131 protein-coding genes, 1 riboswitch and 1 other annotated feature (2 of these 133 cut by a window edge) are annotated in these 115,343 nt (G+C 37.3%); of the genes, 34 read left to right on the top strand and 97 right to left on the bottom strand.

Going from position 1 to position 115,343, the window contains the following annotated elements; genetic code table 11:
* Nucleotides 1–202: the end of a YaiI/YqxD family protein gene (locus BKP57_RS14010; RefSeq protein ID WP_050353441.1), read on the top strand. Its footprint begins 257 nt before the window's first position; only the last 202 of its 459 coding nucleotides appear in the window; the start codon falls outside the window, past its left edge; its stop codon occupies nucleotides 200–202.
* A gap of 20 nt (nucleotides 203–222) precedes the next feature.
* Here BKP57_RS14010 and BKP57_RS14005 read toward each other — a convergent pair whose 3' ends face one another.
* Nucleotides 223–699 carry an acyl-CoA thioesterase gene (locus BKP57_RS14005; RefSeq protein WP_050351482.1) on the bottom strand — a complete coding sequence of 159 codons (477 nt, stop codon included), beginning with the start codon at nucleotides 697–699 and terminating at the stop codon, nucleotides 223–225.
* Nucleotides 700–1,433: 734 nt separating this feature from the next.
* Between BKP57_RS14005 and BKP57_RS14000 the strand changes: the two genes are divergently transcribed.
* The 8 genes from BKP57_RS14000 (at nucleotide 1,434) to BKP57_RS13965 (ending at nucleotide 13,082) form a co-directional block, all read left to right on the top strand.
* Nucleotides 1,434–1,628: a HEAT repeat domain-containing protein gene (locus BKP57_RS14000; RefSeq protein ID WP_050351483.1), complete on the top strand. Its 195-nt coding sequence runs from the start codon at nucleotides 1,434–1,436 to the stop codon at nucleotides 1,626–1,628.
* A 1,127-nt stretch (nucleotides 1,629–2,755) separates the two neighbouring features.
* Entirely contained in the window at nucleotides 2,756–3,322 is a 567-nt protein-coding gene (locus BKP57_RS13995; RefSeq protein ID WP_232231170.1) for a hypothetical protein, read from the top strand.
* A 419-nt stretch (nucleotides 3,323–3,741) separates the two neighbouring features.
* Nucleotides 3,742–5,649 (top strand): PTS system trehalose-specific EIIBC component, encoded by a 1,908-nt coding sequence (gene treP / locus BKP57_RS13990; protein WP_072741766.1) that lies wholly within the window; start codon nucleotides 3,742–3,744, stop codon nucleotides 5,647–5,649.
* Nucleotides 5,650–6,093: 444 nt separating this feature from the next.
* On the top strand, nucleotides 6,094–7,758 hold the full coding sequence (gene treC, locus BKP57_RS13985) for an alpha,alpha-phosphotrehalase (protein WP_072741765.1): 1,665 nt from the start codon (nucleotides 6,094–6,096) through the stop codon (nucleotides 7,756–7,758).
* A gap of 85 nt (nucleotides 7,759–7,843) precedes the next feature.
* The gene (treR, locus tag BKP57_RS13980) at nucleotides 7,844–8,551 is read left to right on the top strand and encodes a trehalose operon repressor (RefSeq protein WP_072741764.1); all 708 of its coding nucleotides are present in this window, start codon (nucleotides 7,844–7,846) and stop codon (nucleotides 8,549–8,551) included.
* 1,187 nt (nucleotides 8,552–9,738) lie between these two features.
* Nucleotides 9,739–11,319, top strand: coding sequence for a Vga family ABC-F type ribosomal protection protein (locus tag BKP57_RS13975; protein WP_072741763.1), 1,581 nt, complete (start codon nucleotides 9,739–9,741; stop codon nucleotides 11,317–11,319).
* 721 nt (nucleotides 11,320–12,040) lie between these two features.
* Entirely contained in the window at nucleotides 12,041–12,463 is a 423-nt protein-coding gene (locus tag BKP57_RS13970) for a MarR family winged helix-turn-helix transcriptional regulator (RefSeq protein WP_072741762.1), read from the top strand.
* Nucleotides 12,464–12,479: 16 nt separating this feature from the next.
* Complete coding sequence (locus BKP57_RS13965) at nucleotides 12,480–13,082, top strand: alpha/beta hydrolase (protein WP_050351489.1); 603 nt, start codon at nucleotides 12,480–12,482, stop codon at nucleotides 13,080–13,082.
* Nucleotides 13,083–13,452: 370 nt separating this feature from the next.
* Here BKP57_RS13965 and BKP57_RS13960 read toward each other — a convergent pair whose 3' ends face one another.
* Nucleotides 13,453–14,406 carry a calcium/sodium antiporter gene (locus BKP57_RS13960; RefSeq protein ID WP_050351490.1) on the bottom strand — a complete coding sequence of 318 codons (954 nt, stop codon included), beginning with the start codon at nucleotides 14,404–14,406 and terminating at the stop codon, nucleotides 13,453–13,455.
* Nucleotides 14,407–15,071: 665 nt separating this feature from the next.
* Here BKP57_RS13960 and BKP57_RS13955 point away from each other — a divergent pair.
* Nucleotides 15,072–15,824, top strand: coding sequence for a DUF3891 family protein (locus tag BKP57_RS13955; protein WP_050351491.1), 753 nt, complete (start codon nucleotides 15,072–15,074; stop codon nucleotides 15,822–15,824).
* 83 nt (nucleotides 15,825–15,907) lie between these two features.
* Here BKP57_RS13955 and BKP57_RS13950 read toward each other — a convergent pair whose 3' ends face one another.
* From BKP57_RS13950 to yfkAB, 3 genes are all read right to left on the bottom strand, one after another.
* Nucleotides 15,908–17,023 carry a mechanosensitive ion channel family protein gene (locus BKP57_RS13950; protein ID WP_050351492.1) on the bottom strand — a complete coding sequence of 372 codons (1,116 nt, stop codon included), beginning with the start codon at nucleotides 17,021–17,023 and terminating at the stop codon, nucleotides 15,908–15,910.
* 701 nt (nucleotides 17,024–17,724) lie between these two features.
* Nucleotides 17,725–17,883 carry an NUDIX hydrolase gene (locus tag BKP57_RS22195; protein ID WP_156875342.1) on the bottom strand — a complete coding sequence of 53 codons (159 nt, stop codon included), beginning with the start codon at nucleotides 17,881–17,883 and terminating at the stop codon, nucleotides 17,725–17,727.
* Nucleotides 17,884–18,226: 343 nt separating this feature from the next.
* Nucleotides 18,227–19,360, bottom strand: coding sequence for a radical SAM/CxCxxxxC motif protein YfkAB (gene yfkAB / locus BKP57_RS13940; protein ID WP_050351493.1), 1,134 nt, complete (start codon nucleotides 19,358–19,360; stop codon nucleotides 18,227–18,229).
* Nucleotides 19,361–19,784: 424 nt separating this feature from the next.
* Here yfkAB and BKP57_RS13935 point away from each other — a divergent pair, with 424 nt between their 5' ends.
* On the top strand, nucleotides 19,785–20,276 hold the full coding sequence (locus BKP57_RS13935) for a nucleoside 2-deoxyribosyltransferase (RefSeq protein WP_050351494.1): 492 nt from the start codon (nucleotides 19,785–19,787) through the stop codon (nucleotides 20,274–20,276).
* Nucleotides 20,277–21,146: 870 nt separating this feature from the next.
* Here BKP57_RS13935 and BKP57_RS13930 read toward each other — a convergent pair.
* On the bottom strand, nucleotides 21,147–21,368 hold the full coding sequence (locus BKP57_RS13930; protein WP_050351495.1) for a hypothetical protein: 222 nt from the start codon (nucleotides 21,366–21,368) through the stop codon (nucleotides 21,147–21,149).
* Between the two features lie 68 nt (nucleotides 21,369–21,436).
* Nucleotides 21,437–22,189, bottom strand: coding sequence for an EcsC family protein (locus BKP57_RS13925; RefSeq protein ID WP_050351496.1), 753 nt, complete (start codon nucleotides 22,187–22,189; stop codon nucleotides 21,437–21,439).
* Between the two features lie 115 nt (nucleotides 22,190–22,304).
* On the opposite strand from BKP57_RS13925, the gene BKP57_RS13920 reads away from it, so the two are divergent.
* Entirely contained in the window at nucleotides 22,305–22,961 is a 657-nt protein-coding gene (locus tag BKP57_RS13920) for a GntR family transcriptional regulator (protein WP_050351497.1), read from the top strand.
* 289 nt (nucleotides 22,962–23,250) lie between these two features.
* Here the strand turns inward: BKP57_RS13920 and brnQ are convergent, their stop codons facing one another.
* Nucleotides 23,251–24,612, bottom strand: a complete 1,362-nt coding sequence (brnQ, locus tag BKP57_RS13915) for a branched-chain amino acid transport system II carrier protein (protein WP_072741761.1) — start codon at nucleotides 24,610–24,612, stop codon at nucleotides 23,251–23,253.
* A gap of 336 nt (nucleotides 24,613–24,948) precedes the next feature.
* Between brnQ and BKP57_RS22185 the strand changes: the two genes are divergently transcribed.
* Entirely contained in the window at nucleotides 24,949–25,116 is a 168-nt protein-coding gene (locus BKP57_RS22185; protein WP_156875340.1) for a hypothetical protein, read from the top strand.
* A 191-nt stretch (nucleotides 25,117–25,307) separates the two neighbouring features.
* Here the strand turns inward: BKP57_RS22185 and BKP57_RS13910 are convergent, their stop codons facing one another.
* From BKP57_RS13910 to BKP57_RS13900, 3 genes are all read right to left on the bottom strand, one after another.
* Nucleotides 25,308–27,062: an ABC transporter ATP-binding protein gene (locus BKP57_RS13910; RefSeq protein WP_050351499.1), complete on the bottom strand. Its 1,755-nt coding sequence runs from the start codon at nucleotides 27,060–27,062 to the stop codon at nucleotides 25,308–25,310.
* 583 nt (nucleotides 27,063–27,645) lie between these two features.
* A complete protein-coding gene (locus tag BKP57_RS13905; RefSeq protein ID WP_050351500.1) occupies nucleotides 27,646–29,250 on the bottom strand; it encodes an ABC transporter permease in 1,605 nt (534 codons plus the stop codon).
* A gap of 13 nt (nucleotides 29,251–29,263) precedes the next feature.
* Entirely contained in the window at nucleotides 29,264–30,145 is an 882-nt protein-coding gene (locus BKP57_RS13900; RefSeq protein WP_050351501.1) for an ABC transporter ATP-binding protein, read from the bottom strand.
* Nucleotides 30,146–30,344: 199 nt separating this feature from the next.
* On the opposite strand from BKP57_RS13900, the gene BKP57_RS13895 reads away from it, so the two are divergent.
* From BKP57_RS13895 to BKP57_RS13880, 4 genes are all read left to right on the top strand, one after another.
* Nucleotides 30,345–30,917 (top strand): TetR/AcrR family transcriptional regulator, encoded by a 573-nt coding sequence (locus BKP57_RS13895; RefSeq protein ID WP_232231168.1) that lies wholly within the window; start codon nucleotides 30,345–30,347, stop codon nucleotides 30,915–30,917.
* A 510-nt stretch (nucleotides 30,918–31,427) separates the two neighbouring features.
* Entirely contained in the window at nucleotides 31,428–32,183 is a 756-nt protein-coding gene (locus BKP57_RS13890; RefSeq protein WP_050351503.1) for a GTP cyclohydrolase II, read from the top strand.
* Nucleotides 32,180–33,289: a bifunctional diaminohydroxyphosphoribosylaminopyrimidine deaminase/5-amino-6-(5-phosphoribosylamino)uracil reductase RibD gene (gene ribD / locus BKP57_RS13885; RefSeq protein ID WP_072741760.1), complete on the top strand. Its 1,110-nt coding sequence runs from the start codon at nucleotides 32,180–32,182 to the stop codon at nucleotides 33,287–33,289. Before BKP57_RS13890 ends, ribD begins: the two co-directional genes overlap by 4 nt.
* A gap of 506 nt (nucleotides 33,290–33,795) precedes the next feature.
* A complete protein-coding gene (locus BKP57_RS13880; RefSeq protein ID WP_050351505.1) occupies nucleotides 33,796–36,939 on the top strand; it encodes an ATP-binding response regulator in 3,144 nt (1,047 codons plus the stop codon).
* 413 nt (nucleotides 36,940–37,352) lie between these two features.
* Here BKP57_RS13880 and cydC read toward each other — a convergent pair whose 3' ends face one another.
* The 6 genes from cydC to sppA form a co-directional block, all read right to left on the bottom strand.
* Nucleotides 37,353–39,059, bottom strand: coding sequence for a thiol reductant ABC exporter subunit CydC (gene cydC / locus BKP57_RS13875; RefSeq protein ID WP_050351506.1), 1,707 nt, complete (start codon nucleotides 39,057–39,059; stop codon nucleotides 37,353–37,355).
* Nucleotides 39,059–40,792 (bottom strand): thiol reductant ABC exporter subunit CydD, encoded by a 1,734-nt coding sequence (gene cydD / locus BKP57_RS13870; RefSeq protein WP_050351507.1) that lies wholly within the window; start codon nucleotides 40,790–40,792, stop codon nucleotides 39,059–39,061. The genes cydC and cydD overlap by 1 nt, the downstream gene beginning before the upstream one ends.
* A gap of 206 nt (nucleotides 40,793–40,998) precedes the next feature.
* Nucleotides 40,999–42,012, bottom strand: a complete 1,014-nt coding sequence (locus tag BKP57_RS13865; protein WP_175609419.1) for a cytochrome d ubiquinol oxidase subunit II — start codon at nucleotides 42,010–42,012, stop codon at nucleotides 40,999–41,001.
* Nucleotides 42,009–43,361 (bottom strand): cytochrome ubiquinol oxidase subunit I, encoded by a 1,353-nt coding sequence (locus tag BKP57_RS13860; protein WP_050351509.1) that lies wholly within the window; start codon nucleotides 43,359–43,361, stop codon nucleotides 42,009–42,011. The genes BKP57_RS13865 and BKP57_RS13860 overlap by 4 nt, the downstream gene beginning before the upstream one ends.
* 693 nt (nucleotides 43,362–44,054) lie before the next feature.
* Entirely contained in the window at nucleotides 44,055–44,522 is a 468-nt protein-coding gene (locus tag BKP57_RS13855) for an RDD family protein (protein ID WP_050351510.1), read from the bottom strand.
* An 11-nt stretch (nucleotides 44,523–44,533) separates the two neighbouring features.
* Nucleotides 44,534–45,526 carry a signal peptide peptidase SppA gene (gene sppA, locus BKP57_RS13850; RefSeq protein WP_050351511.1) on the bottom strand — a complete coding sequence of 331 codons (993 nt, stop codon included), beginning with the start codon at nucleotides 45,524–45,526 and terminating at the stop codon, nucleotides 44,534–44,536.
* A 618-nt stretch (nucleotides 45,527–46,144) separates the two neighbouring features.
* Here sppA and pdxK point away from each other — a divergent pair.
* Nucleotides 46,145–46,951 (top strand): pyridoxine/pyridoxal/pyridoxamine kinase, encoded by an 807-nt coding sequence (gene pdxK / locus BKP57_RS13845; protein ID WP_072741759.1) that lies wholly within the window; start codon nucleotides 46,145–46,147, stop codon nucleotides 46,949–46,951.
* 360 nt (nucleotides 46,952–47,311) lie between these two features.
* Here pdxK and ileS read toward each other — a convergent pair whose 3' ends face one another.
* Nucleotides 47,312–50,383 (bottom strand): isoleucine--tRNA ligase, encoded by a 3,072-nt coding sequence (gene ileS / locus BKP57_RS13840; RefSeq protein ID WP_249664649.1) that lies wholly within the window; start codon nucleotides 50,381–50,383, stop codon nucleotides 47,312–47,314.
* A 142-nt stretch (nucleotides 50,384–50,525) separates the two neighbouring features.
* Nucleotides 50,526–50,779: a binding site (T-box leader), on the bottom strand.
* 648 nt (nucleotides 50,780–51,427) lie between these two features.
* Here ileS and BKP57_RS13835 point away from each other — a divergent pair.
* Nucleotides 51,428–52,024, top strand: a complete 597-nt coding sequence (locus BKP57_RS13835; RefSeq protein WP_128743383.1) for a hypothetical protein — start codon at nucleotides 51,428–51,430, stop codon at nucleotides 52,022–52,024.
* 137 nt (nucleotides 52,025–52,161) lie between these two features.
* On the opposite strand, the gene helD is transcribed toward BKP57_RS13835, so the two are convergent.
* Together helD and BKP57_RS13825 are read right to left on the bottom strand one after the other, a co-directional pair.
* A complete protein-coding gene (gene helD, locus BKP57_RS13830; protein WP_050351514.1) occupies nucleotides 52,162–54,462 on the bottom strand; it encodes an RNA polymerase recycling motor HelD in 2,301 nt (766 codons plus the stop codon).
* 1,197 nt (nucleotides 54,463–55,659) lie between these two features.
* Nucleotides 55,660–57,744, bottom strand: coding sequence for a copper-translocating P-type ATPase (locus BKP57_RS13825; protein ID WP_050351515.1), 2,085 nt, complete (start codon nucleotides 57,742–57,744; stop codon nucleotides 55,660–55,662).
* A 247-nt stretch (nucleotides 57,745–57,991) separates the two neighbouring features.
* Between BKP57_RS13825 and BKP57_RS13820 the strand changes: the two genes are divergently transcribed.
* A complete protein-coding gene (locus tag BKP57_RS13820; protein ID WP_072741757.1) occupies nucleotides 57,992–58,315 on the top strand; it encodes a four-helix bundle copper-binding protein in 324 nt (107 codons plus the stop codon).
* Nucleotides 58,316–58,462: 147 nt separating this feature from the next.
* On the opposite strand, the gene BKP57_RS13815 is transcribed toward BKP57_RS13820, so the two are convergent.
* Nucleotides 58,463–59,131, bottom strand: a complete 669-nt coding sequence (locus BKP57_RS13815; RefSeq protein WP_072741756.1) for a response regulator transcription factor — start codon at nucleotides 59,129–59,131, stop codon at nucleotides 58,463–58,465.
* Complete coding sequence (locus BKP57_RS13810; RefSeq protein ID WP_050351516.1) at nucleotides 59,128–60,513, bottom strand: sensor histidine kinase; 1,386 nt, start codon at nucleotides 60,511–60,513, stop codon at nucleotides 59,128–59,130. The genes BKP57_RS13815 and BKP57_RS13810 overlap by 4 nt, the downstream gene beginning before the upstream one ends.
* A gap of 441 nt (nucleotides 60,514–60,954) precedes the next feature.
* Between BKP57_RS13810 and BKP57_RS13805 the strand changes: the two genes are divergently transcribed.
* A complete protein-coding gene (locus BKP57_RS13805) occupies nucleotides 60,955–61,578 on the top strand; it encodes a YdhK family protein (RefSeq protein WP_050351517.1) in 624 nt (207 codons plus the stop codon).
* Nucleotides 61,579–61,720: 142 nt separating this feature from the next.
* On the opposite strand, the gene BKP57_RS13800 is transcribed toward BKP57_RS13805, so the two are convergent.
* The 4 genes from BKP57_RS13800 to BKP57_RS13785 form a co-directional block, all read right to left on the bottom strand.
* Nucleotides 61,721–62,521: a DUF4097 family beta strand repeat-containing protein gene (locus BKP57_RS13800; RefSeq protein WP_050351518.1), complete on the bottom strand. Its 801-nt coding sequence runs from the start codon at nucleotides 62,519–62,521 to the stop codon at nucleotides 61,721–61,723.
* Complete coding sequence (locus BKP57_RS13795) at nucleotides 62,514–63,074, bottom strand: HAAS signaling domain-containing protein (protein WP_050351519.1); 561 nt, start codon at nucleotides 63,072–63,074, stop codon at nucleotides 62,514–62,516. Before BKP57_RS13795 ends, BKP57_RS13800 begins: the two co-directional genes overlap by 8 nt.
* Complete coding sequence (locus BKP57_RS13790; RefSeq protein ID WP_050351520.1) at nucleotides 63,067–63,390, bottom strand: PadR family transcriptional regulator; 324 nt, start codon at nucleotides 63,388–63,390, stop codon at nucleotides 63,067–63,069. The genes BKP57_RS13795 and BKP57_RS13790 overlap by 8 nt, the downstream gene beginning before the upstream one ends.
* Before the next feature lie 623 nt (nucleotides 63,391–64,013).
* Nucleotides 64,014–64,286, bottom strand: a complete 273-nt coding sequence (locus tag BKP57_RS13785) for a YolD-like family protein (protein WP_072741755.1) — start codon at nucleotides 64,284–64,286, stop codon at nucleotides 64,014–64,016.
* A gap of 325 nt (nucleotides 64,287–64,611) precedes the next feature.
* Between BKP57_RS13785 and BKP57_RS22180 the strand changes: the two genes are divergently transcribed.
* From BKP57_RS22180 to BKP57_RS13775, 3 genes are read left to right on the top strand one after another with little or no spacing between them, the layout of a single operon-like run.
* Complete coding sequence (locus BKP57_RS22180; RefSeq protein ID WP_156875339.1) at nucleotides 64,612–64,785, top strand: hypothetical protein; 174 nt, start codon at nucleotides 64,612–64,614, stop codon at nucleotides 64,783–64,785.
* Nucleotides 64,786–64,789: 4 nt separating this feature from the next.
* A complete protein-coding gene (locus tag BKP57_RS13780) occupies nucleotides 64,790–64,999 on the top strand; it encodes a hypothetical protein (protein ID WP_072741754.1) in 210 nt (69 codons plus the stop codon).
* A complete protein-coding gene (locus tag BKP57_RS13775; RefSeq protein WP_072741753.1) occupies nucleotides 64,996–65,199 on the top strand; it encodes a hypothetical protein in 204 nt (67 codons plus the stop codon). Before BKP57_RS13780 ends, BKP57_RS13775 begins: the two co-directional genes overlap by 4 nt.
* Nucleotides 65,200–65,651: 452 nt before the next feature.
* Here BKP57_RS13775 and BKP57_RS13765 read toward each other — a convergent pair whose 3' ends face one another.
* The 3 genes from BKP57_RS13765 to BKP57_RS13755 form a co-directional block, all read right to left on the bottom strand.
* Nucleotides 65,652–66,320, bottom strand: coding sequence for a Panacea domain-containing protein (locus BKP57_RS13765; RefSeq protein WP_072741752.1), 669 nt, complete (start codon nucleotides 66,318–66,320; stop codon nucleotides 65,652–65,654).
* 153 nt (nucleotides 66,321–66,473) lie between these two features.
* The gene (locus tag BKP57_RS13760) at nucleotides 66,474–66,788 is read right to left on the bottom strand and encodes a YolD-like family protein (protein ID WP_072741751.1); all 315 of its coding nucleotides are present in this window, start codon (nucleotides 66,786–66,788) and stop codon (nucleotides 66,474–66,476) included.
* Nucleotides 66,788–67,003: a hypothetical protein gene (locus tag BKP57_RS13755; protein ID WP_072741750.1), complete on the bottom strand. Its 216-nt coding sequence runs from the start codon at nucleotides 67,001–67,003 to the stop codon at nucleotides 66,788–66,790. Before BKP57_RS13755 ends, BKP57_RS13760 begins: the two co-directional genes overlap by 1 nt.
* Nucleotides 67,004–67,070: 67 nt before the next feature.
* Between BKP57_RS13755 and BKP57_RS21730 the strand changes: the two genes are divergently transcribed.
* The 3 genes from BKP57_RS21730 (at nucleotide 67,071) to BKP57_RS13740 (ending at nucleotide 68,565) form a co-directional block, all read left to right on the top strand.
* Complete coding sequence (locus BKP57_RS21730) at nucleotides 67,071–67,808, top strand: AP2 domain-containing protein (RefSeq protein WP_082240909.1); 738 nt, start codon at nucleotides 67,071–67,073, stop codon at nucleotides 67,806–67,808.
* A gap of 79 nt (nucleotides 67,809–67,887) precedes the next feature.
* A complete protein-coding gene (locus BKP57_RS13745; protein WP_072741749.1) occupies nucleotides 67,888–68,103 on the top strand; it encodes a hypothetical protein in 216 nt (71 codons plus the stop codon).
* A 12-nt stretch (nucleotides 68,104–68,115) separates the two neighbouring features.
* Entirely contained in the window at nucleotides 68,116–68,565 is a 450-nt protein-coding gene (locus BKP57_RS13740; RefSeq protein WP_072741748.1) for a helix-turn-helix domain-containing protein, read from the top strand.
* A 311-nt stretch (nucleotides 68,566–68,876) separates the two neighbouring features.
* On the opposite strand, the gene BKP57_RS13735 is transcribed toward BKP57_RS13740, so the two are convergent.
* Both BKP57_RS13735 and BKP57_RS13730 read right to left on the bottom strand, forming a co-directional pair.
* On the bottom strand, nucleotides 68,877–70,031 hold the full coding sequence (locus BKP57_RS13735; protein ID WP_198034994.1) for an N-acetylmuramoyl-L-alanine amidase: 1,155 nt from the start codon (nucleotides 70,029–70,031) through the stop codon (nucleotides 68,877–68,879).
* 10 nt (nucleotides 70,032–70,041) lie between these two features.
* Nucleotides 70,042–70,269: a phage holin gene (locus tag BKP57_RS13730; protein WP_072741746.1), complete on the bottom strand. Its 228-nt coding sequence runs from the start codon at nucleotides 70,267–70,269 to the stop codon at nucleotides 70,042–70,044.
* Between the two features lie 81 nt (nucleotides 70,270–70,350).
* Between BKP57_RS13730 and BKP57_RS13725 the strand changes: the two genes are divergently transcribed.
* Complete coding sequence (locus tag BKP57_RS13725) at nucleotides 70,351–70,578, top strand: hypothetical protein (RefSeq protein ID WP_072741745.1); 228 nt, start codon at nucleotides 70,351–70,353, stop codon at nucleotides 70,576–70,578.
* Nucleotides 70,579–70,739: 161 nt separating this feature from the next.
* Here the strand turns inward: BKP57_RS13725 and BKP57_RS13720 are convergent, their stop codons facing one another.
* The 55 genes from BKP57_RS13720 to BKP57_RS13455 form a co-directional block, all read right to left on the bottom strand.
* Nucleotides 70,740–71,024: a hemolysin XhlA family protein gene (locus BKP57_RS13720; protein ID WP_083547273.1), complete on the bottom strand. Its 285-nt coding sequence runs from the start codon at nucleotides 71,022–71,024 to the stop codon at nucleotides 70,740–70,742.
* 33 nt (nucleotides 71,025–71,057) lie between these two features.
* On the bottom strand, nucleotides 71,058–71,243 hold the full coding sequence (locus BKP57_RS13715) for a hypothetical protein (protein WP_072741744.1): 186 nt from the start codon (nucleotides 71,241–71,243) through the stop codon (nucleotides 71,058–71,060).
* Nucleotides 71,236–71,565 (bottom strand): hypothetical protein, encoded by a 330-nt coding sequence (locus BKP57_RS13710; RefSeq protein WP_072741743.1) that lies wholly within the window; start codon nucleotides 71,563–71,565, stop codon nucleotides 71,236–71,238. The genes BKP57_RS13715 and BKP57_RS13710 overlap by 8 nt, the downstream gene beginning before the upstream one ends.
* 13 nt (nucleotides 71,566–71,578) lie before the next feature.
* A complete protein-coding gene (locus BKP57_RS13705) occupies nucleotides 71,579–73,957 on the bottom strand; it encodes a phage tail spike protein (protein WP_072741742.1) in 2,379 nt (792 codons plus the stop codon).
* Nucleotides 73,958–73,965: 8 nt separating this feature from the next.
* The gene (locus tag BKP57_RS13700) at nucleotides 73,966–75,882 is read right to left on the bottom strand and encodes a distal tail protein Dit (RefSeq protein ID WP_072741741.1); all 1,917 of its coding nucleotides are present in this window, start codon (nucleotides 75,880–75,882) and stop codon (nucleotides 73,966–73,968) included.
* Nucleotides 75,875–79,816 carry a phage tail tape measure protein gene (locus tag BKP57_RS13695; protein WP_072741740.1) on the bottom strand — a complete coding sequence of 1,314 codons (3,942 nt, stop codon included), beginning with the start codon at nucleotides 79,814–79,816 and terminating at the stop codon, nucleotides 75,875–75,877. Before BKP57_RS13695 ends, BKP57_RS13700 begins: the two co-directional genes overlap by 8 nt.
* Before the next feature lie 21 nt (nucleotides 79,817–79,837).
* Complete coding sequence (locus BKP57_RS13690) at nucleotides 79,838–80,035, bottom strand: hypothetical protein (protein WP_050351538.1); 198 nt, start codon at nucleotides 80,033–80,035, stop codon at nucleotides 79,838–79,840.
* 14 nt (nucleotides 80,036–80,049) lie between these two features.
* On the bottom strand, nucleotides 80,050–80,379 hold the full coding sequence (gene gpG, locus BKP57_RS13685; protein WP_050351539.1) for a phage tail assembly chaperone G: 330 nt from the start codon (nucleotides 80,377–80,379) through the stop codon (nucleotides 80,050–80,052).
* Between the two features lie 53 nt (nucleotides 80,380–80,432).
* The gene (locus BKP57_RS13680) at nucleotides 80,433–81,008 is read right to left on the bottom strand and encodes a head fiber protein (protein ID WP_072741739.1); all 576 of its coding nucleotides are present in this window, start codon (nucleotides 81,006–81,008) and stop codon (nucleotides 80,433–80,435) included.
* A complete protein-coding gene (locus BKP57_RS13675) occupies nucleotides 81,008–81,616 on the bottom strand; it encodes a major tail protein (protein WP_072741738.1) in 609 nt (202 codons plus the stop codon). The genes BKP57_RS13680 and BKP57_RS13675 overlap by 1 nt, the downstream gene beginning before the upstream one ends.
* Nucleotides 81,617–81,655: 39 nt before the next feature.
* Nucleotides 81,656–82,060, bottom strand: coding sequence for a gp17 family tail completion protein (locus tag BKP57_RS13670; protein ID WP_072741737.1), 405 nt, complete (start codon nucleotides 82,058–82,060; stop codon nucleotides 81,656–81,658).
* Nucleotides 82,057–82,452, bottom strand: coding sequence for an HK97-gp10 family putative phage morphogenesis protein (locus BKP57_RS13665; protein ID WP_072741736.1), 396 nt, complete (start codon nucleotides 82,450–82,452; stop codon nucleotides 82,057–82,059). The genes BKP57_RS13670 and BKP57_RS13665 overlap by 4 nt, the downstream gene beginning before the upstream one ends.
* The gene (locus tag BKP57_RS13660; RefSeq protein ID WP_072741735.1) at nucleotides 82,449–82,796 is read right to left on the bottom strand and encodes a head-tail adaptor protein; all 348 of its coding nucleotides are present in this window, start codon (nucleotides 82,794–82,796) and stop codon (nucleotides 82,449–82,451) included. The genes BKP57_RS13665 and BKP57_RS13660 overlap by 4 nt, the downstream gene beginning before the upstream one ends.
* Nucleotides 82,787–83,098: a head-tail connector protein gene (locus BKP57_RS13655; RefSeq protein WP_072741734.1), complete on the bottom strand. Its 312-nt coding sequence runs from the start codon at nucleotides 83,096–83,098 to the stop codon at nucleotides 82,787–82,789. Before BKP57_RS13655 ends, BKP57_RS13660 begins: the two co-directional genes overlap by 10 nt.
* Nucleotides 83,099–83,136: 38 nt before the next feature.
* Nucleotides 83,137–84,288: a phage major capsid protein gene (locus tag BKP57_RS13650; protein WP_072741733.1), complete on the bottom strand. Its 1,152-nt coding sequence runs from the start codon at nucleotides 84,286–84,288 to the stop codon at nucleotides 83,137–83,139.
* A 12-nt stretch (nucleotides 84,289–84,300) separates the two neighbouring features.
* Nucleotides 84,301–84,891, bottom strand: coding sequence for an HK97 family phage prohead protease (locus BKP57_RS13645; RefSeq protein WP_072741732.1), 591 nt, complete (start codon nucleotides 84,889–84,891; stop codon nucleotides 84,301–84,303).
* Nucleotides 84,854–86,098, bottom strand: a complete 1,245-nt coding sequence (locus BKP57_RS13640; protein ID WP_072741731.1) for a phage portal protein — start codon at nucleotides 86,096–86,098, stop codon at nucleotides 84,854–84,856. Before BKP57_RS13640 ends, BKP57_RS13645 begins: the two co-directional genes overlap by 38 nt.
* Nucleotides 86,099–86,104: 6 nt before the next feature.
* Complete coding sequence (locus BKP57_RS13635) at nucleotides 86,105–86,302, bottom strand: hypothetical protein (RefSeq protein ID WP_072741730.1); 198 nt, start codon at nucleotides 86,300–86,302, stop codon at nucleotides 86,105–86,107.
* 8 nt (nucleotides 86,303–86,310) lie between these two features.
* A complete protein-coding gene (locus BKP57_RS13630) occupies nucleotides 86,311–86,664 on the bottom strand; it encodes a hypothetical protein (RefSeq protein ID WP_072741729.1) in 354 nt (117 codons plus the stop codon).
* Nucleotides 86,665–86,674: 10 nt separating this feature from the next.
* Entirely contained in the window at nucleotides 86,675–88,402 is a 1,728-nt protein-coding gene (locus tag BKP57_RS13625; RefSeq protein WP_072741728.1) for a terminase large subunit, read from the bottom strand.
* 6 nt (nucleotides 88,403–88,408) lie between these two features.
* On the bottom strand, nucleotides 88,409–88,906 hold the full coding sequence (locus BKP57_RS13620) for a phage terminase small subunit P27 family (RefSeq protein WP_072741727.1): 498 nt from the start codon (nucleotides 88,904–88,906) through the stop codon (nucleotides 88,409–88,411).
* A 124-nt stretch (nucleotides 88,907–89,030) separates the two neighbouring features.
* Complete coding sequence (locus BKP57_RS13615; protein WP_072741726.1) at nucleotides 89,031–89,396, bottom strand: HNH endonuclease; 366 nt, start codon at nucleotides 89,394–89,396, stop codon at nucleotides 89,031–89,033.
* 81 nt (nucleotides 89,397–89,477) lie between these two features.
* Complete coding sequence (locus BKP57_RS13610; protein ID WP_072741725.1) at nucleotides 89,478–89,918, bottom strand: hypothetical protein; 441 nt, start codon at nucleotides 89,916–89,918, stop codon at nucleotides 89,478–89,480.
* A 73-nt stretch (nucleotides 89,919–89,991) separates the two neighbouring features.
* On the bottom strand, nucleotides 89,992–90,366 hold the full coding sequence (locus BKP57_RS13605) for a hypothetical protein (RefSeq protein ID WP_072741724.1): 375 nt from the start codon (nucleotides 90,364–90,366) through the stop codon (nucleotides 89,992–89,994).
* A 165-nt stretch (nucleotides 90,367–90,531) separates the two neighbouring features.
* Entirely contained in the window at nucleotides 90,532–90,723 is a 192-nt protein-coding gene (locus BKP57_RS13600) for a hypothetical protein (RefSeq protein WP_072741723.1), read from the bottom strand.
* A complete protein-coding gene (locus tag BKP57_RS13595) occupies nucleotides 90,714–91,154 on the bottom strand; it encodes a transcriptional regulator (RefSeq protein ID WP_156875337.1) in 441 nt (146 codons plus the stop codon). Before BKP57_RS13595 ends, BKP57_RS13600 begins: the two co-directional genes overlap by 10 nt.
* A gap of 12 nt (nucleotides 91,155–91,166) precedes the next feature.
* A complete protein-coding gene (locus BKP57_RS13590) occupies nucleotides 91,167–91,352 on the bottom strand; it encodes a hypothetical protein (protein ID WP_072741722.1) in 186 nt (61 codons plus the stop codon).
* 193 nt (nucleotides 91,353–91,545) lie between these two features.
* Complete coding sequence (locus BKP57_RS13580; protein ID WP_072741720.1) at nucleotides 91,546–91,830, bottom strand: hypothetical protein; 285 nt, start codon at nucleotides 91,828–91,830, stop codon at nucleotides 91,546–91,548.
* Nucleotides 91,827–92,183, bottom strand: a complete 357-nt coding sequence (locus BKP57_RS13575; RefSeq protein ID WP_072741719.1) for a RusA family crossover junction endodeoxyribonuclease — start codon at nucleotides 92,181–92,183, stop codon at nucleotides 91,827–91,829. Before BKP57_RS13575 ends, BKP57_RS13580 begins: the two co-directional genes overlap by 4 nt.
* Nucleotides 92,176–92,448: a nucleotide modification associated domain-containing protein gene (locus tag BKP57_RS13570; protein WP_072741718.1), complete on the bottom strand. Its 273-nt coding sequence runs from the start codon at nucleotides 92,446–92,448 to the stop codon at nucleotides 92,176–92,178. The genes BKP57_RS13575 and BKP57_RS13570 overlap by 8 nt, the downstream gene beginning before the upstream one ends.
* Nucleotides 92,449–92,503: 55 nt before the next feature.
* Nucleotides 92,504–93,151: a dUTP diphosphatase gene (locus BKP57_RS13565; protein WP_072741717.1), complete on the bottom strand. Its 648-nt coding sequence runs from the start codon at nucleotides 93,149–93,151 to the stop codon at nucleotides 92,504–92,506.
* Entirely contained in the window at nucleotides 93,148–93,333 is a 186-nt protein-coding gene (locus BKP57_RS13560; RefSeq protein WP_072741716.1) for a hypothetical protein, read from the bottom strand. Before BKP57_RS13560 ends, BKP57_RS13565 begins: the two co-directional genes overlap by 4 nt.
* Before the next feature lie 121 nt (nucleotides 93,334–93,454).
* A complete protein-coding gene (locus BKP57_RS13555; protein ID WP_072741715.1) occupies nucleotides 93,455–93,733 on the bottom strand; it encodes a hypothetical protein in 279 nt (92 codons plus the stop codon).
* A 177-nt stretch (nucleotides 93,734–93,910) separates the two neighbouring features.
* Entirely contained in the window at nucleotides 93,911–94,060 is a 150-nt protein-coding gene (locus BKP57_RS22175; RefSeq protein ID WP_156875336.1) for a hypothetical protein, read from the bottom strand.
* Nucleotides 94,057–94,308 carry a hypothetical protein gene (locus BKP57_RS13550; RefSeq protein WP_072741714.1) on the bottom strand — a complete coding sequence of 84 codons (252 nt, stop codon included), beginning with the start codon at nucleotides 94,306–94,308 and terminating at the stop codon, nucleotides 94,057–94,059. The genes BKP57_RS22175 and BKP57_RS13550 overlap by 4 nt, the downstream gene beginning before the upstream one ends.
* Nucleotides 94,305–94,649, bottom strand: a complete 345-nt coding sequence (locus tag BKP57_RS13545) for a hypothetical protein (protein WP_072741713.1) — start codon at nucleotides 94,647–94,649, stop codon at nucleotides 94,305–94,307. The genes BKP57_RS13550 and BKP57_RS13545 overlap by 4 nt, the downstream gene beginning before the upstream one ends.
* Nucleotides 94,646–94,960: a hypothetical protein gene (locus BKP57_RS13540; protein WP_072741712.1), complete on the bottom strand. Its 315-nt coding sequence runs from the start codon at nucleotides 94,958–94,960 to the stop codon at nucleotides 94,646–94,648. The genes BKP57_RS13545 and BKP57_RS13540 overlap by 4 nt, the downstream gene beginning before the upstream one ends.
* A 13-nt stretch (nucleotides 94,961–94,973) precedes the next feature.
* The gene (locus BKP57_RS13535) at nucleotides 94,974–95,357 is read right to left on the bottom strand and encodes a hypothetical protein (protein ID WP_072741711.1); all 384 of its coding nucleotides are present in this window, start codon (nucleotides 95,355–95,357) and stop codon (nucleotides 94,974–94,976) included.
* Between the two features lie 3 nt (nucleotides 95,358–95,360).
* Nucleotides 95,361–95,645, bottom strand: coding sequence for a helix-turn-helix domain-containing protein (locus BKP57_RS13530; RefSeq protein ID WP_083547263.1), 285 nt, complete (start codon nucleotides 95,643–95,645; stop codon nucleotides 95,361–95,363).
* Entirely contained in the window at nucleotides 95,638–95,985 is a 348-nt protein-coding gene (locus tag BKP57_RS13525; protein ID WP_072741710.1) for a hypothetical protein, read from the bottom strand. The genes BKP57_RS13530 and BKP57_RS13525 overlap by 8 nt, the downstream gene beginning before the upstream one ends.
* Entirely contained in the window at nucleotides 95,982–96,248 is a 267-nt protein-coding gene (locus BKP57_RS13520) for a hypothetical protein (RefSeq protein WP_072741709.1), read from the bottom strand. The genes BKP57_RS13525 and BKP57_RS13520 overlap by 4 nt, the downstream gene beginning before the upstream one ends.
* Nucleotides 96,223–96,405, bottom strand: coding sequence for a hypothetical protein (locus BKP57_RS13515; protein WP_072741708.1), 183 nt, complete (start codon nucleotides 96,403–96,405; stop codon nucleotides 96,223–96,225). The genes BKP57_RS13520 and BKP57_RS13515 overlap by 26 nt, the downstream gene beginning before the upstream one ends.
* On the bottom strand, nucleotides 96,405–96,785 hold the full coding sequence (locus BKP57_RS13510; RefSeq protein WP_072741707.1) for a YopX family protein: 381 nt from the start codon (nucleotides 96,783–96,785) through the stop codon (nucleotides 96,405–96,407). The genes BKP57_RS13515 and BKP57_RS13510 overlap by 1 nt, the downstream gene beginning before the upstream one ends.
* Nucleotides 96,782–97,558 carry an ATP-binding protein gene (locus tag BKP57_RS13505; RefSeq protein ID WP_072741706.1) on the bottom strand — a complete coding sequence of 259 codons (777 nt, stop codon included), beginning with the start codon at nucleotides 97,556–97,558 and terminating at the stop codon, nucleotides 96,782–96,784. Before BKP57_RS13505 ends, BKP57_RS13510 begins: the two co-directional genes overlap by 4 nt.
* 10 nt (nucleotides 97,559–97,568) lie before the next feature.
* Entirely contained in the window at nucleotides 97,569–98,408 is an 840-nt protein-coding gene (locus tag BKP57_RS13500; protein WP_072741705.1) for a phage replisome organizer N-terminal domain-containing protein, read from the bottom strand.
* A 169-nt stretch (nucleotides 98,409–98,577) separates the two neighbouring features.
* Nucleotides 98,578–99,198 carry a hypothetical protein gene (locus BKP57_RS13495; RefSeq protein ID WP_072741704.1) on the bottom strand — a complete coding sequence of 207 codons (621 nt, stop codon included), beginning with the start codon at nucleotides 99,196–99,198 and terminating at the stop codon, nucleotides 98,578–98,580.
* Nucleotides 99,199–99,204: 6 nt separating this feature from the next.
* Nucleotides 99,205–99,624: a hypothetical protein gene (locus tag BKP57_RS13490; protein ID WP_072741703.1), complete on the bottom strand. Its 420-nt coding sequence runs from the start codon at nucleotides 99,622–99,624 to the stop codon at nucleotides 99,205–99,207.
* Nucleotides 99,614–99,946, bottom strand: a complete 333-nt coding sequence (locus BKP57_RS13485; RefSeq protein ID WP_072741702.1) for a hypothetical protein — start codon at nucleotides 99,944–99,946, stop codon at nucleotides 99,614–99,616. Before BKP57_RS13485 ends, BKP57_RS13490 begins: the two co-directional genes overlap by 11 nt.
* Nucleotides 99,943–100,527 (bottom strand): YqaJ viral recombinase family protein, encoded by a 585-nt coding sequence (locus BKP57_RS13480; RefSeq protein WP_072741701.1) that lies wholly within the window; start codon nucleotides 100,525–100,527, stop codon nucleotides 99,943–99,945. The genes BKP57_RS13485 and BKP57_RS13480 overlap by 4 nt, the downstream gene beginning before the upstream one ends.
* Nucleotides 100,508–101,158 carry a Sak single strand annealing protein gene (locus BKP57_RS13475; protein WP_072741700.1) on the bottom strand — a complete coding sequence of 217 codons (651 nt, stop codon included), beginning with the start codon at nucleotides 101,156–101,158 and terminating at the stop codon, nucleotides 100,508–100,510. Before BKP57_RS13475 ends, BKP57_RS13480 begins: the two co-directional genes overlap by 20 nt.
* 92 nt (nucleotides 101,159–101,250) lie before the next feature.
* Nucleotides 101,251–101,523, bottom strand: coding sequence for a hypothetical protein (locus tag BKP57_RS13470; RefSeq protein ID WP_072741699.1), 273 nt, complete (start codon nucleotides 101,521–101,523; stop codon nucleotides 101,251–101,253).
* 10 nt (nucleotides 101,524–101,533) lie between these two features.
* The gene (locus BKP57_RS13465) at nucleotides 101,534–101,779 is read right to left on the bottom strand and encodes a hypothetical protein (RefSeq protein WP_072741698.1); all 246 of its coding nucleotides are present in this window, start codon (nucleotides 101,777–101,779) and stop codon (nucleotides 101,534–101,536) included.
* 36 nt (nucleotides 101,780–101,815) lie between these two features.
* Nucleotides 101,816–102,058, bottom strand: a complete 243-nt coding sequence (locus BKP57_RS22170; protein WP_156875335.1) for a hypothetical protein — start codon at nucleotides 102,056–102,058, stop codon at nucleotides 101,816–101,818.
* A gap of 3 nt (nucleotides 102,059–102,061) precedes the next feature.
* Nucleotides 102,062–102,274 (bottom strand): hypothetical protein, encoded by a 213-nt coding sequence (locus tag BKP57_RS13460; RefSeq protein ID WP_072741697.1) that lies wholly within the window; start codon nucleotides 102,272–102,274, stop codon nucleotides 102,062–102,064.
* An 81-nt stretch (nucleotides 102,275–102,355) separates the two neighbouring features.
* Complete coding sequence (locus tag BKP57_RS13455; RefSeq protein WP_072741696.1) at nucleotides 102,356–102,640, bottom strand: hypothetical protein; 285 nt, start codon at nucleotides 102,638–102,640, stop codon at nucleotides 102,356–102,358.
* A gap of 175 nt (nucleotides 102,641–102,815) precedes the next feature.
* Here BKP57_RS13455 and BKP57_RS13450 point away from each other — a divergent pair, with 175 nt between their 5' ends.
* Nucleotides 102,816–103,298 (top strand): DUF2321 domain-containing protein, encoded by a 483-nt coding sequence (locus tag BKP57_RS13450; RefSeq protein ID WP_072741695.1) that lies wholly within the window; start codon nucleotides 102,816–102,818, stop codon nucleotides 103,296–103,298.
* Between the two features lie 193 nt (nucleotides 103,299–103,491).
* Here the strand turns inward: BKP57_RS13450 and BKP57_RS13440 are convergent, their stop codons facing one another.
* Nucleotides 103,492–103,815, bottom strand: a complete 324-nt coding sequence (locus tag BKP57_RS13440) for a hypothetical protein (protein ID WP_072741694.1) — start codon at nucleotides 103,813–103,815, stop codon at nucleotides 103,492–103,494.
* Nucleotides 103,816–104,571 (bottom strand): BRO-N domain-containing protein, encoded by a 756-nt coding sequence (locus BKP57_RS13435; RefSeq protein ID WP_072741693.1) that lies wholly within the window; start codon nucleotides 104,569–104,571, stop codon nucleotides 103,816–103,818.
* A 57-nt stretch (nucleotides 104,572–104,628) separates the two neighbouring features.
* Between BKP57_RS13435 and BKP57_RS13430 the strand changes: the two genes are divergently transcribed.
* Nucleotides 104,629–104,847, top strand: a complete 219-nt coding sequence (locus BKP57_RS13430; RefSeq protein ID WP_072741692.1) for a hypothetical protein — start codon at nucleotides 104,629–104,631, stop codon at nucleotides 104,845–104,847.
* On the opposite strand, the gene BKP57_RS13425 is transcribed toward BKP57_RS13430, so the two are convergent.
* From BKP57_RS13425 to BKP57_RS13415, 3 genes are read right to left on the bottom strand one after another with little or no spacing between them, the layout of a single operon-like run.
* Nucleotides 104,844–105,038 carry a hypothetical protein gene (locus BKP57_RS13425; RefSeq protein WP_072741691.1) on the bottom strand — a complete coding sequence of 65 codons (195 nt, stop codon included), beginning with the start codon at nucleotides 105,036–105,038 and terminating at the stop codon, nucleotides 104,844–104,846. The genes BKP57_RS13430 and BKP57_RS13425 overlap by 4 nt on opposite strands.
* A gap of 52 nt (nucleotides 105,039–105,090) precedes the next feature.
* Complete coding sequence (locus tag BKP57_RS13420; RefSeq protein WP_072741690.1) at nucleotides 105,091–105,363, bottom strand: hypothetical protein; 273 nt, start codon at nucleotides 105,361–105,363, stop codon at nucleotides 105,091–105,093.
* Complete coding sequence (locus tag BKP57_RS13415) at nucleotides 105,364–105,549, bottom strand: helix-turn-helix transcriptional regulator (protein ID WP_072741689.1); 186 nt, start codon at nucleotides 105,547–105,549, stop codon at nucleotides 105,364–105,366.
* A 305-nt stretch (nucleotides 105,550–105,854) separates the two neighbouring features.
* Between BKP57_RS13415 and BKP57_RS13410 the strand changes: the two genes are divergently transcribed.
* From BKP57_RS13410 to BKP57_RS13400, 3 genes are all read left to right on the top strand, one after another.
* Nucleotides 105,855–106,280, top strand: a complete 426-nt coding sequence (locus BKP57_RS13410) for a helix-turn-helix domain-containing protein (protein ID WP_072741688.1) — start codon at nucleotides 105,855–105,857, stop codon at nucleotides 106,278–106,280.
* Nucleotides 106,281–106,294: 14 nt separating this feature from the next.
* Nucleotides 106,295–106,714: an ImmA/IrrE family metallo-endopeptidase gene (locus BKP57_RS13405; RefSeq protein ID WP_072741687.1), complete on the top strand. Its 420-nt coding sequence runs from the start codon at nucleotides 106,295–106,297 to the stop codon at nucleotides 106,712–106,714.
* A gap of 118 nt (nucleotides 106,715–106,832) precedes the next feature.
* Nucleotides 106,833–107,990, top strand: coding sequence for a site-specific integrase (locus BKP57_RS13400; RefSeq protein ID WP_072742435.1), 1,158 nt, complete (start codon nucleotides 106,833–106,835; stop codon nucleotides 107,988–107,990).
* Between the two features lie 399 nt (nucleotides 107,991–108,389).
* Here the strand turns inward: BKP57_RS13400 and BKP57_RS13395 are convergent, their stop codons facing one another.
* The 3 genes from BKP57_RS13395 to BKP57_RS13385 form a co-directional block, all read right to left on the bottom strand.
* Nucleotides 108,390–109,742: a TrkH family potassium uptake protein gene (locus BKP57_RS13395; RefSeq protein WP_072741686.1), complete on the bottom strand. Its 1,353-nt coding sequence runs from the start codon at nucleotides 109,740–109,742 to the stop codon at nucleotides 108,390–108,392.
* A gap of 202 nt (nucleotides 109,743–109,944) precedes the next feature.
* Nucleotides 109,945–110,101, bottom strand: a riboswitch (cyclic di-AMP (ydaO/yuaA leader).
* 139 nt (nucleotides 110,102–110,240) lie between these two features.
* Nucleotides 110,241–112,367 (bottom strand): heavy metal translocating P-type ATPase, encoded by a 2,127-nt coding sequence (locus BKP57_RS13390; RefSeq protein ID WP_072741685.1) that lies wholly within the window; start codon nucleotides 112,365–112,367, stop codon nucleotides 110,241–110,243.
* A complete protein-coding gene (locus tag BKP57_RS13385; RefSeq protein ID WP_050349913.1) occupies nucleotides 112,333–112,725 on the bottom strand; it encodes an ArsR/SmtB family transcription factor in 393 nt (130 codons plus the stop codon). Before BKP57_RS13385 ends, BKP57_RS13390 begins: the two co-directional genes overlap by 35 nt.
* A gap of 260 nt (nucleotides 112,726–112,985) precedes the next feature.
* On the opposite strand from BKP57_RS13385, the gene BKP57_RS13380 reads away from it, so the two are divergent.
* The gene (locus BKP57_RS13380) at nucleotides 112,986–113,222 is read left to right on the top strand and encodes a hypothetical protein (RefSeq protein ID WP_072741684.1); all 237 of its coding nucleotides are present in this window, start codon (nucleotides 112,986–112,988) and stop codon (nucleotides 113,220–113,222) included.
* A gap of 619 nt (nucleotides 113,223–113,841) precedes the next feature.
* On the opposite strand, the gene qoxD is transcribed toward BKP57_RS13380, so the two are convergent.
* The 3 genes in view from qoxD to qoxB are tightly spaced (each overlapping or abutting the next) and all read right to left on the bottom strand, a layout consistent with a single transcriptional unit that may run on beyond the window.
* The gene (qoxD, locus tag BKP57_RS13375; RefSeq protein ID WP_050349911.1) at nucleotides 113,842–114,126 is read right to left on the bottom strand and encodes a cytochrome aa3 quinol oxidase subunit IV; all 285 of its coding nucleotides are present in this window, start codon (nucleotides 114,124–114,126) and stop codon (nucleotides 113,842–113,844) included.
* Nucleotides 114,127–114,723: a cytochrome aa3 quinol oxidase subunit III gene (qoxC, locus tag BKP57_RS13370; RefSeq protein ID WP_050349910.1), complete on the bottom strand. Its 597-nt coding sequence runs from the start codon at nucleotides 114,721–114,723 to the stop codon at nucleotides 114,127–114,129. It abuts the gene before it with no gap.
* A protein-coding gene (gene qoxB, locus BKP57_RS13365) for a cytochrome aa3 quinol oxidase subunit I (RefSeq protein ID WP_050349909.1) crosses the window boundary here: on the bottom strand, nucleotides 114,723–115,343 show its final stretch. It continues 1,326 nt past the right edge of the window; the window shows 621 of its 1,947 coding nt (coding positions 1,327–1,947); its start codon lies beyond the right edge, outside the window; its stop codon occupies nucleotides 114,723–114,725. The genes qoxC and qoxB overlap by 1 nt, the downstream gene beginning before the upstream one ends.

Genomic DNA, 115,343 nt, shown 5'->3' with positions numbered 1-115,343 from the left:
GTGCAATGTGATGCACCATAAAGGGTTTCTATACACAAACGAAAATATAGATTCCCTTTTACAGACACGTTACTTAAATGCAATGGTAAGGAAAAGCGGAAAGCGAACGAAAGGGCCAAAAGCTTTTTCTGAAGAAGATCGCAAGCTATTTGAAGCTCGTTTTCGTTCACTACTACAAGAAAAAACTGTCGATCCACAATAGATCAACAGTTTTTTCTTTACTTACTTATTTCGATTGGTATAACGCAGTTTCCGGTTTTCTCTACGAAAAGGAGCCGACTCAAATAAAATTTTCTCTTCTTCCGTTTCCGGATATACTTGTGGTACTGGTATTGGTTTTCCTTCCTCATTGACAGCAACCATCGTGAGAAAGGACTCTGTCGTTAAACGCTCTTCCTGATTAATTAAATCGCGAGCAGTTACTTTCACATATATCTCCATGGAACTTCTTCCTGTATAAGTAACAAAAGCTTCTAGAGTTAACGAATCTCCTGCTCTTGCAGGTGATAAGAAATCAACGGAATCAATAGATGCTGTCACTACGGTACTTTTTGCATGCTGCATAGCACATAGTGCGCCAATTTCATCAATATACGCTAATATTCTCCCACCAAATATGGTATTTAAATGATTCGTATCCGGTGGCAAAACCAATCTTGTTTGAATAGTTTTTGATTCACTCATTGCTAGTTTTTCCATCTGTTTTCCCCCTTGCATGAAACTTGTTACCCTATTCGCTTATTTAAGCAATGATCTAGTTGTGATTCTATAAAAGGTCTAAAATTTCTATGGACGGGATAAAAAGAAACAAATAATGTAAATCCCTTTTGGCTAGCCATATTAATTAAAATTGCCCCAAATTAAGCCAATAAAGAATTTACTATATCATTTTTGCTAAAACTGTTAAACCTTCTTTTTCCAAACACATCAACAAAACACTTATCCACATCACATATTAGAAAAACTTGGCTTGTCGCCATGTCTTATGGCGGAAGCCTTTTGTTTTTCTTATACTATAAACCAAAAAAATCTTATACTCTCCTATAGTGCAATGAAAAACACCTTCCTTTACGAGAAGATGTAACAATAAATGGATGAGAAAAGTAAACGCATGCATTCTGGGATTGATTACATCCCTTTACTCGATTTACACCCATTTGAATTAGATTCTCCATTATAATGGTAGGCTCCTATAAAAAAACACAACTATAGTATTATAACATATATTAATAAATGTCGTTTTCACAGAAAGCCCTTACAAATAGATTCCAGATCATTTATTTGTTAAAATTTATTTATAAACTGAAACTTCAATCCATAGAGGAGAATTTTCTTTTATCCCCTACCGATTGTTGAATGACTAGTATCTGACATTTAACTTGCAGTTGGTCCCAAATGATGCAAACACTAACAGATAAAAGCAGGTTAATTCGATGGCGCGCTCGAGATTTTTATACGAAATAGGCGATAAGACAGCCGTGGAAGCATTGGAGAGAGCGGTTAATGACCCTGAATTTGAAGTACGAATGCAAGCGAAAATGGCATTAGCTAGAATCAAAGATGGCGAAGAAGCAAAAGGCTCTATTTGGAGTCAGATGACGAAAACAGTGAAAGAAAAGGAATTATAAGCGAGACAACGTAAAGCATTGGAAGCAATATACCAACTGAATTGAAGCAAAAGAAAGAAATTGCAATGGGGGGCTTCTTCCCAGACCCCTTTAATTGTTAGTACCCTAAACACCTAACCTTTGAACACAATAGGTTAGATTGACTTGTATTTTGTACCTTGCTTATCCTAGCTTGGGTTCCACTCACAGAATTGAAGGACAGATTGTTACACGAGTTACATGCGGGATAGACTCAAGAAAAATTGCCTCCTATTGATTCGAAGACTGCAGGAAAAATTTTGTAAAGTTTAAGCGCTTAAGCTAGACAAGCTTTTTTAGTAAATCATTATCCTAATAACTATTTTTAAAAGGTAGCCTTAACTGGCTTGAACATAGATTGCATTCCGATAGGGCTATTGGAGATGAAGCAACTTGAGGCTCTTAGTTTCAAAACCTAGTCATGACTTCGTTTCATAAAATATTCACAATAGTTGGTTTCATCCATGAAGTAGAAAGGTTGTCTAATTAAAGATAACCTTTTTACTTTATGACATTAATAAAATTCACAACACTACCTTGCATTAATTAATAGTTAGGTATAAACTATAGTTAGCTATTATACATTATATAGTAGCAATCCATAAAAAAAGAAATGAAAATACGTCTAAAGTCGTAGAAAGATATATCGCTTAAGTATCTTCATTTGGATTCATACCATATTTACAATTAAAACATGTGTATAGTGTTATTACATATATATGTTTTAAACCAAAGAATATGGATGTAACTACAGCTACGAACGTGTGCATATTATAATGAATCACCCAAAGCATATACAACCTTCATTCTGTATTTTATAAATTTCGTTTCATTCGAATGAGAAGTGAAATAATAGGCTACCAATCTGGTTAGCTATCTACAGCGATCTTATTAAGAATACAAATTATGATTTTTTAATGTGGCTAAATGAAAAGCTAACAGAACCAAAACTTTCGAACTGGCAGATTATAAGCAACAGCTTAAATAAGGTAGAAACCAGCATAACGGAATTCTAAACATTTAAAGAAAAATTTTAGAATCCAATCCAAGGGCTGTATCGTATATACCATTACAAAGAAAGAGGAACGGATTAATTCATGATAGGAGAGATGATGGTGCAACAAAAAGAAATCTATTTACTTCTTACAGATACAAGATCTTGGTTCACGAGATTAATTAAATTGTACACAAAAAAACCGTACAATCACGCTTCCATAGCATTCGATCAAGAGCTTGAACAAGTTTACAGTTTTGGCAGAAAAGCACCTAAAAACCCTTTTATAGGCGGATTTGTAAAAGAAAATATGAATGAGGGTTTATTTAAACATGCTAATGGTGTCATTTATTCTGTATCGGTCACAGAAGAGCAGTGGCAAAAAATACAACAATATATTCGAAAAATAAATGCAGAAAAAGATGCGTATCGATATAATTTCATCGGTTTATTTGGCTTTGTTCTTAAACGACCTATTAATAGAAAAAATGCCTTTTTCTGCTCGCAATTTGTTGCTACCGTTCTTCAAGAAAGCAACGTAACTCAGTTCAGTAAACCAATTCCGTTAGTTACACCTTACGACTTGCAAAAGGCAGATGTGTTTCAGCTCGTTTATAAGGGAGAAATAAAGGAGTATTGCAAGCAACCTCAAGTTAGAAGCACACAAACTACAAGCTGCTAAAGCTAAAAATACTCCCTCCCCCCTCCCCTCTCTTGCTTTTGTCATCTTTATTTGACTAGCTCCATTTCTCATTTTTGATACTCCATTTTATTACTAGCTTACGTTGGATATATAACCCTTTTCGCAGCAGGGTGATCAACTTCAGCGGTGAGGCGTGCGCCTGCAACAGCGGTACTCGATTTTTCCACTGCGGTGCACGGACTTGCCAGCTCCGAGGAGCAACTTTACGGCGGCGAGGCGCGACTTTACAGCATATGCGCTTGATCTTCTCATGATCGCCCATACTGTTAAGTAATTAAAAGATATATTGAATTCTTATTTAAAACGCTTGCAAAACATGTATATACAAGTTATAATACAATTAACTTGTATATACATGTTATTTTTGGTTAATTATAATATTATGAGGAGGAATTCCAATGGGGAATGGAAAACAAGCGATTTATGCACCCCTTAGCGGAAATGTTATATCATTAGAAAAAGTCGCTGATCCAACCTTTTCACAAAAAATGATGGGAGAAGGTTTAGCTATTGAACCGAGCACAGGGAAAGTTGTCGCTCCTTTTTCCGGTAAAGTAGTTCAACTTTTCCCAACCAAACATGCCATTGGGCTTGAAAGCGATACCGGTATTGAGTTGCTTATTCATATTGGTCTTGAAACAGTTAGTTTGGACGGCGAAGGATTTGATGCCTTTGTAAAACAAGGAGATCGAGTCCAAAAAGGAGACACACTCCTTATCTTTGACATGGATTTGATAAAGAAAAAGGGTTTTAATTTAGTGACTCCTATTATCATCACGAATAGCGCTGAATGGAGCCTTTCAAACCTTACAACAAACACATCCATTCAAGCTGGTGATGAACTGTTTACTGTAACACAGCAAACACAGCAAACGAAGCAGGCAGAATCCACCATCCAGTTTGCAGAAGAGGCAAAGGACATTGTTAAAGCAATTGGCGGTGCGAATAATATCCAAGCTGCTACACACTGTGTTACAAGACTTCGGTTTGCATTAAAAGATGAAGACAAAGTGGACACTCAAGCGTTGGAAGATTTAAATATAGTAAAAGGTTCATTTACGGCAAATGGTCAATTCCAGGTCGTCATTGGTCAAGGTACGGTTGATAAAGTGTATCAAGCGATGATAGAGAAAACCGGAATTCGGGAAGCCTCTAAGGAGGAAGTGAAGGCAGTTAGCGGGCAGAAACAAAACGCCCTGCAACGAGGGGTTAAAGTGCTTGCCGATATTTTTATTCCTATTTTGCCTGCTATTGTAACAGCAGGTCTCTTAATGGGGATCAATAACATTCTAGCTAATCCGGGCATTTTTGGAAGACAAGCTGTTATTGAAATGTACCCGCAATGGGCCGGTATTGCTGATATGATTAATATAATTGCAAATACAGCACTTACATTTTTACCTGCTTTAATTGGCTGGTCAGCAATGAAACGATTTGGTGGTAGCGAATTATTAGGCATTGTGCTTGGGTTAATCCTTGTACATCCAGCTTTACTCAATGCTTGGGAATATGGTGCAGCTTTAAAAGAAGGAACAGTGCCAACATGGAATTTATTCGGACTAGAAGTAAATAAAATTGGTTATCAAGGTCAAGTATTGCCCGTATTATTTGCATCATGGTTACTAGCAAAAATTGAATTATTCTTACGGAAACGCATATGGGATTCTATTCAATTGCTTGTCGTAGCGCCTGTCGCATTACTCGTAACTGGATTCTTAACGTTTATTATTATTGGACCGATTACCTTTACCATTGGAAATTGGATTACAGATGGGTTAGTAGCATTGTTCGATCAATACGCGGTGATTGGTGGCTTCGTGTATGGAGCTTTGTATGCGCCAATGGTTATTACCGGAATGCATCATACCTTCCTTGCTGTTGATCTACAATTAATCGGCAGCACTGGTTCCACGTTTCTATGGCCGATCCTGGCGTTATCTAATATCGCTCAAGGTGCAGCCGCCTTTGCGATAATGCTTGCAGCAAAAGATGATAAGTTAAAAGGTCTTGCAGGAACCTCTGGAATTTCTGCCTGGCTCGGTATTACAGAACCAGCAATGTTTGGGGTGAACTTACGCTTTAAATATCCATTTATTGCAGCTATTATCGGCTCATCTATTGCCGGAGCGTTTATCACCATGCAAAAGGTATTAGCCACTACGGTCGGTGTAGGAGGTGTTCCAGGAATATTTTCCATCATTCCAGGAAATTGGACTTCCTTTTTTATCGGAATGGCAATTGTTATCGTTGTTCCTTTTATCATTACGTATGCTATAGCTCTACGAAAGCGTAAATCACTCGAATAAAACTATATGATCTTTTAAAAAAACTGGCTGGCGCTTACGCGTTAGCCTTCATTGCTATCAAGTGGAGCTTCAAACAATGAGCTTTCACCAACACTGATTGATAGGTGAACGAATTGACTATTTGACATGGATTTGGACGCTTCACTTACCCTCCTAGGGTTCAGGTTCACCACGTAGTATTGGGAGAGTAAGACTTATTGCCAATTATATGTAGAAAAAAGCTGCATGTAAACACCGAGCGATGTACAGGAAGTTACCCTTATCATTAGAGGAGGGATTAGATAGTGCCTAAATATAATAGTTAACATGTAGACTCATTCGTAGTAGTAATTTTTTACTTTTTCTATACAAGCAACTGCGCAAATTTTTCTCATGATCCAAACAATACCGTCCATTCCACTACGACGGAATAACAACAACAGAATCAGCAAATGAGGTGTTAACATGAATGAAGCTTGGTGGAAACAAGCTGTCGTTTATCAAATTTATCCAAAAAGTTTTCAGGATACAACCGGTAATGGCATGGGTGATTTACAAGGAATTATCCATAAACTCGATTATTTGAAGGAATTAGGAGTGGATGTAATTTGGCTAACTCCTGTTTATCAATCACCACAAAAGGATAACGGTTATGATATCAGCGACTACTATGCTATCGATCCCATGTACGGAACCATGAATGATTTTGAAGAATTATTAGCAGAAACACATCAGCGTAATATGAAGCTAATTATGGATTTAGTCATTAATCATACTTCTACCGAGCATGCCTGGTTTAAGGAAGCTACTAAATCTCAAAATAATCCATATCGTAATTTTTACATTTGGCGAGATCCAGTAAATGGTGGGCCCCCAAACAATTGGTTATCCAAATTTGGTGGTTCTGCTTGGGAATACCATGAAGAAACAGGTCAATACTATTTACATTTATTTGATAAAACACAAGCTGACCTAAACTGGGAAAATCCGCAAGTTAGAGAAGAGCTATACAAAATGGTCCAATTTTGGGCAAATAAAGGGATTGATGGTTTTCGTCTTGATGTAATCAATTTAATTTCCAAGAACCAACGTTTCCCTAATGATGAACATGGTGATGGCCGAAGATTTTATACGGATGGACCAAGAATTCATGAATTTTTACATGAGCTAAACAAAAAAGTGTTCCAGCCAAATAATATGATGACCGTTGGCGAAATGTCATCTACTTCATTGGAGCAGTGTATTCTTTACACAAAACGCGAGCGTGAAGAATTAGATATGACCTTCCAATTCCATCATTTAAAAGTCGATTACCCCAATGGGGAAAAATGGGCTGTAGCTCCTTTTGACTTTATTCAGTTAAAGGAAATTATCAACAGATGGCAAGTTGGCATGTATGACGGTGGCGGGTGGAATGCCTTGTTTTGGTGTAACCATGACCAACCTAGGATAGTCTCTCGTTTTGGAAATGATGAGACATACCATGCAGAATCAGCTAAAATGCTTGCTACAACACTGCATATGATGCAAGGCACCCCGTATATTTATCAAGGGGAAGAATTAGGTATGAAAAACGCTGGTTTTACCTCCATCAGCCAATACCGAGATGTAGAATCGTTAAATGCGTATAATCAGTTAAAAGAAGCAGGTAAATCAGAAACAGACATCATTGAAATTTTACAACAAAAGTCAAGGGACAATGCTCGTACTCCTATGCAATGGTCACCAGCGAAAAATGCTGGCTTTACTTCTGGTACGCCTTGGATTCCATTAGCAAAAAACTATAAAACCATTAACGCGGAAAAGATGCTAACAGAACCAAACTCGATTTTTAAACATTATCAATCACTTATTTCTTTACGGAAAAAATATGATATCATTACGTATGGAGACTTTAAAATCATCGATATGAACCACCCAAGTGTATTTGCCTATACTCGCAATTGGCAAAATAATAGATTAATCGTCGTAAGTAATTTTTACAGTGAACATACGGAAATTAGCATTGATGATTTAGGTCATAAAGAAAGTACTCTCTTACTGTCTAATTATCCTGATTCACCGCCCACTTCCGAAACAATACCATTGCGTCCTTACGAATCCATCATTTATTATGTAACAACTAATTAAAACAGCTTATTTTTAGGGAGTCATGAAGCGCGCCCTTTGTTTATATGGTATGGTGAAAGATATCAATCAATAATGAGGGATTACGATGCAAAAGAAATATATCAGCATTTATCATCAATTAGTTGAACAAATAAATCATGAGCAATTGCCTGTTAATACGTTACTGCCTTCCGAAAATGAATTGGCGGAAACATATCAAACATCAAGGGAAACAATTCGAAAGGCATTGCATTTATTAGCACAACATGGTTACATTCAAAAGATACGTGGGAAAGGGTCTGTGGTTATCGATCGAAACAGGCTTGATTTCCCTGTATCTGGAATTGTCAGCTTCAAAGAACTTGCTAAAAAGTTAAACTTAGCCGCTACAACAACGGTCACTTATATGAAAAAGGTAGAACGTCCCAACCCAATCTATAAAACCATGTCCACAAAAGAACCAATTTGGAATGTCAATCGCGTAAGAAACATTGATGGGGAAAACGTTATTTTAGACAAAGACTATTTTATCGAAACAATTATCCCTATGCCCAGTCAAGAAACATGTGCGCAATCGATATACGATTATATTGAGCATGAACTTGATCTAACCATTAGCTTCGCTCAAAAAGAAATTACCGTTGAAGAACCAACAGAACAGGACAGAGAATTATTGGATTTGAAGCATCATACAAACGTAGTTGTGATTAAAAGTTTAGTTTATTTAGACGATGCGAGGTTATTTCAATATACAGAGTCTCGCCATCGACCAGATAAATTTAAGTTTGTGGATTTTGCAAGAAGGATGAACTGAAGGTTCATAATAGAATTCTCCCTTCGTTAGTATCATGAAAGATTTAATTTGGAACACCATAATCATATCTATCACAAGAAGGAATAGTGTTAGCCCACACTATTCCTTCTTGTACTCTTTGAACAAAGGCGCAGGGCGCTGGTTTAGCAACGTAGCGAATGGAACGAATCAACGAAAGATAAAGTGAACCTTCCATCAGCGGGGTTTTCTTCACCCCCGCTGATTGTTAGTTAAACGAATCGGGGAGTTAGGTGCTGTTACCTCCCGCTTCGACTTGACGGCTCACATCTTCCATTCTTAAAGGGGGGAGTCTACAACGCCTTTTACGGGATAAAGGAATCATGCCACTAAAACAGGGGTGCCGACGTCTGGGCGGCAAGCCCGTTTTGAGTCGGCCTTCCTATTAGCGACGAACCGATGAGGCCTTATCGGAGGGCGCATTTCTAAATCGTATTGTTTCTTATCTTTTAAAAAATAAAAGAACTTCTAGCAGCACAAGATTTTGCTTTACTATCTAAGTGATGGTAGGGACAACTCCTTTCAATTGAATCCCAGCTAAGTAACTTGTTTTTTAACTAGCATAGAAGAACGCGGGGGTTGAATATTTGGATAGGTTACACTTGACTAGACAAAAAAGTTAAAGGGTAAAAGCGGTACCAGCTAAAGACGATGGAGTTAGACCACGTACTTGGAAATTAACATATATACGGGATAGACAACTAAATTAAAGTTCTATATAATGGAATCAATAAATAACGGAAAGGGTGACCCAATTACATGAAGTATTAATCCTATTTACTGAAATCATTTGATAAGAATGCTGCATCCAAACAGATATACGTCTGTTCATTTTTTTGCATGCACTTACAAACATTTCAGAATAGGATGGTGCTCTATGTAATTGGTTTACACAATACGCATATCTCATTGTATGACCAGGATAAGTTCTTCGTAAAAAAACTCACACCCTGTTGATATGCGCATTTTTCAGACCACTCTATGGAGGCCTCCTGTTCTGGAATCAACAGGAGGTCTTTTTGCATGTTAAGGAAACAGCGAATACACCTTAGGCATTTGATCTTTGCCGTAACCATTTTTGCTGTATTACGAATCCGTGCAATGAGGCATCTCCTCAGCTTAAGGCTTGGAATTAGCCAAGTTTTCTAATCAAAATAGGAGATGATCGGATGGGTCTATTATTAGAAGCAAGCAATATAACACATTTTATCAGAGACCGGAAATTAATTGCCACAGAAGCGTTACGTATCCACAAGGGGGATCGTATTGGTTTGGTTGGCAAAAATGGAAGCGGAAAGACGACGCTACTGCATATTCTTGCCCAAAAAATTACCGCAGAAACCGGAAAGATAACACTTTACGGTACGATTGAATTAGTGCCACAGTTAAAACAAATGAACACAACGAAAAGCGGCGGCGAAGTAACCCAAGCGTATATTAATAATGCGTTGGCTAGTAACGCCGATATCTTATTAGCTGATGAGCCAACTACAAACTTAGATACTTTCCACATTGAAAAAGTAGAAAAACAGCTACAAAGGTGGAAAGGCGCGCTCATTCTTGTTTCCCATGACCGTGAATTTTTAGATTCATTGTGCACAAGTATTTGGGAGCTGGAAAATGGCAGTATAACGGAATACAAAGGAAACTATTCCGATTACCAGGAACAAAAGGATCTGAAGCTATATCAACAAGAACAAGCCTATGAAAACTACGTAAAAAAGAAAACACAGTTAGAGGAAGCGCTAGAATTAAAAGAGAAAAAAGCGCAGCGGGCAACAAAAAAACCAAAACAGACAAGTAATTCGGAAGCAAAAATAACAGGTGCCAAGCCATACTTCGCCAATAAGCAAAAAAAGCTGAGAAAAGCCGCAAAAGCAATAGAGACGCGCTTGGAAAAACTGGAAAAGGTAGAAAAAGTGAAAGAAATGACTCCTATTAAGATGAACTTGCCTAATGAAGATGCAATTAACGGGAGAAGCCTTATACGTGTGGAAGATTTGGAAGGACAGATTGACCAACGGCTACTATGGAACAAAGTGAGTTTTCAAATAAAAGGTGGTGATAAAATCGCTGTTATCGGAGCGAATGGAAGCGGAAAAACAACTTTCATTAAAAAATTGCTACATCAAACAAAGCAAATTCACCACTCCCCTGCTATAAAAATTGGCTACTTCAGCCAAAATTTAGATGTACTGGATACAAGCAAGTCCATTTTACAAAATGTTAGTGATACATCGAACCAAACGGAGACATTAATTCGTACAGTTTTAGCTAGACTTCATTTCTACAGGGACGATGTGTATAAACAAGTCGCCGTACTTAGTGGTGGCGAGCGTGTAAAAGTAGCTTTTGCTAAACTATTTGTTAGTGCTATTAACACACTCATTCTTGATGAGCCAACTAATTTTCTTGATATAGAAGCTGTAGAAGCTTTAGAAGAACTGCTTGTGGATTACGAGGGAACTGTCTTATTTGTATCCCATGACCGCAGATTGATTCGCACCGTCGCAACCCGCATCATGGCTTTTGAGGATCAGACGATAAAAATGTTTACGGGTAATTATGAAGATTATAAACAAGGCACTAACGTTTCAAATCAAGATTCAACAGAACAGGAACTAATGGTCATTGAAACCAAAATTACCGAAGTACTTGGAAAGCTGAGCTTAGAACATTCGGATCAATTGGAACAAGAATTCCAGGCTCTTATAGCAAGAAAAGGCGAATTACAAAGAACAAAGGCATAAGCACCTGTTTAGCAACGTAGCGAATGGAACGAATCAACTAAAGATAAAGGAATCATGCCCCTACAACAGGGGTATGCCGACGCCTGAGCGGCAAGCCCGTTTTTAGTCGGCCTTCCTCTTTTCCACGAACCGATGAGGCCTTATCGTAGGGCGCATTTCTAAAGTCGCATCGTTGCTGGGCTCATGCGCCGGACGTGGCTATCCGGTTATTTTCTTACGAAGAAAAGTCGCTAGCTTGCTCTAGAATACCTAAGGTGATATTGCTGTGTATCTCATGCAATATCACCTTTCATTATTTAAAAAAAGTTGGACATTGATAGCATGCTTCATTAAAAAGCTAGCTCTTTTATTGGAGAAATATAAATTTTTTTATCAAAAATACGTTTAAACAATTTCGGATTTATACTTGCTCCACAACCTGAATTATCATAAAATTAATTATCATTTTCATGATTTAGTGTGATCTTCAGTCCCTGTAATACGATAGTAAGGGGCAAATTTCTAAATCTTTCTACCTTAAAAAACGTTTAAACAACCAAAACTTCCCCTCTTACATACAACATAAAAAGAATGTGACTAAATCAAAGTGTAAAAACCTACCATTTCTACACGAAGCCTTTGCATAGCCATTAAACTTTGACATACGAACAACAATCATTTATATTTAATTAATAATACATGAATTAAAAACAGTTCATAAGATGAGGGGGAATATACAACTATGAAAGAAAACCTATCATTAAAAGCGTTTGTCGTATTAATTAAAGCCTCAAAGGCGCTTCAAGATCATGTGATGGAAGATATCAAAAACTATGGAATGAAAACTTCTGAATTCACTATTCTTGAAACACTTTATCATAAAGGAAAGCAAACCGTTCGTGAAATCTCTAACAGTGTTCTGATTAAAACAGGTTCGATTACTTATGTCATTGATAGACTCGAAGAAAAAGGGATGCTGCAAAGAGAGCATTGTCAAAAAGATCGTCGTGTCGTTTATATTGATATAACAGATGAAGGAAAAAACCTGATGGACGAAATCTTTCCTAAGCATCAGAAAGTGATTGAAGAATTATTTATGGATATTAGTGATGAACAGAAGCAAACCATTATCGATGTGTTAAAGAAAGTAGGAAAACGTTTATAGCAAGGAGGGACGTAAGATGAAACATATTTTTCAACAAGGGAACGATTCTACAAAGCCAACATTGCTATTGTTACACGGTACTGGTGGTACAGAACAAGATCTGCTTCCATTAGCAGCTAAGATTGATGGAAGTGCAAATGTTCTAAGTGTAAGAGGAAATATACTTGAAAACGGCATGCCACGTTTCTTCAAGCGATTAGCGGAAGGTGTATTTGATGAAGAAGATCTTATTTTTCGAACAAAAGAATTAAATAGCTTTTTAGATGAAGCAGCTGCAAAATACAGTTTTGATAGAAACAATATCATTGCTATTGGGTATTCAAATGGGGCAAATATTGCCGCTAGTTTATTGTTCCATTACCAGGACTCTCTTCGGGGTGCGATTCTTCATCATCCAATGGTACCGCGAAGAGGGATAGAGTTACCTGAGCTAACGAAAAAAGACGTATTTATTGCTGCAGGGACAAACGATCCTATCTGCCCAGCTGAAGAATCAGAAGATCTAAAACAATTGCTGCAAAACGCCGGAGCAGCTGTTCATTTACATTGGGAAAATCACGGGCACCAATTAACATTACAAGAGATAGAGGCAGCTGAAGATTGGTATCGAAAGTTATAAACTTCCTTAACATGATGTTATTACGTGTCCAATATGTCCTTTTTTAGCATAAAGTGAAGCTTCATTCAGTAAAGTTTTTCTTTCATGAAATAGCAAGGAAACGGCTAAGCGCTTAAGTTCCATTGAAAAAGAAGCACACTTTTCCGCATGTCTTTCTTCCTGCGATCAGCACCCTATTTGACCGAACGAATTAGGGATGTAGATCCGTTAACTCACACTCGGATCTACGTAGTGCCTTCCACTCTTAAAGCAGGAGTAGTACGACATCTTACATGGGGGATACTTGGAAAAACGAACATTCTACAACGAAAAGAACTGGACGATATGGCTGACTGTTTTGAAGCAGCTCCAATATCCAGCTCTTTTGCGTTTAATTTCTAATAATGATATAGACCATATAAACAATATAGCCGAGAACTAACACGAGACCCTCACGTTTTCCGATTCTAAAGTTCGTTCGTGAAAAGATCAGCAGTAATACTGTTAAAGCGATCATCATCATAATGTCAACGATAATTTTTCCATTTACTTCAAGAGGTGTAATGACTGCCGAAGCTCCAAGGACAAATAAAATATTAAAAATATTACTTCCAACAATATTCCCTAATGCAATTTCGCTCTCCTTTTTTAGCGCAGCAGCAATCGATGTAACTAGCTCTGGTAGCGATGTTCCAATCGCAATAATTGTCAAACCGACCAGTGCTTCACTCATCCCCCATGAATAAGCGATTTCCTTACCATTTTCTACAACCATTTGCCCACCGATAATAATACCAGCAAGTCCAAGAAGAGTAATGAGAATATTTTTTCCCCATTTGACGTCTTGTACGACATCTGCTTCTTTTGAGTTCTCACGACTTTTTAACGCCACTTCAATGACATAGTACATAAATACAGACAGAAACAGCAAAAGGATAAGCCCATCACTTCTGGATATCGTATTTAAATCAAACCCTTGCAATACCGTATCACTGATTAATATTAACAGCGCGACACTTGCCAGCAATGTAAACGGGATTTCTTTACGGATTGTTTCATTTTCTACCTTAATTGGAAATAATATGGTGGCTATTCCAACTACAAGCGTTAAATTAAAAATGTTACTTCCAATCACATTTCCCATGGAAACATCAGCGTTCCCCTGTATTGCGGCAATAATACTAACCGTTGCCTCTGGTGAGCTTGTACCAAAAGCGACAATAGTTAAACCAATTAGTATAGGTGGGATTCTTAGCAATCTGGCAATATTCGATGACCCATCCACAAAAAAATCGGCACCTTTTATTAATAACCCAAATCCAATAATCAATAATATATACGCCATGAACGTTTTCTTCCTTTTCTGTAAGTTAGTTTGTTTTCCCATCGAGTGAAAAGAGAGCAATGACACAATAGAAATCATTCGAGCTCAGCATCTAAGAAGCGGCTTCGAATGGCGAAAACATGTGTAAACATTGACAGGCTTGTTTAGTCAAAGAGATACATGTTTGGATAAAATGCCCGCTATGCTTTTGCAAGATCTATTTCTATTATTGTAGCAATCGCATATACTTGTTCTTACCCTTATTTTTCCCATCTTAAAATAGCTACCATACATTTTAACGTATGGAAAGCAAAAAAGTTACAAAAAAGATTTATTTTTTTCGCATTTCTATGTAAGAATATGGCATGAGAAGTTTGTGAGGAAAACACTGACAGGAAATTGTTTATCATATTTTTCTACCTTTGGGAAAACATGAAAAAAATAACATTACTTCATGTACATCAGAAGGTAAAGATATAGGTAAAATGGATATTGTAAAAGAACCATGTAGCAAAATCAAATGCTATGTTCATCCAAATTTGGGATCGTTCACTTGGTGAAGTAACGTCATTTTTTATAGTCACATGTTTTGCATTACTCAAATAAGGAATACATACGTAACAGATAGAAAGAGCAATAAATGGCGTCAATTACTATTGATTACATTTAAAAAGGAGGAACTTCCATTGATTATTCGCGAGCACCAAGATGGTTTTATTTTTATTGAACAGGATCAACATGCCCGATTATCCGGAAGTATGATCAAGCATTGGAACGAAGCCCATTTTCCGAACTCTCCGTTTCATTCTTCCACCATTTATGCTATTGATCAACATGATGTTGGCTGGAAACCCTTTGACCAAGAGCCGTTTTGGAATGACCAATCGCAAGTCCCCTATAGCTTCACAGATTTTCCGAATCCAGCCAAGACGGTATTATATACAGCTGGAATTGAAACAGTAGAAGCAGTTGATGTATACGCAGGTTTATTATGCAGTGTACACTACACTCGTTTTCTGGAAAAAGACGCCTCTTCATATAGTCAACAATTTGTTGTTCAAGAAAAAAACCGACAGCAACGGATTATTCATTATTTGGAGCATTTTGATGCCGATATTTTTGCTGTACATAGCAGTTTGCTACAGCTTTGTGATAACCTATCATTGTTTATTTGCCTCAATGAACCAGGGGAAAATAAACACCCCTTCTTTGCACATGGCATTCCTTTATCTGCTGAATTGAGGAATTTTACAAGCGATAAATTGGCAGTAACTTGGAGAGATAAACAGACTATTGCATTGTCAGAGTTTCCGTTTACTGAACCAGCAACCTTCACTTATGCTTATAAATGGGTAGCGAGAAGAGCCATCATCGAACAAGGTTTAATCCCAGCATATAAGCAAGCTCCGGTACAAGAAACAACCATTTCTTTTATATAAATCACCCATGTTGGGGAATTTTCCCATTCCCCATGTTCCCCTTTCTCTTATAGTAATCTTAGCTATGCACCTACCCAGCCATTTTATTCACTTTGGAAGTCTGTTTCTCTAAGCTTCTCCTCTTTCTGCTGTGCAAAACTATCAGCATCATTCGCTACAAATAATTTTTGAGTTGGCAAAGCAATGGTCACTTGTTCTGTTTCTAAAATCTCAAGAATCATCAAGTTCACTTCTTCCCTTATCTGCAGATATGCTCCCCAATCCGTTGTGTTCGTAAAGAAGTATAAGAAGATATCTAAGCCATTTTCCTGATATTGATCAAAATGGACAAAAATCGTATCCGGATGGATCGCATTATTTGCTTGAAGCTTCTGTTTAATTTGAGAAACGACCCTTTCTATTCTGTCACGTGGTGTATCATAGGTTAGTCGTAAATTAAACGTAATCTGCCGCTTGGTCATTTTACTCCAATTGGTTATCGATTCATTGGCCAATGTTGCATTCGGTACTGTAACGAGAGCTTGTGCAAACGTACGTATTTTTGTACTGCGAAAAGAAATATCCTCTACCGTTCCTTCTACACTCGGAGTTAAAATCCAGTCCCCAATCGTGAATGGCTTTTCCGTAATAATAATGATACCACCAAAAAAGTTCGCTAATGCATCCTTGGCAGCCAATGCAAAAGCCAGCCCACCGATACCAAGCCCGGCAACAAATCCATTCACATCATAACCAAATTCTTGCGCAATAATACTAAAGCTGATTGCGACGATGACCATCCTGACTGCTTTTGATAAAAACGGAATCAGAATCGAATCGATATTAAACTGAAACCTTTCATTAAGCTTTGCAAATAAGAGCGAGGACGAAGAAGCTAAATGAAATAACCCCCAACCAACCATAAAAATAATTGCAGAGCGAATCACTTGAAGGAAAAACGTATTGGTATGTTGAAAATATGGAAAGACCACCACAGCTAAATAGACACCTAAAATGACAAATAGCCCCTGAATAGACCGCTCAAAGGAAGCACGTAGCTGAACAAAAAATCCGTTCCATGTATGATTACTAACCTTTAATAACAATGCAAACAAATAACGCGTCACCAACTTGCGCGAAAGGAAAAAAGCAATAAAAATAAAAATCGATAAACTAACGTAAATTATTTTCTGATACGTCTGCAGAAAATCCCACAGCATAATACAACATTACCTCCACAATATAATGTCTGCTCTACTATGTATATAAGTAACCACGGCTAATTAGACATATATTATATAAAACCAGGGAGCAGAAATATAAAAACAATCGATCCATATGCTCTTTTCTAGGTGGTTTGTTGCGAAGCACCTAGATGTTTATATAAAGAAATTCTCACGCTAAAAAACGCTACTCTTATGAGTAACGTTTGTAAATTGTGAATCCCCGGATTTATTCAGTCTGTATGCGTGGTGCCGTAAGTATCCCACTTCAAGAGTTAAGATGACTGAAGAAGTGGATCTTTATAAAAATACGTTTTCAACGATTTAAATTAATCCTTCCCTGCATGATTGGTTTTTAGTTATCTGTTTTTCCGATTTTGTAGTCTTTCCTTATCCTTCAAGAGTTAAAGGGAGGCAATAGCACCTAAATATACGATTCGTTTGCATAAGGTAGGATGTTGATCGCTGAGGCATAACATGTAGAAAAAGTCGTTTCTCTTTTTCAAAGAAAGGAAAAATCTCAGCAGCAGTATCTCGTACGCTGTAAAAGTATTCCACTTTATCAAGAACTCCTGCGTTCCTAGCTTTGCTCTACTTTAACAGCGGAGATGAAAAAACCCCCCAGTTTGACTTTTTCATTCATCCACCAAAGAGAAAAAATCAGCGAGAGTTGGGACAATTTGCTGCTGTTCCACCATTTATCGATAAGCTTCCTCCGTTACCCATTTCGCATCAACAACCTCTTCTGGTTGCAGGACCAGTTCTTCTACAGTAACATTGGCAGGGAATAGCCAGGTGTCATGGTGATAAACCTCCCTAACCTCTCGCTGAAGGAGCTTTCCCTTCTCTCTATTCAAATTGCAATCCCAATTCCTCAGCTACTTCCCTGCAAGCACCTTGTAGACTATCTTCTCCAGCAATAACAGATCCTCAATAATCCCCATATGGCTTATCTGGATGCAGTTTGGAAAGCAGCAGTTCTCCTCGCTCATTTTGAATCCAAACGTGAACAACTAAATAATACTTCCCGTTAGGAATGTAGCTCATGCAGTTGCTTTCGATTCCGGTCATAGAAATCCCAATAATTCCACCCAACCCCTCCTAAAGTGACATCATATAAGGAGCTTAAGACCCCTCTTCAACGTGCTCAAGTTGATCGATAGACGGGGAAGAAATACCCCAACTAATGAAACGCTTATTTTATCGATCAATCACTGCTTTTCGCTGTTGAAAGTCAATATCTTTGTAATACGTATTTTTCACTAATACATTTGGTCCGAGACATTTCACCGCAGGACAATGACAATTAAGTGATTTCGCTGTTTCTGTCTCCATCCATCGCTCATAAGCCTTAGGCAAAGAAGACGTTTGAATATTGCCGAGCTTCGGTTCATCACCGAAATCCGTTACAATAATATCACCTGAGAATATATTGACATTTAAACGAGAGCGTCCATCCGGATCATTCCTTACTGAAACATTTTTTTCCTTAAATAATCGCTTCTGTAATTCCAAATCAGCTTGCGATGAACTGCAGGGATAGAATGGCAATGTACCAAATAACATCCACACTTCAGAATTACGATGATCGAGTAATCGTTCTATTCCTGTACGGATTTCTTCCAAAGATAATGTTTCTAGATTACTAGCAAAATCAACAGGATACATCGGGTGAATCTCATGTCTAGCACATCCCATCTCTAAGACGTGATCATGAATGCTTTCCAAATACGGATATGTACGCCGGTTCAACATGGTTTCAGCTGATACCATGACACCTTCATTGGACAAACGCTGCGCATTTTCTACCATCCTCGTAAAATATTTTTTTCGGTTTTCGAATGAAGGCTTGCGCTCCATTCTCGCAAAACCCGTCTCCGCAAATTCCTCCGCTGTTCCCCAGTTATGGGAAATATGTAACACATCTAAATATGGGATAATCTCCTCGTATCTGTTATATGGCAATGTCAAATTTGAATTAATTTGCGTTTTCACACCTCGGTGATGTGCATAACGAAGTAGCGGTACAACATAATCACGGACGGATTTTTTCGACATCATGGGCTCACCGCCTGTTATGCTTAACGTACGCAAATGAGGAATTTCATCAAGTCTTTTCTCCAATAATTCGATGGGCAATGCATCTGGGTCTTTCCCTTGCAGTGTGTAACCAACAGCACAGTGGGCACAGCGCATGTTACAAAGCGTTGTAGTTGTAAATTCAATGTTTGATAATGTCATCCTTCCATGCTGTTCCACATCTAAATAAGCCTCCCAAGGATCATTTTGAGGTGTAGGCTTACTTTTGGTAATGATTTTATACTGTTTACTCATTTTAACTACTCCTATCTTATAACTCCCATCATAAGTATGAATAAAGGTTAGGGCTTATGTCAACGCAAAAAGCTATGTAACTTTAATTAATATATAAGTAGAGAATCTCTCTATCAAGGTTGTTACCGATTTGAAAAGATGATAACTAGACTGGAATTTTCATTGATTGAGATGACTCCAAAGACAATTTCCTATTGAATTGAAACTGTAATTGGTGCATCTGTACTACATGAGGTTGACTTTCATTATATTGAGGACAAGATATTTTTTAAAATTAATGCTTTACAGCATACTTAAGATGCGCTAAATTAATTATTGTACTTAAACTCTCTATAAAGCAATACTAAAAAACATGATAAGTGAGGATTTTTTCACATGAAAAACTCTCCTTTCTTTTTAAGTTAACACAGGAGGTTGATTATAGATGAATTCAACGACAGAGATTACAAAAGCAAGGGTATACCTAGCCTCTCCATTTTTCAATGATGAGCAGGTTGAGAGAGTAAAAAGAGTTGAGCAGGCATTAGAGGCTAATCCTTTTGTCGAAGCTTATTTTTCTCCTAGAAAGGAGCAACTTGACTCTCTTCCTTTTGGCTCTTCCCAGTGGGCTAATGCCGTTTATCAAAATGATATAAAAAATATTGATTGGGCTACTCATGTTGTTGCTGTAATTGATTATGATGGAGAAACTTTCTTGCATGGTGAAAGGCATGGACACGTTGATTCAGGAACAGCTATGGAGATTGGTTATGCTGTAGCTAGCAGAAAGCCAGTGATCTTAGTCCATGAAAAAGGAGGCATTGTCAATCTGATGCTGTCAGAGAGCTGTCAAGCTTACCTGACTAGTACTGATTATGTTACTGAGTATAACTTTTTAAACATGCCAAAGATTCAATATAAGGGCGGCTATATTTAATAGTCGGCTTTAATGGAGAGTCTGAGCCAATAGAAAAATTGGTTACAAAATACTAAGAGGCTGATACTAACAGTATTGATGCAGAAAGTAGCTGAAATGCTGAATGATATAAAGTGATCTTCAAATCCGTGGGGGTTGTCCTGCATCCCCACGGATTGTTAATACCGTAATGGTATGACCTAAAGGTCTCTTACGAAGTAGGGCATTTAGGTGCTGTTATCTCCCATTAAGACTTGTTGCAGTACAGATTATCCAACTCCTGGAGTGGGAGTCTTACAGCACCTTATATCCGGGATAAATTCAATGTTGCAGTAGGTGGTAAATACTGTCTTATAAGTACTCTGGGGAAGTGGTATTACTGCTTGATGATAGCCTACTGTAACAGTGAAACAGGAAAGAGGCTGGGATAAAAGCAAATACTATATAGCTAAAGCCGAACAATCAATTTATCATTGTTCGGCTTATTTGTATTAAAAAAATTTCTATCACCGCTATGTCAAAATACTTCGCTTTCCACAGGTCTCCTCAGCTTCCTCGGAAAGCAAAAATCGCTTTCCTGCGGGATCTTCAGCTCGCGCTGTTCCCGCAGGAGTCTACATATTTTGACTACGCTAAAATTTGCGTATACACAATAGGCGATTTATTGTTCGTTTTTCTAATCAACTGTTTTAGTTATGTCCCAGCCTCTTTTTGTTATATTTGCTTTCAAACTTTAGCTAGTTTAAAGAGCATTTCTTTGTTAGATTTATTTTTCCTCTCTCAATCCGGTTTATAATATTAGCTGTATCTACTATATAACAATGTCAAATTTGAAATGATTTGCGGCTAAACACCACGACGATGGCATATTGAAGCAGCAACACGACATAATCACGGTCTAACTCTTCCGACATCATATTCTTCTGTTATGCTTAACCTGCGTAAATAAAGGATTTCATCAAGTCTTTTCTCCAATAATTCGGTTGGCAATGCGTCTGGAATTCCCCTTGCAGGTGTAGCCAACAGCATAGCGGGCACCACAGCACATATTATAAAGCATGGTTGTCGTAATTTCGATGTTCGATAGTGTCCCGTCATTCCATGCTGTTCCACATCTAAAACAGCCTCCTAAGATGCAGTAAAAGAAATGGAGACATACCAATTCCCTTTTGTTAAGGTTATTAATTGTTGTTCTCCTTTTTAATAGTTTCAGTTTCATCACCTGGTATCTTCAACAATCTTAACCTGTACGCGTTCATCGCTGTCTCTCCCAATTGATCTAGTAAATTGTAGTTGGCATAAGCCCCAACCACCGCACCAAATCCAGGAACCATTTGCAACAATTTAACCAAGTCTATATAATCACGGTATGCTTGTTGAAAAACATGCCAGTCCATTTCTACCAGCGTTTGCTTTTCCTGTTCCCAATTTTCGATGGTATTCATGGTTTGCCTTCGCGTCTCATCATTCGAAAAAGCAAGCTGGAAGACATGTAATATAAACAATCGCTCTTCGTACTCTTTTGTATCAAAACCATAAATAGCCGCAGCTTCGAATAAAAATTTAACCTTTATAGATAATAGTAATGGAAAATCAGCTAAACCAAGAAGTATTCCCCCTGCACCAGTACCTGCTCCTTCAATGGTAGCCGTCTTCCGATATGTTACTAATTTTTCTTTCACTAGTTCATCCTGCTTATATAAGCTCTTCTCTCGAATCATAGACTGTTTTGTTGTCAGCTGAGACCCTGCTAAAATGGCTTTTACCATATTTTTAATACTATCTGTAATGAAGCGTTGTGCTTTTGCAGGAATCCAACTATTTATTTTCGCTTGTGCTTTTTTAGAGACTTGGTTAAATAAGTTAGGTTTTTGATACATCTTCTTTCTCCACCGTAATAGTTCATGCTGCACCGCTTGTTCATAGGAATCCATTTAACCGCCTCCTTCAAATAAAACAACACTAATATATTGTATATTTCCATGGTTCCTTATTTTATTGTATACTATTTATTATACAATATATTTATTCGATAAAGGGGGAACAGAGATGCCAATACCTGCAAATCATTCCAAACCTGTTCGACAATCAGCAAAAGAAAGCGCATATAATCAAATTCAACAATGGATTATAGATGGTACATTGCAGCCAGGGGAAAAACTGAATGATTCGGAGCTAGCCCAAGCATTGGGAATTAGCAGAACTCCAGTTAGAGAGTCGTTACAATTATTGGAAACAGAAGGATTTGTGCAAATGTTTCCTGGCAAAGCGACACAGGTAACCGAAGTGGAAAAAGAATCCATGAAAGATCTGCTACCACCTTTAGCAGCTTTACAAGCCTTATCTGCTGAATTAGCGATTGAAAATTTAACCAGTGACGTCCTGACATTACTCGAGAAAACAAACGACAGATTTGCAAAAGCGATTCATTCTGAAAATTACTATGCAGCATTAAAAATTGATGAAGAATTCCATCAAATCATTGTCGATACTGCAAACAACCCTTATATTCATCGAATCGTTGCACATTTGCAAGCGCATGTTAGACGATTATTTTTTCATAATTCCATTATCTTAACAGAAAAATCCATTGAAGAACACGCACAAATTATTGAGCTAATGAAGGAAGGGGAAACAGTCACATTATCACATGTCATGAAAGAAAACTGGTTGCGAACAATTGATGAAATTGAATCTTTGCAATAACTATGGACGTGAAACTCGACATAACTTATCTATACCTGACAAAGGCGTAGTCAACTGTAGACCCCCAGCTTTAACGCAACAATAGAAAAACTTGGCTCACGCCAACCCCTCAGGTGCAAATAGCCATTTAATGTACTTTGATTCGAACTTCAGGAATTTGACCACCACGTTTTTTATCACCCCTTATGCAGGTAACTATTTTATTCAACCCCAATATGCAAGCTTGAAGAAGCACTAAAAAGGATCCGCTCGCGCTTTTCAAGCAGATCCTTTTTTTGGCGTATCTCATTTAAGAAGCATGTACTGTAGAAGCTTTTTGTAGTCGCAATACAGTTACTGAAATAATCAAGACGATCAATGCTGGAATTAGCCATCCGAGCCCTTGATTATAAAGTGGCAACACCGATTCATAAAAAGAAATAATTGGCTTTAACCATGGAAAATATGCTATTCCTAATGAATCACATAACGATTTCAACCCATCAACCAAACTAATGCATAACGTCACTAAAGTTACAGAAATATAAACTGCTCTCCCGTGATTAAATAATGGTGACAAAAATGCCAGTAACATTAATACGATCGCAAGTGGATACAACAGCATTAAAACTGGAATGGAATACGTAATAATGTTCGTTAATCCGAAGTTCGCAATCGTAAACGTAACAATTGTAAACAGGAAAACAAATTTCCGATAGCTTACCTTTGGATACAAAGAATGAAAGTATTCCGAGCAAGCTGTCGTTAAACCGATACTCGTCGTTAAACAAGCTAACGTAATAACGATGGCCAATAATACCATTCCAAATGTTCCAAAATAATGCGTTGCAGCACTGCTTAAGACGGGACCTCCCGTTTCAAAAATACCATAAACACCGGTACTTGTTGCCCCTAAGTTAGCAATCCCGATATAAATAGCAGCAAGTAAAGCAATCGCTACAGATCCGGCTTTAGCTGTTGTTCGTATAATTTCTGTTTTTGACGTAACACCAAAGGAGCGTATAGCCTTAATAACAATAATCCCAAACACTAGTGATGCGAGCGCGTCCATCGTGTTATATCCTTCTAAGAATCCCTTTAAAAACGGTCCATTCAAATAGTTTCCCTGAGGTACTTGAGGATTTCCCATTGGATTGACAAAGACCATCGTTAACAAAATGAGAAGGAGAATAACAATTCCTGGTGCTAACAGTTTACCAACATAGTCGACAATTTTTGCCGGGTAAAGTGAAAACAGCATGGTTATCACAAAGAATAAAAAGGAAAATACAAATAGTCCGATTTGTAAGAATTCTTCAGTCATAAAAGAAGAAAATCCGACATCAAAGGCGACAGTTGCTGTCCGCGGTGCTGCAAAAAACGGTCCAATGGTTAAATACAATAAAGATGTAAACAGAACACCATAAACCGGATGAACTCTGCCAGCTAAATCTTGCAAGCTTTCACTTCCAGAGAAACTCATAGCTAAGATACCTAATAAAGGAAGCCCCACACCTGTAATTAAGAAGCCGATTACCGCTTGCCAGACATTTTCCCCAGCAAGTTGACCTAGTTGTGCAGGAAAAATTAAATTACCCGCTCCGAAAAATAGTGCAAATAACATAACGCCTATTGCTAGATAGGTAGAAAAAGATAATTTTTTATTATTCATATATGATGTTCGCTCCCGATGTTAGAATAGTAAAGATATTAAAATAGTGCAAAAGGATATGCAATATATCGCTGATGACATACATCATACTATTTTTTCGACAAACATGCAATATATTACTTAAATTATTTCAACATTTCGACATAAAATAATATAATTGTCACACTTTAGTAATTATTCGCTTCACTTATTGGGATTTTTCATTATCCTCTGTTGGTAAAAAGTAAGGAGACGTGTAGTTTCTCCAAACCAGTAGAATACTTTGACACTGTTGGAAGTAACATTCTATTTTTGCTATAATTTAATATATGAAGTTCAACGAACGGGGGCTCTTTTATGAACAGCAAACATATCATTAAGATTATAACTGTAATTACTGTAGCAATTATCGCTTTCCTATCGATTTACTCTATTGAAAATCGCAGTTTAACTGTTTGGATGATTGTTATAACTGGAGGAATTCTTTCCTTTGTCGGAAGGAAAATGGAAACAAATACGGAATGAGGCTGGGGACAACTAAATGGTCAGCTTCAATGGCGAATGATTGCATCATATATGTACATTTAAATAGAAAAAATCCGAACTAATTCAAATTCTAAAGTTCGGATCCTTCTTAGACTACTATACTTTTGTCCTAGCCATTTTTCATACGTATCAAATCCATTATGTTACTCAGTACGGCAGTCCCGAAGCAATCATTGCTCATTACCTCCACCATTGGTCAGTTGCTGTTCGGCAAATTCACGATATAAAGCATGCTGCTCAAGTAACTCTTCATGTTTTCCTATGCCTGTTACTTTACCATTTTCAATAAAAATAATTTTATCTGCGTGCACAATAGTTGCTAATCGATGCGCGATGACAAAGGTTGTTCTTCCATGCATTAATTTTGTTAAGGCTTGTTGTACTATTTTTTCTGATTGACTGTCTAAGCTTGCAGTCGCCTCATCCATCATCAAAATTCGCGGATCTCTTAAAAAAGCTCGAGCAATATTAATCCGCTGTCGTTGCCCACCAGATAATTTAATCCCTCTTTCTCCTACTTTCGTATCTAATTGATCAGGAAATTCAGCAATAAACTCAGCAGCATACGCCATTTTTGCAACCGCCCATAGCTGATCATCTGAAATATCATCAACCTCCGCTAATCCGTAGGTCAAATTTTCACGAATGGTCCCTGCCATCATTGCACTCTCTTGAGAAACATAGCCTATTTGCCTGCGCCAATCTTTAAGTGAAATTGCTTGAATCGATTGATCACCAATTAAAATATCTCCGGACGTAGGTTGATAAAACCTTTCCAACAAACCAAATAAAGTCGTTTTCCCCCCGCCACTAGGTCCAGCAAAGGCAATCATTTCACCTGGTTTAGCGGTAAACGATATGTCTTCTAATACCTGTTCGTTCTCCTCATAAGCAAAGGAAACATGCTGCACATAAATTGGCTGCTCTGAAATTTGCTTACGAATACCCTTCTGTCCAGCTTCTTCAGGCAAATGCAGGATAGAAATAATTCTTTCTGTTGCTCCTTTTGCTTTTTGCAATTGGGTAAAAAACATAGCAAACGACGTAATCGGCATGACAATTTGAAAAAGATAGAGCAGAAATGCGACTAATGAACCTGTTGACATCGTTCCATTCGCTACGCGAATCCCCCCGTAACCGATAATTACCACGACTACCGCCATAACGATGAAATACATAATTGGACCGATTAAAGCGAAGATTTTTGATTCTTTTAAGCCAAGTGCAAGAAGCTTTCCTACCCCTTTCGTGCCTTTTTTAGCTTCATATGATTCTGCAGTTGAAGCTTTCATGAGTCGAATTTCACTTAATGTTTGTTGAATGCCACCTGTAAAAGTTGCCGTTTCATCCTGCAAACTACGCGAAATGGAAGCCATTTTCCTCCCAAGTGGAACCATTAAGATGATAGTTACAGGCACGGAAATAAGCATCATGAGCGTCATTTTCCAATCCATAATCAGCAATATCGTTACGGCGCCGATAATGGAAATAATCCCACTGATAAATTGTGGAAAATGCTGTGAAATAAGGTCTTTTACAATCCCAGTATCGTTGACAACACGACTGACTGATTCGCCACTACTCGTCTGATCAAAATAGCTAACTGGCAAACGAATAAGCTTTAACCACATTCGCTCACGTAGCCGCGCAACGATTTTTTGCCCAACTGAAGCTAATAAGTATGTAGAGACACCATCAATTAGGGCTTGCAAAATAAATACAATGCCGATCACAGCTACTAGCGTCCAGCTTAAAGAGGCTATTGAAAAGCCATCAACGAGTTCTCTCGTCAGCAATGGGATGCTCAGACCAACGATAGTTGTAATAACACTTCCTACCAGCCCAATAATAAGCGCCCACTTCGGTATATTGGTCGATCGAATTAATGATATAAAAGGTTTAAAACTGTGTTTATTATTTTCCATAAAATAACACTACCTCCAACTTAGTTGCCTCTTTCTATTCATTATAAAGGAAAAGAAAAATGGTGGATATAAACTGCACTTATTATCGGCTTATTTACCTGTGACCTACTGTACAAGTACATTTTTGAATACGAGGAAACCAATTAATTGTATGCTTTTAAGCTATCCCATTGATAGTATATCCTATGACTTAACGTCATAAGCAATAGTAATTTTTCTTACGTATGCATTAAAAAATTGTAAGCTGTTTTATGATTAGTTCGGCAGCTAATATACTCTTGTTTTTCACGGAATATGTGAATAATTGGCTCCAAGCTTTGTTTGGTTTGTAATAGCAAGTCCCAATGTCAACTACAGTGGAAAAAAAAGATAAGGCACGACCTTTATGGTTTGGCGCACGACTCCCTTACTTGGACGAGCACCTTTTATACTTTGATGCACAACTTCCTTACTTCGACGCGCGAACTTAAAACGAAGGTAGCTTTCAATATTACATCGTCTTCTCCCTGAAAATTTTACTAAGACCACTGAAAAATTTAGATTTACAGTGGCCTCTATCCAAAAGGGGGTTGCTTATGCATTACTACCCTTCCATATCACGATTTCTATACCCGATAAATCCAATCCATGTAAAGCCGACAGCAATCGCAGTTAGAATCAAAGCTACGTCCCAGTTCATGTCTTCAATTGGTAATTGTGGTATGTGCCCGTATGGAGACAGTTTTATCATCCATTCTGGAAATCGGATTAGATTTCCTAAATAGACAACGATAAATGAATAGATCAAATAACCCCAAATCCAATTTGTAAATTTACCAGAAACTCCGATCAATGTGATCGTAATCCCAAGCATGACCCATACTGCAGGTACATATACAAGTGCTGCTTTATACACGACAGTAAACTCCAGTCCACCTTCTATAACTGCTGTTCCAGCACTCCATAAACCAATTGCAGTAAGAGATAGCATAACGAAAGCTACGATAAATGCAATAACTAGCGTACTCCCTAACAACCTGTGACGAGATACAGCACGACTAAAAAAATGCTCAATACGATGTTTTTTCTCCTCACCAACAACCTTTAACATTGCCATTAATACAGGAATCGTACTGAACATTGCCATAATACTCATAAGCATAGCAATAAATTGTTCGGTTAACGTATATCCTGCAACAGGCGTTAACATATCTTGCATGATATCCACATCAGCAAAAAAAGATTCTAAATCACCTAGTACCGATCCATAGGATGCGCCAAGAACAAGCAAACCGATTGCCCATGCGATGATTGTCGTGCGCTGGATGCGAAAAAGTAAACCTACAGGTGTAGTTAAAAATTTGGATGCCCGCTTTTTACCAGGTCTTGACGTCAGAAAGCCAGCCCCCATATCCCTCATATGATTTAAGTAGAAAGCAAGCAGCCAAATCAGGAGTGATACCAAAAAAGTTAACAGCATCGGCCACCAATAATTCGTTACATACACTTCTCCACCTAAAATCCAACCTAAAGGAGAAAACCAAGACAGTGCTTCATTGCTAACATCGCCCATAGCACGAATCATGTAGGCAATACCTAAAGCTAAAAATGCTAATCCGTTAGCCCCTCGCGAACTTTCAGATAATTGAGCAAATACTGCTGTCACAGCAGCAAAAAAATATCCAATTGCACCAAGCGAAGCTCCATATAATAGCGAACCTTCTAAATCCATACTCTCAATACCAAGCGCAAACAGTCCTATACCTGTGAGTAAGGCTAGTAGTAGATTCGTAAAAAAAGCTAGGTTCATTACAGCCATAAGATTAGATAAGCGACCTGTAGGCAACGATCTCATTAGCTCCATTCGTCCGTCCTCTTCTTCTGCTCGTGTATGGCGCGTCACTAATAATATACTCATAATAGCTACGACGATTGCTGTAAATAAAAGCATTTGGTGAGCCATCATTGCCCCAAATGTATAATCATTTAATCCATATCCTTTTCCAACCATCGCCGTCAAAGCTGGATTGTGCATGGTCTCGGCAATTGCCTGTCTCTCCGCCTTGTTATCATATAAATCCGTAAAAGATACAGCAATAACCAACGTTATAGCAACAACAAATACGATCCAAACTGACATTCGTAATCGATTTTGTCTAGCAAGAAAGCGCAACAGCCTTCCCGTGTTTTTAAATAATAAACCAGTCATGTTGTCACTCCTTTCATTGCCCTTCATAATGGCGCATAAACAAGTCTTCTAAAGTAGGCGGAGCGCTTTCCAACTTGACAACTCCAAACGTGCTTACATAGCGAATAATTTGATCCAAATTTTCTGTATCCACCTGGAATGAGACTTCCGCTCCGTCCCTTTTTATCTCATGGACTCCTTTTTGCTCATCTAGCTTGCTGATCGGTTCTTTCGTTTCCACTACTAAATTCGTCCTCGTTAAGTGGCGCATATCACGGAGAGAACCTGTTTCTATTATTTCACCCTGCCTAATAATCCCAACTCGATCACATAGCTTCTCCACTTCAGATAATATATGGCTCGATAATAGGACACTTTTTCCTGCTTCTTTCGCTTCCATTACACAAGTTTGAAATACTTTCTCCATTAACGGATCAAGTCCAGATGTGGGTTCATCTAATATATATAAGTCTGCCTCTAAGGAAAACGCAGCAATTAAAGCAACTTTCTGCCGATTTCCCTTTGAATAGGTACGGCATTTCTTCGTAGGATCTAATTCAAAACGCTGTATAAGCTCCTCTTTGCGATGATTGTTGATACCGCCACGTAATTGAATAAACAAATCAATTACTTCACCGCCAGTTAAATTCGGCCAAAGATGAACATCCCCTGGCACATAAGCTGTTCGCTGATGGATTGCAACCGCATCCTGCCAGGCATCCTTTCCAAAAATCCGTACATCCCCACTAGTCGCTTTTAAAATCCCTAAAAGAACGCGAATTGTCGTTGATTTTCCAGCCCCATTTGGTCCGATAAAGCCAAATACCTCTCCTTCATTTACCTCGATACTTACTTGATTTAATGCTGTAAATTTCCCAAACCGCTTTGTTAAGTCTTTCGTTTGTAATACGGTCATTTTTCATCCTCCTCTTTAAAGGCTCCCACAGTAATACAACTATTTAATTATGAAATATTTTAATCTATATATTTCATATTATATAATTTACCATCTTTACGCAATATGATTTGAAATATTTTAATTGTTTTACTACATATTTTTTATTAAACTAGGGTTGAGGTGAAATACATTGGATGGTTTTCAAAGAAGACGTGAAATGAAAAAGACGCAAATTTTACAAGCAGCACTGGATCTATTTATGGATTATGGCGTACAAAAAGTATCCATGAAAGAAATTGCTACCGAAGCAAATGTTTCTCAAGTTACCATTTATAATTATTTTGTTAGCAAAGACAACCTTATCGATGAAGTTATTAAATATTATATTGACCGCGAGCTAGCAAATTTTGAACAGTTAATAAATAGTAATCAAACCTTCCCCGAGAAAATTAAAGCGATTATTTTTATTAAGAGCGAAACAGCAAAACAAATAAACGAAAACTTTTACCAAACACTTATGGAAAAATACACCAGTAAAGCTAGCTATATTCAGGAAGTATACGCTAAAAAAGCAGTTCCGATGATGATGGGTTTCTTTGAAGAAGGAAAAAAACTAGGCTATATTGATCCCCAAATATCCAACGAAGCAATATTTATGTATTTGCAAATTTTTCAGGAGGCATTTCAACGAGAAGAAATATATCAGCATATTTTTCCTATCACAGAAGACTTTACCAAGCTTGTATTTTATGGCATTGCTGGCGATAGTGGAAAAGCAGAAGAGCAATAACCAAGTATGTGGGTTGCTCTCCTGCTTTTTATGTGAAATTTTCAGCGCGTGTATGAGTATTACGCTTACAAAGGTTGTGAGTGGTACTGTACGACTTTCTCGCTTCGATGAGCCATTTTTTCAGTTTGGCGAACGCCCCGCCCGTTTCGATCAGTGACTTATCAGGCTTTAGCCACTTTCCAGCTTGAACATGAATAGTACGTGAACATGTACAAATCCTAAACGACGATGACCATCTTCTATAAATCCCCATTCTTATGTTCAATCCTTCCAGCGATGAAGCGTAAATTCCCTCACTTATCATTACTTTGCGACGAACCGATAGGACTTATCGTAGGGGCATTTCTAAAGTTGCATCGTTGCTGGGCTCATGAGCCGGACGTGACTAGTCGGTTATTTCGCTACCCACAAGCACCTCATTTTATACTTCCCATCTTTTAAAATAAACCGAACGATTGATGCTCCTTATTTTTTTCATTATACTTAGAACATATGAAGGGAGATTACAAAATGGAGCAACAAATAAAGTTAGATCCTCAAGTTTTGTCTATTTTGCAAGATAAAATACAACGGATTGACACTGAATATGATTCCATATATTTAGTTGGTCCCATTCAGCTACCTGTTAACTTAGGCGGGAAAACAACCTTGTTCCACTGGTATTGTTGGTGGAACTATGAAGAAGTTACAGAAGATTATGAAGCAATTATTGCAAAGTTGTCTTCCGCAAACTTAGCAGAATATCAGCAATCCAGTGTTTTAGTTTATGGCGATTTTGCCACTGCAGATCATGCCCTTGTAAGGATGCACTCCATTTGTCATACAGGTGATATTTTTGGCAGCAAGCGATGCGATTGCGGTTTTCAATTGCGAGAAGCAATGGAACGCATTAAAGAGAACGGCTCAGGCGCTCTATTTTATTTAGCGAATCACGAAGGTAGAGGGATTGGGTTATTTAGTAAGGCAATGGCCTACATCCTTCAAGAAAATGGTTATGATACTGTCGAAGCAAATGAAAGGTTAGGTTTCGTAAACGATTCTAGAAATTATCAGAACGCACTTCATGTACTAAAGAAATTACGCCAGAAACCTGTAACAGTCATTACCAACAATCCGGAAAAACTAGTCGCTTTTAAAGATGCTGGAATTTCTATAAATGGACGAACTCCTTTATGGGGAGACGTTTCCGAATACAACCGTAAATACTTGCAAACGAAAGTAACCAAATCTGGACATTTCCAGCCAGAAGGAGCTTTATTACAATGACTACACATGATTTTTATATGAACATAGCTTTAAATCATGCTCGTGCAATGAAAGGACAAACTGATCCAAATCCATTAGTCGGGTGTGTCATTGTTAATCATAACCGTATTGTCGGAATTGGTACACATTTGCAAGCCGGAGAACCGCATGCAGAGATTCACGCATTACGAATAGCAGGGGAACAAGCTCGTGGAGGAACTTTATACGTCACATTAGAGCCTTGCTCCCATTACGGTAGAACAGGTCCTTGTGCAGAAGCGATCGTTCATGCCGGTATTGAAAAAGTAGTAATCGCCACGTTAGATCCGAATCCAATCGTTTCTGGTAACGGTGTTGCAATTCTAAAAAATGCCGGCATTGATGTAGAAGTAGGTATTTGTGAAGAAAAGGCGCGTAAAATGAATGAGGTGTTTCATACATTTATTGTACATCAAAGACCATTTATTACATTAAAAACAGGAATTACGATGGATGGGAAAGTAGCTACACATACCGCTCACAGTAAATGGATTACATCTAAAGAAGCAAGGAGAGACGTTCATCAATTACGTCATCAACATATGGGGATTTTAACGGGAATTAATACGGTTTTAAAGGACAATCCGGCACTTACGGCACGTATTCCAAATGGACGCAATCCGCTTCGTATCGTGATGGATTCAACATTAAAAATTCCCCTTCATTATCAGCTGATTCAAGATCAGCAAGCAGAGACTTGGATTTTCACAACGACGAATCATGATGAAGAAAAACGAACAGCGTTAGAAGCATTGGGGATAAGGATTATCGTAACAGCCAACTCACATATGGTAAACCCTCAAGAAGTAGTAGCATATTTAGGGGAGCAAGGGATTTCTTCACTACTCTTGGAAGCAGGAGGAGCAGTAAACGCTGCTTTCCTAGAGCAGCAACTTATTGATAAGCTGATCTTATACATGGCTCCAAAGCTCATCGGTGGAAAAGAAGCCCCTACATTTTTAGAGGGTACTGGAGCAAAAACAATGGAAGAAGCAATTGAACTTACGGACATTACGATTGAAACTATCGGCAAAGATATCAAATGGACAGGGTATCCTATGTATAAACATTCATCTCTTGAACAATAGCCATCATTACAGCAGCAGGCAGAGAAGAAATACTCGTCGCTCTTTCCTACTATAGTGTGCCAGGGTCCAAATGAAGATCTCCCTGGCATAATATCCATATCTGGGTTCTCGGAATCAAAGTAAAAGATAAAACATCGCTTTTTCAATCCATTATCACCTTTTAGCCTATATATAAAAACAAGCGATATAATGGATACCAATAAAAGCATTGCTTTATTTATGAAATGAAATTAAATGAACTTAACGTAAACGTTAGAAAAACTCCATTCTACTTCCCATCAAAAACGAGTAATAAAAAATAAACCGATGAATAATCTTGGAATTACAGCTATAATAGATGTTGGATTGCTCTACTTTAATAGAACGGTGTAAAGTCATATCCGTTTTCATCATGACCTATTTCTAGTTGTAGCACTATCCGCTACATGAGAGCACCGTTATTTTCCAATTTTTACTATTATCTCGCATTTATCTTTCGATTTCTGTCTATAAAAGGAGAATACGCTTTGACTACTAAATCAGCGCCTTTTCTCACAAGAAAAAGGCATTTTTTTATTATCATCGTTTTATTTTTAATTATATTGTCAAGTTCACGAATTTTATGGATGACATCTTTTCAATCACAAGAGCAACCACCTTTTAAAAATGGACAAATAGATTTGCGAGATTGGAGCGTGAACGATGATGAAGTTCTCTTATTAGATGGCGAATGGGATTTTTACCCATCAGCACTATTAACAGGGGCAAACTCCCCACAAACAACCAAATCTCCAGAATCTATTGAAGTTCCTGGTGAATGGAACAAAATCTTACATTCTCCATACGGCTTTGGTTCGTATCGGTTACAAATTCTAGTCGACCCTGACCAAGAAGTAAATTACAGTATACGGATATTAAGTATACGCAGTGCGTCCAGTGTATATGTCAATGGGCGCCTTTTGGACGGATCTGGGCAGGTAGCAAAAAATAAAGAAGCATACAGTCCAAAAAACTTGCCTTACTCCACCACTTTTACAGCTGACAAAAACGGGGTCATTGACATTTGGATACAAGCAGCAAATTTTGTGGATAGTCGTAGTAGTGGGATTGTTCGCTCGGTCAAATTCGGTTCAGAAAATGCCATTATTAAAGACATAAGATTTTCCTATACAATGCAAGTTGCAACTACCATTGTGTTTCTTGTCCATGCACTCTATGCTCTCTTATTGTATTTTCTTGGTAATAGAGAAAAGAAGTTACTATTCTTTTCGATTCTGTTGTTTAGTGCAGTGGGAGGAAGCCTATTAAGCAATGACGAAAAGCTATTCCACCAATTAGTTTATATGGGTCATAAATGGGATTTTCGCTTGGCAAACTTCTTATTACTAATTGCATTTTTTGCTTTGCTACAATGTACAAATCACCAAACGCTTCGGTATTGGAAGCGAATTTATCCTGTGTACTTCATGATCGTGTTGGGTACTGCTGGAATAACATTATTTTTAAACGTAACGCAAATCATCATGATCTTTCCAGTCTATTTCCTATTAGTTGGAACATCCACCATCGTCTCCATCATTGCGATTTGGAAGCAATTTATGAAATATCCAAGAGTAAATTTGTTACTACTCTTTTCTCTCACGGCGTTAATTCACCATTTTACATGGGCCATCACTTGGAGAGAAAGCGGCGTCTCGGTGCCACATTATCCGTTTGATTTGTTTATTGCCATAGGGTGTTTTGCTGCGGTGTGGTTTAAAGATTATTTTAACATGCATGCGGATACGAAAGAGCTTGCCTCCACGTTACAGCGAATGAATAACCATAAGGATCAATTTTTAGCTAACACATCTCATGAATTTAAAAATCCGTTGCACGGTATCTTGAATATGTCACAAGCAGTCTTAGAAAGGGAGCAAGCTTCACTACAACAAAGAAGTGTGCGGGAATTGGAAACTATTTTATCTGTTGGACGCAGGATGAGCTTCATACTAAATGATTTATTAGATGTAACGAGTCTCCAGCAAGGAAGCCCTCGTTTGCAGAAAAAATCTATTGCGATTGGTTCTATTATTACAGGAGTCATTGACATGCTAAAATTCACTGTAGAAGGAAAACCAATTACGATCGTCAATCAAATACCGAATGAATTTCCACCAGTATTTGCTGATGAAAACCGCGTCATTCAAATTGTCTTTAATTTACTTCATAATGCTGTAAAATATACAAATGAAGGGCAAGTTACGATAGACGCTTTCGTCCAAAATAATCAAGCGTTTATCACAATCAGTGATACAGGGATTGGCATGGACAAAGATATGCTTCATCGACTGTTTCAACCATATGAGCAAGCAAATGCGAAAGAAACAATGATAGAAGGCGGGTTTGGCTTAGGACTTAGCATAAGTAAACAATTAGCAGAATTGCACGGCGGTACATTAGAAGTGGCTTCTACTCAAGGTGAAGGATCGACATTTACTTTTTCCTTAGAATTAGCAAATAAAAATGAGATAACTTCCCATTTATACGATCAGCCTCTACATGAAGAACCCATTCAGCGGAACCGATCGATAACCTTAACCGATACCGAACAAACGGAAACGTCACTACAAGACGAACATGGCATCAAAGTTAACAAAACTGCTAAACGACCCAACATATTAATTGTAGATGATGATCCGGTTAATTTGGAAGTCATGAAAACAATCCTTCGTCCCGAGGAATATAATATTACGACGGTAACGAGTGGACATAACGCACTTACTATTTTGAACAAAAAAGAATGGGACTTAGTTATTTCCGATGTGATGATGCCACAGATGTCCGGGTATGAACTCACGGAGACGATCCGAAAACAATTTTCCTTAACAGAACTGCCTATTTTATTACTTACAGCGAGAAGTGAGAGCTATGATATTCGTAGCGGTTTTTTAGCTGGAGCAAATGACTATGTAACAAAGCCAGTTGAAGCGATGGAGATCAGGTCAAGAATTGAGGCCTTAACTACCATCAAACAAGCGGTTCAGGAGCAATTGCAATTAGAAACTGCTTGGTTACAGGCACAAATTCAGCCACATTTTTTATTTAATACATTAAATGCAATTGCGAGCTTAAGTGTCATCGACCTAGAAAAAATGCAGGAGTTACTGAATGAATTTAGTTATTTTCTAAGAAATAAGTTTAAATTTAAAAACATGAATGAATTAATTCCTCTGGAAGAAGAATTGAATATGGTCCGTTCTTATCTCTATATCGAACAAGTAAGATTTACAGATCGCCTGCAGGTTGTATGGGAAATAGATACAGAGATATGTGATGAACTGAAAGTCCCGTTTCTTTCTATCCAACCTTTAGTTGAAAATTCTATTCGACATGGTATTATGAATCGGGTTCAAGGTGGTAAAATCATTATTCGTGTTGAGGACTATGCAACGCATGCAGAAATATCTGTAGAAGACGATGGCGTTGGAATAGATGAAGAAACTTTACAGCACATATTGTCAAAACAATCCGCAAGCAAGTCAGGAGTTGGGATCGTCAATACAGACTTACGTTTAAAACGCTTCTTCAACGAGGGATTGCATATCGATAGTACAGTCGGAAAAGGAACAAAGATATCGTTTATGATAATGAAAAAAGTGCACCATGAACCTGAGGACAGTAATGCATGATAAAGTGAATCTTCCATCAGTGGGGGATTTCATTCGTCCCTCACTGATTGTAAGATGAACGAATCGGGCATTTAGGTGCTGCTATCCCCCACTTAGACTTGTGCAGTACACAAATTATCCAACTCCTGAGGTGGGAGTCTTACAGCAACCTTATATACGGGATAAAAAGTAATTATGAACGAAAAGAGGCTCCTTAATCGTAACTTCGTAGGTTAACTAGTCCATACACAAATCAGTACTACATTACGAAAGGAGCAATTAATATAACGTTACACAAAAAATATGCAGGCTTATCTATTATTTTCAAAAGCTCATAGAGAGCAGCCAGGATATTTTAATGGATCGCAAATTTATCTCAGTTGATTCGTTCCATTCGCTACGTTGCTAAACGGGCACCCCGACCTTTGTTCTATTTATAACAAATTATTTTCCAGCTTCTTCATTTCATAAAAGTAACCTTGTTTTTCCATCAATGCTGCAAATGTACCAGTTTCTACGATTTTGCCCTCGTCCATTACAATAATTTGATCCATTTTTTCCAATCCTGCCAGACGGTGACTAATTAGCACAAGCGTATCATCTGCTGCTTGCCTAAATACGTGTTCATAAACAATTTGTTCTGTAACGGCATCTAGAGAGGATGTAGGCTCATCTAAGAGCCAAAGCTTGCCGCCTTTTAACATCGCCCGAGCCATAGCAAGGCGCTGCTTTTCCCCGCCGGACAGATTTTCTCCTCGTTCGTATACCCTATCATCCAAATGAAAATGCTCCAATTGAACTTTTCTAAGCGTAACCTGTAATTCTGCGTCTGCAACTGTATCATTTGCCAATAATAAGTTGTCACGAATGGTTCCATAAAAGAAATGGTTTTCTTGTAAGACAACATTCGCTGCTTTCCAAATGCTTTCCTGTTGCACGCTTGCCATTTCAGTTCCACTTATTGTTATCTTTCCCTGATTCGGTGTGATTAACTGTAGCATAAGCTGCATTAACGTTGACTTTCCAGATCCACTTGCGCCAACAAAAGCTGTTTTTGACCCTGAAGGCAAATGCACATGTACATCTTCTACAGCTGGACGTTCTTCAGTCGCAAAAGTGAATGTAACATCTTCCATCTGAATCTCTGGTGCTTCATCTATCACTAAAACTTCCTTATGAACAGGTGTCTCTTTTTGATCAATAATCGAAAATAACCGCTTTGCTGCACGACGACTATCGTTAAAATGGATGGGAAACACAGCCATTGCCGGCGCTTCTTCGAAAACAGTCAAGGTAATCATAATCAGCATGGCGAGAAAAATTCCATCTAACTCTCCTCTTCCAATCAGATAAGCACCTGCAGCTAATACTGCTACCATTACGAGCAGTGAAATGAATTGATTTAACGACTGATTGAACAACGTCGTCCTCTCTTCTTTATCTTGCTCTTTGATGTAAGACTCGGAAGCTTGAAGCAACTTTTGCTCTTTATCATCCAACTGTTGATAAATTTTCAAATCACGGAAGCCATACAAAAGCTCTGTGACTTCCGTTGAAAGACTTGCTCTTTTTATACGGACTTCACTATCAATTGCCCGTTGATGAACAGCAAAAATGGCCGGGATCACAATCGCAGTCAGTAAGAATCCAATCAGCAAAATGACTGCTATTTGGAAAGAATAAAAGGTCGTAAAAAAGATCGTACTCATAAATACAAGTGCCAATACTACTGGTGGATACACGACACGTAAAAAGAAATTTTGCAAACTTTCCACATCACCAACAATACGAGCCAGTAAATCCCCACTGCGATACTTATGAAAGATTCCTGGCGCTAACGGTTCTAGCTTTTCGTAAAAAGCCATCCGTAATTGACTAAGCATGGTAAATGTGCCACGATGGGACACATATCTTTCTCCATACCGACTAAATGCCCGAACAAAACTTAATAACTTTACAGATGCAATGACAAGCATCAGTGTGTAAAAAGGTGGTGCAAATGCTGCTTTGGAAATCAAATATCCACTAGCAGAAAACAAGAGTACTGCAGCCATTCCCGCAATAAATCCGAATACGATAGAGAGTACGATATCTTTTTTTTCCTTCATCATCATTCGCATTACAAAGGTTAGCTCTTTCATTACCGCTGCCCTCCTCGCTGTACCATTACCATCTTACGGTATCCTTCTACACGTTGAATCAGCTGTTCATGTGTTCCTTCAGCAACCAGACGGCCTTGATCAAGGTATAAAATACGATCAGCATCTTTTATCGTGTGCAGACGATGCGCAACAGTTATAATGGTCGCTCCTTTAGCTAGCTTTTCGATCGAAGCCTGAAGAATGCGTTCTGTTTTTAAATCAAGCCCTGTCGTCGGCTCATCAAACAAGATGATCGCTGGCTGTTTTAAAAATGCTCTCGCCAAAGCTAAACGTTGCTTCTCTCCTCCCGATAGCCCTCGTCCACCTTCTCCAACATACGTATCATACCCATTCTCTAACTCACCAACCATGGCAGCAAGGTCTGCTTGCTCTGCCGCATGTTCTATTGCTTCTCTTGTTGTTTCTTGCTTATTTCCAATGGCAATATTATCGGCGATACTACCTGCAAATATATACGGATGTTGCGAAATATAGCCTAATTGAGAAAACCAATCTGCTTCCTGATAGGCAGTTAAAGGCTTTCCGTCAACTAGAATACTCCCTTCATCTGGCATCATAATACCTGCAATGAGATGCAAAAGCGTGGATTTACCTGACCCTGTTTTCCCAACAATGGCGTTTTTCGTTCTGGGAGCGAAAGTAGTATGGATAGGGTGTAACATAAAATCATCTTCACCATATTGAAATGAGACACCTTGTAATTCCAGCTTTACAGGTTCCTCTTTTTTAGAAAGCGGTGTTTCTCCCCATGTAACAGCAGATGCCTCATCCAGGGCTAATTCTTCCTCCACTTTTTTTGCTGCTCCCATACTGCTTTTGCCATTATGAAATGCCGTTCCTAGCTCCCGTAGTGACGTAAAATATTCGGGAGCTAATACAAGCACTAAAAAAGCTGAAAAAAAGGAAATTCCATCAAAAACAATCAATTGTAATGCAACTTCCAAAGCAACCAAACCGATTGCCAGCATGGAAATGAGTTCAAGCATAAACGATGACGTAAAAGCTACTTTTAATATTTCCATTGTCGCATCTCGAAAACGCAAACTACTCGTTTGGATCACGTGTTTCTGCTGCTTCGCCTTGCCAAACAATTTTAATGTGACAAGACCCTGTAGTGTATCAAGAAATCGCCCGGAAAAAGCGGCTAGCTCTTCCATTTGCTCTTCCGATTTTTTCTTCGTTTGCATACCAATAATCACCATAAATAAAGGGATAAATGGCGAAGTAATCAGCATAATCAAACCGGAATTAACATGCTCTAAAAAAACGACAATCAAGATAATCACAGGAATAACGGACGAGCGAATAACTTGTGGAATATAGCTGCTAAAATAGCTATCTACTTCATCAATCGCATCCATCATGACACTTACCTTTTGACCCGCTTGACCTTTCAGTGAAGCTTGCACCGGGTTGTTAGAAAAATGAGCAACCAGCCTCTGTCGAAAATGGCTCTTTGCTTCTGACCCTAGATGGATTCCAATTTTTCCACTAATAAAAGGAATAAAGCTCCTGGCAAATAAAACGAACAATAATCCCCCTAATAATGGAAGAATTTCCTGAAAACTGCTCTTTTGTAAAAACACACCATCAATGACAGTGACAAGCAAATAAGCCTGTGCCACTATCGAACTTCCCATTAACAATGACAGCACTAGTAAATATATGGTGCTTTTTTTATTTGCATAAAGATAATTCTTTATATGATTCATGCAGATGCTCCTCACCCTATGAGCTCAATTACAATTATATACACAAAATATTTTTTGGAGGTACTACAACTTTTAAGTCTGCTTCCTCCAGAAAAATGCAAATGAAATAAAACCTAGTTTGCACCGAAAAAGCAAGAAATCCCTCACTTTAAACAAAGGAGGGCATGCATGAGAGCTTGCGGAGCCCCCATGCATAAAATACATGCTTATTTTTTTCCTTTTACATAGTCTGCATCAAACAGGAACAGACGCATCAATAAAATTAATGATGGAACCAGCAGGAATAAGCCAGCAATAAATACGATGATTAGCGCAATTCCAGTTGATTCATGTGTAGCATTTTCATAAACCGTAATGTACGGATCCAATATATATGGAAAATGGCTTACTCCATATCCAAAGAAGGCAAAGAAAAATTGCAACATGACACTAATAAATGCCAATCCATATCGTTTTCCTTCATAGATTAACCACATTGCAATCAAAAAGAAACCAACCGATAAGCCAAACATCCACCAGTAGTCAAACATATTTTGATAATGTCGTTCATTATGCTGCCCTAGTGCAATAAACGTTGTCAATGCAGCAATAATCGTCGGCGTCGCCCAAAATAGCGCATATTTACGAACAAGCTTTAATGCTTCCAAGTCATTTGCTCTTGCAGCATAAAAAGTTAAAAATGATGCACTAATAAACAATACCGATACGATCGCTAGGAACACAACACTCCATGAATAAGGACTCGTAAACAATGCGAAATAGTCCAAGGAGACCTTCCCATTTTCCTCAAAAATAAAGCCTCCTTCTGATAACGTCAAAGCAATCGATAAAGATGCTGGAATCAATAACCCTGTTGCCCCGTAAAGAAACATGTACAGATTACTTTTTTTCGATCCATAGTTTTCAAACGCATAAAACGAACCACGAATCGCCAGCAATATTATCGCAATACTCCCTGGAACGAGCAGCGCAGTACCATAGTAATAAGCTGAATCTGGGAAGAAGCCAACAATGCCAACGAAAAAGAAAACGAAGAAGACGTTGGTTACTTCCCATACTGGAGACAAGTATCTGGAAATTAGCTGGTTAATAATATGATCTTTTTTTGCCACCTTTGCATAATACGCATAAAAGCCTGCACCAAAGTCAACAGAAGCAACGATTAAATACCCATATAAAAAGAGCCATAATACTGTGATCCCAATTATTTCATAACTCATGATTGATCACCCTTTTCGATGGTCGGATATTTTTTCTCCAGCTCTTCCTCTACTGGATTATTTTTAAACACTTTGCGAAGCACCACAGCCCCGAAAACCCCAAGTCCAATATAAAGGAGTAAAAACAACACAAACATCCAACCTACATATGGTGACGTCGTTGCTGCATCTTCCACTGTCATATATCCACGCAAGATCCAAGGCTGTCTTCCTTCTTCCGCGTAAATCCAACCAAATTCAATCGCCAGCATAGCTAAAGGCCCACTTAAAACAAGCATCCAAAGCATCCATTTGTTATTTTCATTCCACCGTTTTAGTTTCGATAAGAGAAGATACAGGAATGAAATACCTAGCAGGAAAAAGCCAATAACGACCATTAAATCAAACATATAGTGAATCCATAGTGGAGGACGTTCCTCTTCCGGAAACTCCTCTAAACCAATAACTTCTCCATTAAAATCATTAAAAGCTAAAAAGCTAAGTAGACCTGGGAAACGGATAACACCTTCTGGCTCATTGTCCTCGTTTAACCAGCCAAATAATATTAAATCAGCATTTTTTTCTGTTTCAAAATGCCATTCAGCTGCTGCCAATTTTTCCGGTTGATATTCTGCGAGAAATTTAGCTGACAAGTCACCAGCTATTGCTGTAAAAATCGCAAAAATAAATGTTAACGTAACGGTTAGCTTTAATGCCTTCTTATGATATGTTTTTGTTTTTTTCCGTAATAATCCAAACGCGGCAATGGCTGCTAAAATGGCTGCTACTGTTAAATAAGCAGAAGCTAACACGTGAAAAACTTTTGTCGGTGTCGCTGGGTTAAACATCGTTTCCAATGGATTTATTGCCTCAAACCCATCGCTCCCCATTTTGAAGCCTTCCGGTGTATTCATAAACGCATTAACAGTTGTGATAAAGAAAGCAGAAAGTGCACCGCCAATAATGATCGGTAATGATAACCACCAGTGCATCATTTGGTTTTTGAATCGATCCCAAGTATACATATATATTCCTAAGAAAATAGCTTCAAAGAAGAAAGCAAATACTTCCATAAATAACGGCAAGCTAATTACATGCCCTCCGGCCTGCATAAATTCGGGCCATAACAAAGATAACTGCAATCCAATCGCAGTTCCTGTTACTACCCCAATCGCTACCGGAATAACAAATCCCCGAGCCCATCTTCTTGCAAGCATTATATAATGCGGATCTTTTTTCTTTATCCCGATAAATTCTGCGATGGAAATCATTAATGGGACCCCGACACCTAAAGTTGCAAAAATAATGTGAAATACTAAAGTGATTGTTGTTAGCAATCGACTCATTAACACTGGATCCAAATCCATCATAATCGGCAATCCTCCTAATTATCGGCTTCAGCCGTATTGTTCAGTAATGATCAATTATAGATTTACTTATTTATTTTTCCAACTTAACATTATTTTAAAGAAAAGTTAATAATTAGTGATTTACTCACATAATAATTAGTATAAACTATTTTCATATAAAAAAGGGAATAAAGCCATGACAAAAGTATGACAAACTTCAAACAAATATTTGTCTGCAACCATCTCCATAGTAATAACGCTTATGATATATCCTAATTTTAATGCAACCCTAAAGTTAAATTAGTCGATTTTTATAATCGAATCATCAAAATAAAAATATCGCTCTATCATTATTACATTCCCTATTATTGATAATTTACACACAAAATTGAGAATTTCTTTGGCTTTTGGCTTAAAATAAATCGTAAGCCTTATTCACATGTTCACTTATGAGCAAAATGATTTGCACTAATTGGCATAAACCCTAAGAAGCTCTTTTGTTAACACCTGACTCTTACAAGTTATGTAAAACGATTATCTATATCTCCTTCAAGCTTTTCTAAAGTCGCCTAGTTGCTGGGCGCTTGCGCAGGACGTGGCTATTCAGTTATTTCGTTATCTCCAAGCACCTCATTTTATACTTTCTTATTCTGTAAAAAAACACACAAACAGAAGTCTTAAAAACATCAGCTGTCTGTGTGCCTATCTTATACATTATTCAACGAACACGACTCTCGTATTACTAACCATATCATGAATACCCTGTTTTTCATTGGAAAAAGCAACAACGATATACAAAAGCACCAAAATATCAAACGCACGATGGAAAAATCGTCCAATTACTTCTCGGAAAATTAAATCACTCCATCTTAAGGGCTCTCCATCCGCTCGCACAACTTTAATGCCTAAAATCATTTTCCCTAAAGTTTGGCTAAACTTTTTTGTCATCAATAAGAAATACAGGTAAAAAACAATCGATGCAATAATCCCCGTTAACGTCCAATAGCCAACATCCACCACTTCTCCATCGTTGATGAATTTAAACGGGGTTAAAAGAATGCCGTTAATGCTAAATACAACAATTAAATCAATCAGATACGCCCAAAATCGCATCCAGAATCCAGCATATTTTCTCGTATCTGTCACCAGTTCAGGCGCTTCTGTAGCAGTAAGCTCACTCATTTTATCCCCCCTTAATTGGAATATAAATACATTGCACGTGGCGCGTTCGATTCACGAACCATGTCCATAATACCGAGAAACTCTGCTTCATTTGTAAACATAGATTGCACTGACATGCCAAAAAATTCATCAAGACTAGCAGAATAATTGTATTTCACAACTTCCACATCGCTAAAATCGTAATCCTCTGTCATATAAGCAATCGTATCATCTAACGAACCTAACTCGTCTACTAAACCATTTTCCTTTGCTTGGCTACCAGTATAGACACGGCCATCTCCTAATTCCCTTACTTTGGATTCAGACATTTCCCGTCCTTCAACAATAACATCTACAAAATCTGCGTACATATCGTCAACCATCGTTTGTAGAATTTCTCTCTCTTCTCCTGTCATTTCCCGAGAAAATGACATAATATCTTTATATTTTCCGCTTTTAATCGTATTAAAATCAATCCCCCATTTGTCTGCTAGTTCAGACAGATCATAGCCTTCCATAATTACACCAATTGAACCGGTTAAAGTTGCAGGATGAGCGACTACTTTATTAGCTGGGGCTGATATGTAATATCCTCCAGAGGCTGCCGTATTACCCATTGAAACATAAATTGGCTTTTCATATTCTTCTTGAATTTCTACAATTTTATCATGGATTTCAGCACTTTCCACGACCCCGCCACCTGGAGTGTTTACGTGAAGAATAATACCATCGACGGATGTATCCTCTCCCGCTTCATTTAGCATTTCCAAAAAGCGTTTATGGTTGTACGAGGTTGTATTCACTAATGGAGTTGGTGCAGTATCTTGAATAATCCCGTTAAGTTCTAAAACTGCAATTTTTTCACCTACTCCTTCTTCGATCACTTCTTCTTCAAATTTATTATCCTGAAAAGCAAACATTTCTGCAAAATTAGTAGTTGCTAAACTGCTAACAAATCGAAATCCGATCGAAGCAACTAATAAAACCACAGCTACAAGAATGGCAAACCAGCGTTTTGAATTCACACGATCTCCTCCATATTCTCCCAAATTTTATGAGTAATTCCATCATACACTATTGTTTTTACATGATTCAATAAAATGAATTTTTTAATCAGTGGGGGGTTCTTTCATTTCCCACTGATTGTTAGTACCGTAATGGTATGACCTAGAGGCTTCTAAACGAATCGGGCATTTAGGTGCTGTTATCTCCCACTTAGACTTTGTTGTAGTATGGATTTGCCAATTCTTGTTGAGGCGGGAGTCTTACAGCACCTTATACTTATATCGGATAAAAGTAACGATGAATAACAAAATGATTTAAGTTCTATAACTAATGCGATTCGTCTTCTCCAAGTAGGCATATTCCAGAGTCCTTACGTCATACCTCCTTGAATAATCAATATATAGTCCATTCTATTTTTCCCCTAAACAAATATTACAAACATGGCTCCTTCATTTATTAATTATAACCAACATGAAAATAGCATATGCTAGCCTAGCCTTTTCGAGAGCCAATAATACATATTAGGTTATTTAAACTACCGTTTCCATTAGTATCTATTGCTTTTCATCTCAGAGTTTCTATTATATCCTATATAGAAAGAAGAAATACAAACCATTTATACGTTTGGAGCGATTGCTATGACGATGAAAAAAACTTTAACACTTGCAGGGTCTGATTCTAGCGGTGGCGCTGGTATTCAGGCTGATTTAAAAACATTTCAAGAGCATGATGTATATGGCATGACGGCTCTCACTTCTATTGTTACGATGAACCCAGATGGATGGAGTCACCATGTCTCTCCGATCGATGTATCGATCGTTGAAAAGCAATTGGATACCATTTTATCTGTAGGTGTCGATGCGATGAAAACCGGAATGCTAGGTTCTTTTGATATTATAGAATTGGGTGCTAAAAAAATCGAAGCCTACCATTTATCAAACTACGTTCTCGACCCGGTCATGGTCTGTAAAGGTGACGACGAAGTTCTACAGCCAGAAAACACAGATGCCATGCGTGAATTATTGCTTCCACACGCCGTCATTACCACTCCAAACCTGTTTGAAGCTGGTCAGCTAGCACAAACCGGCCCAATTAGAACGTTAGACGACATGAAACAAGCAGCTGTAAAAATTCATGAATTAGGCGCTAAACATGTTGTAATTAAAGGCGGAAAAGCCTTTTATCACGAGAAAGCCATCGATCTTTTTTATGACGGTCAAGAATTTACAGTATTAGAAGAAGATAAAATAAATACAAGCTATAACCACGGTGCCGGCTGTACTTTCGCTGCTGCTATTACAGCTAATTTAGCAAAGGGGCGTTCCGTCAAAGATTCCGTGACAGCTGCAAAAAATTTCGTAACAGCAGCAATCAAGCATGGCTGGAAATTGAATGAATATGTAGGTCCTGTAAGACATGGAGCTTATAATAAGTATACCAACTAATAAAGTAAAATCTTCAATCAGTGGGGTTGTCATCTACCCCCACGGCTTGATCTAAAGGGCTCGAATAGAGAAGGACATTTAGGTGCTGTTATCTCCCACTTAGACCTTTGGCTATACAAATTGAAGTGGGAGTCATACAGACCTTATATACGAGATAAAAAGCACAGAGTTTGTTGCATAATTAGCATGACGAATAATGTATACTGTCAGTTTTACATACATGGGAAAGCATGTTGGATTTATAATAAATCCTTGCCAAAAAACAAGCCAAGGAATTAGTGTTGCGCCCTAAAGATTCGTTTTTCCCCTTCCCTCTACCTTGACGCTCCTCTTTCCTTGGCTATTTACCAGCAAACAGATTTATTCAATTCCGATACGTATTTTCTCTTCGTTCAGTTGAACGGTTTTCATGACTGGTTTTTCACCAAATGTGATGCCGTTTAGTAACAAATTGGTTTCCAACAATTCCTGATATAACGTAATTACAGTCTTCACCTTGTCACTCCCATCAAACGTAATGGACACACGTTGGTCAACAGGTAAATGTAACTCTTTTCGATAAAGCTGCACAGCACGTATGAGCTCCCGAGCTATGCCTTCTTGCTTCAGTTCTTCCGTTAACACTGTATCTAACAGTACCGTATAGGACTCGTTTCCAGCTATTTCCAACCCTTTCTTTGTCACTTGCTTCACTATGAGATCTTCTTCATCGAGCTGTACCGTTTCTCCTGACGGTAAAGTTAATCTGCGATCCCCTTTTACCATGCCAGCAATAGCTTGATCCGACAACTGTTGTAGTTGTTTTTGCACAAGTCCTGTCCGCTTTCCTAATTTTGGGCCAGCTGTAGAAAAGTTCAATTTGACTTCATAACGCACTTCATCTTCTATATCATCGCATAGATAGACGTGTTTGACATTGATTTCATCTTTGATAATGGCAGCATATTTTCTTAAATACAGAACAGCTTCCTTATTTCCTATAACAGTTAATGATGATAGTGGTTGCTTGGTCTTGATTTTGGATAAGTTGCGGGCATGCCGTGCAAGTTCTACAACTTGAAGAACCCCTTCCATCTCCTGCTCAAGCTGTTCATCTATAACCGTTTCATTAGAGTTAGGAAAATCAGCTAAATGAACACTGTTCCCAGTAAGCTTTACATGAATATCCTCTGTAATGAATGGAATAAATGGCGCAAGTAGCTTACTAGTTGTTAGTAATACTTCTCTTAGTGTATGGTAAGCAGCCAATTTTTCATCTTCCATTCCTTCACTCCAAAACCGGTCACGAGAACGGCGGATATACCAGTTACTTACTTGATCTACAAGCTCGGCTAAGACTTTAGCAGCCGAAGTAAAATCATAGTCATCTAAATAGCAATTGACCTGATTCACTACCGTCTGTTGCCGAGACAAAATCCATTTATCCAACAATGTTTGCTTTCCTTTACCATGCTGTTGTGAATTAAATTGATCAATCTTAGCATACATGGCATAAAAAGCGTACACATTTTGCCATCTGTCAACCAGTTTTGATTTTGCTTGGGCAACTAGTTTTGCAGAGAAATGCTTATTATTCCATGGTGCACTATCGGCCAATAAAGCCCATCGGAGCGCGTCTGCGCTATACGTTTCCACTAGCTGCATTGGATCAATAACATTCCCTTTGCTTTTGGACATTTTTTTACCGTCTTCATCTAAAATATGTCCTAAAGATAGAACTCTTTTATAAGAAGGTTTTCCCACAAACAAGGAAGCAACCGTTAATAGACTGTAAAACCAGCCTCTTGTTTGATCTACACCTTCAGCAATTACATCAGCTGGAAATTGCTTTTCAAACAGCTCCTTATTCTCAAAGGGATAGTGATATTGTGCAAACGGCATGGAGCCACTATCAAACCAGACATCAATAACCTCTTTTGTTCGATGCATATCACCTTGGCAGTTCGGACAGTTGAGAACAATTTTATCTACATAAGGTTTGTGCAGCTCAAGCTGTTTAGGAAAATCACCTTTGGCATATGCTTTTAGCTGTTTAATGCTATTTGGAACTACTTGATGACCACAGTCTTTACAAATCCATACATTTAACGGAGTGCCCCAATAACGATTTCTGCCTAAATTCCAATCGACCATATTTTCAAGAAACTTTCCGAAGCGACCATGCTTCATATGTTCTGGATGCCATTCAATCATTTCATTATTTTTTAAGATCGTATCTTTGATAGCTGTGGTTCGAATAAACCAGCCTTCCATTGCATAATAAAGCAGTGGAGAATCACAACGCCAGCAATGCGGATAGCTATGCTCATATTTTTCCTTCGCAAACAGTAGGTCTTTTTCAACCAACATTTTAATAATTGCAACATCACTCTGCTTTGCTAATTGTCCTCTAAGAGAAGGCATGTCTTCCGTATATCTTCCAGCCTGATCAACAACATGAATAAAATCGAGTTCATTCTGCTTCACCGCATGATAGTCATCCTCCCCATAAGCTGGGGCTACATGTACTATCCCTGTACCACTATCATCGGTGACAAATGATGCAGCGATAACTTGATATCCTCGCTTTACGTTAGACATGGGAAAAGGAGGTTGATAGGAAAGACCAACAAACTCCTTTCCTTTGTGTTGGCTTAGCACTTTATAATCCTCTTTAAAGATCGCCTTTAAACGGTTCGCTGCTACGATATAAACACTTTGATTCCACTTGACTTTGACATAGTCCATTTCAGGGTGTACTGCAAGCGCAATATTTCCCGGCAAAGTCCAAGGAGTTGTTGTCCAGCCTAAAAAGAATTCATTTTCTGTTCCTGCGACATGAAATTTTACAGTAACTGATAGATCTTTTACATTTTTATACCCTTGTGCAACTTCATGGGAGCTTAATGATGTTTGGCAGCTAGGGCAATAAGGAGTTACACGATGTCCTCGATACAATAGACCTTTCTCATGAATAGTGGATAAAATATACCAGACACTTTCTATATAATTATTTTCAAGCGTTACATAAGGATCATCCATATCCACCCAATAGCCGATTGCTTCTGTAAATCTTCGCCACTGTTTTTCATAATCAAATACGCTATCTTTACAAGCCTCGATAAATTTTTCTACGCCATACTTTTCTATCTCCTGTTTTCCGGATATTCCGAGTTTTTTCTCCACACCTAATTCTACAGGTAAGCCATGTGTATCCCAACCCGCTTTTCTTAAAACTTGAAAGCCTTGCATTGTCTTGTACCTTGCTACAAAGTCTTTAATCACTCTGCCAAGCACATGCCCTGCATGCGGTAACCCATTTGCAGTAGGAGGCCCTTCATAAAAAACAAACGTGTCCTTCCCTTCTCTTTGGTCAATAGATTTCGGAAATATATCCTGTTTTTTCCACCACTCTTTTACTCGTTTTTCCCGTTCATGCACGGTTTCTTTCAAATTATTATCTTCCACCACTGCTCACTCCTTAAAATATTTTTAAAGCTAAGACAGCAAAAAAGCAATCGACTGGCAAAAGCTAAGGCAATGCCTATCCTTCCTTTTCATTTTTTACATACAAAAAAGCTCGCCCCTATGCATCTCTAGGGACGAGCTTATAACCCGCGTTACCACCCTGGTTCCAGAGTTTATAAACATCATATTCTCCAGCACTCATCAACGTACAATCATACGCGCCTCTGTGATAACGGTGAGGATTCCGGAAAAGCCTACTTATAGCCTCAACTTTTCTTCTCGGAGAGGATATTCAGCATATATGGAACATTGGCTTGCAGCAGAATGCCAACTCTCTGTAGAACCATCACTATGCTTACTTGTTCTCGTCAATGAATGTAGCCGTTTGTTTACTTACTGTAACCCTATAACAAACCACATCTGTTGTCAAGAATCGTTGTTCATAGAACAGCTTGTGACATAGAAACTAAACAGCAGAAGTTAAAGGAAACAAAAAAATACTTCATAAAGTGAATCTTCAATCCGTAGGGGTTTTCATGCATCCCCAACTGATTGTTAGTACTGTAATGGTATAACCTAAAGGCTTCTTATGAAATGGATTTAGGTGCTGTTATCTCCCATTTAGACTTATTGTTAGTACAGATTATCCAACTTCAAGTAGAAGTCTTACAGCACCTTATATGCTGGATAAATGAATTTTTGACGTAAGTTTTAAAGTTTCCGTAGCGTACCACAATCATAGATACAGATTAGGGTCCTTTACTAACGTAGTATGTTCTACAGGTTTAATTGCTTTAAAAATTTTTAAATAGCAAGTGAAAATGCTTGATTTTTTGGAAAATATATTATAAGTTTCTTATAAGCAACTTTATTTGTTATAGTGAAAGTTTATTCCTTATATTAAATATTTTAGTTTAAGGAATAAACGAAAGCTGGTAGTACAGGTAATTCATGTTGCTCTTCCGGGGTGGTAGCCGGAAGAGCCCCCTTTAACAAAACGCGAAAGAGGATATAATAGGAGGTTAAGAATTGTTTAGACTGATGCGGCAATCGTTGCAATGGAGTAGTAAAATTAGCGTGCTCACATTTGGAATGGCATTTGTATTTGCATTGATATCTACATTATTCCAAGAAGGATCGGGTTTATTATTAAGCTTATTTATCGTATTAGTGTTTATAATGATAGGGATTATTGGAGATACAGTTGGTCTTGCTGCTGCTACCTCAAAAGAGAAGCATTTTCATGCCATGGCCGCTAAAAAAGTAAAGGGAGCTAAAGAAGCAGCTTTCATCGCCAAAAAAGCACCTGTGTTTTCCAGTTTATTCAATGATGTAGTTGGTGATATCGCAGGGATTGTTAGTGGTGCAGCCTCTACAGCTGTCGTATTCCAACTAGCAAAACTAATTCAAACTTCAGAAGGATCCATCGTCTTTATATTTGTTTCTGTTCTATTAACAAGTGTTATCGCTGCATTTACAGTAGGAGGAAAGGCAATTTGTAAAACCATCGCTATTTATCATTCGACGACAATCATTTTGTTTACAGGTAAAGTCATTTATTTTACAAAAGCGATGGTACATATCTTTTCATTCCATAACTTACGTGTTTCAAGAAATAGGCGATAAGTAATAGAAGGAATTTTCCACTATTTTAAAACGGAGCTAATAAAAAACTTGACTACTCATTCATACGGATAAGTAGCCAAGTTAACAGCGCCCCATCTTTTTTACGTATTTTCGTTTGCATCTGTTATAAACATGCTCTAAATCTCGGTCATTTGATACGTGTTTTTAGGCGTTTCCTTTATAAAGGCGGTTGGCTCACCTGTAACCATTATCGATAATTCATGCATTGCTCGCGTACAAGCTGTATAAAATAAGATTTGATCTTCCTTTGTATAATGCTTGTTTGTTGCATCTGGAATAACTACCGCATCAAATTCAATGCCTTTTGCTAAATACACCGGAATGATTAAAATCCCTTTTGTAAACGTGTATGTCTCTTCATCAACTAATATACAATCTATCTTTCCTTTTAATGTCTTATATAATTGTTTACTTTCCTGTATCGATTTCGTAACGAGCGCTATCGTTTCATATCCTTTTTGAAACAGTTCTTGTACCTCATTAATTAGCACTTCTACAAGCTGATTTTCTTCTTTTACATCAACAAGCTTTGGTTTGTTTCCTTCTCGTTCAAACGGCTCAATAACATCTTTACCAGGGGCGAAATGCCTTGTAAATTGGACAAGCTGTTTCGTAGGACGATAGCTTTTCGTTAATGTAATTCGCTCCACATCATTTTTTTCATCTAAAAGTAATGGATTTTGTTTAGATATGGGATTATAAATAGCTTGATTCACATCCCCTAATAGCGTCATTCTCGTATGTGGAAACAACTCCTTAATATAGGCAAATTGAAAAGCGGAAAAATCCTGTGCCTCATCTATTACTAAATAGCGCACGGAACGATCCGCCATATCTCCAAGCAGTTTGCCTTTAAAGTACGCATATGGCGCTGCGTCTTCCCACCCCAAGATATTGGACTGAATATTTTTTATCGTTTGTGCAGCAATATCATTCCATTCCGTTGGCAGATCCTTTTGTTGTTCCTGATGCTTAAACAATTGTGCAAATGTTTTTGGAACATCGACAAACGCATACTGTTTTATTCGCTTCTTGATACGAGCAAACATTTTACTCACAACGGCTTTTCTTAAAATCATCTCTTCGTCCACTACGCTTCCAGCAGCTTGCTTTTGTGCCTTATAATACGCCTTCGCATAGGCTTCTTTATCCAACAATTCTATTTTTTCTTCTACCCAATCCTTCGAAACTTCCCGCTTTTGAATCAAAGCTAGTTCCTTCAACAGCCAGTTTGCGACTAGTTCCATCCGATTGAATAAAGAAACGGAAGAATCCAACGAGTAAAAATAATTAGCGATTGCCTCGTTCGAAATAATAACTTGGTTGCGAAACACAACAGGTTTAAAACAAACCCCGGAAATATATAAACAAGCAACATAATTATCGATCACTTCCTTAAATGCGAGCGAAGATTTATAGGCAATCCCTTGCATACGAATTTGACCATCTGTTGTTCCTTTATTTGTCAGCATATACTCCATTTGTGTAAAAGGGGATTCAATTGAAAATTCTTCTCCTGTTTTTTCTTCCACAAAGTAGTAAAAAGTAGTTTGTCTTACATTCTCCTCACCAAGTTCAGGTAACACATTACGGATATAGCTTGAAAATAAAGGATTTGGCGAAAATAGCATGACATTTTCCGGATTTAATTGCTTCCGATAACGATACATCAAATAAGCGATCCTTTGTAATGCGGCAGAAGTTTTCCCACTACCCGCTACCCCTTGCACTACTAATAATTTGCTCTTTTCGTTACGAATGATTTTATTCTGCTCTTTTTGAATCGTTGCGACAATACTTTTCATCGTCGTACTTGCATTATTACCTAGAGCTTCTTGTAGCAATTGATCACCAATTGTAAGTCCTGTATCAAACATTGCTTTTATTACTCCATTACGAATAATAAATTGTCGCTTCAACGATATTTCTCCAGAGACGTCTCCATCTAACGTTTGATAGCTCGCACTGCCTAATGCATAGTCATAGTAAAGACTTGATATTGGGGCTCTCCAATCATAGATAAGAAAATTATCTTCGGCGCTATCCATTAACGAAGCAATGCCAATATAAATAGACTCTTTTTCTTCACCATCTTCTGTAAAATCAATTCGACCAAAATAAGGATTGTCTTTAAGTCTATTTAATGTCCTTAATTCTTTCGCTAAACTGCCATGAATGGTTTCTTTTTGCGTCAATAACTCTGCTTGCTGTTTAATGCTTGCTTCTGTTTCAATCACATCGTCAGGCTCATCCAAATTTACAGTCACGTCATCCCAAAACGTTTTTCGCAATTCAATGACGTCTTGTTTCAAGTGCGATGTTTTAGCCGCTATTTTTAACTCTTTTTGCTTTATTTCCTCGTGAATATGGTCTACACGTCGTTGTTCATAAGGAAAATCCTGGTGCATTTGAGTCATTCTATCAACTCCTTATCATTTTTATTGACTTTCGGTTCTAGATACGCTATAATAAAATTAGATACTTATATAAAAAAATATAAAACCTCACCTCAACCTATATAGCATAGCATTTTTATCGCCTTGCTTCAATAGGTTTATTTTGCATTTCACACTTTATCTTACAATATGCGTCTCCCCAATAAACATTTCCGCTAATATCTATATTTTCCGATTCTGTAAAGAACATGCTCCACAATTTTCTAAGCCACTTTCTATGTATTAAAATTCATTGTAAAGGTGTATTTTTTATATACCCTGTGAGTGCATTATATTTTTGAATAAATGGACACATCTAATAAAATCGCGCTTTGCAACATCTCGCTTTGCTTTTATATTAAACTACACACTTTATGTACCTACGTATTTTATTTGATACATACTCTTTTAAATTAGATGGTAGCCTGGCTTACAACAACCATCAAGATTTGACGGAAAGTGAATTTGAACTTTTAAAAAGTAACGCTGCTCTCTAAATTATAAGCAAGTACCAAAACAATGGTCTCTCCCCCCCCGCTTATACATAGAACAAAGGCGCAGGGCGCCCGTTTAGCAACGTAGCGAATGGAACGAATCAACTGAGATAAAGGAATCACGGTGAGGTAACGAACCGATGATGACTTATCGTAGGGCGATTTCGTGAAGTCGCCTAGTTGCTGGGCGCTAAAGCCGGACGTGGCTATTCAGTTATTTCCTTATCCCAAAGCAACAAATTTTATACTTTCTTATCTTTTTAGAAAAACTTGGCTAGTCGCCAAGTCTTCTGGCGGAAGCCTTTGTTTTTCTTATACTATAAACCAAAAAAATCTTATACTTTACTATAGTGGAACAAAGGCGCAGGGCGCCCGTTTAGCAACGTAGCGAATGGAACGAATCAACTAAAGATTTAGGAATCATGCCACTAAAAACAGGGGTATGCCGACGCCTGAGCGGCAAGCCCGTTTTTAGTCGACCTTCCTCTTAGAGACGAACCGATGATAACTTATCATAGGGCGCATTTCTAAAGTCACATCGTTGCTGGGCTCATGCGCCGGACGGCTATTCGGTTAGTTCTTTATCCCCAAGCACCTCATTTTATGCTTTCTTATCATACAAAAAAGGCTGATTATCCATCATTAGGAATAATCAACCTTCGTTTATTTACAATCCTCAATCATTTTAGGCTTTTAACAGCTTGGCATTAATGGCTACAATGACTGTACTTAAACTCATGAGCACAGCACCAACAGCTGGACTTAGCACAATTCCTATCGGAGCAAGCACCCCTGCTGCTAACGGAATTGCAAATATATTATATCCCGCTGCCCACCATAGGTTTTGAACCATTTTTCGGTATGTTTTTTTAGATAGCTCCATAAGAGCGACAACATCTTTTGGATTACTTTTCACTAGTACAACATCGGCTGTTTCCATTGCTACATCCGTACCTGCTCCGATAGCAATTCCTAGATCCGCTGTAGCTAATGCCGGTGCGTCATTTACACCGTCCCCAGTCATCGCTACCTTCCAGCCTTTGCGTTGAATTTCTTTTACTTGGCTCGCTTTATCATTAGGAAGCACCTCAGCATATACTTCATCCACCCCAAGCTGTTCAGCTACCCAATTGGCTACTTTTTGATTATCACCTGTAAGCATAATAGAATGGATATCCTGCTCTTTAAGTAATGCGATCGCCTCTTTTGCTGTTTCACGAATTATATCTGCTAAAGCGATCATCCCAATCAGCTGATCATTAATAAGGACGAACACAACGGTCTTCCCTTGCTCAGACATTTGGTTGAATAACTTCTTATCATAGTCAAGCTGCTGATCATTAACATACTTCGGACTAACAACATTCACTACTTTTCCATTTACCTTACCTTGAATCCCTTTTCCGGTAATGGATTCGAAATCTGTAACTTTAGCAATGTTAATTCCTTTGTCCTTAGCTGATTCCACAATTCCTGTAGCTATCGGATGTTCAGAATTTTGTTCCACACTAGCTGCATATAAAAGGACATCGCCTTCATTTTTCCCTTCCATTGGTACAATATCTGTTACGCCAAATTCACCTTTTGTCAATGTTCCTGTTTTATCAAAGACAACTGCATTTAAGTTTCTAGCACCTTCAAAATTAGCACGGTTACGAATAAGTAACCCTTTTTTAGCAGAAATGGATGTAGAGACTGCAACAACCAAAGGAGCCGCTAACCCTAGCGCATGCGGACAAGTAATAACCATAACCGTAACCATACGTTCCATAGCTACATCAAACGGATGCCCTAGCAATAGCCAAATAAAGAGTGTTGCAAAACCTGAAACTAACGCGATATAAAACAACAATTTTGCCGCTCGATTCGTTAAGTCTTGCGTTTTGGATTTCGATTCTTGCGCTTCTTTTACCATCGTAACAACTTGCGATAAAAACGATTCTTCCCCTGTTTTTTCTACTTGAATCGTAAGCGAGCCCTCTTTATTTATCGATCCACCAATGACTTCGTCGTTTTTCTCTTTTTCTATTGGTACAGATTCGCCAGTAAGCAATGATTCGTCTACAGCTGATTTTCCGTCAATAATTATTCCATCAACTGGGATTTTTTCCCCTGGCTTTACAAGGACATAATCCTTGCTTTTTAACTCGGATAAAGGTACATCTTTGACATTTCCTTGCTCATCTAATTTATGCGCCTCATTCGGCATTAATTTTACCAGTTGCTCTAATGCATTGGATGCTCCCATAACAGAACGCATCTCCACCCAATGCCCAAGTAGCATAATATCAATCAGTGTTGCTAATTCCCAAAAGAAATCCTTTCCTGCCCAGCCAAATACCGTAAGGGAGCTGTATCCATATGCAACAACAATAGCCAGACCAATTAATGTCATCATTCCTGGATTTTTGCCTTTTAATTCATCAATGGCTCCTGTGATGAATGGCCAGCCGCCGTAGAAGAAGACAAATGTTGATAAAGCAAATAAGATATATTGGTCGTACGGGAATCTCCAATCAACACCTATGAACCCTTGAATCATTGGAGATAAGGCTAGAATTGGAATGGTAATAATCAGTGAAATAAAAAACCGCTTTTTAAAATCATTTACCATGTCTCCGTGATCATGACCGCCGTGATGGTGTCCATGTGAATGTCCATGATGTTGGTCATTATCATGCCCTTCATGAGATTGACGATCGTGTTCATGATGAGAGTGGTTATTGTGATGACTGTGATCATGATGATTGTGATGATCGTTTTGTTTCATCTGTATACCTCCTACTCTTTTTATTATTAATGTGTATATTTCGGTGATTTATATATCACTATACTATACCCCCCTATGGTAATTGTCAAACAATATATATTGATTTTTTTATATCTTTATATCTTTACAAACACAGTTTATTATTCAATAACCTACTTTAGAGTCCGCTTAAACATTTAAAATCTATGTTTAAAGTACTCGATCACGGGAAACATAACTACAAATAATTTTTAGGAGGAAGATAAATATGGCACATGAACAACACAAAGAATTAATTCAAGCACTGCATGAATGTATGACGGCTTGTAATCATTGCTATGATGCCTGCTTACAAGAAGAGGATTTAAACATGATGGCAAATTGCATTCGTTTAGATCGTGAATGCGCAGATATTTGTAGCTATGTCGAACAAGCACTTACTCGAGGGACGCCATTTGTTTCCGAGCTAACTGCGTTATGTGCAACTATTTGCGAAGCTTGCGGTGAAGAATGCAAAAAGCATGATCATGACCACTGTCAAAAATGCGCAGAAGCTTGCTTTAAATGTGCGGAAGCTTGCCGCGCCGCTTAATCACTCGCCCTTTTTCACTAAGGGAATTTAAAAGCATCCTCTTAGACAATAAGCGAAATGGATTATTGTTCAATAAGCCTGTAACGAATTTTGAGCTTCATTCTTCTGGACTTTTTTTGTCGTCCAGAAGAACGAGCAGGCTTTATTTTACATCTCCCACTTGTAGCCAACACCCCAAACAGTAATTAAGTAATCATCTATTGGAAATCCTGCCTGCCTTATTTTCTCACGTATATTGCGAATATGAGAATCCACCGTTCTTCCTTCTGTTTCCGAGTGAAATCCCCAAATCAAGTCTATTAACTGTTCTCTGGTAAATACGATTCCATGATTCTTCATTAGCTTTCCAATCATTAGAAATTCTTTTGGTGTAAGTCTAATAAGCTGGTTATTATATGTCAGTTCAAATCTTTCCTCATCCCAACGTAAACCGCTCGCTTCTATATGCTTTTTTGGTTCCGTTCGCCGTAATAATGCTTCCATTCTAGCTAACAATTCCTGTTCATCAAAAGGCTTCGTTAGATAGTCATCTGCTCCTAAGCGTAACCCTTTCACAATATCATCTTGTTGATCTCTGGCAGTAATCATCATAATTGGGATATCAGAAAATTCCCGAATGCGTTTGCAGAGCTCCCATCCATCGATATCAGGCATCATGATATCTAGTAAAACGATATCCATCGATTGCTTCTGTAAATAATAGAGCGCTTCCTTTCCATTTTTTATTTTTGTACAAGTGTAATTGTAAGGCTGCAAGTATAACGCTAATAAATCTAACATTCGCTTTTCATCATCTACTAATAAAACGTTTTTCAAGCGGTTCCCCTCCCCGGTATACGAATAAATACACTGGTTCCTTGCCCATATCGGCTATTCAGCTTTATTGTACCTCCATGGGACTCCACAATTTCTTTAGCAATTGGTAATCCCAAGCCGCTACCACCACTTTTTCGAGAGCGTGATTTCTCCACGCGATATAAACGTTCAAATACAAAGGGCAAATCTTTTTCGGGAATACCTTCTCCCTGATCGTGTATAACGATATCTACTTCGTCGCCGTACGTTTCCACTTCGATTGTAATTGAACTATGGTGCGGTGAGTGCTTTACAGCGTTATCCAAAATATTTAATACAACTTGCTGAAATCGGTTAGGATCTACTAACACGAGCCTATCTTTAGGACATTGAATAGATACTGTAAGCTTATTTTTTTGCAGCGTCGGTTGCATCAAATCGACAATAGAATTTATTAATTCATATACATGAACAGCTTGCTTCTTAACAACAAAGGAGTGCCTGTCCATTTTTGCTAATTCAAACAAATTTTTTATCAAGTCGGATAGTTCATCCGCCTCTTCTCTAATAATTCCAATATATGTTTTTAGCTCTTCTTCAGGTAATGGTTGGCGATGAATAATATCCGCATAGCCTTTAATATAAGTGAGTGGTGTACGTAATTCATGAGATATACTAGCCAAAAATTCTTTTCTCTCATTTTTCAGCCGATCTAAGTCATCGGCTAAAGACTGAATGGATTTGGACAACTCTCCTAATTCATCACGCCTCTCCACAGATAACTCTACATCATTATTTCCTTCACTTAATTGCTCTGTTGCTTGTTTCATTTTCATTAACGGTACCGTAATGAACCGCGATAAAATAAGTATGGTAATAATAGTTACAGCTACAGCAATAACTCCGATTAATTTGAACTGCTCACTTAATTGGTCTAATATACTCCTTATTTGTTCTGTCGGGGCAAACATAAATACATGCCCACGGTGTTCTCCTTGAATACTAATTGGGCTATCTGTCGCAAGATACCGTTTTTCTTGCCACTTATCTTCCACTACAATTCCATCAGAAGGTATCGCATCATAATTCGTTTGATTAATAATCTCCGTCATTTCTGGTTGCAAAGGATCAGAACGAACAAGCACATCGCCATCCGCATCTGTAATAATAACTACAAAATCAGACTCAGATTCCATTAAACCGACATGTTCCATCGTTGTATCAGTAAAATTATCCTCCAGAACATCACTATGCGTATTCCCTCTCGCTAACAAATTATGAATTACTTCTTCAATTCGTCCATTGGCTAAGTGAATGTAGAGAATATAATAAAGAATACCGCCGATAAGTAAAATAAATCCAAAGAACAGCACCCCAATTTTTAGCGATAGTCGATTAAACACGGAGTTCTCACCCTCTTTCTACCAAAATCGTAACATGGAGGTAGAAGAAAGAGTAGGTATAGGACATTTTTATATAGAAAAAGGATTAAAAAACACCTATAAATCCGTTAGCACGAATCTTTTAGTAATGTAAACAATATCGCAAATAATTGAAGGGTGTTTTAATGGAGGTGTAAGATTCTAAGCAGAATAAACTGTTTCAGTAACAAAACACTTCTTAAAACCAATCGTTCTTTTCATAATATTATTTCTAAAATATGTGCAAGCTATCTATAAATGGAGGATGATTCTATCCTATAAGGAAAATATTAAGTTTCTGTGCAGAGCAAGCATATTTTTTAGCATCAGGGAAAAATATGTCATAAAAACTGCATATAATCTGCAAATATGCAGGGTATTTTACTATAACTAAAGGCAATTTTTCATAGGAGGTAATTTCAAATGAATTTTAAAAAATGGATGCTAGGTTTCATGGTAATTATTTTCGCCACAGTTCTTGCCGCTTGCGGAACCGACCAGGATACCAAACAAGATAATGGAGACCCAGAAGCAAATCAACAACAAGAAGAAAAACAACAACAAGAAAATCAAGGCAATGAATCTAATGGTACAGATGATAAGAAAATGGATCATTCCGGCTCTGGAGAAGTTCCTGAAGGATTAAAAGAAGCAGAAAATCCAACATTTCCAATTGGCAGCAAAGCGATTATTGAAGCTAGCCATATGGAAGGGATGAAAGGTGCTGAAGCAACGATTGTCGGCGCTTATGATACAACCGTATATACCGTCACATACACTCCTACAGACGGTGGTGAAAAAGTGGAGGATCATAAATGGGTCATTCACGAAGAATTAAAGAATGTTGGTGAAGAACCATTGGAACCTGGGGAAGAGGCAACTATACAAGCTTCCCATATGAAAGGCATGGAAGGCGCAACAGCGACGATTGATTCAGCCGAACAAACTACTGTATATATGGTTGATTATACATCAACCACATCGGGTGAAGAAGTTAAAAATCATAAATGGGTTACAGAAGATGAACTATCACCGGTAGAAGAATAACTAAATGCGTGGTTAAAAGAAGAAGGATTCAGTGACAATTTGTCCACTGAATCCTACATACATAAAAATTGTATTACAACTTTGAAGCTAAACTATGTCGGGGCATTATTGCCAAACTCAATACCCTACCCCAACTCCAGGACTACTGTTTCATTATAGCAATACTTCCATTAGCAGTTACAGCCTTAATAATATGAGTCCCATCCCCAACTACTGTATCCCAATCGTCATTACCAAACACCTCAATCCCACCATTATCTGTGCGCAAATCATATGTTACATTCGTTGGCTCTTCTTTTACGTTGATATCAATACTTCCATTTTTTGTATTTAACTCCATGGATTGATTTAATTTATCTGTTAGTAGAGCCATTGACCCATTACTTGTTTTTCCAATAAGTCTTCCTTCTACATGACTCAGTTCCACGCCTCCATTACGGGTGCTTACTTCCGTGGTATCTGTTTTCACTTGTTCAAGCACGATCTTTCCATTCGCAGCTGAGGCGTGTAATGTTTTCACTGAAAACTGCTCTCCATAAATAGCTCCATTTTTTGAATCTATTTGCATGGACGCAAACTCTTTTTGAGGTAATCGAACGGTTAATGTTAATGAATCACCTCGGTTAAAAAATTGAATTCTAAACTTTTCAGGCTTTTTGCGAACGATTAATGTTCCATCTTGTTGCTCTATCTCCAGAAATTCCTTGTCAGGACGGTTGCTTCTCCCCTTTAGTTCTATGGATATATCTGATTTTTCAGTCGGTACAATGGTGACTTCCTCGTTAACCAATTCAAATTCTAAATTTGTTACTTCATCTGCAGACACTTCCTTTGTTACAGCCACTTCCTGTCTAGCTAGTGATTTAAAGGTAAATAAACACCCTACACCACCAATTATAATAAATATGATTGCAACAAGGCTCCATTTTTTCAATCTACTCATCTTTTAGACCACCTTTAACCAACTTAACATTAAAATGCAAATAATGAATAAAACCTTTTGACAAATAACGGGTTACATAATACATTCCAATAACGATAAATATACCTACCCCTGTCAAACCGATGGACACAAAAAAATCAAAAAAGATAAACGTCTCTGGGTAAAGAATGACATTCACTAACATAAGCAATGGCGATAATATAAACGAACCACCCACAACCCATCCAGAAGCAATAATCGATACTAAAGCTATAAACGGACCTAGCACAATTACTAAATTAAAGAAACCTAACCCGATAACGGCCCAAACGGCTCTGAAGATATTTCCGGTATTGGAAGTATGGTCCGCTTTTTCAAGATGATAAGTTGCTACAAGTTCTTTTGCAACCTGGTTTGGAGTCCCTAACGCAGCAGCAATTTCCGCTTCCGTTTTCCCTTCCGCCAGACCTACAGCGAAATGCTCCTCGAAGTCCTGGATTACTTCTTGTTGTTCTTCTTTAGGAAGCTTTTTAATTCCTACAATTAACTTTTTCATAAATTCCTTTTTATTCAATATGATCACCCTCCTGCAACAGCTTATTTACGCCTTGCGTAAACTGCACCCATTCATGAATCAATTGATGTAGATAGTCCCTGCCTTTATCTGTTAGACGATAATATTTTCGCGATGGACCTTCGGATGACTCCTGTAAATAAGTTGTAAAGTATTCTTCTTTAGCAAGCCTTCTTAATAACGGATAGACCGACCCTTCAGAAATTGCTACCCGTTTAGATATCTTGTTTGCCAGCTCATAGCCATAATGATCTTGCTTATCTAATAAAGCAAGCACACATAATTCCAATGCACCCTTTTTAAATTGAACATTCATGCAGTCCATGCTCCTCATTTTTATTTTTAACATTAAATTTTACTGGAATATCTAAATGTTAAAGTAGAGTACAGCACTGTAAATGCTATGAATAACTAAAAGTAGATATCATTACATTAGAGGAGATAAAATGAATCTTCAATCAGTGGGTGTTTCATTCATCCCCCACTGATGGTTAGTACCGTAATGGTATGACCTAAAGACCTCTTCGAAATAGGGCATTTAGGTGCTGTTATCTCCCGCTTAGACTTGTTGTATTATAGATTATTCAGCACCTGAAGCGGGAGCCTTACAGCATCTTATATACGGGTTAAACGTAGAAAATTGAAAATCACTTCTTCTGCCTTTAATTCACAGCAGTCCCCCTCATCACTACTATACATTAAACAGTACCTATATATATAAGATAATGATAGCTGATTAAATGACATTGGTCAAGGCAATTATAAGCTTGATGTATAAGGGTTTGTTAATAGTTAGAAAAAATCTTGCTTTGTAAAATGACCTATTCTAAATTAAACATTTGGGGGAGATTCTGGGGGAGGTTTTTAAACAAGCGCGGACAGGCGTTTCTTGATTTTAAATGAGTAAAAAGAGAAGGCGCATAAACCTTCTCTTTCCTATTACTTCACATCCACAATAATATTTGCGCTTATCTTATGACTTTCAAAATTCCTAGTCTGAAAAGTAATCATTTTCGTTTCAGCGTTTGCGCTTTGGATAACCCCTGTAAAGTCTTCGTATTTTCCTCTGTTATATGTAGTAACCGTAATCTCATTTTTAAACTCCAATGCATCCGCTAACTTTTCCGATAACTCTATCATCTTGTCCTCTGTCAAGTTAGGTTTGTTGCTTGCAGATTTTTTCTTTTTCGGTGGTTTTGGTATAGCAGTCACCTTTATCCCCTCCTAAGAACATTTGTTTCATACTTACATTGTATAAGAACATTAGTTCCCATTCAAGGGAATTGTGTTATTTTTAAGCTAATTTCTTATAATAATCCGTTTACAACGTAAACAATATATGCTATAATATAAATATAGAAAGGAGGTGAAGAAATGGAGGATGTAAGAAATATAGTCCTCATCATTACAGGAATCATCGCAAGTTTCAAAGCCCTACTTGAGATTTACGACAGATTCACTGATAATGACAAGGACTAACCACCGAGAGGGGCTTAGCCCCTCCCTATAAATATTATACCACATTCTCCATAAACTTATGAATAGGTTAAATAGCACTGACTTATTGGCGTTTGTTTTAATGACGATACTGCTTTTAGAAATTGACTTTAACAACATGACTACATTAAGCTGGATTGGATTAGTAGTAAGTGTATTATGGTTTATACTCTTTATTATTAAAATAATATTACCAGCAAAGGAAAAGAAGTGATGCAATGAAGGATTTACCGAAACTTTATTCTAAAGCCGACCTTGCTCGGCGTTGGAATGTAAGTAGACAAGTAGTTAAAAATTGGGAGTTAAGACATGATGATTTTCCGCAACCAGTTATGTGGGTGCATGATAACTCCCTCCCTCTTTATTTAGAGGAAGACATCAAAGAATACGAAGGGAAAAGAGGGTTGCCAAAGGAGGGATCGAAATGAAAATAGGCATGCGTAAGCCTAGCCTTAAAAAGCGTGTAGCTGCTAGGACAAGCATAAAAAGGCAAGTTGTCCATCGTGCAGGCGCAAAAATGCCTAAAGGCTATGGATGGGTACGCAATCCTAAAAAAGCAGCATATAATAAGGTATATAATAAAACAACATTTGATGTATTTAAATTGATTAAGAAGTTGTTTAAATAAATTATAAAAAGCCCTGTAGTAAGGGCTTTCTTTTTTAATAAACTTAATAAATCACAAAAAATTTTCTTGTCTTACCATTTTCTCAATATATTTAACAGCTTTCACTTCATTTTTTTGTTTATATGCATAAAACTTATGTAGTAGCCTATTAAATTCATTAGGGATGATAGGCTTCCTATGTTTATAAATAGATTTATGTAGATCGTTAAAATAGTCTATGGTATATAATTCATCTAACTTTAAAAAAGATGGTTGATCTAGAGGGGGAAAATATTTCTTTATCTTCTCGTTCGAAGGATAAAGTAACTTTTTCTCTTTCCCTCTAGTCGATGATATGTTAAGAAGATCAAGAGTTCCGTTATTTTTATCTATTACAAGAAATGGTCTTTTCGCATTACATGGGGTTCCGTTAGCAAACGGAAGTTGAAGAGCTAGTACATAACCAGGGGTAATCAAGATATAATTAACCCTTGCTCTTTATCCATAGTCACCGTATATACTTCATCTGAACACTTCAATTCTCCCAGTTTTGCTAATATCTTTTCGTCTAAGTGTATTTCACTTGAGTTATAATAAAATGTGACCCCATTTACTACTTCGTAATTCATATCATCCTCATTCTCGCAATATGCTTCTAACATTTGTTTTACGTTTCTCACATCTTCCAAAAACAAACCATCTAACGGATTAATAACATTTTTTTCTCTTATATAACGTCCAGGCTGATCAGTTTGCGATTCTTTAAAAGGCACTTTCCAACTAACAAATTCATGATTCAAATCCGAAAGTTCTTTCGCGTTCATATCGCCGAATATTTCTGACGTTAAATTTAAAGTATAGTCGACTTCAGGGCTGTTAAATCCTTCAAAATCCTCTGCTTGATCTACTAGTTGATCTAACTCGTTTCTATAAGTCAAGCGAACATCGTTAATAACAGTTCCGTTTTCGTAAGCCTTCATCTCTTCAGAGAATAATATTTTATTGTGATTCGCATAATGAATAAGTTGAGAAAAATATAACAGCTTCTGCAATTTCATATTGCCATCAAAAGTGTTCCTAGGGGAATCAAGTTTATGCTTTATAAACCACTTAGCGACATCAATCGCTTTAACTTCTCCCAAAACTATACCTCCTCGAAATTTCAGAAATTTTATTCAAAATAAGTCTATATGCTTATTATAGTACAAAAAATTAATTTTTAAAACATAATTAGCTAATTTTAGGTAATTTTTGGTACATTATCATCTGTTTATTTACTAGTATATGCACCAATTTCATTTAATCCACACATCCATAATGCATTCAAAAGGCAAACGTTGCCCAGCTATACTTATGTATTTATTTTGTTTATTGATACTGGTTATTTTACCTTTTGCCTTATAAAAATTATGCATATCAAAATACTTTAATTCGACAGTTAAATCATTAGCTACAGCCATCAGTAATTTTGTGTTTATTTCCTCTTGTTGTTGTTCATCTAATATGGGTTTTTCCTTGTGTTCTTGTTCTTCCCACATCTCCTGCAACATCTCTATATGTTCTGGCATCATGATAGATGTCCATTTGATTGTACCTCGATCATTAACCATTATGAAACAACCTTCTTTCTTACTTTTCCAGCGGATAAAATATTTTCAATGTTAAATGTTCGCACTTGTTTACGATAAAAGCAATAGGCTAAAATACTATTTTCTTTAATTTCAATTACACGTATATAACGCTCTGTCAACTTATTATCGCTATCTATATAAAAAATGATTATCTTTTGTTTACTCTCTATAGACCGTTTAAATAATCCTAACATGATCGCACCACCTTAGAACGTTTGTTCTTATTATAGCATAAAAAGGAACGTGTGTACGTGTTATTTTATGGAAAATGTTTTTGTTGCCCACAACCTTAAAGGATATATAATAGCACTAACAAGATTATTACGTGCTGGAGGTAATGCAATGCCTAGACTTAATTTAAAACCAGGGCAAACATTCAACCACTGGACACTGGTTGAAGAAGCACCTAAAAAAGGTACTGTTAGGTACTGGAAATGTAGATGCGAGTGTGGTGAGGAAAAGACTATACGCCAATCCTCTTTAACTAGCGGAAATTCGAAATCGTGCGGTTGTAAAGCCACGCCTAAAAAAGGAAATGATTTAGCCGGAAAACGATACGGAAGGTTAACTGTAATTAAAAAGCTAGATTATAAAATAGACGGACGTATCGCTTGGCGATGTAAGTGTGATTGTGATACTTATGTTGATGTTAAAGGCATTTATTTAACCACCGAAGAAACGAAGTCCTGTGGTTGCTTAAAACGAGATCAAGATAAAGTAAATCTTAGAGATATGTACAAAGCTAGTTATATTGATGATGTCAACGTCTCCCTTTTAAAGTCTAAGCTACGATCAGATAATAAAAGCGGCGTTAAAGGCGTTTATTATAATTCAAATAAAAAGCTTTGGAATGCTTACATAGGAATCGGCGGCAAGCGATTAGATTTAGGCAGTTTTAAATCCAAAAGCGCTGCTATAAAAGCAAGGAAACAGGCTGAGGATAAGTATCACAAACCTTATTTGCAAGGGCACGATGAAAAAAGATTGAAAAAGTTTTAATTATGCATTGACATGCGTTATCGCATTTGTTATATTATAGATAGTTAATAAATGCGATAACGCACTGGAGGAAAATAAAATGAGAAATAAAATCAAACAAGAAATCATTAGAATTGAAACTGCTCCAATTGTAATTGACGGTAAGGTGTTAAAAGGGAAGCAAAGAATGTCGGACTTTATCGTTGAAAATTTAGAAGGGATTACAGACTTAGGAATGGAACTATACGAAAAGAATCCTAATGCTACTGTTTACCAACTCGCTTACAACTCATTAAAATTAGCTTATGGAAATTAAGGAGGGATTAACATGAATAGAGATCAAAAATTTGGGCGTTTGTTAGCAATAGCAAATGTCCTTAGCAACAAAGTATTCGAAAGTGGTAAGCCGTCTATTGCTCAAAAGCATATGACACGTTTTAGTAAGAAGCCTGCTATGGCTTTCGAAAAAATCCATGCCGAACTTATGGAGTACGCTCCACAGTTTGGTCGGGACGAAATGGAACTGTTTAATATGTTTCAAGAAATTATTGCCGACATGGACGAAAAGGAGTTTAATAACGAGGATCTTAATCCGCAATATTTGCAGGCTTATTATAGCGAACAAGATGCGCTAAATAACATGATTGGTGTAGAAGAGGCTGCAAAGATACTTAATCTATCACCAGGCACAGTAAAAAACCATTGTGCAGAAGGTAAAATAACAGCTAAGAAAATTGGTAAGACGTGGATAATCGACAAGAGGACACTTAATAAGTAAATTCAAGCCTACCCCAATAAAGGAGCAGGCTTTAGCTATTACCTTTTATAAATATAAACCCCAAACAAACCTATGAGTATAAGCCACAACCACCAATATTTAATTAAAAGTTGTCCTTGAGTTAGATTTATAAGATCACTAATAAATTGCATGGTATCAAATCCTTTATTCAATTGCCCCATCCAACTAAGGAGTAGGCTTTTAAATATTTATAACAGGAATACTCTAAATGATGTCGGGCAAACTATTAAAGGATCATGAATTACCCCCATCTCCGTACCTCCCCTCTAAATGAGGGGGGCTTTTTAATATCAATACACGTCTTTCTTACGGACCCAAGACATAATGCCATCCAGTAGCACACGATCTGATTTAACCTGTTTAACCGTGTATGAGTTACCTTTAACAAAGCTTGCAATAGACTCACCCGTTGCAAATTTGCTTGCTGATTTTTTGACGGTTACTTTCTGACCGACGCGGAAACTTTTCGCATTGCTTGCCGACTTGCTTACGCTTTTTCCTCCTCCGTTTAGTCTGCGATTTACTTCGTTTTTTACTTCGTCGTACACTGCTTGGTTAACGCCTAATGACTTACGGCGGTTAGCATGTCCATTACCGTGTTTACCGTCGATGACCTCTCGAGCCATCTGACTGACTGATTTTCTCGGTATTGACGGTATAGGAGATTTTCTCTCTCCCTTCAAACGACTATTTACCTCATCACGTACTAAATTATACTCAGCTTGAGTAATCCCTAATGATTTTCGTCTGTTGTCGTGCCCGTCACCATGTTTACCTGCTATTACTTCATTAGCCATTTTAGAGATGGATTTACTTGCTGGCTTGCTAGGTTTATCAGCTACGGTTGTGCCATCCAAATCTTTAAATTTAACCCCATAATAACGACAAATAGCCTTAGCATGTACTCTAGTCATATCTTTTACATATTGCTTTTGTTTGCTACCAAACACTAAATCAAAGTCCTTGTCACCAGACATAAACCCATTTTCAACCAAAACAGCAGTCATCTTTGTTTCACGGCATATGTGCAAATTAGTCCAGCTATTAGGTTTAGATGCATGCAAGCCATTACCATGCGTGGAGTAACCAGCCTTTGTAATCTCGTCCACAATGATATTAGCCAGCTTTTTGGCATCATTTGCAGTATGCCAATAAAAAACACAACGCCCGTTAACGTCGGGGCTTCCGTTGTAATTAGCATGTAAAGAGTAAACTAGATCAACGCCTTTTGCGTTATAGTAATTGGTCCGTGTGGTTAAACCTACGTCAGGGCTAAAAGGCTTTTGTTTCATCAACGTCTTAAATCCGTTATGCTTTAGTAGTTTGTCTAACTCCACCCCAAGCTTAGAATTAAAATCATGCTCTGCGTAACCTTTTCCGTTTTTATACACTCCCTTACTAGGCGGAAATGTATTAGACCCATGCCCAATGTCTATCGCTACCACTTTAGCCATATTATTTCATCCCCCGATCACGCAAAAACTTATCATTATGCTTACCTTTTTTAGTTACGGGATTATCCTTATACCATGTATAAATAGCCATAACTACCGCCGCAACGGTTGATACAGATTCGTATATTTGATCTTCCGAAAACGGTAATGGATTCCACCCGAATAAAATCAAAGCTTGGTTAAGCAATAAAATCCCTAATACTACTAATCTAATAATCGCTTGTTTCATTTAAAATCCTCCTATTTTTTTATTTTTTAAAGGAAAAACCTCCCATTCTGTCGATAATGACGTAGAAGGGAGGTGTAAAAGATGTCTTTAATCCGTGGTGATATAGCTTCTAAACATAAAGATGAAGCTAAGAGCGACATAGGTAGAATAGTCTATCAACATTTTCAAGAAAGAGACAAATATGAATCTGAAGAAAAATTCGCATCTGATTTGTCTGAAAAAATTATTGATAAAATATTTATTCATAATGCATTTTATACAGAAGAGCTAGTCGTAAAAATGCTTAATGATCTACTTAGCGAAAAGTAATTTCTCTCTCTTTCCTTGCATTTTCGCTATCAAATTGTTTTTTTTACCAAGAATTGGAGGTTGCGTTGTTTGCGCTCCTCCGATTCTTTTAATCTCTTAACCTCTTTTTCAAGCAACAATAGTCTACTTTCCATTTCCTTTTTATCCACGTTCTCACCTCCTTAAAATTTAGCAAATAATAAAGCAATCGCACCGCCTATAATTCCCGTAATAATGGCGGATACAATCGCTTTTGTTATCATACGTCTAATCCATTTAGTATCGTCTTGTATGGATGTGAGAGTAGCTTGTAATGATGTGATTTTTTCGTTTTGTTTAATGTCGCTAAATTTCAAGTTTTCGACATCCGTTTTTATGGTCGTAACACTTTGCTTTAAATCATTAATATCTTGTTGCGTTTTCTCCCTCCACATATCCATATTTTCCAGCTCCTCTTTTGGTTTCATAATTAGCCCCCTGTTACATAAAAATAACGCCATTTAGGCTCGGAAATATTTTTCTGTTCTCTTTTTCTTTTCTTGTAATAAAGCGATTTGCGGTTCTAATTCTTCTGCTGTTCTCGCTATTTTTCTACCGTCTATATAAACTTTCATTTCAGTGTTTTCGTTTTGTTGCTCCATAGCCTTTTTATACCCGTCATTAAAGCCTTGTAAGTAGTCACTCATTTGGGACATCTTCCTCCCCACGTAATTCTTTTAACTTCCGTTCTAATTCCTCAATTTCTTTTTGCTTTTCCTGCTCTTCTGTCGGTATTTCGATTTCCTCTCCGTCTTTTACCTTTAATAACGGATACCCACCCGTCAGCACTAACTCCGTCTTATCAATCTGATCAGCTACGTAATCATCAACATAAAACTGAAATCCTTTACGCACCGGTACAGCACTATTACCGACTGTTACGCTATCTACTATATTTCGATCATCAACCGCAAAAAATACTTTTGTGCGGTTATTGGTATCATTGTTATCGTAAATTTTAATATCCAATATAATCACTCCTTTACACAAAGTCAGTTAGGTAGACTTTTTCCATTACAAACCTCATATTTTCCATTCTGTTCCCCCAACCGCTAGTCCAACCTATTTTAAAGGTTACGACCCTTGTATCGTATTTCGGTACACCCAAGTCCACGATAAAGTTTTTTAACCCTTCTACGTCTTTTTCGAGTAATTCAAAATACAACCTATCATTTATATTATCGCTAGTGTCTTTCATCACGTGTACGCTGAATTTCGCACCTGCATATTTTCTAAATCGGAAAACGAGATATTTCGCCGAGTGGGTGAACTCGTATTTGTTAAAAGCTACCGCTCTAATACCATCCCTAACATCTTCATAATCTTCTAGACTACCGTCTAGCCCTCGCCCGTCAAGAGACCCCTTAACGCCTCCATATATTTGTGTTGCACCCTGTATATATGTGCCTCCTGGTCTAAAAGCCTCAAATCTGACACCGGATCGTTTAACCCTTCCACCAGTCATATAGTGAGGGTCACTGCTAAAAACCGGATGGTCATTGTTAGACAACCCGTTTTGCATTGCGATTGCGCCGTCTGGTCGTACAATTCTAACGCCTCTCTCGTCTATAATGACGTTACCATCACCAAGTACGCCTCGTTTAGCGTGTATCTCACCGCTTAAATATGCGTTAACAAAACGTGAGTTACCTTTTAAATCAAGCCATGATACTGGATTACCTTTACTATCATATTGCACGAGTCCATTTGTGCCGTCCCACTGTATACGTGCACCATTAGCAGCAGTACGAATAGGTACAGACCCAACATCGATAATCCCTTTTTTAATGTTGCTTGCGTTTTCCGCAAATTCTTCCGCTTGCCTACGTGCTTCTTCGGCTTTTTCTTGTGCACCTTCTGGCGTTTCTTTTGTGCTAGGGTCGTAACCGTCAGCAAATTCCGTATTGTTATCCACTTTATTAGGACCTTGTGGTCCTCGCTTTCCGTCAAATACGTTAGTTAACGTCACATATCCCAACACAGCGACATCTTGGAATACAACCTCGCAAGCATACATTGCTTTTTCGTCGATGTCCGATGCTTGTACAGTTATCTTTTTACCACTAGCCGTCCAATCTGCGTCAAAATTACCGTGCTTATCATATTTAGTCCATGTATATTCGTAGGTTTCGCCGCTTGCGTCGGTCTCATTACCTTGGTTATAGACAACGGCAGTTAACTCCGTACTACCTATACCGTTTTTAAATACGGTTCCAGCGCTAGATACGACATTTACGCTTAACATACGTGCAATGCTTCGCCTTATTTCGTCTTGTAGCGATTGCCATACAGCTATTACTTCTTGTTCCGTGTACTCGGTAAAATCACCTAGCTTGACGTTCTTTTTACCGCGTTCTTTAATACTTCCACTAACCTCAAAAACCCGAGCTTCAACGTATAAAGGTGGGTTAAATTGCGTGTCTTTTATTTTCAGCGTATCACCGAAACGTATTTTCTCGTTTTCCATGCCGGGCACATGCTCTAAATCGGCTATTTCGGCTTCGTATTCAATTACTTCATTTATCCGTTTCTCTAGTTCGTTTTTGGTTAATGTTCTCAGCCTGTCATAAGACAATTCATCTTTTTCCGTCTGTGGCTCGTATGTGCTTATGATGTGGCGCAACTCACCAGTAACAGGGTCACGTCTACCCCATCGCTGTAGTGCGTCATAATCTTCTACCAACACCTCTAGCCTTCTGCCGTCTTTTTCCGGGCCAAGACCGATCAACGCTGTATAAATATTGTCAGTATCCTCTATACGTTTGATACTACGCAAATCCTTACCAAACTCGATTTCACGACCGCGCCACTGTCCAATTTGTTGAACTAAGTCAACGTAACGACCAGTAATTTTATTACCTTTTGTTTCGATTCTAAAATCAAGTTCAAGGTCAAATTCGGTTGCTATACGTTTAAGCATAGAGTAAGGGTCGGTGTGTTTTTCGACGTGAATTGTTCGAGAGCCTTTACCTTCAACAAGTCCAACACTCCATTCCGTTCCCCTTAAAATAGTAGCTGCCGCAGTACTTGCCGATTGGCTTTTTAACGTTTGTGGTTTAATTACTTGTGCTTTACGTAAGTCATTGTAACTAGCTTTAGTGAACACGACGATATGCTTGCTGTGCTCGTGAACCTTTTCTGCTTGCCATATCGTTAACTCTCTATATCCGCCATCCTCGTCAGGTATGATGACTTTATTACGCCCTGTTAGATATTCTGAATAATCCCGATCAGCAAATGTTGTAAACTCAAACGTTTCTGCGGTCGTTTCTAGCGACCTGTGATAATTATCATCCCAAAATTCATTGGGAGGAATGATACCTACTATCTCATCTGATTGCTTATCTATAATGTGTATCACTTTATCACCTACCTATATCTATTACGCCATTTAGCTGTTGCTTTAAAACTGTTAGATGGATGTACTACTAGTTGGTTATCGCCTTTGTGTAAATTAAAAAAAGAACCTCCAAAATCTTTTAGGTTCTTTGCGTCTTCACCGTTAATTAAAATTTCTTTTTTTAAGTTATCAAGTGTTATTTTATCGCCCGGATTAGCAATATATGGCGTTTGATCGACCGTTTCTTGCGCTAGTTTAAACACTTTTATATGCAAGATTTTAGGTGCGTAAGCTCTAGCTGAATCCGCCCATTTACCGATGTGTATTTGTACATATCGTAATTTACCCATGTACTCATTGTTGTTATCGGTAAATAACTTTTTCAAACTAAAAACGTGCTTTGTATTGTTGGCCACTCGTGTTACATAAAATTCGAATTGGTTACCAATCCTTCGCAAACGTAACATACCAAAGAAAAAAGGCCAGCCATAACTATAATTTTGTGAGCTTATTAAATAATTTTGTTGCCTGCCTTCATATCCTCCGATACGCCCCTCAGCAATTTTATTGTTTATACCTAAACTTTTATCTAGTAGAGCCATTTTTCCAAGTACGTTCATGTTTTCATCATAAGCATAAAATTCAATTCGATAAGTTTGATCTGGCTTACCAGTTTCTCCTTCAACCATCATTTCAATTTCAAAGTCTTGTGATGGGGATATTTCTTTAATCAGCGCCGGACCGTGCCATTTTTTTGTATCCGGTCCGTAACTTGGTACAGTAATACCATCATTATCTGTGCTTAGTCTACCAGCTACTACGCCACCATCTACTTTAGTAGGGGTATTGCTCCATGTATCTAATGTTTCCCCTCGTTCTTCGATGAGTAATTTCCTGGTATCTACTGTTTCCATATCAGCTTCTAAAGGGGTGCCAATCAACTGATATTCTTCAAATTGATTCTGCACCATAGCGAAAGTAACTGGCTTTAATACCTCTAACTCAAATATAGGCGATGCTGGTGCTGTACCACCGTAATTTAACGTAAGGATATCGGATGGTCTATCTTCGGGTGCTGGCGTCGGGTCGGTGGCGATGTCTCCTTTTTCAAGTTTGATACTATTAACATAAATTCCGTCCGTTTTAGAGTTCACATAAAAAGAATACGGATTGTTTGATGTTTCGTCTGGACTGTACGAGTGAGAATAAGGCATAAATTCATCACTACTGACAACTACGGTAGCTTGCCCTCCGCTGACTTTCTCCTGTCCGATATACATCGTTCCGCTACCTTTAGCCCAAATCGTAATAGTATAGTGTTGTCCCGCTAATGTTTGAGGGCGGTAACCATACGCAACATAGAAGCCCCCAAAACTACTGTCAGGGCTTGTTATTTTTATTATGCCTTCTTCAAAGGAAACCGTCCCGTTAAACGATGGGGGTTGATATAACACAAACCCTGTGGTCCCATCTGAAAAATCACTATTCCGTATTAAATTCCGCCCAACCCCATCATCCATAGGCACGGAGGAAAAAGGATAGGATTGTTCTTTGCCATATGAAAAAGGGTCAAGGCAAAGGAAATTAATAGCTCCCTGTCTTAAAACAGCTATTCGCTCAAAGTCTTCAATTGTGTTTTGTACAATCGCATAATAAGTGCGCCCTGGCTCATCATCAAATTGTAAAGGTGCTGGCTTATCCGTTATTAACCACTCGGCTAATTCATCTTTAATTCGTAGTGCATGGTTGTCGTCTTTAGCAACGTAAGCAATCGGTTGGATAAATGATATAGGTTCTATTTCAGTTGACGACAAATGTCCTCCCGGCATACCGGGTACAGTCAATATATTCCTTTGCACAGGAGTAAAAAGAGGTTTCGTTCTGCCTCTTGTCATGTGCAACCATGGTTTTCTTATTCCGTTAAAAGTAAATGATTTCTTAGGCAAAACTTTCCCTCACTCTCTTATTCCTTTTTTGTATTTCTGTTACAGTTGGTTCTATGCCTCTACCTAGTGATCTACTATCCAAATACACATTATTATCCTTAGCAAGTATCTGCATCAAAATATTGTTTTGCTCTAATGTTGCATCTAGTAAGTCCTTGGTGTAGTCTTTATCATTTCTGCTCGGCGTTTGAGTTGGAACCTCAACCGTTGTTTTACTATCTTTAGCATTTAAAGCCAACAATGCCATAAACTCATTGTTTCGTAGTTTACTTGGCTCAACAAGGCTTTGCCAGTCTTTAGTACCTTGCGCATACCTTGGTACTGACTTTAATATACGTTTAGTCTCTCTTGCAGGTAATACGTGCGTACCCTTTGGTAGATTAGGGTATAGAGTTGGTCTGTCGGCACTTAAAAACATCTTGCCATTAGGTAATCGTGCTAACTCATTACCAGCATTTAATCCTTTACCATCACCGAGTACCGCATGCCCTCCTGGGTGTCCGCTTGGTGGTGTGCCATGCGCCCAAAACTTTAGCTTACTCAATCCTTTACCAACAAAATTAATCACTTTAGTTACAGGGTTTTCTGCTTTTTTGTTTAAACTCGCAATAGACCCCTTATCATCTGCTTTAACAGGCTTTTTAATCATTTCCATTGCGCGTTTATTTAAGTCATAAATGGTACGCATGTCCGTTACCTTAACTTCTTTAGTAACGTCTTTACTGGCTTCTTTGGTTCTCTTTTCTTCTCTTTTAATTCCTTCATCTGTTTTTTTGTTGTTATTGTCGATCTTCCCGCCTTGGTTATCAAGAGCTTTAGAGCCTAGGTTTATTTCATCTTTAACTTGATCCCACAGACCTGCTTCTTTTAGGATTTTTACAAGCACATCGTCATTTTTACCGATTTTAGTATCTAAAGCTGATATTTGATTCCTGATTTCTTGCTTGTTTGCTCCCTCTTTTTCTAAGTTTTTCACTAACTGATTTCTTGTTTCTAGGAGCTTGTCATTTTTATTTTGTATCTGCTTTACAATGTTGCCTTCTTCTACTTTGATTTTTGCTGTTTTGGCTAAGTCCTCAATCTTTCTTTGCTTTGTTTGCGTTAATTTAGATAGCTTGGTATCCAATAGGGAGTTAATGTTGTTGTAAAGACCTAATTCTTCAAAAATATACAACTTAGCTTCCTGTTGTTTTTCATTAGAAGCTACCAACTTGTCGTAACGCTTTTGTTCTTCGGTTGTAAGTTCTCCGTTTTTCTGTCGTTTCTGTTCAAGCGCAAGAATTTCTTCGTTGTTTTTTACAATGGATTGGTCAAGTTGTGCTAAGCCTTTTTGACCTTCGGCGTTTATACCAGCTTGTTTTAATATAATATTTTGCATTTCTTGCTTCAATGCAGCAATTTTTGCGAGTTCTTGTTCATCTTCTTCTATAGATTCGCGTTTCTTGTTAATTTTTTTTTGCAAGTATTCAACGGCTTTCGCGTGGTCACCGTTTTCAATATCCATTAATGCTGTTAATTCTTGTTGGAGTAACTTAGCTTTATCCGCTTCAATCGTCCTGTCCTGTAATAACTCATTAATTTCCTTTTGGCGAGCTTTGTTTTCTTTCATGGATAATTCAGATGCTTGATTTTTTATACTCATTTCGTCTAACAAACCATTAAGCTCTTTTTGTTTGTTATTAATATCTTGTTGGGTATTTGCTTTTTCAGAAAGTGCGGCCGATAGTTGACCTTCTAATTCTGTTCTGGTCATTTCGTATAACGATTCAACATACTTGTTTACAGCATCAGTGTTCTTCGCAAACGCATTACCTTGTTCGCTTACATTTGTTTTAACATCTGGTGTCTGGTCAATAATGTTTTCATTAGCTTCGAATAGTTTTTTTAGTTCATCTTTTGATAATCCAGATTTTTTAGCAAGGTAATCATATTGTTTTTGTAACTCAGCAATTTCACCTGGGTTACTAGATTGAGAAATCCTGATATTTAAATCATTCAATTCCGCTAATTGTTCATTGCTTATTTTCGCTTTACTTGATAATTTATCAAAAGTTTCAGCACTTTTATCAAGTTCTATTGCTTGATCATTTAACGATTTTGCAACATCGAGATTAGCTTCTTCCGTTTTTTTGGCATTTTGCACCAGTTTATATACACCGATAGATAATCCAGCGACACCAGCTATAGCCAACCCTACAACACCAGCTCTTGATAAACCAGAAATTGCACCCAACGTTCCAGTTCCACCTGCTTTACCAAGTGTTTTTGTGAGATTTCCACTAACCTTTAAAATGCCGCCAATTCCCATTGATACTTGTCCTAAACCAATTGCAGCAGGACCGACAGCAGCCGTTAAAGCTATTAATTTTAAAATGGTTTGCTGTTGGCTTTTTTCCATTTCACTAAAGGCTTTCGCGCCATCTTCGATCTTTTTAATAAATGGCTCTGATGCTTCTATTGCGTCTAAAACAGCAGGAATCAAGGCAGCGCCTAGGGTAATACCAATATCTTTTATTCGGTTCATCAAAATCTTCATTTGTGATTCCGTTGTTTTGTATCGTTGTTCTGCTTCTTTTGTTAATGCACTGTTTTCTTCCCATGCCGTAGTTGAATTGTCTACCGCTTCTGAAAGTAAGTCGCTAGCTCCAGCCATTCTCAAAATAGTATCTGCTTCACGTATACCTTTGATGCCCAAATCAGATAGGATTGTAGTTAAATTTTTTCCTTCTTTTGATGACTTATCGAGTCCCTTGATAAACATATCAAGTGCGGTAACCGGGTCTTTTTTCCATGCTTTAGCAAAATCGGATGATGATACACCTGCAGCATTTGCAAACCCTTGCAGTGACTTTCCGCCGTCACCAACAGCCTTGTCTATTTTTTTCAAGACTGTGGTCATGGCTGTTCCGCCCGCTTCTGCTTCTATTCCTAGACTGGACATCGTTGCTGACAAAGCCATGATTTGTGCTTCTGTCATCCCCACTTGTGCACCTTGAGCGGCTAAACGCATTGCCATGGACATGATTTCAGATTCTGTTGTAGCCATATTATTACCGAGAGAGACAACAGACGCGCCTAGTCGATCAAAGTCCTTTTGGCTCATGTTAACAATATTTGCAAATCTAGCAAACTCTGTTGCTGCCTGCTCTCTTGTCATATTAGTAGCTTCACCTAGATCGATAACAGTTTTTGTAAACTTGAGAATACTCTTATTTTCTATCCCAAGTTGACCTGCACTTTCGGCGACCGCCGCAATATCTGTTGCTGCTACCGGTAATTCTTTAGCCATATTTCTAATACCAGTTTCCAGCTTTTTATATTCCTTCTCACTTGCATCTACTGTCTTTCGTACTCCGGCAAATGCGCTCTCAAAGTCACTAGCCATTTTAAACGCCGCAACACCTCCAGCGACAATTGGAGTAGTTACTTTCATGGTGTAGCCCTTACCAAAGTCTGTCATTTGGCGTCCTACGGCTTGCATTTTCGTTCCAGTTTGAACCATTCCGTCAGCGACTTTATACCAACCCTTAGACTGCATATCTTGCATTCGTTGGAATTCCTTAAATTCTGCGCTGACTTTATTTAGTTCTCGTCCTGTTTCTTGGTATTTGGCTATTTGTTCATTTAATTCCTGAGAAGCCTTTTGTGCTTTTACGCTGTTTTCTCCATATTCACTAGACATGCGCTGATATTTCTTTCTGGATTCTTCGACCATTCTTGCCTGTATACGATGTCTATTGGTTAATCCCTCGATCATGACACCATACTTTTTAGATGATTTTTCCCCGCGATCAAACGCTGAAAGTTGGGCCCCCATAGCTTTGTTGGATGATTTGAGCTGCCTTTGTAATCCAGTCATAGATTTCTCTACGCCTGTGCTATCCAAGTCCACCTTAATGACCATATTACCCACAGGAGTGCCACCAATTGTCATACAGTAACCTCCTTTCTTCGTTTATTTTCCAAATGCCGCAAAAAGAGAATCTGTTTTCTTAGACTCTTTTTTCTTGGTTGTCTTTTTATTTGTCAGCCTTAACAGCTCTAAAATGTCCATTTCATATATTTCTGGTAATGTATATCGTTTTAGTAAATCGGCGAAAAGATCATCAATAAATTCTTTCTGTTTTACAAAACTAAAATCTTCATCGCTCAAACCCTCTTCGCCGTCTACTCGTTTTTTGACGTATCACCTTGTAAAACGCCCATTATTATAGATAGATAGGTTTCAACGATGTTTCTTGAGTCTATCCCGTTGACCAGATCATCTTGATCGAAACGTTTTCCGTAAAGTTCAACCGCGAAATTGGTCAAACGGTCAAACATATCCGCTCGTACTGCATAACCATTCTTTTCGAGTTCTGCTCCCAAATCTATTGCTTTTTTAGTGAAAATTCCTTTAACGAAAAAAGGATATTGATATGTTTTAGTTTCAAGCTCTTTTCCTTTAACACCCGTCACAAGGGTTAGGCTTTTGGTTTTTTCGTCATAATATTTCATTTTCAAACACCTCTAATCAAATTATTTAAGTATAAAAAAGAGAGTAGATTGCTCTACTCTCCGGCTGGTTGAATTAATTCTTTGAGTTTGGTTACTTCTTCTGTTGTAAATTGCGTAGGACCCGGGTCCCCTTTTTCGCCCGGATTTCCTTTTTCGCCTTTTGGACCTTTCAAAGATGCCAACCACTCGGCTTCCGTTCCTTCAAAACCATTATCAACCGCTATTTGATACGCTGACTTCCCAGGATCTCCTTTTTTCCCCGGGTCACCTTTTGGACCTTTTCCTCCACCACTGGAAGCTAATACGAGATTTGCCAATTGACCAACTTTAACGGTATTAGTAACATAACCAATTCCCTCTCCGTTTGTAGCGTTAACTACAGTCCCACCTGCACCTACATCAACAAAGGAACCTTCTTTAATCGCTTCTCCTGCTTCAACTTGCCATGATTTTTTCCCAGCAGCATTAACACTTACGTTTTCATTAGCTGTTAACTTTCTCGTGGAGTGAAATTCTGGTGTATCGCCAGCTTTGGCGATAGATAATACTGCTCCGGTATCGGTGTTTGTTAGATTTAATAATCTATAAGCTTCAACCGCTTCTGATACTTTCGCTATAAAATACGCCATTACCCTTCCACACCTCCTTGTTCGGCTTGTTCCGCTGGTCTAAATACCTTATTCATAAACTTTTGCCTTATGGTTTCGTCTCCTTTTTTGACATGAGCAAATACTTGTGCAGCATCATCATATACACGACCGGAAAACTCTCCGCTAATAGTGTCACTTCCAAATTCCAGCGAATCTTCCTTTGTCTGTGCTTCAGTCGGTGGTAATGTAAACATGCCTTTAGTAAGTCCGACAAGTTCCGCCGAACCGTCTCCTTTTGTTTTTTCAAGTACAACAGCAACATAAGGTGGGTTAACTTGCGACCGTTGAATAACTAGACCATCTTCATCTTCCAATCCTAGTAATGCCACACGGTCTTCTAGGGGCAAAGCATGAAATTGAAATTCCACAGTAGACACACCTGTAGAAACAGCCATCTCCGCAACCTTATTATCACCAAATGCCTTTGCGATTTCCTGTTCTGTTTCAATGTTAACGTTCTGCACAAAAGGTAATCTGACCTCTTTTTCATAAACCACCGATTCTTCTGTATCACTTTGTAAAACTGCATAATAAAATTTATCTATACCAACTGTTGCACTTCGGTTTTTCTTAGTTTCCTCAGCCATTTTCATTCTCCTTTTTAATTTATTGCATTAAAAAAAGACCTACTCTTGTAAGTCTTTATCCGCTAAAATTACTCCTCTGTATCGCCTGCCGTCACGGATTAAATAAGTTTCCTCATCAAATTCATAAGTAGGCGTACTTTGTTTAAAATCAATAGTTTTCATTAACTCGTTTATCTTTAGAGCTATTTTTCTTGCACGTTGACTATCCCACACATCTATTTGTAGTATACAATCCCATCCTAGTTGCTTGTTGTCGGCGTATTCTGTTGGTAACTCCGATATAGGATATAACCTTATAATAGGTGGTTTTTCCCGATGTTCTTCGGGCACATGATACTTAAATACTTTATCAGTACTACCGATTAAACTCATTAACTCTTTATCATTTATTAAAAGTTGATAAGCCATGTCCAACGAATCTATATCATATAAACCTTTACTCATCGCAACACCTTCTTAATAGCATCAGCCATTTCTTTAGCCACTTTTCCTTCTGTGGCTTGTACTGTTTTAGTCATATATCCTTGCGGGGATTGTGAAATAGAGCCAAATTCTGGTATGTGTGCCCTAAAGTTTGCTGATTTATTAAACCCTACTGCTACATAGCTTTCCGCTGTGCCTTTATCAGTCCGGTTGCCACTCATTACAACAGCATCCACTAATCTTGTTTGGGGATTCGGACCACTATAACCACTTTTAGGCACATTACGTTTCAATTCTTCCATAACTACTTTTCCGCCAGCTAAATTCCCTTGTTTAGCCGCTCGCACAATATCTTCTTCTTTTTTAGCTAGGTTAGATATTAATTCTCTAAGACCTTCGATTTTTACACTCACGATCTGTTGACCTCCTCGGCTATCAATATAGTAAAACCGCTTTGCCGATAGTCATATAGCACCTGTTCGATTTTATAAGAGTGTTTATTTATATCCTCAATAATCATTTTGTTGGTGATGCCTGGATAATTACGTACAAATACCTTTATTTGGTGTTGTGTGCCTAATTGTACGCTGTTTTGGTAATCTTTAAGGCTAACAGATTCAACATGTGCAAAACACTCTAAAAACAGCACGGGTTTAGGCTTTTGGGGTATGCCGTTTTCGACAACTGACTTAACCTCATAAATCCATATAGGGCTTTTTAATTTAGAAAAGTTGAATCTCATATTATTTAATCGCATAAGTATCTATCCCTATGCGCCCGTAATGTCTGTATTGCATGCGTAACAGAAAAAGGTGATTCATGCTGACTAACCTCTGATACAGCCATCCTATTTTCATAATAGTAAGTCGTCAGCATGATAACCGCCCTTTGGTATATTTTATCTTCTTCCAGCTTAGGCATATCGAGATTCGGGTCTTGACTATCAAAAACAGCTTCAATGACATCTTGTTTTGCAAATTCAAGATAATCTTGTATTTCGGTATCTTCTAGGTTGTGCGGGATTCTTAGATGCCCTTTTATGCGTTCTAAATCAAGCATATAATCACTCCTAAAAAAAGAAGGATAAGCGTTATCTCTTATCCCTCTACTCCTGCACCGCCGCCAAAGTCAATAACGATAGCTGATTTTTCATCCAAAATACGCACATCTTGACGTACTGCTACCATTAAAGCTTCCCCGTACTGCATGTAGTTTGTCCAAGCTGCTTGATATTGACTGCGATCAAACAGTACAATGGCATCTTTTAAGTTTCCGATGATGATTGTTTTACCCGGCTTTTCTCCTAACATTTCGTCAGGCAACACAACCACTTTCGCACCAAGCAAACGCTTTTGCGTAGTCTCTTTTACATCCTTTTGTAATAAGTAATTCCCTTCGTTATCCTTCATTTTATCCAGTTCGGCAAATGCGGTTTGGGAAACAATTGCCACATTGTGCTCGTAGTTTGGCTTTAGATTAAGGTTAATAGCGTCCTTAATACCGTCAATACCACTAGCTTGGATAGTTTGCAATTTAAGTGTTTTGCCCTCTTCACCCGGCGTTCCTTCTTTGATAGCTTTAACAATAGCAGCATTACGAGTGGATGCGATTGTGCGAGCCATCCAAGTCATCAATTCAGATAAAACATTAACCGCTGCATCTTCAATAGCTTCACGAGATACCAAAAAATAACCACGATAAGTTTTGATGTCATACCCTAAGTTGTAGAAAGGTTTTACCGCTAGCTTAGGGTTTTCTTCAAGTTCTGCTACTTCTGGTAATGCTGCTACTTCCGACTGACGAACAACAGGATACTTGCCGCTACCATAACCAACAGACTTAACCGTTACATATTGATCAAGGTTAAATTCTTTTTCTTTCAATTTCATGATTTCTGTTACTACTTGTTCTGGGACAACCACGAAACCAGAATCAGTTTTAAGTGCTCCGCCGTCAATTTCTCTTGTCTCAAGATACTTTTGAAAGGCTTCTCGTTGTTCGTTAGTAGGTTGAATAGTGCGTATTTCTTCACCGCTTTGATGAGCTTGTTCTATAAGAGTACGGTCTTCTTTTCCTTGTTCTTCGTCATCAAGCATACGCTGTTTCGCTTCAATTTCTGCTTTTTCTTCTTTTAATTCACGTACTTCCTTTTCAAGATCAGAAAACTTAGTATCCCCTCGTTTTTCATCATCCTCAAGCATTCCGCGAATTTCTTCTAAACGTTTGTTGATTTCTTCTAATCTATTCATTCGTTTTTCCTCCTAAAGTTCCATTAAAATTTTTATTTTTGCTGCTTGTTCAGCTTTGAAGGTTCTTAATTCATTGTCATGTTGTTTAATAGGGTCGTATCCTCTTGCACTGACTTCGCTGTCTGGGTAAGCCGGGAAAGCAACGGCTGATACCTCTAATAACTTAGCTTTCTTGACTGTACGCAACGGTAAATCGTTTTCGGGTTCTTCTATTTCATCATCTTCCACCCTAAAACCGAAGCTAACCCCGTCCACATCGCCGCGTTTTATTGATTCGTAAGTGTCATTGCCTAGCGTTGTGTTAGGTAAATCTAATTCAAAACGCAACCCTGTATCGTCTTCTTTTAATCGCAAGGTATTATTTTTAGTCCTTCCTAGCACTTTTCCTGTATCATGCGACCATAAAAAACGTTGGTCATCATTATTAAGAGAATTTAAAAAAGCTCCACTCTTAAATTGTTCGCGGAACTTGTAATATAAACCCAACACCTGCGATTTCTTTTCCCATTTCACGGCATAACCAGAAATTGTTCGGTTGCCGTCATCATCTTCACGAATTTCAATTTTATTCGTCATCAGTTCCCTTTGTTCCGTTTTGTCCACTTTTACCACCTCCCTTAGCTTTTAACATTTGGTATTCCTCGATTTGATCAAGAGTTGTATAGTTCAAGCTGATAAAATGCTTATTACCAAGTTCGTCATTTCTTGGATTCTCTCCAAGTCGCTTCCTAGCTTCATCTAAGCTAATAATTCCTTTATCCACTTTTTCGAGTGTTAACTTGGTATGCGTTTCAACATCTGTTGTTTTAAATGGAGCTGTATTAAAGCGAAAGCTTTTCTTGCTGTTAGTAGATAGCTTGAAATTCAATTCGTTTGTAATTACCTTTAAATAACTATTGAGTGTTGAAGTAAGATAATCCAGATTAGCTTGTGCTAGTGACATGTTAGACGTTTCAAGCCCCAATTTATGCCTTGGAATACGATACACTTTACCGATGGTCTCTGTACTGAATGTGCTAGCATTGATAAGCTTTAAAACTTCCGTGTCAACCTTAATGGGGTCATACTCAAATGTCTCATCGATGACTAACACTTTATGAGCATTATCAACACCAGCGTTAGATTCTTGCCACTCTTTTTTGATCTTGTCTCTCGCTTCTTTGGACAGTTTCCCGTGCTTCATCTTTAGGATTCCGCCAGTTTGAGTATCATTTTTAAAAAAGTTAGCTAAGAACCGTTTGCTGTCTTTTTGCATGGACACATCATATTTAAGCGACTTCAAAGGGCTAACTCCCCGCACCCCGTCAATTGTAAAAAATTTAAAGTGTAAAACATCCGATGCACGCAACCGTCTGTATTTTGATTTTTCGATATTATATACATCGTACATAAGCTGATATTTAGTTTCAGCATCTTGTTTTATAACTACTTGAGAGTTGCTTATATGATATAAAGCAACAACCTTGCCATGTTTATTCCTTACTATTTCACAAAACGATTCGCCGTTTAATAAGGCGTTAGCAGTAATAATAAATTTAAGTGTGCCTCCCGAGTACAAACTATTAGGGTTTACGTTTAATAGGTTTACTATATTATTAGGCTCTGGCACTTCATCGTTTATCATTTGTATATCCAAGGAAGCCACATCGCTTGCTAACAAATTAATCACAGTAAACACATCGCTGTTTTCAATTGCCTTTGCAGATGTAAAGGTTGTGCTTGTTCCGCTAAATCCCGGGAGCATACTTATTAAAAGATCAGCTTCTTCTTGGGTGAATTCTCTTTTTTCGCCAGTTGAGAATATACGCAACTACCATCACCCCCTTTCTTTAGCTAAAATGAGAGCAATGAGGATTGTTGCTGTTCCTAGAGCGAACACACCTGCTGTTAAGTTGATACGATAAAAACCGCATACAATAGTTCCTAAACCAATTAGGAATAGTAAACCCGTTAAATTAAGCCATAAAAAAAGACCCACTGCTTTTAGTGCGTCTGTTACCTTATTTATATCCATTTTTTCACCTAAATTCTATAAAAATCTTCACTCCGAATAAAACCAGTGATTATGATATGCCCGCTTTCTTTTATTTTTTCTATTTGCTTTCGTGTAACTGATTCATCAAAAACAAAAGGCGGAAAACCATCTAATGTTCTGCTATTAATCGATTTAAAACGATAACCAAGTTCTTTTGTGAGAAAATCAGCTTCATTCACGCTACCGACTAAAACGACATACCCGTTTTCTTTAGCAAATTGAATTAGTGCTGTTGTTTTCCCTAATTTTCTGTGACGTAATTCAGTTTCGATGTATTCGTTTTTAGCTGCCGCCAACTCCAAACAGTTATAAATACTCCTGTTTGCTAACTGTAATTTCATTTTCATCCTCCTAAAATCCAAAATCATCGCTCAATATATAAGCTTCAATCTGTTTAATATCCATACCTTGATACTCGTAATCTTTAGCTTCCGCAAACCCTGTAATAACAGCTACAATTGGATCGATTTTTTCCCTGTTTTTCTGCTTGTCCAGCATCATATTTCGATTGTTATCATATTTAATAACTGCATTATTGACAGCAATGTTAAGTAATGGATTATTGCTGTGCAGTATTTTTCTTTCGTATACACCCATCCTAAATTGTTTAATGGGTTCGGATAAAAATTTATAATTCTGCGGCACTTCGATAAATGGTATTTCTAAATCGGGATAATTTTTCTCCCATTCACTAATAAAGTTAGCAATATGCCAACCATCGTAACAAAACGCTTGAACGCTTAAATTATATCTTGTAATTAAATCAGCCGCATAATGGACGATTTGAGTTATGTTTATAAAACCACTTTTCAAATCCGTTTTGCTGGCATACCCTTTTTCAATTAACATTTCATAATCAATTTTATCTCGTTTTGTTTTCGCTTCTATACCTCCCACAGTTGCAACAAATGAATGTCCATCAATCCAAAACTTTTGGTTCTCAATTGGATATATCTCATATAAAGCGGTCAAGTCTTCCGTTCTTGATAAGTCCAATCCTAAAAATACATCACGACCATATTTATTTATTGGTTCCGTTTCACAAGCTCGCCATTCTTTTACTGGCAGGAAGGAATTTTCAGCAGCCTGCTTCCACATGTTGAAATTTTTCACTATCAGTCCTAATAGATCATTTTTAGCAACTGCTTCTTTAAATCTCTTTCTTAGGTTTCTAATCAGCGTTTCTTTTATAGACTCGACTTCGATAAGCGGATTACTTTTAATCCACATGCTTTCATCATAAATTTCTTCTTCATCATCTTGTTCATAGACTAAAACAAAATAGTTGTCGTCTTCCTCATCACCATTGAGTATCTTTTCGCCATATTTATATTCTTGGACATACATAGGACTGTTTAAATCGAAATAGGCGGTTGATATTATCAATGTGAGCATGTTTGGCTGCAACATGGAACCAGATTCTAGTACCTCCATCATGCTGTTGTCTTTACTCGCACCGTATTCATCCAGTATTGATAGCGTTGGAGCTAATCCATTTATGTTTCCAGTATCTTTACTTAATGGCTTTAATACGCTGTAAGATGGATTATGATTGATTTCATTTCGCACTTTACGAACTGATTTTCTTATTGCTTCTGACTGTGCTAATAGACCATCAAGTCGCTGCACAACCATGCTAAACACAATGGACGCCTGCTCTCTTGATTGTGCTGTACAATAGATTTGTCTATTTTGTAACGGATATTTACCAGCCAGAAATTCAAATATTGCTATTCCAGATATTAATGCTGATTTACCGTTTTTACGAGCCATGCTAATCAATGCTTTATTAAATCTACGTAGTGCATTGTTATCTTTTCGATACCAGCCAAATAACGAATAAACAATAAAAAGCTGAAATTCCGCAAGTTTTACAGGTTTACCAGTAGATATATCTGGTAATATCTCCATAAACTTAACTGCGATTTCAGCTCTTTCGGGTAAATAAATATAGTCTAATTTATCATTTTCTAAATCTCTTAAATGCCGCTTACAGGCTTTTATTACTTTCTTACCAGCTATAATTTCCCCGTTTACAACCTTTCTGGCATATTGAGTTCCGGGGTCATTAAAAGTCATTCTTCATCACCCCTTTAGCAACTTAAGTATTTCATCTTCTTCTTTTTCCTCATCTGGCACAGCTAGCTCTAAACGACTATTCATTGTCATACCTAGCTGGTTAGCAATCATTCGCAATTCTTTTACAGTTGAAAGTAACATGTCATAAGAAGGATTCTTCTTAATTCCTGTCAATTCTCCATCTTCATTATAAATTTCTATAGTTTCACCATGTTTTTGTATATCTTTTTCTAACCGCCTCCTAGAGCCATGAAGCATGCAATACGTTTCGATTAGCTCTCTATCCAGTTCAGCTATCGGCAGTTCTTTTAATAACGGTATAATTCGTTTCCATTCTTTCTTGCCGAAGTAACAAAGGTGGCTAGGTATGCGGTCAGCCTGTAATTGCTCGTGATTGTTTAATGTTTCTTGTTCAGCAAGCTTTTTAGCTACATAATCCTTGCCCTTTTTATGCTTTTTTAGCTCATCCTCACTGTAAAAACCCCTTGTTGGCTTCCCTCTCATACGATCACCACCTTATATTTTCACTTTGACTAATTTTGACTTTCATAATCGCATTTTCCGGAAAGAAAACTGCGCACCGTCCTGTAGTTGTCAGAATATTCAAGGGTTAATTTTGATGGGGGGATTAAATTCCATATTTCTTTTTATCCTCCGTTGTCTTTTTGTTATGACATTCAAAGCACAATGATTGTGTGTTGTTTATATTGAGTCTTAAATCCCATCTGACCTTAGTTGGTATGATATGGTCACATACTTTAGCTTCTCTATCACATGAAACACAAATAAAGCCATCACGCAACATAGCTTGATAGCGTAATGACTTCCACTCTTTCGTATCGTAAAACCTTTTGTATGTTCTTCCTTCTTCTGTTGATACTCTTGTCTTCTCGTATTGTTTATGGTTATAGTTCGTGTGCTTATCACAATATGTTTCTTTAATACCTATTAAAGCTTTGCATCCGATCTTACCGCAACGCTTCTTGATATTCATGTATCAACTCCCTAACCTGTTTGTATGTTATCAATGAGTTGCATTGAGTAAGGTTATTCATTAGTAAATCCCCCTCATTCGTTAATATGGGTAAAATCCCTCTTCGCTCGTCGACTTATATATATGATCTACCTTTTCCATCATGTCATCACCACGTTCACGGATGGTTCCTTCTTCTGTTACTGATTCATGTAGCATGTAATCGCTGATCAACAAAAGTGTTTGATTAATTAAATAATCTTCTTTCGGGCTATACTCTTCGTCATCATTTTTATACTTGTCATATTCGAATCCATTTATAATATTAAACGCTTCACTTTCAACATCTAGTTCATCATAAGCGATGTCTAGATCAACATATAATTCGTTAATCGTATCAGCTACTTCTAAAACGTCTGTTACTAATTTATCATCTAAGCCATTTCTTTGCTCTTTTGTAAAATTGTTTTTTTCAACTTCATTTTCTTCGTTGCATCCAATTAACGCAGTGAATAACACCGCAATTAATAATACCTTTCGCATTCTCTTTCCCCTCCATCAATATGTATAACTTTATTATGATGGAGTTGGAAAAGTTATGCAATATAATATATCTCTAATTATTTAATTGTTGTTTAATCTCTTGTTGTACATAATGTCTTAGCTTAGGATGTAGTGTTTCGTAGGACACATTCACTATCTTACTGTCATCGTACATACCATAAGTTTCATACACTTCCGGCATAGATTGTTTTATCTGTTCCTGTACATATTTCTTAACCTCTGGATGAATACTATATTCTCTGTGAAAAGTGTTTCCGTCTCCGACCATTTCAGTAACTTCATCAAACTCTTTAAATCTATCTATACCTACTATCTCACTATGCAATAGATTGATTACATCAGATGCATATTCATGGCATTCCATATCCTTTAGAAACTCTGCATATCTCATTAAAGACTCTGCTCTTTGTATGTCAAAATGATTCATGGGCTTACCTCCTAATATATAAATTTGATTATGTATAACAAAAAGCACCCAATGCATAACATTGAGCGCTTAATGTATTATCACCTTATAGAGTATGTGGTTTTTATCCCACATTAGCATAATAACACGGTTTTTCATGTCAAAAGTGACATTGTAGTGACATAATCACACGTAATATAATTCTTCTAATTCTCCTACCGTGTCTTTCGCTAAGTTATATATATTTTCCTCGTCTTTACTAAAAGATAAACCTTTTTCTTTCTTTTCTTCTAGCGCACTAATAACCCCCATCAATAGCCTATGAAACACTATCGCTTGCTCTTCGTTTAGCAAAGCTTTGTTATTTTTTATCTCCATCCCAGCACCTCCAAAGTAGCTTGTATAATTTCATTGCGCCATCGTATAGCTTGCCTTTTTGTTATATTTAATCTCATAGCAATACCATCCCAAGTTAATTCGTTATGCTTGCGCCAATATTTCAAACGCACTAACTCTTTATAATTATCGGGTAAATCATTGTATACTTCTTCTATTGCTTCCGCCACCCCAGAAAGATATGTTAATTGTCTACTTGTCATTAGTCTTGTAGCCATCCTTTGCGTTGGGTCTCCCGGCATCCTTACAGAGTTAGCGCCTTTAAATATTGTTGGATCGTCTGGATCATTGTCAAATGGATTCATTATTTCCTCACGCAATCTAGCAATCTCTTTTAAGGTATTGTGGTAGTTATACCATTCGGCTTCTGCGTGCTTAAATGTGATTTTCCTAGGCTTCATTGATTTATTCACTTTGCCAACTCCTTAATCTAAAATATCCCCGTCGTATTTACTCGGCTCTCCGATAAAACATCTCTCACAATCATCACAAAACATAGGGTTTATTGGCTCTCCACAACAACCACACTCATGTCCGTCACAACAAAACTCTGGCTTATAGTCATTAGGTATTTTAATACCTTTTCCGCAACCATCACATTTCCAGTCCATATTAATTAACTCCTTTAATAGTCTTCAATGCACCTAACAACATATAATCCGATAACTAACATCAGACATACTATTACAGCTAATTGCCAGACATCTATGTTAATGTATTTAGCCCACAAATCTATTACATGCCCTATGGCTAAGAAGGCTATAATAATACTTGCTGACATCCTTAGGAATTGTTTTATAAAGGTCATGTGTTATCACCTCGTATCATTTTTACTTTTTCTCTCATTGCGTACCTTTGTAATTCTTTTGGTAGTTTTGATTGTTTGAATAACGTTTCGTGTTGAGGACAAAAGTCAAACGCTCCATATTGATTAGCGCAATTCTCGCATAACGGTAAATCACATGTTTCGTACGTTGCTCTAAAATCAATGGATGTCACAATATATTCTGTTACATAATCACATAGTCTAGTAGCTACCTGTCTTTTGCATATAGGACATGGATTTTCAAATACGTTTGGATGATTCATGCGATTTCCTCCAATACAACCTCTATCCTCGGGTTATTTTTATCCACCTCAAAGCTATGATTTAAATCTCCTATTTGCGCCCAACCATCGTTTTTAATTACTCCTGCCTTGATAAGTCCATCTATAATAAATTTTTGACCAGTCATAATATTGTCTTTATCCTTACGCTTGTTTTTGCAGTACCATATAAAATTTAAGTTTGCTTTATTGATAAATGGTAAATTACGAGCGTAAAGCATGGTTAACTCCGTATATTGCTTTTTAAGCTTTGCGTATGCCATTGGATGAGATTTACTTACTTTGATAATGTGGTTAAAGTCTGGCATGTCTCCTGGTATGGTTAGTTTAATCAATGGAGTTATTCCCCTTTCTCAATTCCTGCAAAGTCATAATTGCATAATTAGCTAAGTCTAATAGAGTATCCTCCATACGCTCATCTTTTACTTGAGCATCATGCTTAGCTAATTGTTTTAATCTACGCATCTTATCGTCCATACGGACAATAGCAGATATAATACCCCACTCTTTGTATGATTCAGCAAAGCTATTGCCGTAGTCGGCGTTTTTAGCTTTGTATATATTGTTTAGTTCTTTGCATATGGATTCGTGCGATGCCATCCTTATTCCCTCCCTCTATACCTACCAAGTAAAATGATAGGTATATTTTGATATATTAATAGCCTGTGTTTTGGCGTTTGTGGTTTACTGCATTTTTATCAAGATAGGCTTGTTCAATTTGCTCCCAGGTGAAGCCTAAATGCTTTTCTGCAAGACCTACATAACAAGAAAACGCTTCGTGCAAAACTTCTTGAATGTCCTTCGTTCTTATTGTTGCTGGCACATCTACATCCATAAGAACTGGTACACTGGATACCATAGAAAACACTTCGTTGAATGTTTCTGTGGCACTTTCTTTGGTGTAGTCACCCTCAACTACAAAGTCACTTGGATTGATTTTTAAATCGTTTGCTAAGCTAAGGAAAAAATGTATTCCGTCTACGTATTCTTCTAGGAGTGGGTTTGTCTCTCCTATCTTGCCATTTCCATTACATTCTGCGCATGGCGTTCCTTGATCTACAAAGCCCTCGAATCTGTCATATCCATCACCTTCACAAACCGTGCATAAATGTTCTATTTTAGTTCTTGGTTTTGGATTAACCTTCCAAAACTTAAAACCTCGCCACTCATTGGCTAACTCACCCAATTCAACCTGTAAAGCTAAAATCTTTTTATCTAGCAAATCCTGCCCTTGTAATCCTTTTTCCTCGACTATGTGATTATCTAATTGCTTTTGCATGTTAAATAGTTTTTGTAGATTCATTTTTTACCCTCATTTCTAATTTCTGATAAAGCGTGAAATGTATTTTGTTTAGTAGCTTCAAGCAATCCAAATACTTCACGTGCCGAATACCCTTCATCTTCTACAAGTCCCGTCATCCCTGCGACTATTAATTGCATATTCATACTAGATTCCAGTTTTTTCTTGAATTCTATTTGATTCATCGTTTACCCTCCTACACCCAAACCAAGCAATACTCTCCACTTGGTTGGCTATGATATACTTGTACTGTTATTAATATCTCTCCATCAGTGTTGATGTGTTCTGTGTGTTTGAGATAGAGTTTCATAGTGATTCATCCCGTAACTTATACCCAATTTCTAAGCCGCGTTCAAAGGCTTTCGACAGCAATTGATCTACATTTAAATTGCCTTTTCTTCTAGCTTCGGGTATTTTTTCGTACAAATCTGAAATATCCCTTCTCTTCGCTAGATAATTACCTTCGTAATATGCACTGCGATCTAATCTTTCTGTTTCGTCTCGATACAATTTATAATTTTCTTTGCATTCTTTAGAACAAAAAGCATGTCGGCATATTTTTTGGCATTCTAAACAAATGTTCATATTCATCCACCTTTCAAAACCACCCGTTATTTGGACTATCCTGTTTTATATTTAATGCTCTAATAGCAGTTAACTTATGTTTTAACTCTTTATATGTCTTATTATCTGTATCGTAATAGCCGTGTTTGTTTAGTTGTTCTATGATGTATGATGTTTGGTAGTCTATTTGAGAGAGTTTCATATTATTTCCCTATTGAGAATTTTTAATTTTAATAAGGGTAATTCTTCTACTGGATTGCCTTCCTTGTCTTTTTCAATATTTTTTAATGCTAACTCTCTAATGATTCGGTTGCGTTCTTCGTTTATTCTGTATACCACTATGGTCATTCCTCACCCTCCAATATGTTGTTGGGGTCGATATTCCACTCTTTGCACACCTTGACTAGATCTAGTACGACATCCCCACCATTTTGCAATTGGCAGTCAAGCCCTCCATCATCTGAGTCATCTCTGTTTAATAAGTTACAAAAGTCTTCTAATGCCCAAGCTTCCAGCCATATAAGTAACGCATTACCACGCCAGTCTATTTCTATTCGGTTATTTTTAATAAACTCGTAAAGTTCTAGTTCTGTCATCCTTCTCCCTCCAATGTTTCATCAGCTATTTCAAAATATTTTCTATCAATTACCGAATCTTTGGATATTTCTCTTATTTTTTCTAAAGCTTCTTTTCGCTGTTTATTTACTTCTACAAATAATTCTGCCGTTTTAAGTGTTATATTGTGTATGTTCCTTAGTGCTAGGTATTTACTTTCCAACTCCTGCACACGTTCAGTTTGTTGGATGAACCAAACAACGTGGTCAACAGGTAAGGTGACATACGACAATCCTGTTCTGACTTCCCTACACTTAGTAATCGCAACTTCCCTCTTAGCCACTTTTATAACAGGATGTTCATTCTGTTCTTTATCAGTCATTCTGATTCTCCTTTCAGCGCAACTGCCAATATTAATTTAGCTTTTTGAATTGCATTGGACGGATCGCCCCAATCTAGTTCTTCCAAAGCTTTTTCTATGAAATGTTTATACCGTTCATTTTCTGCATTTAATCGCCCGTAATCTCGATTGCACAAAGCCCACATACCTTTATATCCGTATCTGCCTTTTGTTCCGTGTAATTCTTCAGCTTGTTCTACAAGCCATTTAATATCATCAATACTGATACCCCATACTTTTATACCTATCTCAACATCTTCTTTTATAGATTCTAAACGTTCTTTATCATTCATTTCTCCATCTCCTTTACATTTTATTTATCTTAGGCTCTAAGTCTTTTCTAACTCTGCAATGATATTTACGAGTGGCTATATTTCCTTTTTCTTTTCTGATATTTCCGATAGATTCATCTAATTTCGGAAGCTTGTCTTGCCATTTACATACAATAGATTCCAAATGCTTTAATTGGCTATTTTCATTCTTTAGCTTGCGTCTTTCTTGGCGTATCTCTTGGATACGCTTAGCGATCTTATAACCGTCTCTAGCATTAAATTTGGTTAACTCTATTTGGTGTAATAAGTCCAGTTCCTCGCCCTCAAGTTCTTTTATTTGAGCTAGATTATCTTTATATGTCTTAGGTATATCTCTTATACTGTCTCTTATGGTTATTGCAGTGTTTAATATGTCCATGAGTCACCCCTCAAATTGGCTATCCCATAACTTTTTATAGTGATCTACTAAACCTTGATTAAATAGTTTGCGATACTTGTTATCTATTGTTGCTTCGCTTCTACCTAACGCAAAGCTAACAGTCCTCCGTTCATCAACTACATAAAATTTACATAGATAAGCGAGTTCTTCTTCCGAAAATTCTTTCCTTGCATTGAAATGGAGTTCTGGATGGTATTTTAACCGTCCGTAATTGTCATACTCCAATCCTTTAATGTCTCGTATGCGTGGTAATTTACGCTCATACACCTTTGTCACTCCTTAATGCATATTGCGACTGGTAAAAGTCTTTAGCGTTTGAAAAGTCCACAGAATCAACGTGACTAGCTTTTAGGTTAAGTCTATTCAAAATATAATTTGCGCCTATGCCAACGCTAAATAACCAAAATACATCGCTGTATGTCATCATTTCCCTTTTTGCCATGGTATCCATAATCTTCTTCTCGTGCTCTTTGTCCGATAGAGACATGAGTTGTTTCCCTAGCTTTCTACGCCCTTTTTCTAAGTGATTGCGTTCTGCCATTCCAGCAACCTTGTATTGTTCTACGAGCGCCTTTAAATCGTTTTGTAACTCTAATTTGTCCATCATGATGTTTTCCTCCTAAAAGCAAATGGGCGTTTAAGGCGTCCTTTCCTCGCTAAATCCAAAAGAGCTAAAAGTATTTCTTGCCCGTCTCTGTGCGTGTTTTTGGCTATATCCTCTATCTCATAGCCTTTATTCCATAGTTTGCATATGTCATTGTACTGGCGTCTTGTAAACGCCATTTCTAAGTCCTCAAAAATAAATACGTGATCTTTATCAGGATTAATTAGGGGTACAGACTTTTTAAACGATTTGCTGACTGTTTTCATGTTCTCCGACCTCCAAACTATCTAACCAAGCTTGTAACCTCTCTATATCACTATCATCACGTATAAAGTCGCATTGGTTATCTGGACACTCTATAAACTCTATATAATAGCTATGTTGTATTACTAGACCACCTTGTCCTTTACATGTTTTACACATTAGTTATCACCTTCTAGTAAGTGAGGATGTTCAAATTTATTTCCGATTACCTCTCCATGATCCGCCGTCTGTCCAACATCACCATCCGCACAACACCCGCAACCCCCGTCATTTACAAACGGCTCAAATCCTGCGTAATCTTGGTTATACCTTACTAAAAAATTTTTATAACCTTCCCAAATATCCCCCTCATATATCTCCTTACCGTTTTTATCTTTTAATCCTGTGTATTGCATTACTTCATATTCCCAAGAATCAATGACCTCTTGAAATGATTCACATGCACTTTCACCAATGATGCGTTTCCTACTGACATTTTGAACATCGTAAACCATTTCGTTACTTGATTTTTCCCACGCTCTAAATTTAATCTCTCTCATTCAAAACCTCTCCTTCTGTAGTCGCTACCGTCCATCACAATAACTTTTGTATTTTCCATCATCCTAGAAAAATTGCGCTCATTAACAGTTTCTTTTAATTCCACGCTATCAAGGTTTGTTGTATAAACCGTTGATTTCCCTGCCCTATCATCCAATATTTCAAACAGTTTACTTTTAACCCAACCCGTTTGGTGTTCTGCGCCTATATCATCCAACACAAGCAAGTCCACCCTTTTAATGACATCAAGCAATTCTTCTTCTGTAACATCTTTACTGTTATAAGTTTCTTTGATTTTGGTTAAGAGTTTAGGCAAAGACAAGAATAAACATTCTTTCCCTTGTTTCATTAGTTCCTTTGTTATAGCGACTGATAAGTGAGACTTACCAGTTCCGTATGTTCCTGTAAGTAACAGGTTTTTTTCACCGTCAAACTCGTTTACATAGTCGATAACAGCTTGTTTAGCATTGGCTAAATCATTGCTAGTAGGTTTATAGTTTTCGATCGTAGCCTCCTGTAAACTGTTATTGATAAGGGAATAGTAATCAAAAAACTTTTTCATTTTTTCTTGCTTTAGCTTTTTTTGTAGTGCCTTAGCTTGTTTACCTAGTTTTTTGTCCTCACATTTGCAACCAAAGTTAAATGTTTCCCATTTCCCTTTGTTAGGACCACCCGTAATTTGTAATTCTTTTCGCTCAACTTCTTGATCACAATCCGTACATATATATTTTTTTATAAATCTTTCTTTAGGCTTAACTATTTTTATACGTTCCATGGTTCCCCTCCTAAAAACCGTAATCTCGTTTATCGTCATCTTGTTTTATAGGAACTACTTTTGATTGTTTATTTGTTTTCTCGCTTTTAACCTGCATAACCAGCTTGTCAAACTGTTTTCTTAGCTTCGCAGGAGATAATATATTTGTGTGCCAAAAATGGTGTTCTTGACTCCAATTGATTAGGTAACGTATTTGTTCTTCCGTTCGTTTATCTCGTTCACGGATTAACCTAAAATCATTAGCCCATTTTTCTAAGTTAGGTTCTTTATGACTTGGATTATTTTCTTTAATTTTCGAAAAGAGAAGTTCAGCCAAATTCATGTCGCAAATTTCATATTTGTGACGTTTATATTCTTTATCTATATCTTTATCTATATCTTTATCTATATCTAATTCTTTATCTATATCTGTTGCGTTACGTAACGTTTCATGTAACGTTACATCTTGTTTAGGTGATTCTAGTTGTTTTTTCTCCCTGTGCTTGGCTACTCTTTTTCTTGTTTGCTCCCTTATCCTAGCCAGCCCTTCTTCATTTTGGTGCTTTTCCCAGTTTGCGATGCTTATAAAAGACTGGTCATCTATATTAATCATCCCGAAGTCTTTAAATGTTTTTAATGCTAACCGAACAGTACTAATAGGTCTATTAAAAATAGTCGCAAGCATTTCATCTGTATACGGGATATTCTCACTTAAATAAATATATCCACTTGCGTTTGTCTTTCCTGCTTGAGCCAATAACTTAATCCAAATAATTAAAATGGTGTCAGCTTCGGGCATTTGCTCAATGAGTCGTATTTTTTCATCGTCGAACATATCAACTGTTAACTTAACCCATTTGACATTACTCATCGCAATTACTCCTTGTTATCTATTGATCTCACATATTGCATAATACTTGCCTACATTAACCACCCTATAACCGGGATAACGCTGCATATAATTAGCTAGATTAGCTTTAAACTCGTTATTATCTTTTGCGTTATCCCAAATCCATTTAGGTAGTATTACTCTTGATGTGTTATACATCTTTGCGGTCTTGGGCAAAGCAAGTTACTAAAAAGTCTTCTTTTACGTTGTTGATGTACTCCCAATTTGAATCATTAAAACAAACAACTGGTTCTCCTGTAGCGAGTGTAGAAAATTCAACAAATGTTGCAGCATAACATCCGTCCTTATCGATTAAAACATCACCTTTTTTAAGCTCCCACACATCACGCCCGTGCTTTTTCCACCATCTACGTTGTTTTTCTTGCTCTATTTCGCTTTCAGTGGCGTGGCGAATTTTATGGAAGGGTAAGCAAGAGCTTCCTCCATCCCAAAAGGCACAGGTGTCATTCCAATAACTAGACCACTTAACTTCTTCAATTTGAGTGATTTCTGTTCCATACTTCTCACTGAACGTAATCCAATCACCAATTTTAAATTTAGGTTCTACTACATAGCTGTTTGGTGTAAATAAGACTTTTGCTAACTTGACAACATCTAAATTATTTAGTGCATACAGTTCGTTGTGAAAAGTTACATGGCTCGCTATGCATTCCCTAAATAATCTATCGGGATTGTCCTTGAAATCCTTACTTTTGAATAAAGCAAATTGAATTGCATCTGCCTGTTCTCTTGTAATTCTTACTTTTTCCATTTATAATCACCTTCCGTATATGTCGTTTACCTTTTTATATTCTTCAATTGCTGTTCTTTCGTCACGTCGTAAAGCGATTATTAAGTTATCAATAGACTTAAAGAGATTACTCCAACGACGTGATTCGGACTTTGCTTCAGCTTCTTGTAATCGTAATTCATATGTTTCAATATCTGCTTGCGCTTCCTTTTGTACACCAGTTCCTTTAAAAGCTTGTTTAACCTCTCCCTCTAGCTTTTTGCGTTCTGCATATATTTGCCCATAGTTATTCAGACAATCGGCGTCTATATGTCCTATAATCATTTGTGCTTTGCTGTAAAGCATGATCATTTTGTTTAAGTCAGCTAGGTGTTCGGGATTAAGAGACTTTATTTCATCAAATATTTGTTCTAATCGTTTTTCTTTACCTGTTTTTCTATCTGCCATAATATCGCTTCAATTCTTCATGTTTTTTCATTTTGTATTCTCGACCCTCTTTTGTAGAGTCGAGAAAATGATGACATGTACCACTATTTACACTAGGACCACATACAAGTAATAAATTTGCAGGGTCAGCACCAGAACCAACTTGCCCGGCACTAACCAAGTGCGCTACTTCAAAACACCATGGATTAGTACGACCACATATTTCGCATTTTCTACCTGCTCGCCTATACACTTCTTCACGTGCTTTAGTGGTTATTTTGGTTTTGTTGCCTACTTTAGGCTTTATTCTCTTATGGTTAGGATTGATTTTAGGAACCATCATCGCTTTATCACCTCAGGAAACACGTTCATTTCTTTGCAAAATTCCAAGTATTCGATCTTTTGCTTATGCACCTGTATATCTTTTTGTGTTATTTTTATAGGTATTTCATAAAGCTTGTATCTATCTAATTCAGCAAATGGATTATTTAATAGATCATCATTAGTTTGATAGGCAATTATTGAAGCTCTATTTAAGCCAAAAACGTACATGTAATGGATTAACTGCCTTTTGTAATGTATTGGTATCTTTTCCGTTAAAAACCATTCAAACGCCTTCTTTGTGACTTTTACGTCCGACACCTTATTATCTAAAATGTAATCCGTATTTGCTCTAGCAATACCCTTAACCTTTTGCTTATCTCTCTCACCTTTAATGTTGTGTATACGCTCGTACAAATCAATGACATCATGCTCTAATATTGTTCCCACAGCCATACTTTTATTTGTAAAAGACTTGCTAGGAAATTCCGTAAGTTTTTCAGCCCACCACTTTTTAAACGATTCAGACTGATAATTCATATAAATCATGTTAGCCTCTGAACCGCCTATATATCGGTTGCGGTCATTGGTTGTTGTTATCATTTAAAATCACATCCAGCTGTCCGAGAACGATCTTTTTACTAGCATGATCATTTGATTTATATAACTTTGTCATATCCTCTTTACTGCTTTGGATGATGCTGTATAAGGTATCTTTGTCTCCTACTTTTTGCATCGCTCGAGCAAATTTACTTGTGATTTGATCATTGAGTGATGACGCTTCGCTCTTTTGCAACTCTTTTTGTATTTCTTTATCATTGGCAATGAGTTCTTCTTCCTTTATCCACAGTTTTAAGCCTAAGCCTGTGTTGATGGCTACAGCTTTAACAAAACCACGTTGCTTAGCTTTGTTAATATCTAATTGGTTAGGGTTTTGGACTACATAAATACCGTTTATAACTGGATAATCTTCCTCGTAGCTCACGCCGTCTATTTCCACCCATACGCTCACAAATGGAGATTCTCCGTTATGATTATAAAAGCACGGATAATGGTTCTCGTTTTTCATCATGCCGTATCGCACTGATTCAGCGCCGTTTTCGTATAGCAGTTTTATACAATTAGCCCACTCCAAGTAATCAAGCGTTAAGTTGGAGTTCTTTTTTACAGGTCGTTTAGTGACCTCATTAGATAAATCAAGATTAAATAACTCATTAAATGGTTTAAGTGCCATTATTTTTATAATCCTCCCCTTGCTCTTATAAGCTAATTAAGCTATAATAAGAGCGAATTTTAGTGTTTGTTTTTGACTCGTTGCAGCGAGTCTTATTTTTTTAATGGATTTTCTTTATATATTGCGAAAAATCTTATATCATCTTCTAAAAAGTAAACTTCATATGGGAAATCTTTATTCGCTCTATGATTAACTTGAATTTCTTTTAAATCCAAATAATCATTAAAAGCATAAGAACTGATTTGTGCCCTTGTTTCGGGATTTAAAAACCCGTCACGAGATACGCTAATTAAAGCATCAGCTTCTAAAAACTGGTTGATTTCTTTTACACAATCCACCAACTTGTGTAATTGTTGTGTATTCATTCTGATCCCCCTAAAAATTTATTGTCGTTTTCTCTCTTATCCTCAAGCTGATTCGTTCTCCCATATCTTCTAAGTCTAATTCTGGAAAGTTTCTAGCAATTTCTTTGATATGCTCGTACTTTATTTCATCAATCAAACGTTCAAAGCTTCCATTTATTCCATAACCATACCTATGAGAGCTTGCTCTTGGATAATAAAGTCTTATATGCGTTTCTACTGCTCTATCTATAAGGTAATTGCGTAATTTATCTTCCATGGTTTTCTCTCCTATTCCGCTATATGGTAAGTACAACTAATCTTGTAGCATACTTATTAGTAGTTCAATGTCATCCTTTAACCACGTTGCTATCTGATCGAGACTGTAAAAGTCTATAACATTATCATTGCTAACCTCTTTTAGCTCTTTGGCACAGCTTAAAATTTCTTCAACTCTTTCTCTTACAGTAAATAAGTCCGGCATTTTAATCTCTCCTTTATATTTAGGGTATCCTGTACGTAATGTACGGGATATTTCAGGATGTTCGATGGTTGCCACCTCCTAATCCAATAAAGTTGTTATTGATTCCTCAGAAAAATAAACGAAAGTGTTATTTACCGGGAGAAATTCAACCTGCACTTTCAATTCTTTTTCCTCATCATCGAGATAGATGGTAAACAAACCACCGTTTAGAAACAGGTAATACACATCATTATTTAAATCCAATTTCTTGCCATGCTTCTCTTTTAGTAATTCAATTAATTTATCCATCATCTTTATTCCTCCTAAGCACTTAATCTTATTGCAATATGCAAAAATACTAGAGTTGCTATAAAACATAGTTGGTAAAAGAGATTAGTTTTGTCTATTTTCATATTTCTGTATAATCTCCATAGGTTCTATTCCTCGCTCTTTTAACTGTCTAAAGGCTTTTAAAAGATTAATGGTGGATTGTTGTTCAATGCTCAAATCGCTCAGTATCCTTATTCCGTCTAGGATTCCATATACCATTTGTTCGGCATCGTTGAAATCTCCGTCTTTTAAATTCGCACCCACATAAAGCATTTTCCTTTCGATTTGTTTAAAAACATCCTTAGCTTCTTCAATATCCTTATTCAGAAAATATTTTTCAAAATTCACGCTAATTCCTCCTTTTAATAGATAAATATCACTAATGCGATAACAAACATTACTAATGCTGTACCTGCACAAGCTTGCAGGATATAAGATAGATTAGTGCGTTTTTGTTGTTCCAATTTTATTCCTCCTTAGTCTCCCTTTCTGGTACAATAGTTTTTAAGGGAGGTGTGAATTTATGGGTACACAGTACTATCAACTTATTTGTAAAAATGGTCACCAGATATCTTTCTGGCATAAATTAAACAGTGCTAAAGAAAGGTTTTGCGAAAAATGCGGTGAAACTACTTTCGAAACTTGTCAATCTTGCGACTTTCCGATTCATGGGTACAATTATCCTTCAGGGGTGCTTACAACAGGTCCAAAAACTTTCCCTATACCCTATTTTTGTAAAAACTGCGGAAAGCCTTATCCGTGGACTGAGTTAATCCTTAATAATGCAGTTGAATTAGTTTCTTTAGATGAAGAATTAACATCTGAACAAAAAGAAATTATTAAAAATGCATTTCCTGATTTAATAGTTGAATCACCTACTACACAAGTTGCGGTAGCGAAATATAAAAAGTTTATGCCTAAAGCAGCTACATACATCCAAGAAGGCGTTAAAACTATATTATTTAATGTAGTTAGCGCATCCGTTAATAAATCGCTTTGGGGTTAGGAGATCCACACCACTGACAATAATTATCTTTTTCTTGTATAGCACGGTTGCAATGTCGACACTTTATGTAACCGTGTCTTTTTATTAAGTACTTATCCCATAATCGAATAGGCATATATATGGGTATTTGTAAATAGATTTTTGCCCATCTCATTTTTTTCACTTCCTCCTTAGTAAGTAATAGATTAATAAACTAGATAAATTGAATAATACAATGCGCTTCATCATGCTTTGAAGCAAATACAACGCTATTATCAGAACCTCTGTTAGTGGTATAGCTCTTTTCGGAAAAACTAATAATTGACTCCTTTGTTAGAATCGATATCACTAAACCGTGCTCATCCACATAATCCAACGCCAAACTTTCAGCTTCTGCATCAATACTTATTACAGGCTCTGAGTCGTCATCGAAGTGGTAATATTCGATGTTAAACCTAACTCCCACTGTCTCCCGAGCTATTTCCCTCATTTTTGCATAGCTCTTTTTAAATGCTTCTGCGCTTTGTAATACTGCCATTTACAACAACTCCTTAATTTTATGAATCGCATTTTCGTAGTAACGGAATGATGGGATTTGCTTATCACTATGCCTTGCTTTATCCAATGCCCAAATACCATATTCATCAGTTTTAAGCCCATGCGCTTTAGCGATACGACCAACCTTATTAGCTGTTATACCTAATTGTTTTGCAATCTCTGTAGCTGTGTATGTCTTTTCTATTTGTGGTTTATAGCCTGTATCTTTATCCGTTAATACTTCTAATGCATTTACTCCTAGCAATTCAACTGCTACTGGAGATAAAGCATTGTTCTTTTGCATTTCAAGGATTAATTTAGCTTGGCGAGTTTTAGCGTTCAGCAACATTGCTTCCGCACGCTGTTTTTGAATTTGAAGCTTGTCCTGTTCGGTTTGTGGCTGAATAACTTGGTATTCGCCTTTGCGTAATTTAGATAACAGATCATATACCCAGTCATAAAATGAATTTGCTTTCGGTTGTTTGCTGTGTCGAATAATTTCGTAAATACCTTTTTCGTTGTAGATGACCGTTTCATACTTCTTTCCATCAGTACCTACCAACTTGGTAGTCACTGAAAATCTATCCAGCCTATCTTGGTATCTTTTATGCAATTTAGTAATCGCTGTGTTTGGGTCGGAATAATCTAATGCTTCCCCTATTTGATTCCTTGTCATAAACACATCATTGCTTTCATTTGTGTAAATGTTCATTTCATTACCTTCAAACATTTCTTTTACTGCTAGTGATAAATTCATTTTCTTTTCCTCCTACTAATCCCTTTCTGATAGAATGATTAGGAAAGGGGTGATAATGTGAAAGACATAGTCTTTACTTTGGAATTCGACGATGACCCAGCCAATTCTCGCGCAAACGAATACTTAGAAAAAGGTTGGACTTTATTACACGTCGGCACAAAAGTTGTTGATATTCACAATGGTCAGTTTTACTACAACACCACTTATGTTGTAGGAGCCAATCAAACCCAATATGACGATTACAAGAATGAAGAAGATGAGTTTGATGATTTTTAAAGATTCTTATTAATAGCTTCTTTATAAAGCTCTTCATCTGCCAAATGAAGGGCTTTATTTACTTTTACATAACTCAAGCCACTCTTTGAGCATTCTTCTTTAATTTTTTCTAATAAATTAAGCGTTTTCGGATTAAGTTCCACTCTTCTAACACTCGTTGGCATTCCATCAGATAATTGAATTCTTTTCATTTAGCTTCCTCCTTCAATCTATTTTTCAAACGCCTGTCCGCGCTTATTTTTATTACCATTCGTCCATAATTTCTTTCATTGCTTCTAAACTTTGCTCATAAAACCAAAACCTTTTACCCTTTTCCTTTCTTCTTTCAAGAAGCTTCATTCTTGGATCGTGTAAAAATTCATTTTCTAAGAAGGATTTACTCATGCACGTTCTTTTGGACATTTCTTCAATATCCCAAACAAAAAGTGCGCTTTTTAACGTTTCATCTAACTTTTCATTGATGTACTTCCTTATTTCTAATTGATCTACATCGATATTGACCTCCGCTATTGGCAATTAAGACACCTCCTTCATGTTTATGATTTTTAAAATCTTCTCTCTGACTTTCTTGCCATTTCTTTTTCCAAGAAGGATGTCAGATAGGTAAGGTCTGGAAATACCTAGCATTTTAGCTAAGTCTTTTTGTTGCATGTCGTTAAGTAATAGCCACATTTTTACCTTTTTCCCAAAATCATTTTCCATTTTATTCACACCCCCTACGCCAAGTTGTTTAATTAATAAGCTAAAAGATTAGCTAAAAGTGTTGACACATTTTAAACTTTAATGTAGAATACAGACATACCTAAATAAGACTTTAATAAGCCTATAAATAACATTTATTCCGTTCCCCAACGTCAAAAATGTATTTTAAGAGGTCGTATTTTTTTAATGTCTTTTTTAGATAATCAAATAGCTTACCTAGAGTATATTAAACTTTAAAATAGATGTCAACACTTTTCTTTATTAAAGTTTAAAAATAATCTTGGTCAGCAACTAGGATGGTTGATATGACTACGTTTGATAGAGTGAAAAAATTATGCGAAGAGCAGAAAATTTCAGTGGTAGAATTGGAAGAAAAACTAGGTTTTGGCAGAAACTCACTTTATTCATGGAAGAAAAAAACACCTAACGGAGCAAACTTAAAGAAAGTAGCCGATTTCTTCGATGTATCCACTGACTACCTACTCGGTCGCACAGACAAAAAAAGATATTATGATCTAACCGAGAAAGATGAACGCGAGATACAAAGAGAGCTTAAAAAAGTTATTGATGGTGAAGATGTAGATAATGCTTTCGCTGCTTTCGATGGAAAGGTGTTAGATGAACTAAGCGAAGAAGATAGAGAATTATTAATTGCATCATGGGAAAATACATTACGATTAACCAAAAGGCTAGCTAAGAAAAAATTCACATCTTATAAACATCGCAATTAGGGGTGTATTGGTTGATGGATATAAAAGAAAATGTGAGACAGCTCATTGAAAAATATCAAACTAATGATCCTTTCAGAATCGCAGAAGCATTAAACATAATAGTCGTATATGAAAATTTGGGTGATATTCTTGGCTATTATAGCAAGTCTCACCGTTTTCAAGTTATCCACATCAATGAAAATTCATCAGAAGAACAACAAGTTTTCACATGCGCGCATGAACTTGGGCACGCTATACTCCATCCGAGTAGTAATTCTTCTTTCTTAAAAAAACAAACGTTATTTTCAAATGAAAAAATTGAATTAGAAGCAAATTTTTGGGCAATGAGTTTATTGTTTTCATCTGTAAATGAATGCGTTACAAAAGAAGAAGCAATTGAACAATATGGCATTCCTATGGAATTATTAACTTCACACGCCCATAAAATTTTTTAACCACGAAACAGAACAAATGTTTCTTTTTTTTAAAGGAGGTGGTGCTGACACAATTATGCAACCGATATCTCCCCCCTATTTTGAACGCCTGTCCGCGCAAAAGAAGGGAAAGATAACGATGAAATTGTATAATAGTAAAAAAGATAAAGAGTTGTACTATTACTTTAATGCTAAAAAGGAAAAGTTATGGTGTTATAGACACAGATATTATGATGCATTAGGTAAGAGAAAGGAAAAATATAAGCAAGGTTTTAAATCAGAGGATGAAGCATATAGAGAGTTGTTGGATGTTAAAACAAACATTTTGAATGGTAATGTAAGACAAGTTGAAAAATCTAATTTAACAGTTGCGGAATGGTTAGACATTTGGTATGAAACACATAAAAATGAATGGAAGAAATCAACTAAAGATCATCGTAAAGGTGTTATCAAATCACGCATAAAGCCCTTAATTGGTAATTATAAACTAACACAATTAGATAAAACCACTTATAAACGAGTTTTTATAAATAAACTTTTAGCTCGTATGGAACCCAGCACTGTTCAATTACTGCATAGAATTTTTAAAGCCGCTATCAATGCAGCTGTAGATGATGAGATATTAGATAGAAACCGCTTCACCAAAATTAAAATTCAGAAAGAGAAAAAAGAAGATAGAAACTTCTTAACTCCTGATGAATTGAATATTTTTCTTCCGGCTGCCAAGAAGTATCTATCGATTACGAGTTACACATTAACATTATTGCTTACTTTTACCGGTTTCCGCAAGGGAGAAGCATTTGGTTTACAATGGAATGATGTTTGCTTCAAAAAGAAAACTATAACTGTAAACCGAACTAGGGATATACATGGCGTTCGCACCCCTAAGAGTGAAAAAAGCTATAGAAATATTAAAGTAGACGATGTATTGGTTAATCAGTTAAAAACATATCAACTTTGGTGCAAAGAAATTAAGTTGTCTTTAGGTTCGCATTTAAATGAGGATGACATAATTTTTATAAACAGAGACGGAAGACCATGCCATGACTATATACTAAATAGAGCGTTTAGAAACTTGTTTAAAAAAATAGGAATTAAAGAGATTACCCCACATGGATTGCGGCATACACATGCAACAATTTTAATCGGTAATCGCGTTCCTGTAATTGAAATAGCAGAACGTCTAGGTAATTCACCTCAAATGATTTACAATGTTTACGGTCATTCATTTGATAAGCTGGAAAACGAATCGGTAAAAGGGTTTACTAGCAGTGTGGATTTAGATGCAATACAGTAATTGGGGGAGGTTTTGGGGGAGGTTTATATTTTATCTCTCTCAAAGCCTTTGACATCAACGAATTTTCAAGGTTTGATATTATATATATAATATACTTTAGTATTGAATATTGCAAGGTACTAAAATAAAAAAATTCTCTTTGAAATTTCCTCACCGTACATTAACTGACCAAGCTTAAAACTTTGGGTGTAGATCCTATTCCAATACCAAATCATCCATTTTAAACATTCGTGCAAGCACCTTAATAAGCAACGACAGGTGCTGCTTCCAATGGCGATCCCGTTCCTACCTTGGGAGTAGTAAAACAAGGAATTAGGAAAGTACACTGTTCTTCGTAACCAATGGATATGACAAATGTACCATCTATGTAAAAACAGAAGGCAGCAATAAGCCACCTCCTTAACCAGTGAATACATCTTCCTCTGGATAACGGACCGATGATTGTCTACGTTTAGCAAAGACAAACGCCATGGTAAGCGGTCCTATTCTGCCAATAAACATCATTATCATAATGACTATCTTACCGATGGTAGTTAAATCTCCTGTTAAACCCATTGAAATTCCGACTGTACCAAAAGCAGAAATGACTTCAAATGCAATCGAAAGAAAAGGAGCCCTTTCCGTAATGGTTAATATGAAGATAGCTAAAAAGATTAAACTTATACTAATCATCATAATTGACAAAGCTCGGATAATAATATGAAGTTTTATCGTCCGTTTAAACGCTGTCGTTTCACTTTTTCCACGCAAAAATGAAGCAGTAGCTAAAAGCATAACAACAAACGTTGTCACCTTTATTCCACTTCCAGTAGAGCCACTACCCGCTCCGATAAACATAAGTAGCATCATTAGCAGTATAGAAGGTACAGTCATTTCAGTGATATCCAGTGAATTAAAGCCTGCGGTTCTTGGTGTAACTGCTTGAAAATAAGAGCCCCATAGTTTATCAACAAAAGATAAATTACCGATTGTTTCAGGATTGCCATACTCTAGGAAAAACAAGACGAACAATGCAATAATATTGATGACTAAGGTTCCAGATAGCATTAATTTGGAATGTAATGATAATTTTTGAAACCCTTTTTTATCCCAAATATCAACTAAGACGGTAAACCCGAGTCCACCTGTAATAAATAAGCTTGTAATTACAATATTTACAAGTGGATCCCCTACATACTGTGATAGGCTATCAGACCAGAGAGAAAACCCAGCATTATTAAAAGCTGATATGCTATGAAATAAACTTTGGTTTAAACCGTCAGACCAGCCAAACTCTGGAACCCATTTAAAAGATAAGCATAAAAAGGCAATTGCTTCAATCGTAATAGAAAAGATGAATAATAGCTTCACAAGTCGTAGCAATCCACCTAAAGAAGTTTGATTTAAATTCAAAGACTCCTGCGTTAATAGCCTTTGTCGCAAACCTATTTTCTTACGCATCATCATTAAAATGAGGACGGAAAATGTCATGAGTCCTAAACCGCCAATTTGCATTAAAAACATAATTACAATTTCTCCAAACAACGTATAAGTTGAACCCGTATCGACAACAACTAAACCAGTAACAGTTATTGCTGATGTAGCAGTAAACCAAGCATCCAACCAAGAAATCGGTTCATACGTGGCTGTAGGAACTTTTAAAAGTAAAGTTCCAATTAAAATTAAAAACAAGAACGTGATTGCAAGAATTTGAGGTGGATTAAAATAAATAATTATTCCACGTAATGGATGTAAAGAGATAATCTTCTTCATCGTACCCACCCCTTTTTGCTAACGACCCGATGTTTTTGCGCACCATTTAATACTACATTAATACTTTCTGAGTCAATTTTTACATTTGTTGTTACAATCATGTTGCATCCTTCTTTCTATCCATACCTAAATGCTTTGTTTCATATAAAAAGACCATCACAAATATGGTCTCAAAGGTTTGCTGATTTCCCTAGGACCTCTCTCCTAACTTTATCAATGCTTACGAGGTTAGCTGTCGGGTTAGGGATGGAGAGCGCCCCTTCCTCAAAAAAGAATTCACCCCAAGGCCAAAAACGATGATTTCATTGACCTATCTTTCATTGGTTCCCCCGCTCAAAAAGATTCAGCAAAAGGTACATGGATTCATTTTATTCTTCTTACGATAAGCTATAATTTACTCCGATTTTATAAGGTTGTCAATATATTTTTTACTAGTTTTTTTACTTGTGAACTCCGGCGAATTGACAAAAATAACCATAAAGAGCAAGCTCTTTATGGTTATTTTCTTGCGCGCATTAAACGTAATGAATTAAATACGACCAATAGTGTAGCTCCCATATCAGCAAATATAGCCAGCCATAAGGTGAGCCAGCCTGGAATAACTAAGAGAAGTGCGATCACTTTTAAGCCTAGTGCAAAACTAATATTCTGTTTTATGATCGCTAATGTCTGTTTACTTAACCCCATCGTATATGGAAGTTTGTTTAAATCATCAGCCATTAACGCAACATCAGCAGTTTCCATGGCTGTATCCGTTCCAGCACCGCCCATGGCAATCCCGACATCTGCTGCTGCTAAAGCAGGAGCATCATTAATACCATCACCAACCATAGCAACTTTTCCATATTGCTGTTTCAATTCTTGGATAGCCGTTAATTTATCTTGCGGTAAAAGCTCGGACTTTGTCTCGCTTATACCAACCTCACGTCCAATAGCTGAACCAGTAGCTTGATTATCTCCTGTAAGCATAACCGTTCGCTTACCGAGCTGATGAAGCTTATCAATCATGGATGAACTGTCTTTACGTACCTGATCTGCAACAGCAATTAACCCTTCAATACTAGTTGCCGTTCCAAACAGCATAACCGTTTTACCTTGTGTTTGCAGCGTACGAATTTGCATCTGTAACTCCTTTAGCATATGCGCCTTACCTTGAAATAAGGCAGGACTGCCGATCATATACTCTATTTCATCAATCATTGCCTTAGCTCCTTTCCCAGTAAAGGACATAAAATTATCGGCATGCAATTCGTTTACTTTATCTGCCTTCGCTTTCTGTAGTATAGAAGAGGCTAGCGGGTGTTGTGAATAGGCTTCAATGGCTGCTGCGTATGCTAATACATCCGATTTAGACATATTTCCTAATGAGATAATATCGGTGACAACCGGCTTTCCTTCCGTTATTGTTCCTGTTTTATCAAATGCAACTACTTCTAATTTGCCTGCTTCTTCTAAATGAATACCGCCTTTAATTAAGACTCCTTTACGTGCGGCGTTACCAATTGCAGTTACAATGGCTACTGGTGTCGAAATGACCAGTGCACAAGGACATCCTACAACGAGTACCGCCAATCCATTATAAATCCATTCTGACCAAACAGCACCAAAAAATAACGGTGGTATAACAGCAACTAAAAAGGCAATAATAATAATTGCAGGGGTGTAATATTTTGCAAAGCGATCAACAAATTGTTGAGAAGGTGCCTTTTCGGCCTGCGCTTCTTCTACTAAATGAATAATTTTAGCAATCGTAGTGTCATTTGCATATTTGGTAACTCGAATTTCTAATGAACCTTCTTCATTTAATGTACCTGCAAATACTTCATCTCCTGCCGTTTTATATATGGGTATGGACTCACCTGTGATTGCAGCCTGATTAATAGAAGATTCTCCTTTTATAACTTCACCATCCATGGCAATTTTTTCTCCTGGCTTGATGACCATGACATCATTCACTTGTACATCTTCGACATCAATTTCAATGAGGGAATCTCCCCTTCTGATAGTCGCTCTATTTGGAGCTACATCCATCAAAGAACGGATCGATTGGCGTGCTTTTTCCATCGAATAGCCTTCTAGCGCTTCACTTACAGCAAATAAGAAAACAACGACAGCCCCTTCTGCCCATTCCCCGATAATCGCAGCTCCAATAATGGCGATAGTCATTAACGTTTTCATATCAAACTCAAATTTTAACAGATTTTTGAAACCGCTTCGAAACAGATCCCATCCCCCAATAAGAATCGCAGCAGCAAATGTACTTACTGTTGCAAGATTACTTTCACCAGCTCGAAATAAAAATACATATCCTAAAACTGTTAATAAAAAGGATAGCAACGTGGTGACATTACTTTTCTTTTTCCAAAAAGGTTGTTTTTGTTCTTCCATACGCTGTCGTTCTGGAAAAATTTTAATTCCATCAAAAGCTCCAGCAGCTTCCAACTGTTCCACGGAGGCTTCCCCATGAATTGTAACTTTAGAGGCTCCAAAATTCAATTGTACGTCTTCTACCGTTTCAATACCTCGGATATTTTTTTCGAATTTTGCAGCACAATTCGTACAAGATAACCCTTGTAAGCGATAAACGTGCTTATTTTCCGCCACTGTCAACACCTTCTTTTGCATGAACTGTAGCTATCGTTACTAACTGATGCACATGCTCATCTTCTAAGGAATAGAAAACAAGCTTCCCTTCTTTTCGGTGCTTCGCCAATCCCATATTTCGTAATAGTCGCAAGTGGTGCGATGCAGTAGCCTTCGTTGCGCCAATGATATTGGCAATATCGCAAACACATAGCTCTCTTTCTAACGTTAAAGCGTAAGCAATTTTCAACCTCGTAGCATCTGCTAAGGCTTTAAATATTTGTTCAACACCATCCATTTTGTCTATTTTCGGACGAATTCGATTTACGGTATTCTCGTCATAACAAAAAGTCTCACAAACATCGGATTGTTTTTCTTTTTTATCTGCATCCGTTTTCATACCTTCATCACCCTTATAGTCAAATAGTTATTTGATTGTTTGTTTATAGTGTATGATTTTCCAATTTAATTGTCAATGTACGGTATGAAGTCAGATGTTAAATTTGACAAATTTGTGAACATGATTGATAATAAAGAAAATACTTTAAATTGAAATATTGGTTTTGAATTAGCAATACATGCACGAACATTATCAAATAAGAACTTCAACCAAAAGAATATGAATTTTTGTTACCTTTTCTTAAAGGAGTGAAGGACCACATGAAAAATGAAAAGCTGTTAAATGCAACGAAATATGTTGGAGCAAGTACATTACTGATTGGAATCGCAATATTTTTGTATGGGTTTTTTGTAAGCGATTACAGTTATATTACTGGAATTGGCATTGGCACTGTCATGGGTGCTGTGTTCATTTTTCTAATGGGAGTATTTTTAGTAGCTACAGAAGAAATGATTGATAACAGAAAGAAAAAGGAAAAAATGTATTCTAAATTTTAACGTACTTCTCGAATATCATATCTCTAGCCGTTTGCATTGTGTATGCAGACGGCTTCCTTTATGTATACGGTTATTTTTCACACCCTCTCTGGTTTTAAGTTTTTGACTTAGCATAGAAAATAGTGTTTAACTAAAAAAATATACGTAATAGGTAAGCATTCTTATAATGGCTTGTGAGATAAAACCACTTTACCATAGATGTCGGAAATTAATATGGAGGGATTTTGCAGTTTATAACATTTCCCATTTAAGTAAGCAGCATTATTTTACCTTAATCTAACATCAGCTCTATCCAGAAAAAGTGCAGAAATTATCCACAAGTCATATACATATGGAGCTTAGATGTTTACAAGATACTAGCTCTAATGAAGAAAGCTATGATAAAGTGAATCTCTTTAACCAGTGGGGTATATTCATCCCACGGCTTGGTTAGTACTGTAATGGTATGACCTAAAGACCCCTTACGAAATAGGGCATTTAGGTGCTGCTCTCTCCCACTTAGACTTGTTACAAATACAGATTATCCAACTCCTAAGCGGGAGGCTTAAGCACCTTATATACAGGATAAAAGGACTCTCTAAAAATTCGAAATGAACTTTTAGAAGAGTCCTCTTTTATTTTATACATATCCCCAAATCATAGCCAATAGCGTACCTAGCACAGTAAGAACGGCAATGATAATTCCGTAAAGTACACTAGTATAAATCGAACCTTTATCCTCAGATTCACCAGCATGCATAAACAGCACTAATTGCAATGTTGCTTGGGCAAACGCTGTGATTAAAAGTACCGTCATTCCTGCAGTAAATGACATATCCATGAAATACACTAGCAACGCGACACCTGTCAGAATGAGTGAAAACACAAAACCCATAACGTGTTTGGCTGGAAATAATTCCTTCATTTACATCATTCCTTTCAAGTAGACGAAGCTGAAAATGAAGATCCAAACAACGTCTAAGAAGTGCCAGTAAAGCGAGAAAATAAATGATTTATTAGCCGTTTGTGGAGTCAATCCACGTTTTTTCACTTGCATTAAAATCATAATTCCCCAAAATAGTCCGAATGTCACGTGCAATCCGTGCGTTCCTAAAGTCGTTAATAGAATCGAAGTGAAAGCACTCACCTGGAGGCCTGCACCGACATGCACATAATGCACAAATTCATAGATTTCAACACCTAAGAAAGCTGCGCCCAAAACGAGTGTAATGGCGAAAAAGGACATCATCGCTTTCTTATTGCCAATTCTCATCGCATGGACCCCAAGTCCAATGGTAAAACTACTCGTTAATAAGACCAGTGTTTCAATTAATACAGGTGTGATTTCAAAAATCTCAGAGCCAGATGGTCCATTTCCTGTACGATCAACCAAAGTAAAATAGGAAGCAAAGAGCGTAGCGAATAACATCACTTCTGCTCCAATAAATATCCAAAAGCCTAAAATATTTAAGCGTCCTTGTTCTGTACTATATTCAAGCGGCTGTGTCTTATCGATATTCACTATTTAGCACCCCGCAATTCTACTTCTGATTTTTCAAGTTCTTCTGCCGAAATATGATAGCCATGATCCTTTTCAAATGAACGGTGGATTAAACAAGCAATAATACCGATCAATGAAGCAATGACTGTTATCCACATACTAAATACAAATCCGAAACCAAAGATGAAGAAAAAGACAGCCATGATAAATGGCACACCGCTATTGTTCGGCATATGAATTTCTTTATAGCCACCCTTAAATAATTTATGGCCATTTTTCTTTGCATCCCAGAAAGCCTGTCTGGAATTTACTTGCGGTGTAATAGCAAAGTTATATTCAGGTACTGGATTATGTGTAGCCCATTCTAAAGAACGTGCATCCCACGGGTCATCACCAATATCTCTGGAAGCATATCGAGTACTATAGTAGATATTGTACACAATAAGAATGAACCCTATTGCCAACCCGATTGCACCGATAAATGAGAGCATATTCCATATTCCAAAACCAGTTGCTTCTGAGTAGGTGTACATCCGACGCGCTTGCCCATCTAAGCCGGAAATAAACATTGGGAAAAACGCTAAACATGTGCCACCTGCAATAAACCAAAAAGCCCACTTTCCAATACGTTCATTTAACAT

Origin of the sequence: Virgibacillus sp. 6R (assembly GCF_001895305.1) — a bacterium.
GTDB classification, from domain to species: Bacteria; Bacillota; Bacilli; order Bacillales; family Amphibacillaceae; genus Virgibacillus; species Virgibacillus pantothenticus.
Note: the sequence above shows the minus strand (reverse complement) of the source record. Positions and strands in the feature narration are given on the sequence as shown.

Coding starts and splice junctions, on each gene's coding strand:
- BKP57_RS14005 (WP_050351482.1), bottom strand. CDS start 699: ATGGAAAAACTAGCAATGAGTGAATCAAAAACTATTCAAACAAGATTG.
- BKP57_RS14000 (WP_050351483.1), top strand. CDS start 1,434: ATGGCGCGCTCGAGATTTTTATACGAAATAGGCGATAAGACAGCCGTG.
- BKP57_RS13995 (WP_232231170.1), top strand. CDS start 2,756: ATGATGGTGCAACAAAAAGAAATCTATTTACTTCTTACAGATACAAGA.
- treP (WP_072741766.1), top strand. CDS start 3,742: ATGGGGAATGGAAAACAAGCGATTTATGCACCCCTTAGCGGAAATGTT.
- treC (WP_072741765.1), top strand. CDS start 6,094: ATGAATGAAGCTTGGTGGAAACAAGCTGTCGTTTATCAAATTTATCCA.
- treR (WP_072741764.1), top strand. CDS start 7,844: ATGCAAAAGAAATATATCAGCATTTATCATCAATTAGTTGAACAAATA.
- BKP57_RS13975 (WP_072741763.1), top strand. CDS start 9,739: ATGGGTCTATTATTAGAAGCAAGCAATATAACACATTTTATCAGAGAC.
- BKP57_RS13970 (WP_072741762.1), top strand. CDS start 12,041: ATGAAAGAAAACCTATCATTAAAAGCGTTTGTCGTATTAATTAAAGCC.
- BKP57_RS13965 (WP_050351489.1), top strand. CDS start 12,480: ATGAAACATATTTTTCAACAAGGGAACGATTCTACAAAGCCAACATTG.
- BKP57_RS13960 (WP_050351490.1), bottom strand. CDS start 14,406: ATGGCGTATATATTATTGATTATTGGATTTGGGTTATTAATAAAAGGT.
- BKP57_RS13950 (WP_050351492.1), bottom strand. CDS start 17,023: ATGCTGTGGGATTTTCTGCAGACGTATCAGAAAATAATTTACGTTAGT.
- yfkAB (WP_050351493.1), bottom strand. CDS start 19,360: ATGAGTAAACAGTATAAAATCATTACCAAAAGTAAGCCTACACCTCAA.
- BKP57_RS13935 (WP_050351494.1), top strand. CDS start 19,785: ATGAATTCAACGACAGAGATTACAAAAGCAAGGGTATACCTAGCCTCT.
- BKP57_RS13925 (WP_050351496.1), bottom strand. CDS start 22,189: ATGGATTCCTATGAACAAGCGGTGCAGCATGAACTATTACGGTGGAGA.
- BKP57_RS13920 (WP_050351497.1), top strand. CDS start 22,305: ATGCCAATACCTGCAAATCATTCCAAACCTGTTCGACAATCAGCAAAA.
- brnQ (WP_072741761.1), bottom strand. CDS start 24,612: ATGAATAATAAAAAATTATCTTTTTCTACCTATCTAGCAATAGGCGTT.
- BKP57_RS22185 (WP_156875340.1), top strand. CDS start 24,949: ATGAACAGCAAACATATCATTAAGATTATAACTGTAATTACTGTAGCA.
- BKP57_RS13910 (WP_050351499.1), bottom strand. CDS start 27,062: ATGGAAAATAATAAACACAGTTTTAAACCTTTTATATCATTAATTCGA.
- BKP57_RS13905 (WP_050351500.1), bottom strand. CDS start 29,250: ATGACTGGTTTATTATTTAAAAACACGGGAAGGCTGTTGCGCTTTCTT.
- BKP57_RS13900 (WP_050351501.1), bottom strand. CDS start 30,145: ATGACCGTATTACAAACGAAAGACTTAACAAAGCGGTTTGGGAAATTT.
- BKP57_RS13895 (WP_232231168.1), top strand. CDS start 30,345: ATGAAAAAGACGCAAATTTTACAAGCAGCACTGGATCTATTTATGGAT.
- BKP57_RS13890 (WP_050351503.1), top strand. CDS start 31,428: ATGGAGCAACAAATAAAGTTAGATCCTCAAGTTTTGTCTATTTTGCAA.
- ribD (WP_072741760.1), top strand. CDS start 32,180: ATGACTACACATGATTTTTATATGAACATAGCTTTAAATCATGCTCGT.
- cydC (WP_050351506.1), bottom strand. CDS start 39,059: ATGAAAGAGCTAACCTTTGTAATGCGAATGATGATGAAGGAAAAAAAA.
- cydD (WP_050351507.1), bottom strand. CDS start 40,792: ATGAATCATATAAAGAATTATCTTTATGCAAATAAAAAAAGCACCATA.
- BKP57_RS13865 (WP_175609419.1), bottom strand. CDS start 42,012: ATGAGTTATGAAATAATTGGGATCACAGTATTATGGCTCTTTTTATAT.
- BKP57_RS13860 (WP_050351509.1), bottom strand. CDS start 43,361: ATGATGGATTTGGATCCAGTGTTAATGAGTCGATTGCTAACAACAATC.
- BKP57_RS13855 (WP_050351510.1), bottom strand. CDS start 44,522: ATGAGTGAGCTTACTGCTACAGAAGCGCCTGAACTGGTGACAGATACG.
- pdxK (WP_072741759.1), top strand. CDS start 46,145: ATGACGATGAAAAAAACTTTAACACTTGCAGGGTCTGATTCTAGCGGT.
- helD (WP_050351514.1), bottom strand. CDS start 54,462: ATGACTCAAATGCACCAGGATTTTCCTTATGAACAACGACGTGTAGAC.
- BKP57_RS13825 (WP_050351515.1), bottom strand. CDS start 57,744: ATGAAACAAAACGATCATCACAATCATCATGATCACAGTCATCACAAT.
- BKP57_RS13820 (WP_072741757.1), top strand. CDS start 57,992: ATGGCACATGAACAACACAAAGAATTAATTCAAGCACTGCATGAATGT.
- BKP57_RS13805 (WP_050351517.1), top strand. CDS start 60,955: ATGAATTTTAAAAAATGGATGCTAGGTTTCATGGTAATTATTTTCGCC.
- BKP57_RS13800 (WP_050351518.1), bottom strand. CDS start 62,521: ATGAGTAGATTGAAAAAATGGAGCCTTGTTGCAATCATATTTATTATA.
- BKP57_RS13790 (WP_050351520.1), bottom strand. CDS start 63,390: ATGAATGTTCAATTTAAAAAGGGTGCATTGGAATTATGTGTGCTTGCT.
- BKP57_RS22180 (WP_156875339.1), top strand. CDS start 64,612: ATGAATAGGTTAAATAGCACTGACTTATTGGCGTTTGTTTTAATGACG.
- BKP57_RS13780 (WP_072741754.1), top strand. CDS start 64,790: ATGAAGGATTTACCGAAACTTTATTCTAAAGCCGACCTTGCTCGGCGT.
- BKP57_RS13775 (WP_072741753.1), top strand. CDS start 64,996: ATGAAAATAGGCATGCGTAAGCCTAGCCTTAAAAAGCGTGTAGCTGCT.
- BKP57_RS13760 (WP_072741751.1), bottom strand. CDS start 66,788: ATGGTTAATGATCGAGGTACAATCAAATGGACATCTATCATGATGCCA.
- BKP57_RS13755 (WP_072741750.1), bottom strand. CDS start 67,003: ATGTTAGGATTATTTAAACGGTCTATAGAGAGTAAACAAAAGATAATC.
- BKP57_RS21730 (WP_082240909.1), top strand. CDS start 67,071: ATGGAAAATGTTTTTGTTGCCCACAACCTTAAAGGATATATAATAGCA.
- BKP57_RS13745 (WP_072741749.1), top strand. CDS start 67,888: ATGAGAAATAAAATCAAACAAGAAATCATTAGAATTGAAACTGCTCCA.
- BKP57_RS13740 (WP_072741748.1), top strand. CDS start 68,116: ATGAATAGAGATCAAAAATTTGGGCGTTTGTTAGCAATAGCAAATGTC.
- BKP57_RS13730 (WP_072741746.1), bottom strand. CDS start 70,269: ATGAAACAAGCGATTATTAGATTAGTAGTATTAGGGATTTTATTGCTT.
- BKP57_RS13725 (WP_072741745.1), top strand. CDS start 70,351: ATGTCTTTAATCCGTGGTGATATAGCTTCTAAACATAAAGATGAAGCT.
- BKP57_RS13720 (WP_083547273.1), bottom strand. CDS start 71,024: ATGAAACCAAAAGAGGAGCTGGAAAATATGGATATGTGGAGGGAGAAA.
- BKP57_RS13715 (WP_072741744.1), bottom strand. CDS start 71,243: ATGAGTGACTACTTACAAGGCTTTAATGACGGGTATAAAAAGGCTATG.
- BKP57_RS13695 (WP_072741740.1), bottom strand. CDS start 79,816: ATGACAATTGGTGGCACTCCTGTGGGTAATATGGTCATTAAGGTGGAC.
- gpG (WP_050351539.1), bottom strand. CDS start 80,379: ATGAAATATTATGACGAAAAAACCAAAAGCCTAACCCTTGTGACGGGT.
- BKP57_RS13680 (WP_072741739.1), bottom strand. CDS start 81,008: ATGGCGTATTTTATAGCGAAAGTATCAGAAGCGGTTGAAGCTTATAGA.
- BKP57_RS13675 (WP_072741738.1), bottom strand. CDS start 81,616: ATGGCTGAGGAAACTAAGAAAAACCGAAGTGCAACAGTTGGTATAGAT.
- BKP57_RS13670 (WP_072741737.1), bottom strand. CDS start 82,060: ATGAGTAAAGGTTTATATGATATAGATTCGTTGGACATGGCTTATCAA.
- BKP57_RS13660 (WP_072741735.1), bottom strand. CDS start 82,796: ATGCGATTAAATAATATGAGATTCAACTTTTCTAAATTAAAAAGCCCT.
- BKP57_RS13655 (WP_072741734.1), bottom strand. CDS start 83,098: ATGCTTGATTTAGAACGCATAAAAGGGCATCTAAGAATCCCGCACAAC.
- BKP57_RS13650 (WP_072741733.1), bottom strand. CDS start 84,288: ATGAATAGATTAGAAGAAATCAACAAACGTTTAGAAGAAATTCGCGGA.
- BKP57_RS13635 (WP_072741730.1), bottom strand. CDS start 86,302: ATGGATATAAATAAGGTAACAGACGCACTAAAAGCAGTGGGTCTTTTT.
- BKP57_RS13630 (WP_072741729.1), bottom strand. CDS start 86,664: ATGAAATTACAGTTAGCAAACAGGAGTATTTATAACTGTTTGGAGTTG.
- BKP57_RS13625 (WP_072741728.1), bottom strand. CDS start 88,402: ATGACTTTTAATGACCCCGGAACTCAATATGCCAGAAAGGTTGTAAAC.
- BKP57_RS13620 (WP_072741727.1), bottom strand. CDS start 88,906: ATGAGAGGGAAGCCAACAAGGGGTTTTTACAGTGAGGATGAGCTAAAA.
- BKP57_RS13615 (WP_072741726.1), bottom strand. CDS start 89,396: ATGAATATCAAGAAGCGTTGCGGTAAGATCGGATGCAAAGCTTTAATA.
- BKP57_RS13610 (WP_072741725.1), bottom strand. CDS start 89,918: ATGCGAAAGGTATTATTAATTGCGGTGTTATTCACTGCGTTAATTGGA.
- BKP57_RS13605 (WP_072741724.1), bottom strand. CDS start 90,366: ATGAATCATTTTGACATACAAAGAGCAGAGTCTTTAATGAGATATGCA.
- BKP57_RS13600 (WP_072741723.1), bottom strand. CDS start 90,723: ATGGAGATAAAAAATAACAAAGCTTTGCTAAACGAAGAGCAAGCGATA.
- BKP57_RS13590 (WP_072741722.1), bottom strand. CDS start 91,352: ATGGACTGGAAATGTGATGGTTGCGGAAAAGGTATTAAAATACCTAAT.
- BKP57_RS13580 (WP_072741720.1), bottom strand. CDS start 91,830: ATGAATCATCCAAACGTATTTGAAAATCCATGTCCTATATGCAAAAGA.
- BKP57_RS13570 (WP_072741718.1), bottom strand. CDS start 92,448: ATGGCATCGCACGAATCCATATGCAAAGAACTAAACAATATATACAAA.
- BKP57_RS13565 (WP_072741717.1), bottom strand. CDS start 93,151: ATGAATCTACAAAAACTATTTAACATGCAAAAGCAATTAGATAATCAC.
- BKP57_RS13560 (WP_072741716.1), bottom strand. CDS start 93,333: ATGAATCAAATAGAATTCAAGAAAAAACTGGAATCTAGTATGAATATG.
- BKP57_RS13555 (WP_072741715.1), bottom strand. CDS start 93,733: ATGAACATTTGTTTAGAATGCCAAAAAATATGCCGACATGCTTTTTGT.
- BKP57_RS22175 (WP_156875336.1), bottom strand. CDS start 94,060: ATGACCATAGTGGTATACAGAATAAACGAAGAACGCAACCGAATCATT.
- BKP57_RS13550 (WP_072741714.1), bottom strand. CDS start 94,308: ATGACAGAACTAGAACTTTACGAGTTTATTAAAAATAACCGAATAGAA.
- BKP57_RS13545 (WP_072741713.1), bottom strand. CDS start 94,649: ATGACTGATAAAGAACAGAATGAACATCCTGTTATAAAAGTGGCTAAG.
- BKP57_RS13540 (WP_072741712.1), bottom strand. CDS start 94,960: ATGAATGATAAAGAACGTTTAGAATCTATAAAAGAAGATGTTGAGATA.
- BKP57_RS13535 (WP_072741711.1), bottom strand. CDS start 95,357: ATGGACATATTAAACACTGCAATAACCATAAGAGACAGTATAAGAGAT.
- BKP57_RS13525 (WP_072741710.1), bottom strand. CDS start 95,985: ATGATGGACAAATTAGAGTTACAAAACGATTTAAAGGCGCTCGTAGAA.
- BKP57_RS13520 (WP_072741709.1), bottom strand. CDS start 96,248: ATGAAAACAGTCAGCAAATCGTTTAAAAAGTCTGTACCCCTAATTAAT.
- BKP57_RS13515 (WP_072741708.1), bottom strand. CDS start 96,405: ATGTGTAAAACATGTAAAGGACAAGGTGGTCTAGTAATACAACATAGC.
- BKP57_RS13510 (WP_072741707.1), bottom strand. CDS start 96,785: ATGAGAGAGATTAAATTTAGAGCGTGGGAAAAATCAAGTAACGAAATG.
- BKP57_RS13505 (WP_072741706.1), bottom strand. CDS start 97,558: ATGGAACGTATAAAAATAGTTAAGCCTAAAGAAAGATTTATAAAAAAA.
- BKP57_RS13500 (WP_072741705.1), bottom strand. CDS start 98,408: ATGAGTAATGTCAAATGGGTTAAGTTAACAGTTGATATGTTCGACGAT.
- BKP57_RS13495 (WP_072741704.1), bottom strand. CDS start 99,198: ATGGAAAAAGTAAGAATTACAAGAGAACAGGCAGATGCAATTCAATTT.
- BKP57_RS13490 (WP_072741703.1), bottom strand. CDS start 99,624: ATGGCAGATAGAAAAACAGGTAAAGAAAAACGATTAGAACAAATATTT.
- BKP57_RS13485 (WP_072741702.1), bottom strand. CDS start 99,946: ATGATGGTTCCTAAAATCAATCCTAACCATAAGAGAATAAAGCCTAAA.
- BKP57_RS13480 (WP_072741701.1), bottom strand. CDS start 100,527: ATGATAACAACAACCAATGACCGCAACCGATATATAGGCGGTTCAGAG.
- BKP57_RS13475 (WP_072741700.1), bottom strand. CDS start 101,158: ATGGCACTTAAACCATTTAATGAGTTATTTAATCTTGATTTATCTAAT.
- BKP57_RS13470 (WP_072741699.1), bottom strand. CDS start 101,523: ATGAATACACAACAATTACACAAGTTGGTGGATTGTGTAAAAGAAATC.
- BKP57_RS13465 (WP_072741698.1), bottom strand. CDS start 101,779: ATGGAAGATAAATTACGCAATTACCTTATAGATAGAGCAGTAGAAACG.
- BKP57_RS13460 (WP_072741697.1), bottom strand. CDS start 102,274: ATGATGGATAAATTAATTGAATTACTAAAAGAGAAGCATGGCAAGAAA.
- BKP57_RS13450 (WP_072741695.1), top strand. CDS start 102,816: ATGGGTACACAGTACTATCAACTTATTTGTAAAAATGGTCACCAGATA.
- BKP57_RS13440 (WP_072741694.1), bottom strand. CDS start 103,815: ATGGCAGTATTACAAAGCGCAGAAGCATTTAAAAAGAGCTATGCAAAA.
- BKP57_RS13435 (WP_072741693.1), bottom strand. CDS start 104,571: ATGAATTTATCACTAGCAGTAAAAGAAATGTTTGAAGGTAATGAAATG.
- BKP57_RS13425 (WP_072741691.1), bottom strand. CDS start 105,038: ATGAAAAGAATTCAATTATCTGATGGAATGCCAACGAGTGTTAGAAGA.
- BKP57_RS13415 (WP_072741689.1), bottom strand. CDS start 105,549: ATGGAAAATGATTTTGGGAAAAAGGTAAAAATGTGGCTATTACTTAAC.
- BKP57_RS13410 (WP_072741688.1), top strand. CDS start 105,855: ATGACTACGTTTGATAGAGTGAAAAAATTATGCGAAGAGCAGAAAATT.
- BKP57_RS13405 (WP_072741687.1), top strand. CDS start 106,295: ATGGATATAAAAGAAAATGTGAGACAGCTCATTGAAAAATATCAAACT.
- BKP57_RS13400 (WP_072742435.1), top strand. CDS start 106,833: ATGAAATTGTATAATAGTAAAAAAGATAAAGAGTTGTACTATTACTTT.
- BKP57_RS13395 (WP_072741686.1), bottom strand. CDS start 109,742: ATGAAGAAGATTATCTCTTTACATCCATTACGTGGAATAATTATTTAT.
- BKP57_RS13390 (WP_072741685.1), bottom strand. CDS start 112,367: ATGCAAAAGAAGGTGTTGACAGTGGCGGAAAATAAGCACGTTTATCGC.
- BKP57_RS13385 (WP_050349913.1), bottom strand. CDS start 112,725: ATGAAAACGGATGCAGATAAAAAAGAAAAACAATCCGATGTTTGTGAG.
- BKP57_RS13380 (WP_072741684.1), top strand. CDS start 112,986: ATGAAAAATGAAAAGCTGTTAAATGCAACGAAATATGTTGGAGCAAGT.
- qoxD (WP_050349911.1), bottom strand. CDS start 114,126: ATGAAGGAATTATTTCCAGCCAAACACGTTATGGGTTTTGTGTTTTCA.